The sequence below is a fragment of the Pandoraea anapnoica genome (assembly GCF_902459765.1).
Taxonomy (GTDB): Bacteria; Pseudomonadota; Gammaproteobacteria; order Burkholderiales; family Burkholderiaceae; genus Pandoraea; species Pandoraea anapnoica.
The window spans coordinates 57,672-173,014 of the sequence record NZ_CABPSP010000015.1; the positions used below are offsets into that span (position 1 = coordinate 57,672).

Consider the following 115,343-nt stretch of genomic DNA (forward strand, 5'->3'; position numbering starts at 1 on the left):
GCCATCGCACCAGTACCCACTTGGCAGCGTGTTGTCGGCATCGCGCCGTCTCGATCTGATTGCGCAGGCGCGGCGTCACGGCGCGTGGATTCTGGAGGACGACTACGACAGCGAGTTTCGCCATCAGGGCGAGCCGATTGCCGCGATGCAGGGGATGGTGCCGGACGCGCCCGTCGTCTATGTCGGCACCTTCAGCAAAACGATGTTCCCGGCACTGCGTCTCGGGTTCCTGATTTTGCCGACGGCACTCGCGACGCAGGCCCGAGATGCGCTCGACGAACTCCTTCGCGGCGGCCATCGCTTCGAACAACTTGCACTCGCCGACTTCATCCGAAGCGGGCAGTTTGCCCGCCATCTGGGGCGCATGCGGCGTTTGTACCGGGAGCGTCAGACGGCATTGCGCGACGCGCTGGCTGCGTACTTCGATCCGGCATACGCGGTAATTGGCGAACGCTGCGGACTCCATCTGACCGTGCGACTGGACGCTGCCTTCCCGGACAAAGCCATCGTCGCGGCAGCACAGCGCGAAGGGATCGGCCCTCGCGCGCTATCGAGCTTCGCGCTCGACCCGCAACCGGCGGACAACGGGCTGGTGATCGGCTACGGGGATACGGACGCCTCCCGCATCCCCGGATTGATCAAGCGGCTGGCGGCGATTGTCGCAGCCGCCGGGTCAACGTCGATCGCGTAAGTTGTCAGCGCAGACGGCAGACGAGCGTTGGGTCGGGACAATCGCACTCGTCCTCGTCCCACGGCGGACACAATTGGTACGACGAATCGGCTGCCTGCACCCCGGAAAGCTCGGCAGCTTGTATCGTCGGAATTTGTGTCCAAAGTGCCGCCGAGATCAACCCGGCGCGAATCATCCAGTTCAGTTTCATTTCACGCTCCTAAGATGAATGCCCGTTGCGATGAGCAAGGGCGCTCGCAGCAACCCTGCGCGACGCGCTGGCTGCTGCGGATTCAATTTAGGTCGGCGATACGGCACACGACTTGCAGAAATGCGCTCGCGCCCCCGGAATTGGGAGGACAGCGCAGTGCAACGGGAGGAAGGTTCCCCTGAGATCGGCGCACGGTGACCGTGTGCCGATCTCCTTGTGGGAATGAGGCGAGGCTTGGATCGGAAAGACGATTACGACGACGTCGCGGTCTGCGCTGCCTTGCTCGCCGTCGACGCAGCGTCGTGCGGTTGGCCCACGTGGGCATTGCGCGACATCCACAGGGTAAGCAGAACGGCGGCGATGGCGGCCAGTGCAGCGCACAGATACACCTCGGCATACCCGTAAGCCCCCACGATCAGGCCCGCGACCGGCCCCGTGACACCCAGTGCGACGTCGAGAAACACGGAGTACGCACCGAGTGCAGCGCCGCGATTCTGCGCAGGGACAAGGTTGACGGCCGCCACGCCCAGCGACGGGAACACAAGCGAGAAGCCCGCGCCCGCCAGCGCCGCACCGAGCAGCGCCGTGAAGCCCGTCGGGGCAATACCCAGTACGATCAGACCGAAGGCTTCCAGCGCGAATGACGCCATCGCGACACGATAGCCCCCAAAGCGCTGAATGCTGCTGCCCAGCAACAGACGCACGCCCATGAAGCACAGACCGAACGCCGTCAGTGCCAGCGCCGCGTTGTCCCAATGATGACTTGCGTAGTAAAGCGTAATGAACGTCGAGATCGCGCCGAAGCCGATGGAGCCCAGGGCAAGTCCCATGCCGAACGGCATCACGCGGCCGAGCACCGCGCGGAACGCAAGGCGCTCGCCGTGAATGACCGGCGTCGCACGCTTCATGCGGGCCAGCAGCAAACCGACGATACCCGCCAGCGCCACCGCAGCCCCCACGGCCTTGATGCCGTACGCATTATTGAGCGCGACACCGAGCGGCGCACCGAGCGCCAGCGCACCGTAGGTTGCCACACCGTTCCAGGAAATCACGCGCGCCGTGTGCGACGGCCCGACTTGTCCGATGCCCCACATGATCGCGCCCGTCGACACCCAGCTCTCACCGAAGCCGAGCACAAGGCGTCCGGCGATCAGCGCGAGCAGCGCCAGCCAGGGCACACCGGAGAACACACCGCCCAACGCCACGAGCAAGCCGGAAGCGCCACAGGCGACCAGACCGCACAGCACTGTGCGCTTAGGGCCCCAGGCGTCAGCCGTGCGTCCGGCATACGGGCGCGAGAGCAGTGTCGCGAGATATTGGACGCTGATAGCCAGCCCGGCGATCACAGAGCTGTAAGCCAGATCCACGTGCACGAACGACGGCAGCACCGCGAGCGGCAAGCCGATCGTCAGATAGCAGAGGAACGTGAAGAACACGGTGGAGACGATCTGCAACGTCGTGGCGAACTGGCCGTTCGCAGGGCGGGTGTCGGTAGGCATTGCGCAGGGGATCAGGAATCGACGAAACCCCAGGACGCGACCACCCGCGCGACGGGCAAGCATGCGCGCGGGTCATCTCAATCCTAGGGTTTTCCCGGATCATACGCCGTTTCACCGCTTTTGTGTAAACGCTTAAAAAATGTTGCTGCGGCGACGATCTGCAGTGCCCGGCCGCCGTTGCTTACCGTGCGGGGCTAATCGACCACAGCCCCGCACGGCAAGCGTTTGAGCGGCATCGTTCGACGTCAGCGCCCGACTTCCGCCAGGGATTTCAGGCTCACTGACAACATGGCAAGGTCGGCGTTACCGACGGCGATCTGGTCGGCCAGCACCCGGTGATAACGGGCGAGCGCTTCGGTGTGCGTCTGTTGCCATCCGGCGACGAGTCGGGCGGCCGGACTCTGGTCGACGGCCTCCGGTGGTGCAGCCGCATCGTTCCCCTTCCCGCCCTCCAGTACGCTCGCCGTCAGTCGTCGACGCAACACCGACAACTCCTCCAGCAACGTTGCTCGCGCGAGACGCTGCCAGTGCGTTTGCATCGGCAGGCCGAGCACGCCCGTCTGCAACCAGCCGTAGCCCAGCGGCGCGTCGAGCGCGAAGTACACCTGCGCCGCAAGCGACGGCTCGCATCCACTGGTACTCGCGACCTCGGCGATGTCGAGCAACGCCACGCGTGCGCCTACACCTGCCGCCGTTTGCGCGAGCAGCGGCGGCACACCCGCGTCGATCATGGTCTGGCAACGCGTGCGGGCTTCATCCGCCGCTTCGCCGCTCACGAGCGTGTCGAGCGTGGGCAGAATCGGATCGAGCACACTGCGCAGGCGCTCCACGGTCTGCGGCACGTCGGTCAGCCGCCGACGCAGGAACCACAGCGTGGCCTGCTCGTGCCACTGCGCAATCGCCGCGAAAAGCGACGCCTGCGTCTCGTGCGACACCCGGGCGTCCAGCGCATCGATGTCGAGCCACAAGGCGTCGAGCCCATACGCCCCGCGCGCGGCGAGACTGGCACGTACGACATCGGCGGGCTCCGCGCCCGTCTCTTCGCTCAGCCGGTGCACGAACGTCACCCCCGCCCGGTTGACGAGCGCATTGGCGTGCATCGTCGCAAGGATTTCCCGTTTGAGCGGATGACGCAGCATCGCGGCGCCACAGCGGCTCGCCAGCGGCGTCGGGAAGTAGGACGGCAGTCCGTCGGACACGAATTCTGCGTCCGGCAGATCGCTCGCCAGCAGCAAGTCGTAGAGCCACATCTTGCTGTACGCCATGAGGACGGCGCGCTCCGGCGAGGTCAGCCCGGCGCCCGCCGCGCGACGAGCATCGAGGGCTTCGTCGTCCGGCAGGAACTCGATGGCGCGTGCGAGCCGCTGTGCGCGCTCCAGATACCGCATGAAGCGGGCGTCTCCATCGAGCGCCGCCGCCGAGCGCAAACGCCCGAGCGACAACGCCTGCGTTTGCAGATAGTTATCGCGCAACACGAGCGAGCCAACTTCTTCCGTCATTTCCGCGAGCAACGTATTGCGCTGCTTGAGCGTCATTTCGCCGTCGGTGACGACGAGCCCCAGCAGAATCTTGATGTTGACCTCGTGGTCCGAGCAATCGACACCTGCCGAGTTGTCGATGGCGTCGGTGTTGATGCGACCGCCGTGCTGCGCGTACTCGATGCGTCCGAGCTGCGTCAGCCCGAGGTTGCCCCCCTCGGCCACGACCTTGCAGCGTAGCTCCGCGCCGTTCACGCGCAGCCCGTCGTTCGCGCGGTCGCCTACTTGCGCATGCGTCTCGGTGCTCGCCTTCACGTAAGTGCCGATGCCACCGTTGTAAAGCAGATCGACGGGTGCGGTCAGCAACGCGCGCAGCAAATCGTTCGGCGCCATCTCAGAAGCTTCGGTACCGAGCCATTCGCGCATCTCCGGCGACAGCGCAATCGCTTTCGCCGTGCGCGGGAAGATACCGCCCCCCTTGGAAATCAGCGTCGCGTCGTAGTCGGCCCAACTGGAACGCGGCAACTGGAACAGACGCTCGCGCTCGGCGAATGAGGTCGCTGCATCCGGTGTCGGATCGAGGAAGATGTGACGGTGATCGAACGCCGCCACGAGTCGGATGTGCTTCGAGAGCAGCATGCCGTTGCCGAACACGTCGCCCGACATGTCGCCGATGCCCACCACCGTGAAGTCCTGCGTCTGCGTGTCGACGCCCATCTCGCTGAAATGCCGCTTGACGGACTCCCACGCGCCACGCGCCGTGATGGCCATCTTCTTGTGGTCGTAACCGACGGAGCCGCCCGAGGCGAACGCGTCGCCCAACCAGAAGCCGTACTCCGCGGAGATGGCGTTTGCATAGTCGGAGAACGTGGCCGTGCCCTTGTCGGCGGCCACCACGAGATACGGATCGTCGCCATCGATACGAACGGTTTGCGGCGGCGGCACGAGTTGCCCGTCGACGTAGTTATCCGTCAGATCCAGCAGCCCGCGCAGAAACGTCTGATAGCACGCCACGCCCTCGGCGAGGTAGGCGTCACGGTCCCCCGGCGACGGCGGCTGCTTCACCACGAAGCCCCCCTTCGACCCCACCGGCACGATGACCGTGTTCTTGACCATCTGTGCCTTCACCAGCCCCAGGACCTCGGTGCGGAAGTCTTCGCGGCGGTCCGACCAGCGCAGGCCGCCGCGCGCGACGCGCCCTCCGCGCAGGTGCACGCCCTCCACGCGCGGCGAATACACCCAGATCTCGAACATCGGCTTCGGCTCGGGCAGTCCCGGCACCTTCGACGGGTCGAACTTGAATGACAGGTACGCCTTCTGCGCGCCCCCACCACTCCCGTCCTGCGCCGTCTGGAAGTAGTTGGTCCGCAGCGTGGCTTCGAGAACCCCGAGGAATTGACGCAGGATGCGGTCCTCGTCGAGATTAGGGACGTCTTCCAGTGCCGTGTGGATCTGCGTACGCAATTGCTCTGCACGCGACTCTCGCACCTCCGCACTCAACGAAGGGTCGAAGCGCGCGAGGAACAGGCGCACGAGCATGCCCGCAATCGATGGGTTCCCCGTCAGCGCATTCTCGATATAGGCATTGCTAAAGGTCGAGCCAACCTGACGGATGTACTTTGCGTACGCCCGCAGAATGCGCACCTCCCGCCACGTCAGACCAGCTTGCAGCACGAGACGATTGAGGTCGTCGTTTTCGACGTCGCCGGCCCAGATACGTGCGAAGGCGTCTTCGAAACGCGCGCGGGCGTGCTCCAGATCGACGTCCGCCCCATCGAGGCTCGTCATACCGAAGTCGTGCATCCATACGACGCGGGTATCGGACGGCTCAATACTGGGCTCGATCCGGTAAGGCCGCTCGTCATTGACCCGCACACCGAGGTGTTCGAGCATCGGCAGGCTGCGTGAGAGCGCGATGGGCTCGCCCGCCTGATAGATCTTGAAGCGCAGCGTGCCGGGCGCAGCCTCCAGCGGACGATACAACTGCATGGCGAGCGGCGTTGCGCCCGAGCTACCGGAAGGCGTGGCTTGCGCAGGCGGCGGTGCCGCGTTCAGTAGCGGTTCGATAAGCTCCACGTCGCGCACGGCCACGCGCGCAGCGTAATCCTCCCGATACCCCGCAGGGAACGCCTGTGCATAGCGACGCAAGGCCCGCGTACCGCGCTCTTCGCCCAGTTGCTCGCGCAGCGCGTCGGAGAGGTCGTCCTGCCAGCGGCGCGTGGTCTCGACGATGCGGGCTTCCAGTTCGTTGACGTCGACGTCCGGCACATGCCCCGGCTCGGTCCGCACGGTGATCTGAATACGCGCGAGCATCGACTCGGAGAGTTGCGGCGTGAACTCGACGCTGGTGCCGTGATAGGCCGCCAGCAGCAGGTTCTGCACCCGCACGCGCAAATCGGTGTTGAACTTCTCGCGTGGCACGAACACGAGGCATGACACGTAACGATCGAAGCGGTCGCGTCGCACGAAGAGCCGCGTGCGCTGACGCTCCTGCAAACGCAGAATGCCCAGCGCGATGTCGGCGAGTTGCTCGACGTCGATCTGGAACAGTTCGTCGCGCGGATATTGTTCGAGGATGGTCGCGAGCGTCTTGGCCAGATGGCCGTTGGGCAGGAATCCTGCGCGCCGGATCACTTCCGCGACTTTTCTGCGCACCAGCGGAATTTCTTCGGCCGGGACCATATAGACGGTCGAGGTGTACAACCCCAGAAAACGCCGTTCGCCGCAGACCTTGCCTTGCGCGTCGAAGCGTTTTACGCCCACGTAATCGAGATAGCCGGGGCGGTGAACGCTGGCGCGCGAATTGGCCTTCGTCAGGAAGATCGGGGCGCTGGCCTGCACGATACCGATGGCCCCGGGCGACAGACGCGTGACGTCGGGCGTGCTGGCGTTGCGGCGCGATTCGCGCAGCACGCCGAGGCCGGTGCCCGGCACGCCTTGCAGGTAGTGCTCGCCGTCACGCTCGACCAGTTCGTAATCGCGATAGCCCAGGAAGGTGAAGTGACGCGCGAGCATCCAGTCCAAAAACGCCCGCGCCTCGTCGATCTCTGCGCGTTCCTGCGCCGCCACGCCTTGCTGCGCGGCGCGCTCGGCCAGGGATTCGATGGCCGCATGTGCGGCGGCCTGCATGGTGCGCCAGTCGTCCACGGCGGCACGCACGTCGCCCAGCACGCGTTGCAGCCCGTCGACCAGCGCCTGGATGCGCTCCGGCTCGGAGAACCGGTCGACTTCGATGTGGATATACGATTCGAAGCGGCTGCGCTCGCCCTCCTTGCCCTCCTCCTTGCCCGCCGGACTGCTGCCGGGCGCCACGCTCAGGCGCTTGCCCGCCGTGTCGCGCCGAATGCGATAGACCGGGTGGAAGGCCGAATGCAGCGCGAGCCCCTGCCGGTTGATCTCCATCGTCACCGAATCGACGAGGAACGGCATGTCGTCGTTCACGATTTCGATGACCGTATGGCTGCAATGCCAGCCGTGCTGGTCGAGCGTGGGGTTGTAGATTCGGATGCGCGGCTCGCCGGAGACGAACTTCTGGCCGAGTTGCCAGTGCGCCATCGCCGCGCCATAAAGATCGGCGACACTGCGCGAGACGACATCCTCGGCATCGGCCAGACCGTAATACTGCTGGACGAAAGGCTCGAAGAGCGCCGCCACTTCGGGCGCACGTTCACGGGCCATCGCGACGACTTCCGCCATGTGCTGGCGGACCTTCTCTTCCGGATTCGCGGGCATGGGCACCTCTGCGGGATTGGACGAGACTTCGACCGGTGAGCGAGGGATAAGTCCCCGGCCATTCACTGGCTTGTGGACAGGCAAGGCCATGCTACGCCCGGCGGCCCCGGGCTGGCAACGGCGTGATTCCCGAGTTCGGGTATGCTGAGCCGGTCTGCCAGAGCCATCCGATCAACCCGAAGCTGGCGACGCCACCGGTATAATCGCGCATGAACTCAAAAGCCACCGATTCGCGCGCTGACAGCGCCCCCGTCATTCCCTTCTCGAGCCTGCCGCTCTCGCCTGCTATGCAGGAGAACCTCGCACGGCTCGGTTACGCCTCGATGACGCCCATCCAGCAGGCGTCGCTCCCCGACATGCTTGCCGGCCACGACATCATTGCGCAGGCCAAGACCGGCAGCGGCAAGACCGCCGCCTTCTCGCTGGGCCTGCTCCAGCGGGTGGACGCCCGCGATTTCGCCGTGCAGGCCGCCGTGCTCTGCCCCGCGCGCGAACTCGCCGAGCAAGTCGCGCAGGAAGTGCGCCGCATCGCGCGCGCCGAAGACAACATCAAGGTCCTGACGCTGTGCGGCGGCTCGCCGATCCGTCCGCAGGCGGAAAGCCTCGCGCACGGCGCCCACGTGATCGTGGGCACGCCGGGCCGCATCATGGATCACCTGGAGCGCGGCACGCTCTCGCTGACCGGCATCAAGACGCTGGTGCTCGACGAAGCCGACCGCATGCTCGACATGGGCTTTTTCGACGACATCGCCGCCGTGGCGCGACAAACGCCCGCCTCGCGCCAGACGTTGCTCTTCTCGGCCACGTACCCCGAAGGCATCGGCAAGCTCGCCCAGCGCTTCTTGAAGACGCCGCGCGAGATCCGTCTGGCAGAAAAGCACGACGCCAGCAAGATTCGCCAGCGCTTCTATGAAGTGCGCGACGAGGAACGTCTGCACGCCGTGGGGCAGTTGCTCGATCACTTCCGCCCGGTCAGCACGATTGCGTTCTGCAACACCCGCGCACAGTGCAACGACCTGACCGACGTGCTGCGCGCGGAGGGTTTCCACGCCCTGACGCTGCACGGCGATCTGGAGCAACGCGAGCGCGACATGGTTCTGATCCAGTTCGCGAACCGCAGTTGCTCCGTGCTGGTGGCGACCGACGTCGCCGCACGCGGTCTGGACATCGCGCAGCTCGAAGCAGTCATCAACGTGGACGTGACACCCGATCCCGAGGTCTACGTGCACCGCATCGGCCGCACCGGCCGGGCCGACGAAGACGGCTGGGCGTTCAGCCTGGCGACGATGGACGAGATGGGCCGCGTGGGCAATATCGAAGCCGCGATGGGCGGGGAAGTCCAGTGGCACAAGCTCTCGGAGCTTACGCCGACGGGTAGCGGACATCTGCTGCCGCCGATGGTGACGATCCAGATGCTGGGCGGCAAGAAGGACAAGATCCGTCCGGGCGACGTGCTCGGCGCGCTGACCGGTGAAGCCGGTTTCGCCGCCGCACAGATCGGCAAGATCAACGTGCTCGAAAACTTCACGTATATTGCTGTAGACCGGGACATCGCCCCTGTGGCACTTCGCAAGCTGTCCGACGGCCGTGTGAAGGGTCGCAAGGTCAAGGTAAGATTCCTGCAGGATTAAGTTTCGGATCCATCCCCTGAGCGCGACGCGCCACGAGGAGATTGCAATGAGGTCGATGCGTACCCTGTTGTGCTTCCCGGCGGCGCGGCATCTGGCGCTCATTCTGCTGGCGGCCGGTGGACTGACCTGGCTGGCCGCTTGCAGCACCAAGGGCGTTGCGCCCAACCCCACACTGACCGAAGACACGCTCGACGAGTACGCCCTCGTCATCGTCGGGCTCGACACCCCGCTGCAAAGCACCTGGGGGCCGTGGACCTACTCGGACTTCAATCAGACGGTCAACGGCATCATCGGCGGCAAAATCACCCGCACGCTCAACAGCAATCCGCCCACACGCGGGTACATCGCCATGCGCGTCTCGCCGCTCATGCGCAACGAACGCTTCGGTCCAATGGAGTTCACCCCGGCGGACAACAGCTATCGCTTTCGCTATTGCAAGGGTCGCAAGGTGCCGACGGTGCGGGTCAACCGTGGCGACGTCGTCTACGCGGGCACGCTGATCCTCGACAATCACGACGGCAAGATCTGGCTGCGCACCGAATTCGACATGGCAGGCGCGCGACGCTTCGTGCAGGCGAACTATCCGTCGCTGGCCGACAAGCTCCAGCCCCAACCGTTTACCTATTACGAGGTGAAAAGCGAGCCGAGTTGCCGCTGACTGTCAGCGTCAGCCCGTCAGCCAGTCAGCCCTCTTGCGCTGCGTCTGCTGGCGTCAGCACGATCTCGCGCCCTTCGCATAACGCTTCGGCACGCTCGCTGAGTTCGTTGGCGACGTCCGCCAGATGACGCCGCAGCGTATCCGCGAGCACCGATTCCGGTTCATGCGCGGGGCGCAACATCTCGACAGGAAACTCGATGGCCGGCGCGACACGATACAAACGCTGCGCCTGCACATGCGCGCTCGCCGCCGTGAACTGATCGAGAAGCGCATAGCCCAGACCGTGCTCGACGAGCGCCGCCGCGAGCGAATACGTCTGCACCATCACTTCGGCGTCCTGCAGCAGCTCCGTCTGATCCAGACGCTCGTTGATCAGCGCGCCGAGCGGCGTATCGTCATGTAGCTTGATGAGATCGCGCCCGGCAAGCGCGTCGGCGCTGGCTGGCCCGCGCCGCGAGAGCTTCGGCCACCCAGCGGGCACAGCCAGCACGATGTGCCCCTGCGCCACGGGACGGCTCACGATACCGGCGGCCATCGGCGGTGCGGAAACGATGCCGACATCCACCGACGACGTGAGGATCGCGGTGATGGTCTCGTTCGTGTGGTGCGTGATGAGTTCGAAGACGACATCGGGGTGCGCACGCCGCATGCGTTCAATGGCAGCGGGTAACAGGCTCTGTGCGAGGCTCGGCGTTACCGCGATGCGCAGGTGGCCCACCCCGTGCTGACGCAGATTGCGCGACGTGGTGCGCAGGCGCTCCAGATCGCTGAAGATGCGCTCGACGTCGGGATACAGACGGCGCGCTTCGGCGGTGGGCACGAGGCGGCCTTTCACCCGGTCGAACAGCTTGAAGCCGAGTTGCTGCTCCGCGTGCTGCAACACGCGGGAGACGACCGGTTGCGATACGTTGAGCAATTGCGCCGCGCCGCTGGCCGACCCGGTCAGCACGACTGCGCGAAACGTCTCGATATGCCGCAATTTCATGCCTGACTTCGTCTCCGTGTCCCGCCCGCCTGCGCACTGGCGCGGCCGACCCTATAGCCAAAAGACATATGCTGCCTCAAAACCGCATAGGTTAGCGAATTTTCTCCCTCTACACTGCGTAGCAAAGGCTGTGCAGAAGACCCGCCACGAGGCGCTCGCCACGTGTCGCAATTTTTTCCCGCCTTGCTTTCCATCAGCTTTTCGTCGTTATCTATCGTCATGCACATTGGAGTTATCGGGGCAGGCATCGTCGGCCTCGCCAGCGCGTATCAGTTGCTTCGCGCAGGCCACGAAGTCACAGTTATCGACGCGGCACGCGACGGCGGTCTGGGGACCAGCTTCGCCAACGGCGGTCAGTTGAGCTATGGCTATGTGTCGCCCCTCGCCGCCCCCGGTGTGCTCTCGCAACTGCCCTCGCTGCTGTTCTCCGGCACCGGGCCGCTGCGGATCAAGCCGTCGCTCGATCCGGATTTCTGGCGCTGGTCGCTGGCCTTCGTCAAACATTGCAACGCGCAGGCGAATGCCAGCTCGACGCTGCGACTGCTCTCGCTCGGCTTGCACAGCCGCGAGGTGATGCTGGAGTTTCTCGCCCAGGAAGCGGGAACGTTCGACTACCGCCTGAGCGGCAAGCTCGTGGTGTATCGCGACGCGAGCAAGCTCGCCGCCGCAGAGCGCTCGCTTGAAATGGCCAATGGCCTGGGCTACACGCAACGGCGTGTCGATGCGGCCACCTGCGTCACGCTGGAACCGGCGCTGAACAAGATCGCCGGGGAGTTGGCGGGCGGCATCCACACGCCAGGCGAAGGTACCGGCGACTGCCAGATGCTGTGTAAGGAACTGATGCGTCTGATCGGCGCACATGAGTGCGGCACGCTGCTGTTCGAGCGCGAAGTGACGGGATTCGATGTGCGCGGCAACACCGTTCGTGCCGTCCGCACACGCGCTGGCGACATTCCGGTCGATGCCTGCGTCGTCGCCAACGGTCTGGCCGCCGTGCCGCTGCTGCGCGCCGTGGGCGAGCCGGTGTCGATGTATCCGCTCAAGGGCTACAGCCTGACGTATCGCGGCGCACCGGCCGACGCCCGCCCGCAGGTCTCCGTCACGGACGCCGACAATAAAGTGGTCTACGCGAGCCTCGGCGAGCATCTGCGCGTGGCCGGGATTGCCGATCTTGTGGGCTACGACTACCGCATCGTCAAGCATCGTATCGATGCGCTGCGCACGCTCTCGACCGGGTTGTTTCCGTCGTTGCGCGGCACGCCGGCACCGCTGGAATGGACCGGCATGCGCCCGTCCACGCCGCACGGCAGACCGGTGCTCGGACGTGCAGACAAGGTGGGCAATCTGTGGCTGAACGTCGGCCACGGCGCACTGGGTTTCACGTTGTCGATGGGGGCTGCACGCGCCATCGCCGACGCCATCGACGGCAAGCGTCCCGCCGTCGATCTTGCAGGGTTTGCCCGGCTGGCTGCATGAGCGATGAGGCTGGACCATAGCGTGCCAGCCGGATAACACGTTCGTACGCCAGTGCGCTGCGGCATCACTCCCACGGGGACCGATGGGGGAAGTATCGGGTTGTATCTGTGTTTTCGGTGTTTGAGGCTTTTGACATTCCAACGGCACGGACCACCGTGCCACCACTTCCGATAGGACAAGAGACCATGAAGAAGCTGTTTGCTCCCCTGCTGCTCGTCAGCGCTGCTGCCGCCCTGTTCGCGCACACCGCGAGCGCACAGGAACTCACTGGCACGCTCAAGAAGATCAAGAACGACGGCGTGATCGCCCTCGGCGTGCGCGAATCGTCGATTCCGTTCTCGTACTCGGACAACAGCGGCAAGACGATCGGCTACTCGCAAGAAATCGCGCTCAAGATCGTCGACGCGGTCAAAAAAGACCTGAACATGCCGAATCTGAAGGTCACCGAAACGCCGATCACGTCGCAAAACCGTATCGCGCTGATGCAAAACGGCACGATCGACCTGGAATGCGGCTCGACCACCCACACGTTCGAGCGCGCCAAGCAAGTCGGCTTCTCGCACAACATCTTCCTGTACTCGATCAAGATGATCGCCAAGACGGGCTCGGGCATCACCGACCTGAACAGCCTCAAGGGCAAGACCATCGCGACGACGGCCGGCACCACGGCTGACCGCATTCTGTCGGGCAAGAAGGGCGAAATCGGCTTCAACCTGATTCAGACGAAAGAACACTCGGACGGCTTCCTGACCGTCAAGCAAGGCCGCGCTGTCGCATTCGTGATGGACGAACCGCTGCTCTACGGTCAGCGTGCCGCCCTGTCGGCCGACGAAGCGAAGGGCTACGAAGTTGTCGGCCCCAACCTCCAGTTCGAAAACTACGCCTGCATGACGCGCAAGGACGATCCGGCGTTCACCAAGGTCGTGAACACGGTCATCGCCGACATGGAGAAGTCGGGCGAAATGGAGAAGCTGTACAACAAGTGGTTCACGCAGCCGGTGCCGCCGAAGGGTCAGAACATGAACTACCCGATGACGGCTGAAATGCGCGCCATGTTCAAGGATCCGATCACGAAGGCTTACGACTGATCCTGACGGCGTGTGCGTTGTGCGGGGACCACGGTCCCCGCACAACGCAATCCCGTTTTTTGCAGTTCCCGCAGATTCACCACCCTCATGAACTCGCACGCCACACTCGGCATTCTCGGCGGTATGGGCCCCGCCGCCGGTATCGACCTCTGCCGCAAGATCGTCGATCAACATCCGGCCAACCGCGATCAGGATCACATCCCGTTCATTCTGTATTCGGTGCCACAGATCCCCGACCGGACCGAAGCCCTGCTGCGCGACGGCGCCTCGCCGCTCGACGGCATGCTCGACGGCGTACATGCGCTGGAGCAATCGGGCGTCGGCTGCATCGCCATCGCGTGCAATACCGCCCATGCCTGGCTCGACGCGCTGCGTCATCGCACCCGTCTGCCGGTGCTCGACGTGGTCGAAGCGGTCGCTGGCGAACTGTCCACTTGTGTCGCCCCCGGCTCACCCATCGGCCTGATGGCGACCGAAGGCACCCATCACGCCAACGTCTACCGGCCACGGCTCGAAGCGTTGGGTTACCGGTTTGTCTCGGCAAGCGACCCGCTTGCGCACCAGACGCTCGTGAACGAGGGTATCCGGCTCACCAAGGCCGGGGAAATTCGTCGCGGCGGTGAGGCGCTTGCAATGGCCATGGAGCAGTTACTGGCGGCCGGCGCACAACGCGTCATTCTCGGCTGCACCGAAATCCCGGTGGCGCTTGCCACGTGTGAAACACCGCTCGGACGATTTGGGCTGGATGCGTCCGCAGCACTCGCCCGCGCGTGCATCGCGTGGTCGCTCGCGCACGAGACGCAGGCGCGCGTCTGACTCGACATCGACGGCGCGCGCGCCGTCTACCGATTCTCAATTTTCCGGCGTGACTCTCATCCGCCGCGAATTCATGGCACAGCGAAGCACTGCGGGGCTTGTGCGGCTGTTGCGATGTTGCATCGCAATGATAAAAATCCACGATTGCGGTGCCCTCAAGTCGCTCGCGCTTGGGTAGACTGGCGCACGCACGACGATCGCGCCGGGGTTGCACCGGCGGCATGGAGGTGAACCGGGCGGACGATTCGGGTCGTACGTAGACCGAACGCCACCGACCTCGCAGGAAAAAATCCTGATCGTCTTGTAGGAAAAAATCCAACACGGGAATTCGGACGGAAAGCGGCGTGAAACGGGGGTAAAACGGGGGTTGAGGCCATCAAAATCGCTGGCGTCTTTAGCTATAATGGCCCACAATCCATCGGACACCCGCCGGACCAAGGTCCGGCCATGAGCGCGTTTGCCTGAACAGGGAAGCACATGAGCGGCAGCGCGCTCGACGTGATGCATGTACAGACAACAACAATGAGTTCAGATCGACTCCCAGCCGGTGTGCCTTTGGTCGAACCTTCGACCCTGGCACCGGCAATCGCCGAGGCCAATGCCACGGCGCCGGCCCCGGCATTGTCCCGGGCGCTGGTCGAGCTGACCGGCGGACTATCGGCACACGTAGGTGCCGATGGCCGTTTCCTTTTCATTGCCGAAGCCTCCCTGCGCCTGCTCGAGTACTCGCGTGAGTACATCGACCACGCCACGCTCTTCGAGCTGACCGGTATCGAAGACGTTCCCCTGCTTCAGGACGCCTTTTCCGCAGCCCAGACCCTCGGCCCTCAACAGTGCACCGTGCGTTTGCTGCGCGGTCTGACCGACCGGGTCTGGATGCGTCTGCGCATCGCCCAGTACACGCCCCGCATCGCGGGCGCGAGCGCGTCGTTCCTGGTGCACGGCGAAGACATCACCGCCTTCAAGGAAAACGAAGCACGCCTGTCCGATCTGGCGGTGCGCGATGCAGTGACCGGGCTCGGGAATCGTCAATATATTCAGCAGTGCATCGTAGAGACGATCCAGCATGCGCGTGAAGGCGGCCCGAACTTCGCCGTCGCCCTGCTCGATCTGGACGGTTTCAAGAAAGTCAACGACTCGCTCGGCCACGACGTGGGCGACCAGTTGCTGCGCGACGCGGGCCAACGTCTGATCGCGCAGATTCGCGAGACGGACATGGCCGCGCGCATGGGCGGCGACGAGTTCGTGCTGGTGCTGCCCGGCTGCGACAACGAACAGGCGCTCGGCGGCATCATGAAGCGACTGCTCTCGGCGGTGCAGCAACCGTTCCAGGTCGGCGACCAGTTGCTGCACCTGACGACCAGTATCGGTGTTTCGTTTTACCCGCAACACGGCGACTCGGCCGGCCTGCTCATCAAGCACGCCGACGCCGCCATGTATTGCGCCAAGGATCGCGGTCGCAACGGCCTGTTCGTCTACACGGACGATCTGGGTGACTTGCACCGCAAGGCGTTTTCGCTGGAATCGGCGATGTTCGAGGCCATTCACAACGGTGAATTCAGCCTGCATTACCAGCCGATCTGCGACCCGATTTCGCTGGACGTGAAGGGTGTCGAAGCGCTGATGCGCTGGCATCCGGCGCTCGGTCCGGTCTCGCCTGCCGAGTTCATTCCGCTGGCCGAAGCCAACGGTCTGATCAACTTGCTGGGCGGCTGGGCACTGCGCGCCGCGTGCATGCAGCTCGCGCGCTGGGATCGCACCCGGCTCGACGGGATCTACATGTCCGTCAACGTCTCGGCACAACAGTTTCACCATCCGTCTTTCCCGAGCCTCGTGTGGCAGGCCATTGCCGACTCCGGCGTGGAAGGTCACCGCCTTGTGCTCGAAATTACCGAAAGCGTGCTCATGCGCGACCCGGAGCAGGCCAATCTGGTGCTGCGCGAGTTGCAGACGCTGGGCGTGCGTTTCGCCGTCGACGACTTCGGTGCGGGGTATTCGAGTCTCGGATACCTCAAGCGTTTCCCGCTCTCCGCGCTCAAGATCGACCGCAGTTTCGTCAAAGACATGCCCACGTCACCGAACGACCGTACGATTGTGACGGCAGTCCTGGGACTGGCACGCGAGCTGGGTCTGTCGGCGGTGGCCGAAGGGGTCGAGACGGAAGAACAACGGCAGATGCTGATCGATCGCGGCTGCCATTCCATCCAGGGCTGGCTGGTATCGAAGGCCCTGCCTGCGGGAGAACTGGAGGCGGCCTTTGCGAGCGGGCGTCTCAACGTGGATGCCGGCCACTGACCGGACAACCCCGCTACCATGAGCCTGACCAAAGAAAAAACGCTCGAATTGTTGTGGCAGCGCATGGCCGAGCGCGGTGACTTTCCGTCGCTGCAACGCTCGGTTACGGGCATCGTGTCTGCCATGCAAAGCGAGAACACCAGTACGGCCGACCTCGCGTCGTCCGTGCTCTCGGATTTCGCCCTCACCCAGAAAGTGATTCGTCTGGCCAACTCCGCCATGTATGCGCCGTTCGGCTGCAACGTGACGACGGTCTCGCGAGCGATCATGATTCTGGGCGTCGACACGATCGGCCACCTCGCCCTGAGCCTGAAGCTGCTCGAAGGTTTCGGCGAAGTCGCCGCACGTCGCGACGACATGGCGCGCGAACTGGCTCGCGCCACGCTGGCGGGCGCTTTCGCTCGCGACATTACGGCCAAAAACGGGATTCGCGACGGTGAAGAAGCCGTCGTCTGCACGCTGCTGCATCACGTGGCGCGCTTGCTGGTGACGTATTGCTTCCCGAACGAATGGGTTGAGATTCAGGAAATTGCCGCCGAGCAGGGCATCAGCGACAGCGACGCCTGCGAGCAGGTGCTCGGCATCACGTTCCCCGAACTGGCTGAGTCCGCCGCCCGCAAGTGGGGCTTGCCGGAGTCGATTGCGACCAGCATGCGTCCGATCGATCTCGAAGGCGACGCCCCGCTCTCGCACGCCGACTGGTTGTGCGCCGTGGCGAACATGTCCAACGAGATGGTGACCGAGCTCACGCGCGGCGCAGATCCCGAGCGCCTTGCCGAACTCGCCGAGCGCTATGCCGACCGTCTCGCGCTGGACATCAGCGAGGTGGTGTCGGTCGGTGAAGAGATGGCGCGCGACACGAGCCATCAGGAATTCATCGCCATCAGCACGGGGGCATCGAACACGCGTCAGCCGCCGGCAGGCAAGCCGCTGGATTCGGCGCGACGTCTGGCCGACGGACTTTCCGAAGTGCGCGCCGCCACCGGCGAGACCGATGCCGTGGGCCTGCTCAACCTGACGCTCGAAGCGATCCTTCAGTCGCTAGGCTTCGTGAACTGTGCGGCCTTCGTGCGTTCGCCCGCGAGCAAGGTCTTCGAAATGCGCTTCGGCATTGGTCGCGAGGTACAACCGTTGCTGGGCCTGACCTTCCCCGAAGCGTTCGAGCCGGACGTCTTCCATCTCGCGCTGACCAACGGCCGGGCGATCCTGATCGACAATGCCCGCGAGCCGCGCATCGTACCCCGCATTCCGCTATGGCATCGTCAGCATTTCTCGAACGTGAAATCGTTCTTCCTGCTGCCGGTTCGCCAGCGTAACCAGACCGTGGCGCTGCTCTACGGCGACTGGGGCGGCGCATTGTGTGCGGGCGGCATCGGGGCCAAGGAAATGGAGTTCCTGCATTACATGGGGGAGGAGATTTCCAGCAAGCTCGAAAGCGTGGCGCAGCAAAACGCCGCGAGCGGCACGAATGCGGCCGACTCGCTCGCTCGCAGACCGTCGGGCACCACCGGGCGCTGACAACGACACCGGACAGCCTCACCAACGCCCGCCTGACAATTGTCGGCGGGCGTTTTCACTTTCAACTTCGCTTTCCATCCTCCCCTTTCCGACGCACGCTACAGACACCAAGATGTCGCCGGGATGATGTCCCCGGTGTCTCGGCGTTTCATACGTCAGACGCAATCTTTGGTATTGCAAATCCGATATGTGAAGAGACGTCGGTCCACTGGCGCCCCTGCGGTACTGGACATTTTGCATACGGGCGGTCGCCTGCGCGCCGGTAACATCGTCGCCTCCGACGGCCCGCCGCCCCTTGCCGTACAAGGCTTTCGCGCATTCGAACATCGCCGTAAGAACTCAGGCGTACTATGTCGCCAGACCGCAGTTTTTCTCCACGACTGCGCGTCGGTCACTGGTCGTCTGTCGCCCGTCGTGAGACCGGGCGTTTTTTGACACGACTCGCTGCGCCCCGGTAAAAAATTTACGCTCGGTTTCGCCAAGCAAATCATTCGTACCGTCGGACCAGGAGAAGACATGACGCAATCTGCTGCTGCACCGGTACATCCGGTCGACGAGCGCCTGCCGCTCCCCAAGTTGTTCACGCTGGGATTGCAACACGTGCTGGTGATGTATGCGGGGGCGGTCGCAGTACCGCTGATCATCGGCGGCGCCCTCAAGATGTCGGTCGATCAGATTGCGTTTCTCATCAACGCCGACCTGTTTGCGTGCGGTATCGCCACGCTGATTCAGACGCTCGGCCTGTGGATCTTCGGTCTGCGTCTGCCGATCATGATGGGGGTGACGTTTACTGCTGTGACGCCGATGATTGCCATCGGCACGAATCCCGACCTCGGCTTGCTCGACATTTACGGCGCGACGATTGCCGCCGGGATCATTGGCATTCTGATCGCGCCCTACATCGGCAAATTGTTGCGGTTGTTCCCACCTGTGGTGACAGGCACCGTGATCACGGTGATCGGCATTTCGCTCATGGGCGTGGGCATCAACTGGGCGGCCGGCGGCTTCGGCAACCCGGACTTCGGTAATCCGCTGTATCTGGGCGTGTCGTTTGCGGTGCTGCTCTGCATTCTGTTCATCACGAAATACGTCCGCGGCTTCTTCTCCAACATTGCGGTGCTGCTGGGGATTCTGTTCGGCACGATGGTGGCGATTGCGCTGGGCAAGGTGTCGTTTGCGGGGGTGTCGGAAGCCCCGTGGTTCGGTTTCGTCATGCCGTTCCATTTTGGCGTACCGCGCTTCGATCCGATAGCCATCGCGACGATGACGCTCGTGATGCTCGTGACGTTCATCGAATCGACCGGCATGTTCCTTGCGGTGGGCGACATCGTAGGGCGTCCGGTCGATCAGAAGACGCTGGTGCGCGGATTGCGTGTCGACGGTCTCGGCACCGTGATCGGCGGCATCTTCAACACGTTCCCGTACACCTCGTTTTCACAGAACGTAGGACTTGTCGGCGTGACGGGCGTGAAGAGTCGCTGGGTGTGCGCGATGGGCGGGTTGATTCTGATCGTGCTGGGATTGTTTCCGAAGGTGGCCCACGTGGTGGCGTCGGTGCCGCAATTCGTGCTGGGCGGCGCGGGTATCGTGATGTTCGGCATGGTGACGGCCACGGGCATCAAGATTCTGTCGACGGTGGATCTGTCGAAGAACCGCTACAACCTGTACATCATTGCGATCAGTATCGGTGTGGGGATGATCCCCGTGGCGTCGGACAAGTTCTTCATGAAGCTGCCGCACGCGCTCGCCCCGTTCTTCCACAGCGGCATTCTGCTCGCTTCGATCAGCGCGGTCCTGCTCAATGCCCACTTCAACGGTCTACGTAGCGAAGAGGAAGCGAACGCGCTCGCGCAGGAAGCGGGCAAACAGGCGGATGCTGCACATTGATGGATGATGTGACACCAAGACCACGAAGAACGCATTACCAGCGTGTAAGGATGCTGACCGGCGCATGACCATGCTTCGGTCGGTATCTCACAGGCTGGCCGAGGACACACCATCCTATCGAAATCCGCTTAGTGAAAGTTCCGACTCGAGATCGTGAGTTCTCCGAGCATCGACGAGAGATCGATCAGACGATGTGCGACCAGATGAGTCACGCGCTCCTCGCGCTGCCATACCCCTTCCACCCCCAATAGCGACGACGCGAGCAACTCCTTGCGCTGCGCTTCCACCAGATCGGGCCAGACAATCACGTTGATGACGCCCGTCTCATCTTCCAGCGACACGAAGACCGTGCCATTGGCCGTGCCCGGCCGCTGTCGTCCCGTCACGATGCCGACGGTGCGCACACGTCGTCCATGCACGCCCTCGGACTGCAACTCCTTTGCCGTGCGCACCCGCATCTTGTTCAGCTTCTCGCGCAACAGCATCAGCGGGTGACGCCGAAGCGTCAGCCCCGTACTCGCGTAATCGGCCACGATGTCCTGCCCCTCGGGCATCGGCGGCAGCGCCACCTGCTCGTCCATGCTGCCGGGCGCGGCGTCGCGCAAGACGGTTGCGCCCAATAGCGGCGTGGGCGGCTGCCACGCGGCGACCGTCCAGCGTGCCTGACGACGTCCGCCCAACAACGCCGACAGTGCATCTGCGGCAGCCAGCGCATCAAGATCGCGGCGCGATAGTGCGGCTCGGGCGGTGAGGTCGTCGATATCGGTAAAGGGCCGTCGACGACGTGCCGCTTCGATGGCTTGCGCCCCCTCGGCCGATAAGCCCTTGACCAGCGACAAACCCAATCGCACCGCCGGACGGCGTGCCTCCCCATATCGGGTGATCCTGGCCTCAGGACGTGACTCGACATCGCTCACGCACACGTCCACCGCCCGAACTTCGACACGATGCCGACGCGCATCCTGCACCAGTTGCGACGCCGAATAAAATCCCATCGGCAAACTATTGAGCAAGCCGCACAGGAACATCTCCGGCGCGTGGCACTTGAGCCACGCACTTGCGTAGGCGAGCAACGCGAAGCTCGCTGCGTGGCTCTCGGGAAATCCGTACTCGCCAAAGCCTTCGATCTGTCGGCAGATGGCCTCGGCAAACTCAAGCGGGTAACCGTTCTTCAACATGCCGGAAATGATGCGCGTCTGGAATTTTTCGAGACCGCCCTTGCGTTTCCATGCGGCCATCGAGCGACGCAATTGATCGGCATCGCCCGCCGAAAAATCGGCAGCGATCATCGCGATCTGCATCACTTGCTCCTGAAAGATCGGCACGCCCAGTGTGCGTTCCAGCGCTACCTTGATCTCCTCACGCGGATAGACCACTTTCTCTTTCTTCTGCTTGCGACGCAGATACGGATGCACCATCCCGCCCTGAATTGGGCCGGGACGCACAATCGCGACTTCGATCACCAGATCGTAGAACGTCTCCGGTCTCAGACGCGGCAGCATGCTCATCTGCGCTCGCGACTCGATCTGGAAAACGCCCACCGTGTCGGCACGACGAATCATGCCGTACGTCGCCGGATCGTCTCGCGGAATATCGGCAAGCCCGATCGGTGCGCCACGCCACTCCCCTAACAGATCGAGCGTACGGCGCAGTGCGCTCAGCATGCCGAGCGCAAGTACGTCGACCTTGAGCAGCTTGAGCGTCTCGATGTCGTCCTTGTCCCATTGAATGACGTAGCGGTTCTCCATCGCCGCCGGCGCAATCGGCACGAGCCGCGACAGTCGGTCGCGAGCGATCACGAAACCGCCCACGTGCTGCGACAGATGCCGGGGGAAACCGATGAGACGGGCCACCAGATCGGCCCACAACCGCGTCGTCGGCGCGTCAGGCGACAGCCCCTGCGCCGCCATGCGTGCGAGTAGATTCTCCTTGCCGTCCCACCACTGCTGACTCTGCGCCACCTGCTCGACGATAGACAGATCGATGCCCAACGCCCGCCCCGTGTCGCGTACCGCGCTGCGCATGCGGTAACTGATGACCGTCGCAGCCAACGCCGCCCGGTCGTTGCCATACTTCTTGTAGATGTACTGGATGACCTCTTCGCGCCGTTGATGCTCGAAATCCACATCGATATCCGGCGGTTCGTTGCGCTCCTTCGAGAGAAACCGCCCGAACAGCAACTGCACCTCGTCGGGATTCACCGCCGTGATCTCAAGGCAATAACAAACCGCCGAATTGGCTGCCGAACCCCGGCCCTGACAGAGAATGTTCTGACTGCGAGCAAAGCTTACGATGTCGTAGACCGTCAGAAAATACGGCTCGTACTCAAGGTCGCGGATAAGTGCCAGCTCGTTCTCAATGAGCTTGCGCACCTTCAACGGCAAACCGCCCGGATAACGTCGCTTCGCGCCCGCTTCCACCTCCTGACGCAGATACGACTCCGGCGTGTGTCCCACAGGCACCAGTTCTTCCGGGTACTCGTAACGCAGACTACGCAGATCGAAATGACATCGTGAAGCGATGGCAATCGTCTGCGCCAGCGCTTCTTTCGGGTAAAGCCAGGCAAGCCGCAGTCGCGTACGCAGATGCTGCTCGGCATTCGCCGTCAATGCCAGGCCACATGCCTGTACCGGCTTGCCCAATCCGATGGCCGTGAGCGTATCCTGCAACGGCTTGCGCGAGCGCACATGCATAAGCACGTGGCCCGTCGCAACGAGTGGCACGCCGCACTCGGCAGAAATGGCGTGAAGGCGCGCCAGTTGCGCTTCGTCGTCGGCACGATGACGACGCTCCAGCGCCAACCAAACACGCCCTTCGCCAAAGGTCTGCGCTGCCCAGCGAGTCTGCGCCAGCGTACGCTCATCACTCGCGTCGGGATCCGGCACGAGGATGATCAGACAACCTCGCAAACCAAGCAAATGGGCGTGCGCCTTGTCCGGCGCGCTGAAATCCCTCGCATGCAGACGATAGCTGCGATTCGGACCTCGCATACGCCCGAGCGTAATCATCTCGGACAGATTGCCGTAGCCCTCGCGATGCTGCGCGAGGGCTACGAGATGCACCGTACCGAGTGCATCAAGTTCCGAGGCAGACAACACGTCCACTTCGGGCGTCAATCGAAACTCACTCCCCACGATCAGCGACACCAACGGTGGCTCATGCTTGGCCGACTCTGCCAGCGCCCGAACCACACCAGCCAGCGAACACTCGTCGGTAATCGCCAACGCGGTGTAACCCAGATGCACTGCGCGCGCGATCAACTCTTCCGGATGCGACGCCCCCCGTTGAAACGAGAAGTTCGACAGGCAGTGCAATTCGGCATACGCGGGCAGGCTGTCGTCCTCCTGTCCGTGCAGGGCAGAGGGTGCCACATCGGGGGTATCGGCACCGTCGTCGTTGACGGCCAGCCCTTCGGTCGGCCCTTGCCACGGGAGAAAATCGTCGAAATTCATAAAACTGCGTCCCCGTACATCTCAACCGAACAGGCCATGCAAATACCAGGCAGCGTCTGTCCCTTTCACGGGGCGCTCCCGAAATACCCACAGTAACGCCCCCGTCTTGTCCGCCGCGATGAAGTAATCGCGCGTGACCGTGCCCGGCTCCCACCAGCCGGCCTCGATACGCTCCGGGCCGCTCACCAGTTGCAACGGCCCCTGCCGCCATGGACGCTCCTGCTGCATGCTGAGTCGCTGGGGCGCATCGAGCAGCCACGCCGGACGCGGCGGCAGTGCGCTCACGGTATCCGGCAGATGACGGTTCGACGCAGACGTCGCCCCAGCCTCCGCACTCACACCCGCATTCACTCCTGCATTCACTCCATAAGGCACGCTCACGAACGCCGCCTCGGGACGATGATCTCCACGCACCTGCAAACGCCGCACGTGTTCATCTCCCAGACGCGCCGCGACGCGCTCCATCAATTGCACGAAATCCTGTCGCTCGCGCCCCGGCTCGGGCAGCAGCGAACCGCTTTGCGGAACATGCTGTGCCGTCTGCGTGACATCGAGCCGCAATGTCAGCACCGGCGCGACCAACGGAGAACGTGCCAGTCGTTCCTTGCAGAGCGACAGCAAGTGCGCCGGTGCGGCGCTCGCTTCGGCCAGACGGATGTCGAAACGCGTCGGCGCCAGGGTCTCCCGGCCAAGCGGCTCGTGTTCGAGAATCAGCGTCAATGCCTGCGTGGCCAGTTGCCCCGCGGCGAGCCATCCCGTCAGTTGCGCGAGCAGACGGCGCAAGCCGAACAGCAAGACTTCGACGTCGTGCGTGAGCGACGGCAATGGCAACACGGCTTCGAAATGCGGCGGCGCGCGATACCACGCCGGCGCTTCCGGCGCTTCGCCATAGGCGCGAGAAAGCGATGCGGGCAACGCGGCGCCGCAGCGACGTCTCACGCCCGCCGACGGCAGTGCACGCAATTCGCTCAACGTCGCGCAACCGATCTGGGCGAGCCAGTCGAGCCACGGCTGCGCTTCGGGCAGCAACGCCACCGGGAGCGGATCGAGTTGCGCCGGTAGCCCCGCCAATGGCGGCGGCAGCAATGGCTCGGGATGCCACGGCGACGAGGATGACAAGGATGACGACGCCGAAGACGACAGCGATAGCGCCGCCCCGGACGTCGCCCCCGCTGCCGACTTCGTCACCGGCACGATCGAGCGACGTGATGCACGCGACTTCATCGCTGCCTGCATGTCCTGAGACGTCGGCGCATGAGGATCGACGCGTGTCGGCACAGCCAGCGCGGCGCGGGCGAGCAGCGTTGCCGCACTGGCCGTCGCGGCAATACCCAGCGATGCCCGGTGCCCGAGCGACTCGGCACTTTCCAGCACCTGTGCCGCCAGCGACGCCAATCCACCAAACAGACGCAAACTCGGCGCGACGTCGATCAATACACACTGCGGCGCGGCAATCGCCACATCGGGACCAAAACGCAACAACGCCAACGCCAGCGCTTCAAGCGCAAGCGCCTCGGCGGCTTCGTCGCGATCGTGAAACCGCGCCTGTGGCAAGAGCGCGAGAACACCCCCGCGACGCATGCCCGGTTGCACACCCGCCGCCTGCGCCGCCTCGCTCGCCTGCCAGACACGCGACTGCGCCAGCACAACCGTCGTGTCGGCTTGCGCGTCGCTCGCTCCTGCCTGCCCGTCAGCCAGTATGCGCGACGGGAGTGACGTGAGCGGAGAGGCGATCTCGAGCGCCAGACAGGGCAGATGCAGGGCGATCCAGCAGGCCATGCGAGACTCCGGAAGCAGAAACAAAAGACACCGTAGACGGCACGGGTGACGGCGCCGGATCGGGCTGGGCATGCAGCGGCGTTTCGTCGTCTGCGCCCCTTGCCAGCGATTGCGGCGCACGCGTATAGGGCGCAGGTAACGTCAGCCAGAGCGGTTCGGCACGAGGCGGTCCACGACGCTTATGAAACTGCACGCCGAGGCGGCTACCCTCTGCGACGACCAGTCCCAGCCGTAATGGCGCTGCGGACGCGGTCGACACAGCCGCCGGCGGACGCATCACCCAGGTCAGTGTTTCGCCACCGCCAGCAGCCACCTGAAGCCGCCGAAGCTGCTCGGGTGTCGCGGCCGGCAGCCAGGTCAGCACCGCCCCGCAGCACGCACTCCTGAGCGCCTGCTCGGCGCACCACAGCATGTCGCGGTCCTCGGGCTTCATGCCCTGCGCCCCGCGCCGCACCCGGGAGGTACGCGTCGGCCGGGACGCCGGGGACGCCGCATAAGCCGGACGCATCACCACGCTCAACCACCGCAGATCGATGCCCCACCCCGCCAGCGCCGGGGCATAGGGCAGCATCGGCGGTGCAATCACCATGACCGGCTTTCCTGCCTGCGTCAGATCGCGCAACGCCGGTGCCAGCAAACGCCATTCACCGATGCCCGGACGATCGCTCAGCAGTTCCGTCACCGCGCCATGCGGCCACCCCGAGCCAGGCAGCTCGGCGTCGAGCGCGGCGAAACCGGTGGTGTGGCCAGCGCGATGGCAATGCGCCAGCTCACTGGCACGCCATAGCCCGGCAGGCAGAGGGGAGGAAAGCGGCAGGGTCATCATGCGCCCGAATACTGTATAAATATACAGTATAGCAGTTCATTTGCCGTCGACAGCATCTTCATGGCCGCCTCATTACACCAATCGCGCTTGCGGGCAAACGCCGGCCCGGCTAACGTGAGCGTCATTGCACGCACCCCACTCCTCATGCCGCTCCCGACCACTGCCACCGCTCCCTTCTGCCCCTCCGAGGTCAAAGGCAGCATCGTCATCGACGCGCGTCAGTCGCGCTGGACCAAACTCAAACGCTTCGCCGGCCCCGGACTGCTCGTCGCCATCGGCTACATGGATCCCGGCAACTGGGCGACGGACATTCAGGCAGGATCGCAATTCGGTTACTCGCTGCTTTGGGTCGTGGCGCTCTCGAGTCTCGCCGCCATCTTCCTGCAGATGCTGGCAGCGCGTCTGGGACTGGTCGCCGGACGCGATCTTGCGCAGGCCAGCTACGAACGCTACGGCCGCACAGGCCGTTTCGTCCAATGGATCACGGCCGAAATTTCCATCATTGCGTGCGATATCGCCGAAGTGCTCGGCTGCGCACTGGCCTTCAAGCTGCTGCTGGGCGTGCCCATCGCGTGGGGGATCGTGCTCACCGCGCTCGACACGATGATCGTGCTGGGACTACAGGGCAAAGGCTTCCGTCAGATCGAAGCCATCGTTTTCGGATTGATCGGCACGATGGCGTTCTGTTTCATCGCGCAGGTCGCGATGGTGCCGCCCGACTGGCACGCGGTGGCCGCGGGTCTTGTCCCGGGCGCACCCAGTCACGACCGGCGCGACGCCATCGTACTGGCGCTGGGCATCGTCGGCGCGACGATCATGCCGCACAACCTGTACCTGCACTCTTCCGTCGTGCAGACCCGGCGGGTCGTCGGCGGCAAGCGCGGCGACGTGCACGACACACTCGCGTTAGTGCGCATCGATACCTGGGTCTCGCTGCTGATCGCCATGTGCGTGAATGCGGCCATTCTGATTCTTGCTGGCTCTGTCTTTCATGCCAGCGGTCAGACCAACGTCACCGATATCGAGCAGGCGTATCAGTTGATTACGCCGATTGCAGGGGGTGCGGCCGCCTTTATGTTCGGCATCGCCCTGCTCGCTTCGGGGCAAAGTTCGACACTGACGGGCACCATCGCCGGGCAAGTCATCATGGACGGCTTTCTGCACATGAAGATTCCGTGCTATCAGCGTCGGCTGATTACGCGCGGACTCGCGCTCGTGCCCGCGCTCATCGGGGTGCTGTGGCTTGGCGACGGCGCGGTGGGCAAACTGCTCGTGTGGAGTCAGGTGCTGCTCAGCCTGCAACTGCCGTTTGCCATGTGGCCGCTCATTCGCTCGGTCAGCGATGCGCGCGTGATGAATGGCAATACGATCGGGCGCCCCACACAAATGTTCGCGTGGTGCCTTTTTGCCGTCATCACTGCGACCAATCTGTTGCTGATCTTCGGGCTGGACTGAGAACGATCTGCTTGGCGCGGGGTATGTAGGACATGCGTAGGCCTCGCAACGCATCAATAGCGCGTGCTACCATCAGCACCCCTTACCAACTCTTACTACAAGCAATTTCAAATAGGTAAGGGCTTCGGATGTCCGCATCGGAACGATGCCTCGACGCATCGTCCAGCGGGTGACAACACACTCAGGGGTATCACCGTGCAGAAAAGGAAGTCCAGCATTGCGCTGCTCAGCGCTGCCATGCTCGCTATGGCCGTGCTCGGCGGTTGCGCCACCGAAAGCTCGCGTACCGTGGAAGTCGCCAAGGTTGAGAGTGCAAGCCGTCCGTACGTTGGCGTGCGCACGCCGATCGCTGTCGGCAAGTTCGACAACCGTTCCGCGTACATGCGCGGCGTTTTTTCCGATAACGTCGATCGCCTCGGCAGTCAGGCCAAGACGATTCTGATTACCCATCTGCAACAGACCCAGCGCTTCAACGTGCTCGACCGCGACAACATGGCCGAGATCCGTCAGGAAGCCGACATCAAGAAGACGCAACAGACGCTCAAGGGCGCCGACTACGTGATCACCGGCGATGTGGTCGAGTTCGGCCGCAAGGAAGTGGGCGACAAGCAACTCTTCGGCATTCTCGGCCGTGGCCGCGAGCAGATCGCTTACGCAAAGGTCAACCTGAACGTGGTCGATATCGCCACGTCGGAGGTTGTCTACTCGAGCGGCGGCGCGGGCGAATTCGCGCTCTCCAATCGCGAAGTCATCGGCTTCGGCGGCACTGCGGGCTACGACTCCACGCTCAATGGCAAGGTGCTTGACCTCGCCATGCGCGAAGCCGTCGACAAGCTCGTCGCCGGTATCGAGAGCGGTGCCTGGAAGCCGGGCAAGTAAGCGCACCGACACCCTTTTTTGCCGCATGCCGTAGCGCGTGATTCGTCACGTGCTCGACCTTGCACGTCACAGGCAAGCGCGTACCGACGCGCAGGTACCGAACGTGCAGGTCTCGGCATGCCCGTCAGGACTTCTATCGTCATGAATCGCACATTCTCGTCCGGTCGCATCGACCGCATGGACGGCATCAACCGTTATGGTCGGATCGCCGTCGCAGCCATCGCCGGCAGCGTCATCCTCGCACTCTCCGGCTGCGCCACACCACCCAAGCCGCTGTACGACTGGGAAGGCTACCAGCCGCAAGTCTACGAATACTTCAAGGGCGAATCGAAGGAAGCCCAGATCATTGCGCTGGAGCGCGATCTGGAGAAGATCAAGGCATCCAATCACGCTGCGCCCCCCGGGTATCACGCTCACCTCGGCCTGCTCTACGCCTCGGTCGGCAAGTCCGACAAGATGGTCGAAGAGTTCCAGACCGAAAAGCAACTGTTCCCCGAATCGGCCAGCTACATCGACTTCCTGCTTAAGAACAAGACCACGGAGGCCAAGCAATGATCGCCCGACTCTGCAAATGGATAGCGGTCGCTGCACTGGCCGCTGTGATGACCGGTTGCGCTGTGCATCAGGCCAAGCCGTATGACTACACTGCGTTCAAGGAAAGCAAGCCGAAGTCGATTCTGGTGCTGCCGCCGCTGAACGAGTCGCCGGATATCGACGCGACCTACAGCGTGCTCTCGCAAGTGACGGTGCCGCTGGGCGAAGCCGGTTACTACGTGATGCCGGTGACGCTGGTCGACGAGTCGTTCCGTCAGAACGGTCTGACCGTCGCCGGTGACATCCATCAGGTCAGCCCGGCCAAGCTGCGTGAAATCTTCGGTGCGGACGCTGCGCTCTACATCAAGATCAATCAGTACGGCACGAAATACATGGTGCTCGACAGCGCTACCGTCGTGACAGTCTCGGCCGAACTCATCGATCTGCGCAACGGTGCGAAGCTGTGGAGCGGCGCAGCCAGCGCGTCGAACAATGAGGGCAATAACAGCGGTGGCGGCGGGTTGATCGGCATGCTGATCACGGCGGCCGTCAAGCAGATCGTCAACAGCGTGTCGAACGCCGGTTACACGGTCGCAGGCACAGCCAATGCCCGTCTGCTGTCCGCCGGACGTCCCAACGGCATGCTCTACGGTCCGCGTTCGCCGAAGTACGGCACTGACTGACGGGCAATTCGGGAGAAGTCCCGGTCAGTGCCGGGACTTTTCAAGACGCCTTGGAACACGACTGAGACGCGACCCACGTCACCGCGAAGTCCAGCGCTTCACGGCGACGTGCCACACTGGGCAGATCGCACACTGTCACCTATAGTGGTAACGCATGACGCGGTCGGCATTCCCGACCGCTCATCGCCCGGACCGATAGCGACACCCGCCGCAGCGCGGGGACAAAAGTGTCAGACGATGCGCCCGTCAGGTGTGCGCCTCGTCGGCTTGCGTATGTGTCGGCAAGCCTCGTCCGGGAGTCATCATGGTTCACCGCTTCGCTTCTTCTATCCCCCAGTCCCCTCGCATCACCGCCCTCGCCGCGATCGCAGCCCTTCTCTGGTTGCCCGGACTCGCCGCCGCCGATCCGATGCATCTCTCCGACATCAAAAACGCCAACGGCCAGCAACTCAGTGTTGACGACTTGCGTTCGCTAATGCCCGGCGCTCACATCACTAACGTTGTTCAGAACGGCAGCACACGCAAGTGGATCAACGAGTCCGGCGGATCGCTCAATGCAACGAGCGATAACAAAGGCAACATCGGATCGGGTGGACGCAGTGTGCAGGTCGCGCATGCGACCGGCACCTGGTCGGTCAACGACAACGGCTCGTATTGTGTGAATCTGGAATGGCGAGCACTCACCGAAAACTGGTGCCGCTTCATGTTCAAGGTGGGCGACAAATACTACGGCGTCACTTCTCTGGCCAACGGTGCGGCGATCGCGACCGAGTTCAGCATCGAGAAATGACCCGTCCAGCAGGCGGACAAAAAACGCCCCGGGCTGCAAACAGCACCGGGGTGCGACTGCTCGCTGCGATTTCCGTCGTCAGCGAGGCAGTTGAGGTCGCCAGGACCGACGCGGCATCTCAATTCGGCGAACGTTTAACAATAGGAATGATTATCAATACGCTTTCTAAAGATAACGGATCAGGTATCTGAGAATCGGGCGGCGACTTGAGGGCACATCAGTTGCGAATCAAGCGCTCATAAGGGTGAGGCCAGCCCTTGAGCACAGCCGTGCTGATCCACTCACTGAACCGTTGAGGAAGACCTATCAGTTTCAAGTCGGGAAGGGAATGAAGGAAGGCGGATGGCCGACAGCAAGGGACATGCGACGACGCGATGGCGATGCCGTAAACGACAAAGCCCGCCAAAGTGGCGGGCTTGTGTGGCCAATCCCGGAACAGCGGGAATGGCATCCGGACTCACGGTTGGGCGCCGTCGCACGTCATCACAACGATGACGGGAATCGCCCGATAAGACGATCGACTTGCCTGGTTGCGCCAGCAGCGACCGCTCGTCCGGAAGGACTTCTGACTTGCTTAGTAACCGGCGGTTTCAAGCGCGCGGATACGGTGTTCCAACTCAATGATGTCCTTCGACTCAGCCAGGAATGCTTCACGACGACGGCGCTCAGCAGTTTCAAACCAAGTGTTCACGACTTCAAACAGGGCGGCAAACATGACGTTTCTCCAATTCATTAGTGTGCTGCATCGCAGCAGTGCTTCGCATTATATAGGGTTTTCCCGTTAAGGGTTAGCCCCTATATGTGAAAAACCGACAAATTCTGCTAGAGCGCCACTTCGAATGCACTCAATTCCAATAAATTTATTTAAAAATCAATAACATAGAAAAAAACAACAGCATCAAAATGACCCACTGCGGCATGCCGCCGCACTGCGCAATCAAAATTCGAACGACAAAAAAAGCGCCGCTGTTGCGGCGCGTCATCCCGAAAAAAAGCTTGTCATGCGACGGATCCATACCGTCACATGACTGTCGCGACCTCGGTATCCTTACGGCACGTGGCGTGCGACCTGGGCGTCACCGTCGCCTACCGCCCCGCCGGTGGATGTCCCTGTGGTCGAAGTCGTCGGCACGGTGCCCGATTGTGGCGCGGTGCCGCACGCGGCCGCTGCATTCGTCGCGCAATCGCTCTTTGCGCCCAAATTGTCGGACAGATCCGCCGATGCCAGCCCTTCCAGAATCGGGCAGTCAGGGCGGTCGTCGCCGTGGCAATGCATCGCAAGATGCGAGAGCGTGTCGCGCATGGCGACCAGTTCGCCGATGCGCTGGTTAAGTTCGTCCACATGGGACTGCGCGAGCGCCTTCACCTGCGCGCTGGAGCGGCCCCGATCCTGCCAGAGCGCCAGCAGCTGGCGAATCTGGTCGATGCCGAAACCGAGCCGACGCGCCTGACGAATGAACCGCAGCAGATGCAGATCCTGCTCGCCATATCGCCGGTAACCTGCCTCGGAGCGAGGGCTCGGAGGCATCAGGCCGATACTCTCGTAGTACCGGATCATCTTGGCCGTCACGCCGCTGGCCTGCGCCGCTTGTCCGATGTTCATGGCTACCTCACTGGGGGGAACGAGGGTTGAACGACGGGAGAGAGGAACCGTTCATGTCCTTCTCGGTATCCGACGGCACGAGTCGGGCACTGATCGGCGCATGATCGGAAATCCGTGACCAGGGGCGCCCATGCAAGACTTGCGCCCCTTCGATATGAAAGCCGCGCGCATAGATACGGTCAAGTCGCAACAGCGGCAATCCACTCGGAAAACTGCGTGCCGGACGCCCGACACTGTTCTGAAACACCTCCGTCAACGCCAGCTTGTCGGCCAGCAAACGGTCTGCCTGATTACTCCAGTCGTTGAAATCGCCCGCAATGATCAGCGGCGCATCCGCAGGAATGGCATCGGCCACTCGCTCAGTCAACATTTCGAACTGACGCCGACGACCCTGCCCTGCAAGCGACAAATGCACGCAGAGACAATGCAGCGGCTGGGGCAGCCCCGGCACGGCGATTTCACAATGAAGCATGCCCCGCTTCTCGAAACTATAGGTCGTGATGTCGTGATTGTCCGATCTGACTATCGGATAACGACTCAAAATCGCATTGCCGTGGTGCCCGTGCTCATAGACCACATTTCGTCCGTAAGCATGATCGCGCCACATCGCGCCCGCCAGAAACTCATGTTGCGGTTGCACCGGCCAATTGGTGTGGCGCGCCGCGTGGCGCTGATGCATGCCCTGCACTTCCTGCAGGAAGACGAGATCCGGTGCGAGCCCCTCCAGCCCCGCGCGCAGTTCGTGAACGCGCAAGCGGTTGAACGCGGAAAAGCCCTTGTGGATGTTGTAACTCGCAATATGCAGACTATTCATAGGCGGCAGCATTGACTCCGTGCCGGAAGACAGACGATATCACCTAGATGATGTCGCTTTCGGCGAATTTCAAGTCAGGTGGAAATCCGGGCGACGCATTGGAAGGTTGCTTCCAGGACGTCGCCCCTGATCGTTTCATTATGCGCCGTTCACCTTATGCCCGTGGGAACCCTCTCAGACGCCCGCCCGGCGGGCCCCGCCAACGGCATCTGGCTTTCCGGCGCTGCCTGCCGACGTGGATGTCGTCTCCTGATTGGCAGGCCGCCAGCGGCGCAACAACAGTGCATTACTGACGACGCTGACGCTACTGAGCGCCATCGCCGCCCCGGCAATCACCGGACTGAGCATGCCAAATGCCGCGAGCGGAATCCCCACAACGTTGTAAGCAAACGCCCAGAACAGGTTCTGACGGATCTTCGACCACGTGCGGCGGGACACATCGATGGCGTCGGCGACCCGCTGCGGGTCGCCACGCATCAGCGTAATGCCCGCCGTCTGCATCGCGACGTCCGTGCCCGAGCCCATCGCAATGCCGACATCGGCGGCTGCCAGTGCCGGTGCGTCGTTGATCCCGTCGCCGACCATGGCTACGACCGCGCCATCACGTTTGAGTTGCGCGATGACCTCCGCCTTATGCTCCGGCAGAACGTCGGCATGCACCTCATCGAGCCCCAGCGCCGAGGCAACCGCCTTCGCGCTCCCTGCGTTATCGCCCGTCACCATCACACAGCGCACACCCAGCCCGTGCAGGCGGTCGATGGCCGGACGAGCGGTTGCCTTGAGCGTATCGCCGAACGCGAGCAGCCCTAGCAGGCGACCGCTGCGCGCACGCTCATCCGCCACATCATCCGCGCCAGCATTGCCCGTCTCGACCAGCCACGAGACAGTCCGTCCCTCGCCTGCCAACCGCACGGCTTCCGACGCCAGCGCCCCCTGCGAAATACCGAGCTCGTCGAGCAATCGCGCATTGCCCAACTGAAGTGTGTGACGGCCACTTAATGGGCCGCTCACAGCATCCGTGCCCTGCACTTCCTGAATGTCGGCCCGCATGCCGCGTCCCGGCAATGCGGCAATGTCGGACGCGAGCGGCACCGCCGAAGCCAGCCCGGCTTCCTCAGCGGCCGTCGTCACGGCTTTGGCCAGTGGGTGAGAACTTCCCGACTGCACTGCAGCAGACCAGCGCAGCAGCGTGTCGGCGCTCGTCCCTTGCGCAGGCAAATGCGCGACGAGACGCGGCTTGCCTTCCGTGAGCGTTCCCGTCTTATCGAACGCCACGACGTTGATCCGGTGCGCCAGTTCCAGCGCCTCGGCGTCCTTGATCAGGATGCCCTGTCGCGCGGCCGCCCCGGTGCCAACCATGATCGCCGCCGGCGTCGCCAGCCCCAATGCGCACGGGCAGGCGATGACCAGTACCGCGACCGCGTTGAGCAGCGAGACCTCAAGACCGAGCCCCAGCGCCCAACCGGCGATCACCGTCACAACGGCAATCAACACAACCACCGGAACGAAAACCGCCGCCACCCGATCCACGGCGCGCTGAATCGGCGCCTTGCCCGCCTGCGCGTCCTCGACCATGCGAATGATGCGGGCCAATGCCGTATCGGCACCTACCGCCGTGGTTTCCACACGCAATGTGCCTGCACCGTTGATCGAACCGCCCACGACCTTGTCGCCATCGGCCTTGTCGATCGGCAACGGCTCACCAGTCAGCAACGATTCGTCGAGCTGGCTCGCGCCATCGCGGATCACACCGTCGACCGGCACGCGCTCACCGGCGCGCACCACAACCCAGTCGCCCACCTTCACCTGTGACAGCGGCACCGAGACTTCGCTCGCCGCGCCGTGCGGGTCACGCACGACACGCGCCGTCTCCGGACGCAGCGCCGCCAGCGCCCGAATCGCTTCCACGGTCCGCCGCTTTGCCCGCACTTCGAGCCACTTGCCCAGCAGCACCAGCGTAATCACGACCGCCGCCGCTTCGAAATACAGATGCGGCATGCTGCCCGCCGGTGCGCGCCACCACTCATACAGGCTCAGGCCGTAAGCCGCCGACGTGCCCAACGCCACCAGCAAATCCATGTTGCCGCTACCGGCACGCACCGCCTTGTAACCCGCCCGGTAGAAACGCGCGCCCAGCCAGAACTGCACGGGAGTGGCGAGCAGCCACTGCACCCACGGCGGTGGCATCAGATGCACACCGAACGGCTCGACAAGCATGGGCAGTAACAACGGCAACGACAACACTGCGGCGACCGCTACCGGCCACCATGTCGGACCATTTTCCGCCGATGCCGCTTGCGCAGGGTCGCTGACGACCGACGCCTCGTACCCCGCTTTCTCGACGGCAGCACTCAGTACCGCAACATCGACCACCCCGCGCACGCCACGCACCGCCGCGCGCTCGGTCGCCAGATTCACGTTGGCTTCAACCACGCCCGGCACATTGCGCAACGCCTTTTCCACACGCCCCGCGCATGAGGCGCATGTCATGCCGCCGATGGCCAGTTCGAACGATTGCTCCGCAACCTGATACCCGGCGTCGCTCACGGCGGCTTCAACCGCTCCCAGCAGCGCGGCCGGTGCGACATCCGCCGCCGCCTCCACCGCCGCCGTCTCGGTCGCGAGGTTCACATTGGCGCTCGCCACACCGGGCGTGCGCCGCAACGCCTTCTCCACCCGCGTCACACACGATGCGCAGGTCATGCCTTCAATACCGACCGACCAGTTCTGAGTCATTTCTGTGCCTCCAGGAGGACTGTCATCATGCGTCACACCATAGACCTTGCCATGACAGGAAGGTCAAGCACTGTCCGCCAACTTGTTATGCATTCGGGTGGAAACAGCAGCCCCCCGTCATACCTCAACGATAGCGCCACCGGAACCGGCCATGTTTGGGGGACGTCTGACCCGACACGTGATTCCTCTGAAAAAAGCGCTTGAGCTTCCCTCGATGGGAAGGTCTATGATCCATTGACCTGATCAGTGTCACCGTCAACCGAATCGTCATTCAAGGAGAGCAACATGCAAGTCCAAGTCGAAGGTATGAGCTGCGGCCATTGTGTCAAAGCCGTCACGCGTGCGATCACCGAGCTGGATGCCGACGCGAAGGTCAACGTCGATCTGGGTGCTGGCCGTGTAGACGTCCAAAGCGACCTGTCGCCTGCAGAAGTCAGCGCCGCAATCACCGACGCCGGTTACACCGTCAAGGGCACCAGCGCCTGATTGAGTGACGGCTGACCAGCGTCCAATTTGGCCTGTACTTCGTTCCACGGACATCCGACGCACTCAGCCAAGGCCCTCAGCCCGCATCAAACACGGCCACAAGAGGCTCCCTGCGTCTTGTGGCCGATGTGCAATCCCACGCGCCCCGCGCGGCCTTCCCTGCAGACCTCTCCCGCCCTGTGCTACGCTCTGTCTCGCCGCATACGTAATGGTGCCGCGCAATGCGTAACTACCACGCAGTGCAACGCAACGTTCGTACGGCATACACGTCTTCAGGGCGGGGTGAAAGTCCCCACCGGCGGTATGTGACATCGCGCAGTTCGCTGCGTCGTCATGAGCCCGCGAGCGCTTGTCACCGTCGCTTTCGCGACATCGGCAGGGTCAGCAGATCTGGTGCGAAGCCAGAGCCGACGGTCATAGTCCGGATGAGAGAAGATGCGTCGATACCCGCGTGCTATGGGATGCCGTCCCATGGTGACGTCCGTTCGCATGCCCCGAAAACGTTTTTCGCCCGATTGACTTACGCGAGGAGCGTTTCATGTCCACCAGTACCCGCAACACCCAAGCTGTTCCGCAAGACACCGCATCGACCGACGACCTGCATGCCTACCCCGCATTCGCCGACCTGCCGCCGGTGGAAGTCCGTCTGCCCGCTGCGCTCGACGCTATGCGCAAAGGCCGCCCCGTCATTCTGATGGACGACCTCGACCGCGAGAACGAAGCCGATCTGATCGTCGCCGCAGAGAAAATCACGCCCGCCACGATGGCCATGCTGATCCGCGAGTGCAGCGGCATCGTCTGCCTGTGTCTGCCGGACGAGACGCTGCGCCGTCTCGATCTGCCGCCGATGGTCGAGCAGAACCAGAGCCGTTACGGCACCGCCTTTACGGTGACGATCGAAGCGCGTCAGGGTGTGAGTACCGGCGTTTCCGCTGCCGACCGCGTCACCACGATCCGCGCAGCCATCGCCGACGACGCCCAGCCCTCTGACCTCTCACGCCCCGGCCACGTGTTCCCGCTGCGCGCCCAGCCGGGTGGTGTGCTCACGCGTCGCGGTCATACGGAAGGCTCTGTCGATCTGGCAATCCTCGCCGGCCTGAAGCCCGCCGCCGTGTTGTGCGAACTGATGAATCCGGATGGGACGATGACGCGCGGTGCCGATATCGAGCGCTTCGCCAAGCAGCACGATCTGCCGATTCTCACCATCGACGAACTGGCTACCTACCGCCTCAGCCACGCGCAAGCCGCCTGATCGTACGCTGACCTGGTAACCGATAGCGACAGCCCTTGCGGCAACGACGCATCACGTCGTTGCCGCATCACCTCCATCCGGTTCCGGGCATCGGCCTCCACCGATCGCGCCCCATCGTCATCTATCGGTCGACGCTTCCCTCTAAAGCGAAACGCACATCCGGACGCAGCGACTTCTATAATCGCTGACAAGCCGATTGCCTAGCATCATAAAAGTTACGAGGAAGCCGTCATGAGCATCAACCCGGAAACCGCCGCCGTTCTGGCCCAGTGGGAAGCCGACGAAGTCGCCGTGCGTGAGCGCGTCACGCGCAATGGTCCGGCGCGTTATGGCGTCGCGACGCCTTCAGACGTGATCGGCCTGAGCGGCCAGGAAATCTTCGACGCGATGTTCGACGGCAAACTGCCGTTGCCGCCGATCAGCGAGACGCTGGGCTTCATCGCCGTGGAAGTCGCCAATGGCCGCGCTGTATTTCAGGGGCGTCCGGCGCTGCCCTATTACAACCCGCTCGGCTCCATTCACGGGGGCTGGTTCGCCACGCTGCTCGACTCGGCCGTTGCCTGCGCGATCCATTCGACGCTCCCCGCCGGACGCAGCTACACCACGCTGGAACTCAAGACGAACATGGTCCGCGCCCTCACGCGCGACGTGCCTGTCGTGCGCGCCGAAGGCAAGGTCATTCAGGCGGGTCGTCAGGTCGGCATTGCGGAAGGCCGCATCGTCGGGCCTGACGGCACGCTCTACGCCCACGCCACGACCACCTGCCTGATCTTCGACTTCCCGCCGAAGAAGGCGTAAGAAGAAGGCATAAGTCAGGCATCGCGCTAAAGAAAAAGCCCGCCGAGGCAATCCTCGGCGGGCTTTTTGACTTTATCGCGTGATCAACTGTCACGCATCCCTCTGTGCATCAGTGTGACGACGATCCCCCGCCGCCATGCTCGCCATCGGGCTGATGTTCGAGCGTCTCTTTCAGCGCGATCTGAAGCTTGGCGTGCATGCGCACGAACCAGCTACGCATGATGACTGCGAGCACCAGCGTGCCCGCCACGATCAGCACGATCATCTCGGTCGACGGCAAGATGCTCGCGGAGAGCGCTGCCACCAGCAGAATGACGCCCACCATCGCAGCAATCGGCAGAATCTCGGCGACTACGCGACGCACCTCGAAGGTGTAGCGGCCCGTGAGGCTCGGCGGAATCGACAACTCCACCAGCAGCAACGACAGCGACTTGAGCTTGCGGTACACCGCGATCAGGAACGGCAGCGACAGCACCAGTGCCCCGCCCCAGACCACCGCACTTTGCAAACTCGGGTCTGCAACCCACGGCTTCATCAGATCGGCAAGGCGGCGATAGAAGAACGCGCCACCGAGGAAGATCGTCACGACGAGCGCCAGATTGATCGCCACGCTCACCACGATACGACGCACGATGGTAACGAGTGCCGCGCTGTCGCCCGTCAGTTGAATGCTTTGCAGCCACTGCGTGTACTGCCCGAGCACGTAGGACAGACGCCCCGGCATCACGCGGCCCAGCCAGCCGGTAAACGGGTCGGCGCCCTTGATCAGATACGGCGTGAGCAACGTGGTGATAACCGAGACGGCCACCGCAATGGGATAAAGGAAGTCGCTGGTCACTTTCAGCGACAGGCCGAGCGACGCGATGATGAATGAGAATTCACCGATCTGCGACAGGCCCATGCCCACGCGCATCGACGTGCGGCCGTCCTGCCCCGAGAGGTACGAGCCCAGCCCACACGACACGATCTTGCCGATCACCACGGCCACCGTAATCAACAGAATCGGCCACACGTACGTGACCAGTACATGCGGGTCGAGCAGCAGGCCGATGGTCACGAAGAACACCGCACTGAACATGTCGCGCAACGGCGCGACCAGCCGTTCGATGGTGTGCAACTCCCGCGCTTCGGCCATGATCGCGCCGATCAGGAACGCGCCGAGCGCCACGCTGTAGCCCATCTGAATCACGAGCAGGCAGAAGCCGAAGCACAGGCCCAGCACCACGACGAGCAACATTTCGTCGCTCTTGAACTTCGCCACATAGCCGAGGATGCGCGGCACCAGCAGAATGCCCACGACCAGCGACACGACCATGAACAGCAACAGCTTGCCCAGCGTGAAGGTGGCTTCGCCCGCATCGACCTGACCGCTGATGGCGATGCCCGAAAGCAACGCAATCATGCCGATGGCGAGCACGTCTTCCACGATCAGCACGCCGAAGATCAGTTGGGCGAAACGCTCGCGCTTCATGCCGAGTTCGTCGAGCGCCTTGACGATGATGGTCGTCGACGAGACGGCAAGCATCGCACCGAGGAAGATCGAATCCATCGCCTTCCAGCCGAAGAAGCGGCCGATCTCGTAGCCGATCCACAGCATCAGCACGATTTCGGTAATCGCGGCCACGAACGCTGTCACGCCCACCCGGGCGAGCTTGCGCAGACTGAACTCCAGACCCAGCGAGAACATCAGGAACACGACACCGAGTTCGGCAAGGATCCCGATGGTCTTCTCGTCGTGTATCAGAGCGAACGGCGGTGTATACGGCCCGATGATCACGCCCGCCACGATGTAGCCGAGCACGACTGGCTGCCGGAACCGGTTGAAGATGACCGTCACGATGCCTGCCAGCAGCATGATGACGGCCAGATCCTGAATGAAGTCGATGGCGTGATGCATCCGATACGTTCTCCCCGCAGCGCGTTGCGCCGATATTGATGTTCTTGACTCCACGCCGGTGACACGCCGCGTCTCCCCCGGGAGACGCAGCGACAACACGAGACGTGATGCTTGATGAAGGTGGGAAGCCGGCCGTGGGCAGCGTATGAGCTGCTTGCCTGCCGGCTTGATAGACGTTGCGTTCGTTCGCCCGATTCCCTGCAAGTCCGGACGGACCAGCCGCCGAACCCGTTGCTGACGCCCCCGTTTCGAGGGGCTCCGGTTCGGACACCGGAACAGAAAAGCCAACGAACATTCGGCCCAAAACGGGCGCCGAATCAATATACGCGATGGCCTGACACGCGCGCAACCCAAGATTGACGGGGGTTTTCATAAAAAATTCCCGTTTTTCACACCCTCGCACGAAATTTTTTTTCTTGATTTTTGTCTCGCCTCCTTGTGAAATATCACAAAAATATCAATTGAATTTCACTGTGCAATTCCCTGGAGTGGTCGACGTATGAGTTCCTGTTTGTCTTTCACGGTGGCCGGTATCGGCGCTGCCCTTCGTATCGACGTCAATGTCGACACCCTGATCATTGCCGGATGGGCCGGACGCGACCGGCACGCGGTCGAGCACCACATCGCCGAACTGGCGGCGCTGGGCGTGCGCCGCCCGTCGACCACGCCCTGCTTCTATCGCCTCGCCCCCGCCCTGCTGGCTCAGGACGACGCCATCGACGTCGTCGGCGAGACGAGCAGCGGCGAAGCCGAATGCGTACTGGTCCGCCACGGCAACGAACTGCTCGTGAGCGTCGGCTCTGACCATACCGACCGCGAGGTCGAAGCCTATGGCGTCACCGTCTCCAAGCAGGTCTGCGCCAAGCCCGTGGCACGCGAAGCATGGCGTTTTGCCGATGTCGCAGCGCACTGGGATCAGCTGGAACTGCGCTCTTGGGTAACACGTGAGGGCGAGCGGCGTCTTTATCAGGAAGGCACGGTCGCGGGTCTGCTCTCGCCGCAGGAATTGATGGCCAAACTCGGGGCGAACGGCTTGCCCGCAGGCGCAGCAATGTTCTGTGGCACACTCGCTGCCATTGGCGGCGTGGCTGGCGGCGAGCAGTTCGAGATCGAGCTGCACGACCCGGTCCTCGGCCGCACGATCCGGCACCGCTACGCCACGCAGGCGCTGGCGATTGCCGACTGACTGCCCCATCCGATGCCCAACGAGACACTTTTCGAGCCCCGCCAGACGGAAGTCGCGGGCGACGCCCACCGCATGCCGCCTGAGCCGTCGGTGCCTCATGACGGCCGCAGCCTGACCGAGCGCGCCTACGAAGCCATCAAGCACGACATCATCACGTTGCGCCTGCGCCCCGGCGAGACGCTCAACGAAGCGCAATTGATGCAGTCGACGGGACTGGGACGCACGCCCGTGCATCAGGCGATGCACCGTCTGTCACTCGAAGGGTTGTTGGTCATCCTGCCGCGCAAGGGGGCCATGGTCGCCCCCGTCTCGCTGAACGACGCACTTGAAATCATCGATGTGCGCATGGTCAACGAGACGTACTGTGTCGAGCTGGCCGCGCGCGCTGCGACGCCGGAGGATCTCGCCGCCATCGAGGCCGTGCTGGCCCGCTCGCGTGAGGCCATCGCGGCGCGCGACGTCGCTGCCATGATGCGCATCGACCGCGAGTTCCATCTGGCGATCTCGCGCGCGTCGCGCAACCAGACGCTTGCCGAGTTGCTGCGCGGCTTGCACGAGCGCTCGCTGCGCTTCTGGTTTCTCGCCCTGTCGACGCCGAGCCATATGGAAGGCGTCTATGAAGAACACCTTGAACTGTTTGAAGCGCTGGCCGCCCATGACGGCGAACGCGCCCGGCGGGCGATTGCCCGTCATATCGAAGAATTCCGCACCCATATTCTGAAAGCGATCTGAACATGAGCCACGACGCCATCGATCCGCAACGCCCCCTGTCCGACCTCGCCGCCGCGCTCGACGCAGGCCGCACCACCAGCCGCGCCCTCACCGAGCAGGCGCTCGCCCGCATTGCCGATCCGGCCGGTCAGGGGAGTGTCGTCTTCACGCAGGTCGACGCACAAGCCGCCCGCGACGCCGCGGACGGCCTCGACGCCCTGCGCCGCGCCGGCGCTCGTTTGTCGCCGCTGATGGGGATTCCCGTCTCGGTGAAAGACCTGTTCGACGTTGCGGGTCAGGTCACGCGCGCAGGCTCCACGGTGCTCTCCGACGCCGCCCCCGCCACGCACGACGCGCTGGCCGTCGCACGCCTGCGTCAGGCAGGTGCCGTGATCGTCGGTCGCACCAACATGACCGAGTTCGCCTTCTCCGGTCTCGGCCTGAATCCGCATTACGGCACGCCGCGCTCGCCGTGGCAGCGCGACGTCGGGCATATCGCGGGCGGGTCGTCCTCAGGCGCGGCCGCGTCGGTGGCCGATGGCATGGCCGCCGTCGGCCTCGGTACGGACACCGGCGGTTCGATCCGCATTCCGGCCGCGTTCTGTGGTCTGACGGGCTTCAAGCCGACGGCTTCGCGTACACCGCGCGACGGCGCGCTGCCGCTCTCGACCACGCTCGACTCCGTCGGCCCCATCGGCCACTCGGTCGATTGCTGCGCGTGGGTCGATGCGATTCTGTCGGGTAATGTCCCAAATGAAACCCCAGCCGCGCCGCGCGACCTACGCGGCATGCGCTTCGGTGTCTTGACGAATTTCGTACTCGACGGCGCAGAACCCGCCGCGCTCGCCATCTACGAGCGCGCCCTCGCCACGCTCGCCAAAGCGGGTGCAACGCTCGTCGAGTTCAAATTCGCACCGTTCGACACCCTGCCCGCGATCAACCGCTTCGGTTTCTCGCCCATGGAGGCCTACGCCTGGCATCGCAAGCTGCTGGCCGAGCGTGCGCACGGCTACGACCCGCGCGTGCTGGTGCGCATTCGCAAGGGCGAACCGGCAGGCGCAGCCGACTACATCGATCTGCTGAATGCCCGCGCCGCGCTCATCGCAGCGGCGAACCCCGTGTGGCAAAGCTTCGACGCCGTGCTGTGCCCGACCGTGCCACTCACGCCGCCAGCCATCGCACCGCTCGAAGCCAGCGACGACACCTTCACCGCCACCAACGCCCTGGTGCTGCGCAACCCGACGGCCATCAACATGATCGACGGCTGCGCCTTCTCGCTGCCGTGCCAGGGTCAGGGCGAAGCCCCCATCGGCCTGATGGTCAGCGGTGCCGCAGGCGACGACGCACGCCTGTTCCCGGTCGCCCGCGCTATCGAGCAGGCACTGCGCCCAGCCCGCTGAGCGCAATCCTCAACTTGAGGACGATTTCGTACAGAAACGCGCGCAAACGTCCGATTTTTCGGTGAAAAGTTCCGAAAAATCCCGCAATTTTTCATCTCACATGCGAATCGGGCTGGGGTTACAATCCCAGCCCAAGTGCCTGCGGCCCGGCGTCATGCGGGGATTTGCGGGATTCGTGGGATTCGTGATGGCCTACCGCCTGAAGTGAAATGAACGCTCAACTCGACCCGGCTTTTCGCCGCGAACGTCTGCTGTATCTCCTGCTCACCGTGGTTTGCCTCGCCTTGCTGGGCGGTGCGCTGTACTTCCAGTACGTGCTTCACGAAGACCCGTGTCCGTTGTGCATTCTGGCGCGCTATGCGCTTGTACTGATTGCGATCTTCGGGCTGGTCGGCGCGGTCTCGCGCAGTTGGGCGGGAATCAAGGTGGCACGCGTGCTCGCGGCGCTCTCGGCGATTGGCGGAATGGCTGCGTCGGCTTATCTCATCTACGTGCAGGCCAATCCGATGGTGAGCTGCGGCTACGACGTCGTCGAAGGGTTTGTGGATGCGCTGCCGACCTCGCGCCTGTTGCCACAGGTCTTCCAGGTGCAGGGCATGTGCCAGACGATGTACCCGCCGATCCTCGGTCTGACGCTGCCGATGTGGTCGCTCGCCGCATTCGTCGTGATCTTCCTCGCGCTGGCGTTGCATCGTCCGCGCCGCGCCATCTCGCTGCGATAACGCGCCCGGCGTCCCTCCCTCCCAAACGCACAACGGCCGTCTGCCCCTCAGGGTGACGGCCGTTGGCTTTTTGGCAGACGCTCGAACGTCGTCAAGGCCGCACCAGCGCTGGTGTCGGCTCTCCTGCGCCGCTGGCCGCGTCGAGTTCGGTGGCCACTTCCGCGATCCGCCGCCGCAGCCACGTCACCTCGGGCGCGGCGTGCGTGCGCTCATGCCACAGTTGATAGAAGCGCATCGGCGGGAAGTTGACCGGCGACGGCACCACGCGGATCGGCAGATAGCGTGCGTAATGCTGCGCAAACTGACGCCCCGTCGTAAACACCAGATCGGTGCGCATCAGCACGTAAGGGACAAGCCCGAAATACGGCATCGTCATCTGAATATTGCGACGCAGGCCCTGCTCGGCCAGAAAACCATCGATGAAGCTCTGACGCTCGGCCACATACGGCATCGGCGCGAGGTGAGGCAATTCCAGATAGTGCTTGAGCGAGATGCCCTTGTTGGCCAGCGGATGCTGTGCGCCGAGCATGCAGACCACCTCGTCGTCGAACAGACGCGACATATGCAACTGCGGCGGCGGTTCCAGCCAGTTGCCGACCACCACGTCGAGCGATCCGTTTTCCAGCGCACCCGCATAGTCGAAACCGGCGTTGATGGGCTGCACGTGCAGACGGGCCGATGGCGCGTCGCGGCGCAGCACTTCGGCAATGTTGGGCAGGAAAACGGCGTCGAGGTAGTCCGGCGCACCGAGTCGGAACGCCCGCGTGGTGGTCTGTGGCGCGAACTCCGTGGTCGGGTGCGTAATCCGTTCGATGGCGGCGAGCGCGTCGGTGGCGTAGCCCAGCAGCTCCCGACCGCGCTCGGTGGCGACCATGCCGCTCTTGCCGCGCACCAGAATGGCATCGCCCGTGATCTCGCGCAGGCGGCGCAGCGAGTTGCTGATGGCCGGTTGCGACTGGCCGAGCTTGAGCGCGGCGCGCGACACGCTTTGCTCTGTGAGCAGCGTATGGAGTACCCGCAGCAGGTAGGCGTCGATCTGTTCGCGGGGTCTTTGCATGTGCAGGGGCGCGCTGAAGGCGTGTTGAAGACCGGAAAACGGCGGGTTGAGCCGTAGTTTATGACAATGCCGGGTCATCGGGGCGTCCGAATAGCCATCATCATGGCGGCGAAATATTTCCCTGTGCCGCCGGTGCTATCTTCGGCTCATCCCCTCGCCGGCCCCTAAAATCAATGCAGCAACGCCGGCACGTCCATAATTGCACTGCACTACACTGAGAATCATGGAGACACAAGCCATCCGCTTCTTTTACCGCGGCAAGGTGCACGAGGTCACTGGCGAAGCCACGACCCGCACCGTGCTTCAGTACACGCGCGAAGACCTGCACTGCACCGGCACCAAAGAAGGCTGTGCCGAGGGCGATTGCGGAGCCTGCACGGTCGTGATCGGCGAATTGGCCGACGATGGCAATGTGGCGCTGCGCGCGGTCAACGCCTGCATCCAGTTCCTGCCCACGCTCGACGGCAAAGCGCTCTTCACGGTCGAAGACCTGCGCCACGCCGACGGCACGCTGCACCCGGTGCAACAGGCGCTGGTGGATTGCCATGCTTCGCAGTGCGGCTTCTGCACACCGGGCTTCGTGATGTCGCTGTGGGCCATGTATCTGAACCGTCCAGTGGAAGCGGGCTGCCCGAGCCGCCGCGAGATCGATGACGTCCTGTCGGGCAACCTGTGTCGCTGCACGGGCTACCGCCCGATCGTCGACGCCGCCCAGAAGATGTATGACCTGCCGCGTCACGAGTTCGACCGCAAAACGCTCGCCGAGCAGTTGCAGGCACTGCAACGCGGCGACACGCTCTCGTATGAGCACGACGGTCACGTCTTCCACGCACCGCGCACGTTGGCCGAACTGGGCCGTCTGCGCGCCGCTTATCCGGACGCGCGCATTCTCGCCGGCAGCACCGACGTCGGCCTGTGGGTGACGAAGCAATTCCGCGATCTGAAGCACCTGATCTACATCGGCCAGGTGGCGGAACTGCGCGAGATCTCCGAGGGTCCGAACGGCATCTATATCGGTGCGGGAGCCTTGCTCAACGATGCGTTCGATGCGCTCGTCAACCACTATCCGGATCTGGCCGAACTGCGTCAGCGCTTCGCTTCGTTCCCGATTCGCAACGCCGGGACGCTGGGCGGCAACGTCGCGAACGGCTCGCCCATCGGTGACTCGATGCCCGCGCTGATCGTGCTCGGCACGCGTATCGTGCTGCATCGCGAAGGCGTGGTGCGTGAGATGCCGCTCGAGGACTTCTATCTCGCTTATCAGAAGAACGCCCTCGAAACGGGCGAATTCGTGCAGGGGATTCGCGTGCCGCTGCCGGCATCGGCCCAACGTTTTCGCACGTACAAACTCGCGAAACGCTTCGATCAGGACATCTCCGCTGTGTGCGCCGCGTTCGCGATCGAACTCGACGGCGACACCGTGCGTTCGGCCCGTATCGCCTTCGGCGGCATGGCAGCGACGCCCAAGCGCGGCAGCGCCATCGAAGCCGCGCTGAACGGCCAGCCGTGGACGGAAGCGACCGTGCGGGCCGCCATGGCCGTACTGCCGACGGACTACCAGCCGCTCTCGGACATGCGCGCGACGAGCGCTTACCGACTGGCCGGCGCGCAGAATCTGCTGTATCGTTTTTTCCTGGAAACGCGCAATGACGCGCCGCTTGCGGCACACGAAGTCAACGCGTTCGCCAACGTCTAACCGGAGCCGCCCATGAACACGCAAGTCGAAGGCTTCATGACGCAGACCGCACAGACCGCTGCACAAGTTGGCCGCTCGCGTCCGCATGAGTCGGCCGAGCTTCACGTGGCTGGCGAAGCCACCTACACCGACGACATTCCCGAGCTGCAAGGCACGCTGCACTGCGCGCTTGGCCCGTCGCCCAAGGCGCACGCCCGCATTCTCTCGCTCGACCTCGACGCCGTGCGCCGCGCGCCAGGCGTGATCGCCGTGCTCACCGCGGCCGACATCCCCGGCGTGAACGATTGTGGCCCGGTCATCCACGACGATCCGATCCTCGCGGACGGTGTCGTCCAGTACATCGGCCAGCCGATGTTCGCCGTGGTCGCCGAATCGCACGACGCCGCCCGTCGTGCGGCACGTCTCGCAAAGGGCGAATACGAAGACCTGCCCGCCATTCTCACGCCGCAGGCCGCCAAGGCCGCGGGCGTGGGGGTGCTCCCGCCGATGCAACTGCGTCGCGGCGACGCCGACGCCGCCCTGCAAGCCTCACCCAACCGCATCAGCGGCACGTTCGAATGCAACGGGCAGGAGCAGTTCTATCTCGAAGGACAGATCTCGTACGCCATCCCCAAGGAAAACGACGGCATCCACCTCTATTGCTCGACGCAGCACCCGAGCGAGATGCAGGCGCTCGTCTCCCACGCGCTGGGCTGGCATAGCCATCAGGTGCACGTCGAGTGCCGACGCATGGGCGGCGGCTTTGGTGGCAAGGAATCGCAATCGGGTCTGTTCGCGTGCGTGGCCGCGCTGTGCGCTTCGCGTCTGAAGCGGCCCGTCAAGCTGCGTCTGGATCGTGACGACGACTTCATGATGACGGGCAAGCGTCACGGCTTCTACTTCGAGTATGACGTCGGCTTCGACGACGACGGCCGCATCACCGGCGCGAAGGTCGACATGACGCTGCGCGCCGGGTTCTCGGCCGACCTGTCCGGCCCGGTCGCCACACGTGCCATCTGCCACTTCGACAACGCCTACTTCGTGCCGGACGCCGATCTGCGCGCCCTGTGCGGCAAGACGAACACGCAATCGAACACGGCGTTCCGGGGCTTCGGCGGCCCGCAGGGCGCGCTCATCATGGAAGTGGTGCAGGACGCCATCGCGCGACGTCTGGGCCGCGACGCCCTCGACGTGCGCCGCGTGAACTTCTACGGCAAGACCGAGCGCAACACCACGCCGTACGGGCAACTCGTCAAGGACAACATCATCCACGAGCTGGTCGCCGAGCTGGAACAGACGAGCGACTATCGCGCGCGGCGCGACGCCGTGCAGGCGTTCAACCGCACGAGTCCGGTCCTGCGCAAGGGTCTCGCGCTAACCCCGCTCAAGTTCGGTATCTCGTTCAACGTGCAGGCCTTCAATCAGGCCGGTGCACTCGTGCACGTCTACCGCGACGGCTCGATGCTCGTGAACCACGGCGGTACGGAGATGGGGCAAGGCCTGAACACCAAGGTCGCGCAGGTCGTGGCGCACGAGTTGGGCGTCGACCTCTCGCACGTGCGTGTCACGGCGACAGACACGACCAAAGTCGCGAACACGTCGGCCACCGCCGCATCGACCGGCGCGGATCTGAACGGCAAGGCCGCGCAGAATGCTGCGTGGCAAATCCGTCAGCGTCTGGCGGAGTTCGCGGCGACGAAGTACGGCTGCGCGGCCGACGAAGTGACGTTCGCCAACGATGTCGTCAGTGCGAACGGGAATCACATCCCCTTCCCAGATCTTGTGGAAGCCGCCTACTGGGCGCGCGTGCAACTCTGGTCGGACGGCTTCTACGCCACACCGGGCCTGTCGTGGGATGCCAAGACGATGAACGGCAACCCGTTCTTCTATTTCGCGTACGGCGCGGCGGTCTCGGAAGTCATTCTCGACACGCTCACCGGCGAGTGGCGTCTGCTGCGCGCCGACGTGCTGCACGACGCCGGTAAGTCGATCAACCCGGCGCTCGATATCGGGCAGGTCGAAGGCGCGTTCATTCAGGGCATGGGCTGGCTGACGACGGAAGAACTGTGGTGGAACAAGGACGGCAAGCTCATGACGCACGCCCCCTCTACGTACAAGATCCCCGGCATCAGCGATTGCCCGACGGACTTCCGCGTGAATCTGTTCGAGAACGCCAACGTGATGGACTCGATCCACCGCTCCAAAGCGGTCGGCGAACCGCCGCTGCTGCTGCCGTTCTCGGTCTTCAATGCACTGCGCGATGCCGTGGCCAGCGTGAACGACTACCGCGACGAACCGGTGCTGAATGCGCCGGCCACGTCCGAAGCGTTGCTCATGGCGATCACCGAGTTGCGCACGCGGAGCGCCGCCTGATGCATCGCTGGGTCGACGCCGCCCACAAACTGCTCGTACGCGGTGAAGCCGCGGTATTGGTGACGATCGCCCGCGTTGAGGGGTCTGCGCCGCGAGAGGCGGGCACCCATCTGCTCGTCACGCGCGAGCACGTATGGGAGACCATCGGCGGCGGCCATCTCGAATGGCGGGCGATGGACGTCGCCCGTCAGTTGCTGCGTCAGTACGGACAGCAAGGCGCGCGTCACGTCGAGCGCTTCGCCCTTGGCCCGAGCCTCGGGCAGTGCTGCGGCGGCGCCGTCACCCTCGCCTTCGAAGTGCTTACGCTGGGCGATCTGGCCTGGGTGAGCGCGTTGCACAAGCGTCTGGCGGCCGGTGAAGCAACCTTGCGCAGCGTAGCCTTCGGCGCGCCCGGCGCAGACGCCGCCGCCAGCCAGCATCAGGGCGGCCCGGTCATGCTGACCGAACTCGACGCCATTGATCCGCTCGCCCACCCGCACACCCTCACCCGCGACGCCGACGACGCCGCCTGCTCCTTTTGGCAGGGCAGCGACGGCTGGCTATGGTTGACCGAGCGCCTCGCGCCGAGCGACTTCCACATCGTGCTGTTCGGCGCGGGACACGTCGGACAGGCCATCGTGCAGGTGCTCGCCACGCTGCCGTGCCGTGTGACGTGGGCAGACGAGCGCACCGAAACGTTCCCCCAGACGGTGCCGCCGAACACCGTCGTCGAATCCACGGACACCCCCGAGGCCGTCGTTACCGAAGCGCCGCCGGGCGCATTCTTCCTCGTCATGACGCACAACCATGCGCTCGACCAGCGTCTGTGCGAGGAGATCTTCAAACGTGACGATTTCGCCTATTTCGGGCTGATCGGGTCGATGACCAAGCGCCGCCAGTTCGAGCATCGTCTGCGCGACCGGGGCGTGCCGCCCGAGCGCTTCGAACAGATGATCTGCCCTATCGGCGTGGCTGGCATCTCTGGCAAAGCGCCTGCGACGATTGCAATTGCCGTGACCGCACAACTGCTGCGCGTGCGTGAGCAACAGATGCGTCAGAGTTCCCCGGTCGGTGCGCATGACAGCGGTATTCCTGCCTAAAACGCGGCCCGTCTACGCCGGACACCGGGGCGAGCGCCCGACGAGCCAATGCACGACAAGCGACTGCGACGGTAAAATCCCGCCCATCTCCCCCCAAAAAGACACACCATGCCCCTCACGCCAGAACTCGCCAAGACCCTTTGCGCCATGCCCAAGGCGGAGCTGCATCTGCACATCGAGGGCACGCTGGAGCCCGAGCTGATTTTCCGGCTCGCCGAGCGAAATCAGGTGAAGCTGCCGTATCCGAGCGTCGAAGCCCTGCGCGACGCCTACGCCTTCACCGACCTCCAGTCCTTTCTGGACATCTATTACGCCGGCGCGAGCGTGCTGCTCACCGAAGACGATTTCTACGACATGACGCGCGCCTACATGGCGCACGCCGCCGCCGACAACATCCGTCACACGGAAATCTTCTTCGACCCGCAAACGCATACGTCGCGCGGTGTATCGATGGCCACCGTCGTGAACGGCATCGAACGCGCGCTGGCTGAAGCCGAAGCGCAGCACGGCATCACGAGCCGTCTGATTCTGTGCTTCCTGCGCCACCTGCCCGAGGAAGACGCCCTGCAAACCCTGGAAACGGCGCTGCCGTATTTCAACAGCCACGGCCATCGTCTCGTGGGTGTGGGGCTCGATTCGTCGGAACAGGGTCACCCGCCCAACAAGTTCGCGCGTGTCTTCGAGCGCTGCCGCGCGCTCGGCCTGCGCATCGTGGCGCATGCCGGTGAAGAAGGCCCGCCTGCTTACATTCACGAAGCGCTGGACATGCTGCGCGTGGAGCGCGTCGATCATGGCGTGCGCGCCATCGAAGACGAAGCGCTGCTCGATCGTCTGGCGCGCGAGAAGATCGCGCTGACGGTGTGCCCGCTGTCCAACGTGCGTCTCAAAGTGTTCGATCACATGGGACAGCACACGCTGCATCAACTGCTCAAACGCGGGCTGGCCGTGACAATCAACTCGGACGATCCCGCTTACTTCGGCGGCTATCTCAACGAGAACTTCCTCGCGACGTTCGACGCGCTCGACATGACGCTCGACGACGCTTATACGATGGCCGCGAACAGCTTCCAAGCCTCGTTCATCGACGACAGCGAGAAGCAGCGTCTGATCGGCGAACTGGAGCAATTCCGCGCAGCGCAAACGCAATAAAGCCGACGTCGATGCGAAAGCAAAAGCCCGATACGCGTTAAAGCGTTATCGGGCTTTTGTGTCTTCACTGACGCGTTTTCGTGCTTGCCCGACGAAAACGGAGTTGCGCCCGACTCGTGCAGAAGCGACGAGCAAACTCGTTGGCGGCGGCCGCTCCCCGATTGCGCGACACTTTCGCTTCTGCGATCACCGTTTGAAACGACGGCGGGTCGCGTTGCGTTTGCGTGTCTTGAGCCGGAGGCCCGGCGTTGCCGGACATGTCGATGATGCAATCCTCCCCAAGGGGCGACGTGACGATGTGCGTCCCGTCGGCACGCGTCACACAGTACTGGATGCGTGCCCGCCCGTACGGCCAAACCCATTGAATGTGTCGTTCGGGCCATTCAAATGCGATATCCCGGCCAATATCCGCCTCCGTGAGCCGCCGTTCATACGCATGTCCCGACGTGGGATTGACGCCGCTCGGCCCGCCCCATTCGGCATTCAGGACCGGTTCTCCGAGGGTACTTTCCTGCGGAACCCAATGATGGGCTGTGACATGAACCCGAACCACGTCACCCACCTGCATGTCGCCGTATGGCGGCACGATCACGGACGCATGGCCGGTTCTGGCAACACGGCTCCCAATCACGTGTTCGGTATCGAAATGCGCCGTTGGCAGTGGCTTGCCGCCCCCGGGAAGATCGCCACTGGCTTCGGCTTCGACCCGCCCGAGCGGAGACCAATTGGAGTTGAATATGGCCTCGGCCGGGATGCGACGGGAGGTGGCGTACGCGATGTCTTGCATCCCACTGCCTTCAGCTGCGACTTTCTCCCAAGGAAGAGGCAGTTCGAGATCGACCTTGGCGATCACCTCGGCGCTGGTCACCTCATGAACCGAGCCGAATGAACTCCCTCCATACAGGCAAATGATGCCGTCGCCTTGCACAAATGCACTCTCGCCAGTGACATCACCATCGGCATTACGCACAAACCAGGGCACGACATACGTGTGATTCTCCTGTATCGATGTATCGGGAATGTAATTCTCTCGTTCGCCGCTCTGCCACCGCGAGTGGCGAACGACGGGCTTGCCAAGCGCCTCATTTTCCGGCGTCTGCGGGAATGGATCTGCCCCCCCGGCCTGACTGAGATTGATTCTGGCAAGCGTGTCCGAGGCAGGACGACCGACGAGCTGGCTGGCGCGGTAGATCTCATAGTTGACGGCGACGACGGCGCTTCCGACGGCGTCCTTGTCAGCCTCGACCCAGGAGGCAAGCACATCGCCATAGGGGATCGTAAGTCGCATGGCGACTTCGCCGGACGGGTCGTCACCCGAAAGCCTCCGGGAGTAGCGCAGGCTCCCCCACTGCACGACAACCAGGTCATGAACTTCGAGGCGATCATGCCCGGAGATCAACAACTCGACGTTCCTCCGGGCAAGGAGTTCGTCAATGATCTGCGAACTCTCCAGCGCGGGGATGCGCGGCACTTTCAAATCGTCAATAACGTCGGTGAGAAATACCTCAAGGGGCGCAGCCGCAGATTCCAGCGAGACGTTGCCTGCCATGTCGGTGACCTGAAATTGCACCATGATCATGCCGTCGCCAATCGCTTCGAACATGGCACGAGGGAATTCGATCTCGAATGGTTCGTTGGTTTCGCCGTAGGGAATGCGCTTCGGCTCGGTTTTGACGGTCCTCGACGGGTCTCCCGGTCGATTCAGCAGTCCCACGATGCTATCCCCGTGGATCCGCCCGCCGTAATTGGGAATAAGGGCACGCACCACGCCCCCGAGTTCGTCCATCTTGTCGTGGTTTAGCCCTTCTTCCAACAGATCGGGATCGAGAATGGGTCTACTGGGCCTCGACGGACCGGGCGATTCGCGATCGATCGTAAAGAAGTGCGGCGGTGAGAGGCGGCTCCACTCGTCTTCCAACTGGCTCTTGCAGTCGTACTGAAGGTTGTACGTCTCGCTGTCCGGGTACCGGTCCGGCGTTACCACGATGTGGAAGGTTCTGTCGGCGATATCGGCTTCCGTGACCGGATACTCGACCGAATCGGACTGCCCGTTGATATAGACGCGGTACAGCCAGAAGATATGGACGGCCGCCGTCATTGGCGCCGTGAATTCGATCGGCTGATCCGCCTTGTCGGCGCGAACGAGATCGTAAGGTGCGGCGTCCGGCGGGAAATCCGGCGGTCGGTCGGCCAATGCCGTGGGGTCGATCACTGTCGGATAAGGGTCGAAGGTCTCCGGTCCGGCTGACCTGCCTGTCGGCACGGCCTCTCGCGCCGCTTTCGTGTCGGTACGCCGCATATCCATGATCTACCTCCGAACGTGACAGTTGTCGTTCTCAGAGTGTGGCGCGGCGGCACTCGCTTGAAACCTGTCAACGTTGACAGGCGGCTTTAGCGAATACCTCCCGAAATGGGCCTGTCCACCGCGAAAAGCACATTACCCGCGTGTGATGTCGAACATTCCCCATAAGGAATATTTTCAACGGGACCCGATGCTATTTTTCGAGCGTGCCCTGATACACGTCGCGAGGTGCCCCCACGCCGCGCAACGCCGGGCGCTCATCACATAGAAAATATCGGAGACAACACCCCATGGACTCATCGCTTAGCCCCCCGGCGAGTAATGCAGCAGCGGCAACGCTGGATGCAGCCCCGGCTGCACCGGACGCGGCACACGACAACACGCGCGTGGCGGGCGCGCAGCCGACCTCGACGCTCGACCGCTATTTCGGCATTACGGCGCTCGGTTCCTCGTTCCGCACCGAAGTGATAGCGGGTATCACGACTTTCCTCGCGGCGATGTACATCATCGTCGTGAACCCTGCCATTCTGTCGAAGACGGGCATGGCCTTCCCTGCCGCGCTCACCGCCACCGTGCTCATCAGCTTCTTCGGCAGCTGTGCGATGGGTCTCTACGCGCGCAATCCGGTGCTGGTCGCACCGGGCATGGGCCTGAACGCGCTGTTCGCTTTCACGATGGTGCACGGCGTGGGCATGCCCTGGCAGACGGCGCTGGGCTGTGTGTTCTGGTCGGGCATTCTGTTCGCGCTGCTCGCCGCGCTTAACGTGCGACGCTTCGTCGTCGAAGCCATTCCTGCGAACCTGCGCTACGCGATCTCGTGCGGCATCGGACTGTTCATCACGGTGATCGGGCTGGTCAACGCCAAGCTCGTGGTGAGCGACCCGGTCACGGTCGTACGCCTCGCCCACTTGTCGCCGCCGACCGTCACGTTCCTCATCGGCCTCGCGCTCACGACCGTGCTCGTTGCACGCCGCGTGAACGGCGCGCTGATGATCGGCATCGTCGTCACTACCCTCATGGCCGTGCCCATCGGTCGCCTCTGGGGCGACGGCAGCGGCTATTTCCCCAAGGAAATCGCGACGGCCACGCTGGTGAACTTCCAGGGCTTTTTCGCCGCACCGGACTTCTCGGGCATCGGCCAACTGGACCTGCTGGGCGCGCTGAAGGTGGCGTATATGCCGTTCATCTTCGTGATGCTCTTCACGGCGTTCTTTGATACCCTCTCGACCTTCATGAGCATTGCCGAAGCTGGCAACATGAAGGATCGCGACGGCAATCCGCGCAACATGCGTCAGGCGATGATCGTCGACTCATTCTCGGTGCTGATCTCCGGCCCGCTCGGCACGAGCCCGGCAAACGCTTACATCGAATCCGCGGCGGGCATCGCACAGGGCGGCCGCACCGGCCTGACCGCTGTCGTCTGCGCGCTGCTGTTCCTGCCGTTCCTGTTCCTGTCGCCGATGCTCTCGCTCGTGCCCGCCATCGCCACGGCCCCGGCGCTGATTCTCGTCGGTGTGTTTATGATGGAATCTGTGGCGCGCATCGAATGGCATCGCATGGACGAAGCCATCCCGAGTTTCATCGCGCTCGTGATGATTCCGATTTCGTATTCGATTACCGACGGCATCGCCTACAGTTTCCTCGCCTTCGTCGTCCTCAAGCTGTTCACCGGACGCATCAAGGAAATCAAGCCTGCGATGTGGATCGTCGCCGCACTCGCGGTGCTGCTGCTCACGCAAATGTAACGACACAAGGACCCCGCTAATGTCCACCACAAACACGACGCCGCAGGCCCTGCGCGCCGTACGCGCGCAACTGGTCTACTTCACGCACGATCCGGCGCGCGCCTATCTCGACGGCACGCCGGGCACCGTTCACCACACGGACGGGATCATCGCGTTCGAGAACGGCCGCATCACCGCCGTGGGCGACTACGCCAAGGTTTCACCGACGCTGCCCGCCGGTACGCCCATCGAGGATCTGCGCAACAAGGTCATCACACCGGGCTTCATCGACACGCACATCCACTATCCGCAGACGGATATGATCGCGTCGCCCGCGCCGGGGCTGCTGCCCTGGCTCGAGAAGTACACGTTCCCGACCGAGCGCCGTTTCGAGAATCCGGAATACGCGGCAGATGTGGCGCAGTTCTTCCTCGACGAACTGCTGCGTGGCGGCACCACGAGCGCATTGGTGTACTGCACGGTGCACCCGGGTTCGGCCGATGCGTTCTTCAAGGAGAGCGACTCGCGCAACCTGCGCATGATCGCGGGCAAGGTGATGATGGATCGCAACTGCCCCGAATTCCTGCGCGACACCGCCGAGACAAGCGCACGTGATAGCGAAGCGCTGATTCAGCGCTGGCACAACAAGGGGCGTCAGCTATATGCGCTCACGCCGCGCTTTGCGCCGACCTCGACCGAAGCGCAGCTTGGCGTGTGCGGCGAACTGGCCGAGCAGTATCAGGACGTGTTTATCCAGAGCCACGTCGCCGAGAACACCGACGAAGTCGAATGGGTGCGCTCGCTGTTCCCGGGACATCGCAGCTATCTCGACGTCTACGATCACTACAAGCTGCTGCGCAAGCGCGCCGTGTACGGTCACTGCATCTGGCTCGACGAGCACGATCGTCGCCGTATGTTCGAGACGGGAACGGTGGCAGCGCATTGCCCGACTTCCAACCAGTTCCTCGGCAGCGGCCTGTTCGACTTTGCTGCCGCAGAAGCCACGCGCATGCCGGTCACGCTCGCAACCGACGTGGGCGGCGGCTCCACGTTCTCGATGTTGCAGACGATGAACGAAGCACACAAGGTCGCGCGTCTGTCGGGGTATCACCTCTCGGCCGAACGCATGTTCTACCTCGCGACCGAAGGCGCGGCGCACGCGCTGGATCTGCACGGCACTATCGGCACGCTCGCCGTGGGCGCCGAGGCCGACTTCGTGGTGCTCGATCCGAAGGCGACACCGTTGCTCGCGCGTCGTACCGCGCTCGCCGAGTCGCTGGAAGAGTTGTTGTTCGCGTTCGCCATGCTCGGCGACGATCGCGCGATTGCCACGACGTATGCCGCAGGCAAGCCGGTCCATCGCCGCGTTGCCGCCTAATGGCGGAATGCACTGATCGCAGCCGTTGCACCGAACAGGTCTGTTGGCGCATGCCGCAGGCCTGATGTCTTACGCGAGGGCGTGGGCGTCGTCGCTCTGGCGACGCCTGTGCCCCCGCAGTCGCCGACCGTGCGCAAGGGGCATACGGTCGGGGATCTCCTTGGGCAGCCAGTGGCTGCCCTTTTTTGCATTGAGCAACCGTTGGCCGCGATGTCACGGAAACGACGCTTGCGCGATAACCCTGCGCCGATGCTATAATCCGCGTCGATTCATTGGGGAGTAGCCGCCCTGTCATAGACACCAGTCTTCGGCAGGGGCGTACGTCAACAGACTTGGCCGGTTCCGGCTATGGCGTGCGCAGCCCTCGGGCCTGGCGAGACCGATGACGATGCTTCCGCCACCCGGGCCGGGACGCATTGTCATTGGCTCGCATGTACACGGCCCGGCGGAGAAAAATAAGGTGTCCCCATTCCTCGTATCGACCGGTGTGGTCGCGCTTGCCGAAATCGGCGATAAAACCCAGTTGTTGTCCCTTGTGCTCGCTGCGCGCTTCAAGAAGCCCGTACCGATCATTCTCGGCATTTTCGTCGCCACGCTCGTCAATCACGGCTTTGCCGGAGCGGTCGGCGAATGGCTGTCGACGGCCATCAGTCCCGCCATCATGAAATGGGCTGTCGTGGCCTCGTTCATCGGCATGGCGATCTGGATTCTCATCCCCGACAAGCTCGACGACGAAGAGACCAACACGCGTCGCAAGTTCGGCGTGTTCGTCTCGACCGTCATCACGTTCTTCATTGCCGAAATGGGCGACAAGACGCAAATCGCGACGGTCATGCTCGCCGCGCGCTATCAGGACTTCTTCGGTGTGGTGGCCGGTACGACGCTCGGCATGATGCTCGCCAACGTGCCCGCCGTGCTCGTCGGCCACAAGTTCTCGGGACGCTTGCCGACCCGCGCCGTGCATGCCGTGGCAGCCGTGATTTTCCTCGTGCTCGGCGTCATCACGCTGATGCAGTAATCACCCCGCCATACGGCGCAATCACCGCAGTAAACGAAAAAGACCGGCCAGGGATCGGCCGGCCGGTCATTCTTGTATCCGTCACATCCGTCGGAACATCACTGCCCGACTTTCTGCTGGACGTTGACAGTTTGCCCGCTCGGGAACGGCAGTTGCTTGAGCGCCGCATCGATCAGGAACGGCATGGCGGAGGCCATCGACGTGCCAGCATCGCTCGTCTCGGCCTGCACGCGATACACCTCCTTGCCCGTCGGACGGTCCGTGAAGCGCAGTTGCAAGCCAGCCAGGCCGTATGGGTAATCGCGCTGGATATACGCCGGCGGCGCGCCGTACGGATAACCGTACCAGCCCCACGGACGCCCCCACGGTCCCCACGGACCGGGTGCGAACATCGGGTCGTAGGCCGGTTCCGTCACGCGCATCACCTGCTGCGTAATGCCGTACGACATGCCGATCAGATAGTGCGCGCTCGACGGGCTTTGCTCACTGAAACCGTCCCCCGCGAGACGCGTACGCAGCCATTGCTCGTACGTCGCATGCTCCTGATTGTTCTGCTGCTCGGGGGTACGCGTGAGCGCATACGTGCGCGGGCCCTCGAAGCCCGGCGAAGTGCCGAACGCCGTGACCTGACTGGTCACCGTGCTGGCACATCCGGCCAGCAACACGCTGGCGACGGCCAACGTCGCCATTCCCCATCGTTTCCACATGATTCAGTACTCCCGATTCCAAAACCCGCTGTAGACGCGTCAGTACCGCCGCGCCTCTTCAGCCTCATGGGTCATTATGTTGCGACGATTTAAGCATAGGACGGCACCTCGCGCACATCCGAATCGTTTGACGGTTGCGTTGAACGAAAATTCAGCAAATTAGCGGCTCGGACACTAGGGTCTGTTCACATGTATTCCGGGCTCGTGTTGCCTGGCCAAAGGGGCGAGAGCAAGGAATGAGCCGAAGCGAATATCGGGAATATTCGCGAGGGTCATGACGCCGCGATCGCCCCTTTGGGTAGGCAACCCGGAGGGAACGTGCCCTACCGGCCGTCTGGCGGCGTTGCCCGCAGCTTGTTTGGAGCGACCAAGCGGCGCTGCGGGCGCCTTGCCAGCCAACCGGTAGAACACGTTCACGAGCCCGGAATACATGTGAACAGACCCTAAGCGCGCCACTCCGTTACAATTTGTGAATCCTTGGCCGTCCGCACATTACCGTCCATGCTCAGAACCGACCTCGCAGGTGTCATCCAACGTTCCGACTATACGCCCCCGGCGTATCTGATCGACACCGTCCAACTCGACTTCGACCTCGCCGCCGACGTGACCACCGTCACCAGCCGATTGCGCGTACACCGCAATCCGGCTGGCCCCGGCGGTGACCTCGAACTGGTGGGCCAGGGCCTGCAACTGGTCAGCCTCGAAATCGACGGCAAGCCGTGGGCCGGCTACCGCACCGGCGAAGAAACGCTCACCGTCGTTGCACCGCCCGAAACGTTCGAACTCACGCTGGTCACCCGCTGCCGCCCGCAAGAGAACACGTCGCTCATGGGGCTGTACGTCTCCGGCGGCAACTTCTTCACACAGTGCGAAGCCGAGGGCTTCCGCAAGATCACCTACTTCCTCGACCGTCCGGATGTGATGGCGACGTACACCGTGACGCTGCGCGCCGACCGCGAGGCGTATCCGGTGCTGCTCGCCAACGGCAATCTGATCGACAAGGGCGATCTGCCGGACGGACGCCATTTCGCCGTCTGGGACGACCCGTTCAAGAAGCCGAGCTATCTGTTCGCGCTGGTCGCCGGACGTCTGGTTTGCCGTGAGGAACGTATCGTCGCCGGCGACGGTCGCGAGAAGCTCCTTCAGGTCTGGGTGCAGCCGCAGGATCTGGACAAGACCGAACACGCCATGCATTCGCTCGTCAACTCGATCCGCTGGGACGAGGAGCGCTTCGGCCGCGTGCTCGATCTCGATCGCTTCATGATCGTCGCCGTGAGCGACTTCAACATGGGCGCGATGGAGAACAAGGGCCTGAACATCTTCAACACGAAGTACGTGCTGGCCGATGCCGCCACCGCGACGGACGACGACTTCGGCAACATCGAAGCGGTCGTGGGTCACGAATACTTCCACAACTGGACCGGCAACCGCGTCACCTGCCGCGACTGGTTCCAGTTGAGCCTCAAGGAAGGCCTGACGGTGTTCCGCGATCAGGAATTCTCCGCCGACATGATGGGCTCCGAGTCGGGCCGCGCAGTGAAGCGCATCGACGACGTGCGTGTGCTGCGTCAGGCGCAGTTCCCGGAAGATGCCGGTCCGATGGCGCACCCGGTGCGCCCCGAGAGCTACGTCGAAATCAATAACTTCTATACGGTCACCGTCTACGAGAAAGGCGCCGAAGTGGTGCGCATGTATCAGACGTTGCTCGGCCGTGACGGCTTCCGTCGCGGCATGGATCTGTACTTCGAGCGTCACGACGGTCAGGCCGTCACGTGCGACGACTTCCGCGCCGCGATGGCCGACGCCAACCAGCGCGACCTCACGCAGTTCGGCCGCTGGTACAGCCAGGCGGGCACGCCGCGCGTGACGGTCGATGCCGTCTACGACGAAGCCGCCCGCACCTACACACTCACGCTCACGCAGCGTTGCCCGAAGGTCGGCGTCGAGTTGCAGGACGAGACGCTCGTCAAGCAACCGTTCCACATTCCGTTCGCCGTGGGGCTGCTCGATCGCGACGGCCGCGACATGGTGTTGCGCCTCGACGGCGAAGCCGCCGACGCACCTGCGTCCACCACGCGTGTGCTCGACTTCACGCACGAGCGTCAAAGCTTCACTTTCGTCGACGTCACCCATACGCCGATGCCGTCGCTGCTGCGCGGGTTCTCGGCACCGGTGATCGTCGAGCATGAGTACACCATCGACGAACTCGCGTTCCTGATGGCGCACGACAGCGATCCGTTCAACCGCTGGGAAGCCGGGCAGCGTCTGGCGACGCGTCAGTTGCTCGCCCTCGTCGAATCGATTCAGATGGGCCAGTTGCCGAGTGTGGACAGCTACGTGCTCGAAGCCTTCCGCCAGGTGCTGCGCGACGAAACGCTCGATCCGGCGTTCCGCGCGCAAGCGCTCACGCTGCCCGCTGAGTCGTATCTCGGCGAGCAGATGACGGAGATCGATCCCGCCGCCATTCATGCGGCGCGTCAGTATCTGCGTCAACGTCTGGCCGCGTCGTTGCATACGGAATGGCTGGCGGCGTATCACAACCATCGTGTGCCGGGTCCGTATCAGCCCGATGCAGCATCGGCGGGTGAGCGTGCGCTGAAGAACCTCGCCCTGTCGTACCTGATGGAACTCTCGGACGCCGGTGTCGCGCAAACTGCACGCACGCAATACGACACGGCCGACAACATGACCGACCGCTTCTCCGCGCTTACCGCACTGGTGCAACGCGGAGGTGCGGCCCGTGAAGGCGATGCCGCGCATGGCCCGAACCATGCCGCCGAAGCGCTCGTGGACTTCTATCAACGCTTCGAGAACGAGCCGCTCGCCATCGACAAGTGGTTTGCACTTCAGGCAATGCAGCGCGGCGACGGCAGCCACTGTGTGATCGATGCGGTGCGTGCGCTCATGGGGCATCCGGCCTTCACGCTGAAGAATCCGAACCGCGCCCGCTCGCTGATCTTCAGCTTCTGCAGCGGCAATCCGGCGCAATTCCACGCCACCGACGGTTCGGGCTATCAGTTCTGGGCCGAGCAGGTGCTGGCGCTCGATGCGCTAAACCCGCAAGTCGCCGCACGACTGGCACGTGTGCTCGACCGCTGGCGCAAGTACACCCCGGCACTGCGCGAGCGCATGCGTGACGCCTTGCAGCAAGTAGCGCAGCATCAGGCGTTGTCGAAAGACGTGCGCGAGATCGTGGAGAAGGCGCTCGCCTGATCGATGACGACGTCATGCGGCCGAGGGCGATCCTCGTCAGGGTCGCATGACTTCGAAGTATCCGCAGGTCAGGCAAAGCTTGTAGGGCCAACGCGGCCCTGCACCGATCAACGGCCGCAGCGCGGGCACCGGAATCACCACATCCTCGAACGTCCCGCCCATGAGAAAGTTGGCGGGATCGTTGCATAACGTCACCTTACCGCGCATCGCACTGACGGTGATGTGCACGTCCTGCCCCGGGTATGCGGGCGGATCGCGGAACGTCAATTGATAGATCATCATCACGTCGGCGTCCGGCGGACTCTCGACCTCGTAGGTGCCGTTGAGCAGGTGCGAGCGAAACGTAAGGCGTAGCGACTCGTCGAACGCCGCGTGAGACGCGACGGGTGAGCGAACCTCTGCACGCACACTCCACCAGTGCGGCGAGCCCTCCACGACATCCAGACGCACGTCGACAGGCAGAAAGCGCCGCTTTTCCTCGCCGTCGTAGCACCACGACTTCATGCAACCGTCGTAATGCAACGCTGCGCGCTCGGGCGTTCCCTGCTCGTCGATCATCACCCTTGGATAGCGGCTGTCGACGGAAACTGGCGGCACGAGATCACCGCGCGAAAGTAGAATGAACTCTTCCATGCGCTACCTCCCGACTTCTGCTCTGCAAATCCGAGTCGTTGCCGCGAGCGTGTCTTGCCGCCACCCGCATAGGCGCGCAACTTGCTATCTCTGATATTTCTCATGCATGCGCGCCATTTGGAGCGCAGTCTAGCCAACGAAATGCAATTGCGCACCTGTCAACCCTGACAGGTGTGGCGTCCCGCCCTCCCGTCCAACGCACGTGTCGCACCAGTGAAAGTCGCCGACGACGATGCAGTCGAAGCCGAGGTCGCGCTATGCGCGGCGGTCGGCCGCGCACCAATTCGCGGCAATCCAAGTACGTGGGCCTCTGGCCGTTTCCCGGGCGCGCGTGTATTATCAAAACGAACGTTTTTTGCACTTTCCATTAATTTTTCTCATGCAACGCACCCCCATCGAACTTCGTCACTTGCAGACCTTGCTGGCGTTGCGCGACACCGGCAGCGTCTCCCGCGCGGCGTTGTGGCTTCACCTGACGCAATCCGCCCTGTCGCATCAGATCAAGGCATTGGAAGATTTCTATGGCTTGCCGCTGTTCATCCGCAAGTCGGCCCCGCTCGTGTTCACCCCGGCAGGCAAGCGTCTGCTCGCGCTGGCGGAAGACGTCGTACCAGCCGTCGACGAAGCGGGGCGCGATCTCACCCGGCTCGCACAGGGCACACAGGGGACATTGCGCATCGCGGTGGAATGCCATACCTGCTTCGACTGGCTGATGCCCGCGATGGATGCGTTTCGTCAGCGTTGGCCGGAAGTGGAACTGGATATCGTGTCGGGCTTTCATGCCGACCCGATCGGGCTACTGCATCAGGACCGCGCGGATCTGGCGATCATGTCCGAGCATGAGGAAGGCGAAGCGGTGGACTTCCATCCGTTGTTCCGCTTTCAGATGATGGCGCTCATGGCGAACGATCATCCACTTGCCGCCAAGTCGCATGTCGATGCTGAAGATTTCCGTGACGAGACGCTCATCACCTACCCCGTGCCCGACGACATGCTCGACATCGTGCGACAGGTGCTGCGCCCGGCAGGCATCGAGCCGACACGCCGCACGACCGAACTGACGGTGGCGATCCTGCAACTGGTGGCGAGCCGTCGCGGGCTGGCCACGCTGCCGCTGTGGGCGATTACCGGCTATCTGGAGCGCCGCTACGTGAGTGCGCGGCCCATCACACCGCAAGGGCTGACGGCCGAACTGTGGGCCGCCACGCTACCGGCAACAACGGCGCGCCCGTACATCGGCGAATTCGTCTCGCTCATGCGCGAGACGAGTCTGCTGACGTTGCCGGGCATCGAGTTGATCTGACGACGAGCGCAGGTAGTGGGAAGCGGGGATGCTGGGAAGCCGGGAAACCCGCGCCTCTTCGCTGCTCGTGTCAGACAGAGCGCCGCACGATCAGTCGGCAGACGCGCTTGCCTGAACTCGCACTCGTGACATCTTCTTCATGGAGCACGACGCCTCCGTGCAACGCTGCGCGAACGACTGCGGGATCAAACGCGCTATAGAGACGGCCGTCTTCGTGGCGCAGATCGGCCCCTTCAGTCACGCGCCACGACACGTAGAGCACACCGCCCGGACGCACCAGCGTCCATAAACGACCTGCTGCCTGAGCCACCTCATCCACCGGCAGATGCATCAGTACCGTCTCGCAGATCACATTATCGAACTGCGTCGTCACGCTTTCCATCAGCGGCAGACGGTCGACGTGAAACGTCACCCACGGGAAGATCTTGCGCGCGAGCGCCACAAGCGCCGGTGAGGCGTCGTAGCCAGCGACGTCGAAGCCTTGTCGTGCGAGCCATGCGGCGTCGCGTCCATTGCCGCATCCCACGTCGATTGTCCGGCCGCCCGGAACGAAATGACGGACAAGCAGCGCGTACATGTCGTGCGGCGACGGTTGCTCCAGCCAGTCCTCGCTGTAACGTTCGGCATCGGCCTCATAGGCCGCTTCGGTCTGCAAGTCCGCCATGATCGGGATCTCCGGGATGCGGTGAGCGGGCGCGCGACGAAGCGACGGGGAATCGCCCTCGTCGGCGCGGTGCATGTTTTACTGCGAAATCTTCTCCAGGGCGATGTCCTTCGTGCGCGGCCCCATCAGACCGATCGCGAGCATGACGATCAGCATGGCGCACGAGATGAAAGCGAACACACCGGTCACACCGAAATTGCGCAGCACCGACGCGATCAGGAACGCCGTAAAAATCGCCGAGAAGCGGCTCCACGAATAGACGAAACCCACCGCACGCGCGCGAATGCCCGTGGGGAACAACTCCGTCTGATACGCGTGATAGCTGTACGACATGATGTTGTTCGCGAGCGTCAGGCCAATGCCCATCGCGATCAGCATCACCGACGACGTGACCTGCGAGAACACCATCCCGCACACGATGCCGATGCCCGCCGTCCACACGATGGCGTGCTTGCGCTCGACCTTGTCGGCCATCCACAGCCCGATCAGCGGGCCGACCGGTGCGGCCAGCGCGATCACGCTCGAATACGCAAGGCTCGTCGTCACTGTGATGCCCTGCTTGATGAGCAGCGTCGGCACCCAGTTCGCGAAGCCGTAGAAGCCGACCGTCTGGAAGATGTTGAACAGAATCATCATGATGGCGCGCTTGCGATACGGCGGCACCCACATGTCGCGAAACGCGCTCTTAGGCACGACCGGCTCGGGCACGCCCGGCGGGGGCAGCGGCTTGCCGTACTCGCGCTCGACCTTGGCTTCGAGCGCCGAGAGCACACGCTCCGCTTCATCCAGACGCCCCTTCTGCGCGAGCCAGCGCGGGCTCTCCGGCAGGGCACGGCGAATCCACCAGACGAACACCGCACCGTGCGCGCCGATGAGCACCACCCAGCGCCAGCCTTCCAGACCGAGGAATTCACGCGGCACGAGCCAATACGCCAGCAGCGCCACCACCGGCACCGCCGTGAAACCGACGGCCTGTTCGCACGCAAAGGCGCGCCCGCGAATCTGCTTGGGCACGAGTTCCGCGATGTAGGTGCCGATCGTCACCAGCTCCACACCGATGCCGAGGCCCACCACGAAGCGCCAGAAGTTCACGCCAGTGGCCGTCTCCTGAAACGCCATGATGACGTTGGCGACGGTGTACCAAAGCAGCGAGCCGGTGAACACCGCGCGGCGCCCGAAGCGGTCGGCGAGAAAGCCGCACGCAATGGTGCCGATGAACAGACCCGAGAACAGCGCGGCGATGAAGCTCGCCACGCCGGTCGTGCCGAACAGGCCCGGTGTCGTGGGCGTGAGAATGCCGCTTTTCACCAGACCGGGTGCGATGTAGCCGGTGTAGAGCAGGTCGTAGAGTTCGAAGAAGAAACCGAGACTGAGCAGCACCACCAGTTTCCAGACAGTGCGAGTCGGGGGCAGACGGTCGAGTCGGGCAGAAATGTCGCCTGCACTCAGGCGGGTTGCCGCTGTCGTTGCTTGAGCGGCGCGAGGCATGGAAGGCATTGATACGTCGGGGGATGGCATGAAAATCGTCTCCGGGCCCGTTCGGTCATGGCCGAACTGCTCACAGTCCGACGTCTCTTCGGACATCGGATACACCATGAATCGACAGGCGCGAGGCCGAAATTGTGCCACGAATGACACCGCGCCAGTCACCTTTGACACGTACTACGAAAAATTGCGATGTTCACCAACAACAGCACAGCCTCTTTCCGATGTGGCGGCGCACAGCACATCGTGTCGAATCGCCGATTTGCCGCAGCACGCTTTGCACACAGCGAAACCACCGCGACGCGCGTTACTGCAATGCCATCGCTTTCAACTCATCGAAGCTGACGATGCGCCCCGCCAGCGCGCTCGCCGCGACCGTATAGGGACTCGCGAGCCAGACGCTGCCCGGCCCCGAGCGTCCCGGGAAGTTGCGGTTGATCGCACTGATCGTGACCTGATCGGAAGACGTCGATTGCCCCGGCCCGCAGTTCGCACACGCGCCACAGCCGGGCATGATGAGCGTCACGCCCGCGTCCTCGAACGTCTTCAGATAGCCTTGCGCCTCGCAGTAGGCGCGCACGTCCATCGTGCCGAATTGCAGGAACAGTGAGCGCCCCTGTGCGACGCGCAGTCCGTGAGCGACGCCCCATGCGAGCACGTCGTGATAGGCGTCGAAGTCGTCGCGCTTGCCTGCGGTGCAGGAGCCGCCGTAGGCGATGTCGATAGCGACGGGGGCGTCCAGCTCCGCGAGTGCCACGCCGTTGCCGGGGTCGCCCGGACGCGCGAGCATCGGCGTGAGGGAGGCCGCGTCGATGCGGATCACGTCGCGATAGTGCGCGCCGGTGTCGCTCGTCATCCACGGTTCGAGCGTGAAGTCGATGCCTCGCCGCTCCTTGAGGAACGCCACCGTTTTCTCATCCGGTGCAACGATGCCGGTAAAGCCGCCCAGCTCGGCCACCATATTGGTGAGCGTGGCGCGCTCGTCGACCGACATGGCCTGCACGGCGCTGCCCGCATATTCGAAGACGTGGCCAATGGCGCCACCGCTACGGATGGCATCGAGGCGCAGCAGATGGAGTACGACGTCCTTAGCCGTCACACCCGGCGCGAGGTCGCCGTCGATCTCGATACGCAACGTCTGGGGCACCTTGCAGCGCACGTAGCCCGTCACCCAGCTGTTCGCGATGTCCGTCGCGCCCGCACCGAACGCGAGGCAACCGAGCGCGCCCGCGTGCGGTGTGTGCGAGTCGGTGCCGATCACGATCTGGCCGGGCAACGCGTAGCGCTCGGCCATGAGGGCGTGACAAATGCCATCGGCACCGTGTTCACCGTCATCTGCGAGTTGCCCGTGCGCCAGCACCGGGTAGCGCGCGACGAACTCGCGATGACCGCTCGTCAGGTTTGCGACACCGGGCAACAGTCCTTGCGCGACGTGCGGAAAGCTCTGCGCCGCCAACACCAGATGGTCCTGAAATGCGATGATGCGCGCCGGATCGTGCAGCGCCGCCGGCTCACCGAATGCACGATGCATCAGATGCGCACACATCCCTGTGAAGTAGTCGTGCGAGAAGCGCCAGTCGACGCGCACGAACACACCGTCGCCATGCTCGACGCCCGGCGTGGCCGGATGCAGGCGGCGCGCCATGATCTTTTCGACAAGGGTGCGCGGCGGTTGGGCGGGTGTCGTCGCTGCGTTGTCATGCACGAGCGGCGCAGGCCACTCTGCAAACTTGCTGTACGCCAGCAGACCGCCGCTGCGGATGATCTGCTGCGTGAGGGCGTCGCGCCCCTTGAGGAATTCGGTAATGGGAATGGCTTCGCCCGCGAGAATGCGGTCGAGCACACCGAAATCGGTCGTCGTCAGAATGCCGATGTTGTCGCAGTTCTGCTGATAGATGCGCTCGAAGCTCTCGGCGACGATCAGACGGATGCCCGCCGACAACTCCGCCAGCGGACTCGACTCACGCGACGACCCTTTGCCGTAGCGCTTGCCCGCGACGGTGACCTGAAAGCCGCCACGACGCACCTCGTGCTCGCCCACGGGCATCTCGTTTCCCGCTTTGAAACCGACGTACGGATAGCGTCCGAGCCGCTCGTCGTACGTCAGCATGACGGTCACAGGCGTGATTTCGTCCGTTGAAACGTTGTCACGCAGCACGCCAGCCTCGGCGCGCGTGACGGACTCACCCGACAATTGGCGGCGCACGATGGCCGGGTCGTCGGACAGAAACAGCACGCGGCCGTCGAAACGAATGATGTCTTCCATGCCTGTGAATCTCCTTGCGAAGAAGGATATCCCCAAGGCATGAGGTGTCATCTTGCCATCTGAGCAAGGTCGCCGTGACGGATTGCGATACCCAAGTCATATCGTGGGCGTCGCCCGACCCAACGCATCATATGTTTTTTGGGAAAATTCCTAAAAATGGAAGTTACAAATACCAGAGGTGCGCAAGAAACGGGGCCGTGAGCTTCCGGCGTGCATCAGTGCGCCACGGGGAGACTAGATTGGATAGGCGCCGTCGACGGGGGTAACACGACGCCGACGATGCACGTACGAAATGCAGACCCTTTCCACCACAGGGGCACCGGGTTCGCGTGGCGTACGGAGGTTGTCAACCTTGGCGCACGAACTGCTTACGAGCACCCGCCGTGCGTTATTTCCATAGGAGCCGATGCAATGGCATTCAATAACATTGGGCCGCTAACATTCCTGAACCCGAACCAGGCAGCATATTGGTGGTACGTGAGGAATGGCGGCGAAGATTTAGGCACGCAATTTGCCAGCGCCGACGTCAAAACGCCGAATAGTGGGGGAATCCATCGCGCCGACAACCAGCGCAAAGAAAAGGATAACAACGGTCACACAACGTACTACGTGACCATTACTAACCTTGGGCCGGGCGGCGCCTGGCATAACCTGCAAGGTGGGGGGATGGTATGAAAATGATCGTCATTGTCAACAAGCAAGGGGAGCTTGTCGCCGCGCAGCAAGGTGACGGCACGAGACGCGGTCAGGGCGCGGGCATCGTCGCCGGCCCCGATCAGCAGGCCCACGTTATCGACGTTCCCGAAGAAGTGTTGAAACTGAGCGATCCGCAGGCGTTCTCTGCGCGAATCGGTTCGATGGTGCCTCGCACCTAAATCGGCAACTTAACGGCAATCCCGTCGCTTCTTGATCGGTCAATGTTTCATGAGGCGGCGGGCCAGCCGACCTGCGGCGGCGTCGGCTCATGCCTTCTGCGCAAGAAAATTCAATAACGTTGCGGCCGCTGCGTTCAGACGGTCCTGTTCGAGGAAGACCAGCCATAGCTGACGATGCGCCCACTCGTCCGTGAGCGGGCGCACCACAACATCCAGCTTGCCGACGTACAACTGTCCCACCTGCTCGGGGGCAATGGCGATGCCGAGTCCGGCGTGCGCCATGCGGCACAGCGCGTCGAGACTGGAGACGCGGATCTTGATACGCAACGACTCGCCCGCCGCACTCGCCTGCTGACGCAGCATCTGCGTGAGCGCGCTGTTGCCCTGAAGCCCCACCAGCGTCTCGCCGACACACGCGGAAAACGGAATCTCGCCGGTACGCGCCGCAAGCGGGTGCCCCGCGGGCAAAATCACGGCGAGTCGGTCGCGGCGGTACGGCACCATCGTGAACGCTTCGATACCCTCGACGGCGTTGCAGATGCCGACGTCCACCGCACGCTCGGCCACGCGTTGCAGCACTTCGTTGCTGTGCTGTTCGTCGAGTTCGACATCCACGGCGGAAAAGACACGCCCGAACGCCGCCAGATCCTCCGGCAGGAACTGCACGATGGCCGACAGATTGGCCGCAATGCGCACGCTGCCGCGCGCGCCCTCGTGGAATTGGGACAGCTCTGCGCCCAGCGATTCGATCGTGCCTAGAATACGTTCAGCGTAACGGCGTACCGTCTCGCCCACCGGCGTAACGGTGATGCCGCGCTGGTGACGCTGGATGAGCGGGAGCCCCACGATGGCTTCGATGTCGGCAATGCGACGGCTGATCGCCGAAGGCGCGATGAATTCGCGCTCGGCGGCGCGCGCCATGCTCCGCTCCTGGCAGACGGCCACGAAAAGACGCAAAGAAGTGAGGTCAAGCTTGCGGAGAAGGTTTTCCATACCCGTACGGCAAAACACCGGAAATGCCGGAAACGCCCGGCTGGCGCGGCCCCGCGAGGGGCACGTCTTTTGCTGGACAAACAACGAATCGACGCCTATTATACGCATCGCGTACACATTCCTGCCGACCCGACCATGAGTGCACAGCAGACTTTCCTGCGCGACGCGATGCGTCGCCTGAACATGACCCGCGACACCTTCGCCGAGCGCATCGGCGTTCGTCGGCGCGCCCTCGACACCTGGCTGCTGCCCGAAGATTCCAGCGAATATCGCACGATGCCGAGCATCGTGGAGAAATTCGTCGGCGAAATTCTAGGTCGCGAGGCGCCGTCTGCGGAATCTACGCAAAGCGCACACAAGCCGCTGCGCGAACGCATGGGCCTCGACGGCAAGCCGCATCTGATCTCCGTCGACCAGTTCTCGCGCGATTCGCTGGAAGAATTGTTCCACGTTGCCGACATCATGCAACCGATCGCGCGCCGCCAGAAGATCTCGCGCGTGCTCGAAGGCGCGGTACTCGGCAATCTGTTCTTCGAAGCCAGCACCCGCACCCGCGTGAGCTTCGGCTCCGCCTTCTGCCGCCTCGGCGGCTCGGTGTGCGACACGACCGGCTTCACGTTCTCCTCGATGGCCAAGGGCGAATCGATCTACGACACGAGCCGTGTCATGAGCGGTTATGTCGACGCGCTTGTCGTGCGTCACCCGGAAAAGGGCTCGGTCGCCGAATTCGCGCGCGCCACGAACATCCCCGTCATCAACGGCGGCGACGGCCCGGGCGAACACCCGAGTCAGGCCATTCTCGATCTGTACACCATCGGCCGCGAGTTCTCGCGTCTGGGCAAGCTGGTCGACGGCGCGCACGTGGCGATGGTCGGCGACCTGCGCTACGGCCGCACGGTGCACTCACTCATCAAGCTGCTCGCGCTGTATCGCGGCCTGAAGTTCACGCTGATCTCGCCGCCGTCGCTGGAAATGCCGACGTACATTCTCGACCAGATCTCGCAGAACGGCCACGTCATCGTGCAGAGCAATTCGCTCGCCGATCTGGCCGGTGCGGACGTGGTCTACGCGACGCGCATCCAGAAGGAGCGCTTTGCCGACGAGGCCATCGAAGGCTACACGCCGGATTTCCAGATCAACGAAGCGCTGATCAACCAGTATTGCGATAGCCGCACGATCATCATGCACCCGCTGCCGCGCGACAGCCGCCCGGGCGCCAACGATCTGTCGACGGACCTGAATCACGATCCGCGTCTGGCCATCTTCCGTCAGACGGACAACGGCATTCCGGTGCGCATGGCGATCTTCGCGATCCTGCTCGGCGTAGACAAGCAAGTGCAGCACAGCATGCGCGACGCCGCCTGGCGCTCGCCGTCGCACATCGGTCCGGACGACGCGCTGTTCGACGGTCTCGACTGATTTCGCACGCCACGAACGCATCGGAGAAATCCGAATCGTTCGTCGGACGATGCCGATACTGCACTGCCCCCAAGGATTTTTCGCGGGGGCAGTGTCGCTTTACGAGTAAAATTGCGGGCATCTCGATATGTACGCTTTTTCGCTTTTCCGGAGGCCCACATGCGGCGCAAGACCCTTACCCAATATCTGATCGAACAGCAGCGGGAATTCAACAACATTCCCGCCGAGCTTCGTCTGCTGATCGAAGTCGTCGCACGTGCGTGCAAGTCCATCAGCCACGCTGTGTCCAAGGGCGCGCTCGGTGGTGTACTGGGCAGCGCGGGTAGCGAGAATGTTCAGGGCGAAGTTCAGAAGAAGCTCGACGTGATTTCCAACGAGATCATGCTCGAAGCGAACGAATGGGGCGGTCATCTGGCGGCGATGGCCTCGGAAGAGATGGAAGACGTCTTCCACATTCCGAACCGCTATCCGCAGGGCGAATACCTGCTGATGTTCGACCCGCTCGACGGTTCGTCGAACATCGACGTCAACGTGTCGATCGGCACGATCTTCTCTGTGCTGCGTTGCCCCGAAGGCGTGACGGATCCGACCGAGAAGGACTTCCTGCAACCGGGCACGCAGCAAGTGGCGGCCGGTTATGCGGTGTACGGTCCGCAGACGGTGCTGGTGCTCACGACGGGTCATGGCGTGAACTGCTTCACGCTCGATCGCGAGATGGGTTCTTGGGTGCTGACGCAGGAAGGCATGCGCATTCCGGAAGACACCAAGGAATTCGCGATCAACATGTCGAACGAGCGTCACTGGTATCCGCCGGTGCAGCGTTACATCGGCGAGTTGCTGCAAGGCAAGGAAGGCGTGCGCGGCAAGGACTTCAATATGCGCTGGATCGCGTCGATGGTGGCGGACGTGCATCGCATTCTGACGCGCGGCGGTGTGTTCATGTATCCGGCAGACAAGCGCGATCCGGACAAGCCGGGCAAGCTGCGCATCATGTACGAAGCGAACCCGATGAGCTTCCTCGTCGAGCAGGCAGGCGGCGCGGCCACGAACGGCACGCAGCGCATTCTCGACATTCAGCCGCAGAAGCTGCATGAGCGTGTTGCAGTGTTCCTCGGCTCGAAGAACGAAGTCGAACGTGTGACCGGTTATCACCACGAAGCCGACAAGAAGTAAGCGATGTGAAGACGCGATTTCGTCGTCGCGAAGGCGATGCAATGTCGTGAAATTTTTTCGCGATGACGGAAGCGCAGGATTTCTGAAATTTCAATGATTTACGCGTGACTGACGCAGTCACAGCAAAAAATCTTCGAAAAAAGTAGTGACAAATCCATAAAGTCTGCTAATATCTCACTTCTTCGCAGCGCCGGAGTAGCTCAGTCGGTAGAGCAGCTCATTCGTAATGAGAAGGTCGGGGGTTCGATTCCTCTCTCCGGCACCAGCGACTTACTCAGTCCCTGGTGATGCAAGCAAGACGAAGTACTCAGCAGTCAACAGAAAAGCCGCCCGATTATGTCGCGCGGCTTTTTTGTTTTTCAGCGTTCTCCGATGCCGGGGAGAGGCATCGAATCCTCCCCCTCTGCGCAGCCCCTCATCACCTTCCGGCGTTACCTTCGTCATCATCGATGGCATTGTCGTTCGCGCCATCCTCGTCTTCGGCGGGTTGCGCCATCCACTCGTGGTAACCCGCGACCCCCATCTTGCGCATCAGCGCTTCATTACGTTCGTAAATCGTTTCCGCTTCCGGGAACGCTTCCACCGCGCGGTCGATGCTCGCCTCGCGCAGCAAATGCAGCATTGGATACGGCGAACGGTTCGTGAAATTCTCGGCGTCGTCGGGATCCGTACCTTCGAACTGATAGTCCGGATGGAAACTCGCGATCTGTAGTTCGCCTTCGAGCTGCAACTGCTTGAGCATGCGCTCGGCAAAGAACAGTGCGTCGTTGTACTCGTGGAAGTCGAGCAACGCGTCCGGCACGATTAGCAGCGTCGTATCGACCGCTTGCGGGTCGACCTGCGCCAGCCACTGCAATTCCTTCTCCAGATCGAGCAGCACGCCCTCCATATCGCGCGCGGCGCTCACGGCATACCGGATCTGATCCTTGACGTGTACCGCCTTCGCGAACGGGCAAAGGTTCAGGCCGATTACGGCGCGCGTGAGCCAGTGGCGCGTCGCCGCAATCACGGCCTCGTTGTCCTGTCGCTGCAACGGGTTCGTGGAGGATGCGGCGTCTGGAATGTTTTTCTCCGTCATACAAAAGCGTGGCGATGATTCATGAATACCGCATTGTAGTGCGGCATTCGCCTCGCGTCGGCATGTCCGTCTTGGAGAACCTCACGGGACATATGCCAAAACCCGCGCCCGGCGCGTGCGCGACCATGTGGCTTCTCCACGCCACGCGCCCAACGACCATGCCCGGTACCCCGCCCATCACCACTCGTGCGCACAGCACGTACACCCACGGCACCAGCGACAGCATCGCCGCTTCCCGCCCGCAGCCAGAGGTACGGCATTTGTCCGCCACGTCGTTGGTCGACCTGCTCGACGTGCGACGCGGCTCGCTATATCGCACACAGGACATCTGGAACACGCTCGTCGACCCGCTGAGTTGTGCCGGGCGCGAGTTGCGCGGCGCCTGCAAAGCCGCATCGCCAAACGGCCCCCTGTTTCTCGAAATGGTGACGTTGCTGACCATGCCCGAATCGGAGCGCACGATAGATCGGCTCACAGACGCAGGCGTCTTCCTCATTCCAGCGCGTGCTGGATATCTGCGTCCCGAAGACGCCGCCCTGCTACGCAGCAACGAAGGACTGCTCCTCTGGCTGCAATACGCCGCGCCACCGACGGCTTACCTCAAGATGTTCGACGGCTCCGACATCTTCGGTGCAACGTCCATGCACGACCGGGCGCGTATTGCCAAGATTCTGCGGATTCTCCTGGCTTGCGGACGAGACCGCACGGCCGCCACGCCGTCGAATCCGTCCGACCTCGCCCCCGTCAATCCGCTCTCTCATCTGTGCAGTCAGGTCGCGCCGCACTGGTTGCGCCGCGTGCTCGAACTTGGCGGCTGCCCACATCAAATGAGCCAGCGGGGTGTGCCGCTGATTGTAAGCGCCATGCGTGCCGAAGCGATCCGGCTGCACAACGCCGGGCAAGACTTCATGCGCGCGCATACCTCGCTTCGGCAACTCGCCGAACTGCTCAAACGGCACGGCGCCGATCTGACGCAAGCGAGCGGGCGCGGCGTGCCCGCCGTCGCCCTGCTCGCGTTTCACGGGCTGTGCGGTGCGGCCGAAGCGCTGCTGATCAGCGGTGCCAGTCCCAACGCGGCCGACCGGCAAGGAAACACTCTCATGCATCACCTGGCTCAGGTATTGCACATGCGCGAGTCCCCAACGCATACCGAAAACGCCAAGCTCGCGCATTACGCCCTGATCCTCAGCCTGCGCCACGGCGGCAATCTGGACGTGCCGAACGCGGCGGGACATACGGCCCGCTCATTGTTGCCTGAACCAACAGCGCTCGGCCCGCAAGTCGACGACGCATTACTCACGACCGCCCGCACGACCGCGCTCCGCCGCATCAGACCCCTTAGCTGACCCGCTCACCCGCCATGCCCATATCCTCAGTCACCCCCCAGTCAATGTCTCCAGCGACGCATCTCGGTTCCGTGAACGACAGTGTTGCCTTACCGGACCGCATCACGCTCGAAGCACTTCTGCGCGCGCGACGCGAAGTGCGTTGTACATCGCGCGAAGTGTGGGACATCTTGATGAGCCCTACGACGGCCGCGGGCCGTGAACTTCACGACAGTTGTTCGTTGGCACGACCGGACAATCCCAAAGGGCTCGTCTTCTCGATGGCCACGCTGTTTTGCACACCGGTGCAGCACCGAACCCTGAGCGATCTCGAAAATGCCGGTGTTTTCGTTAACCGATCAGCGCGCGACGACCTCGAACCGGATGACGCAGATCTGCTGCTAAGCGACATGGGCCTGCAACTCTGGCTTCGGTACGCAGCGGCGCCGTCCGCCTACCCCACGGTGTTCGTTGACGCACTCATGGCTCACGAATTCCCCACACTCCCGTCTCCGACCGTTTCCAACGCGTTACGCGTGCTGATTGCGTGCGGTCGCGACAAGACCAACAACGTCCCGGTGTGCGAGGTCTCGGGAGACGTTAACCTGCCCCTGTCGCACTTGTGCGGTCACGTTGCCGTGGAATGGTTGCCGTCGCTATTGGACCTCGGTGCAGACGTTAATCAGGCTACAGCGAACGGCGTGCCGCTCATCGCCACGGCGATGGCCGCCGAAGCCGAGCGTCTGCATCTGAACGGTCGTGACCTGCTGGTGGCACACGATTCGCTCTTTCGTCTGGGAAAGATGCTCCTGTCGCACGGTGCCGATCTCACACAACCGGCGCTCACGGGTTCGACGCCCGTCATGCTGCTGGCATTCAACGGCTACTGCGCGGCGGCTGACGTTCTGCTCTCGCTAGGTGCTGCCTGCAACACGGCGAAAATCGGCCGTGAAGGCAACACGCTCATGCATCAGCTCGCGGCCACCACACGGTTGCGGCCCTACTCGTTCTCTGCCTATTTCCTGTTTATCCTCGCCCTGCGTTACGGCGGCGATCCTGATCGCACCAACGACGCGGGCGTCACCCCTGTCTCGCTCTTGCCGGACAGTCTCGTGAGTTACCTACGTTTGACGCAGAAGATGGTGAAGCAGGCACGCGAGCGCGCCCTGCACGTCATTGCCAACCCAGACACGATATCCGGCAACGAGACGACGGACAACGTGCCCGCCGCCAGCGCCGCCATGATGCGCGAAGCGAAGCGGCTGTGCGATGCCGGTCAAGATCCCTTGCTGCCGCACGAGACGCTGTTTGCGTTCGCGGCTTTGCTGCAACAGCGCGGCATGGATCTGACCCAGCAGCATGCAGACGGCACGCCGCCGGTGATCTGGCTGGCGTCACTAGGTTTTTGCGGTGCAGCCGAGGTTCTGCTCGCCATTCATCCCGACTGCAACGCGCCCATGTACGAAGGCAACTCGATCATGCACTTCCTTGCTGCGACGACACACCTTCCGCGCGACGCCATCTACGCCGACTACATGCTCAACACCGCGCTGCGCTACGGCGGCGATCCGACCCGCCCTAACAACGCGGGCAACACGGCGCTCACCGCGCTTTCGTCCGAGCGGGTTCGCTTCGTGCGTGCAGGCTTCTTCTTCATCGATCAGACACGCAAGCGCGCTGTGCAAATCGTCGAGCGCCGCCGTGCCCCTCGCTTGCGAGTACACCCACCCTCCCAGCAAGATGCACCGGCCGATCCGTTGCGACATTCCGCCGCAGCCCTATAACATGCATTTAATTTGCATCTTATAATCACTCCGCCGGCTCCCTGAAAGTTGATGTCAAGTTGTTCGAGTTGTCCGTGAAATGAGCCCCGGGGACCGGCGACCGAATTCCGCACCGTGGACGCCCAGAGCGTGAGCGTCCACGGCGTCGATGAAACAGCCACAAGTGCGATTAAAAAGATGCATTTAATTTGCATCTTATAAATTCAGGAGTCTTGCCATGCTTTCCGCCGCATCCCGCCCCTACATCGACGCAAGCGTTCCGGTCTTGCGCGAACACGGTCTTGCGATCACGCGCCATTTCTACGCGAGCATGTTCGAAGCGCATCCTGAGCTGCGCAATCTCTTCAACATGGGCAATCAGGCAAGCGGCGCGCAGCAGCAATCGCTCGCCTCCGCCGTCTTCGCATACGCTGCGAACATCGACAATGCAGCGGCCCTCGCCCCCGTGCTTGAGCGCATCGTGCACAAGCACGTCTCTGTCGGCATTACGCCGGCGCACTACCCGATCGTCGGACGTTATCTGCTCGCCGCCATCAAGGCCGTGCTGGGCGACGCCGCGACGCCCGAGCTTATCGCCGCCTGGGATGAAGCCTACTGGCTACTCGCTGGCGAACTGATCGCGGCCGAAGCGCGACTGTCCGAGCAATCGCGTGCGCCTCTGGGCGCACTGCGCGAGCTGGTCGTGGCCGACGTCGACCGCGAGACCGAACACGTCGTGTCGTACTACCTGCGCACGCCGGAAGGCGGCTCGCCGGGCGAGTTCGCACCTGGGCAGTACGTGAGCGTCGCCGTCACGCTGCCGGACGGCCTGCAGCAGCGTCGCCAATACAGCCTCTCGGACGCCCCAGAAGCGCCGCACTGGCGCATCACCGTCAAGCGCGAAGAGGCCAATGCGTCGAAGCCCGAGGGGAGGGTCTCGAATTGGTTGCACGCGAACGTCAAGGCGGGCGATCGCATTCTGGTCGGTCCGGCCTACGGCGAGTTCACGCTGCCGCAAGACTCCGCCCGTCCGCTCGTGCTGCTCAGCGCCGGTGTGGGGATCACGCCGATGATGTCGATGGTCGCAGCGCTGGCCGCTAAGGGCTCGCGTCGCGAAGTGCTGTTCGCCCACGCCGGTCGCAACGGCTCGCACGTGGCGCTGCGCCGTCATCTGGCATTCGCGAAGACGCAGTTGCCGAATCTGCGCACCGTCACGTTCTTTGAGGCGCCGTTGAGCACGGACCGCGAAGACGTCGATTACACACATGCCGGACGCATGGACCTCTCGCGTCTCTCGCTGCCTGCCGACGCCGATTACCTGATGTGCGGCCCGTCAGCCTTCATGCAGACGCAATGGCGCACCCTGCGCGACGCCGGTGTGTCCGCAGGACGCATGCGTCGCGAAGTGTTCGGGCCGGACGCGCTGGATCATTTGCTGTAATCCTTTGCAGACATCCACAGCACCCGCAACGCAAAAAGGCTCCCGAGGGAGCCTTTTTGCGTGATGACCTGTCGACGCGACATCGCTGCCTGCCGTCGTACCCTGCTCAGTCGATCAATTTACCCGCCGCGTCATAGAACGGATGCGCGCCCCCCGCGTCGTCCACGAACGCGAGATGCGAGACGAGTCCCGTCTGCGGCGTGAATCGATGCAACTGGAACGACGGCGGATCCAGCACCCACGCCGACGGACCTCCCTCACGCAGATCGAGCGCGACCTGATGCGCAGGCGACGGGCAAACGCTCGCTATGGTGCCCGCGAAGCGCGTGTGAATCGGACGATGCACGTGACCGCAAATCACACGCTCCACGTTGTCGAAGCGACGCACGATAGCGGCCAGCTTCGCCGCATCGGCAGCGTCGAGCGACTGAATGTCCATATGCTCGATGCCGCACGCGAACGGCGGATGGTGCATGGCGACGACCGTCGGCGTTTGCGTATCGCTGGCGAGTGTCGCTTCGAGCCATTGAAGACGCTCGTCGCACAACTTCCCGCCGCCATTGGGCGGATCCTGCGTATCGAGTGCCACAAGTCGCAGCGGCCCGAACATCGCCGTGTATTGCACGAAGTCGCCCTGTTTGCCGAGATACGTGTGTTCGGGGAACACCTCGCGCAGCGCGTCGCGTCCGTCGTGATTACCGATAACGAGGTAGTACGGGATTTCCAGAGGCGTGAGCAAACGACGCAGATGTTCGTATTCCTCGCGCGCGCCGAAGTCGACGAGATCGCCCGTCAGCACGACGAAGTCGGGACGCGGCGTAAGCGTATTGAGACGTGCCACGCAACGCTCAAGATAAGCGGCAGTATCGACGCGGCGATAAGCCAGCTTGCCAGGGCGTTTGATGTGAAGGTCGCTGATTTGCGCGAACAGCATGAGCGGTTTATCCGTGAAGCGAAAAAACATGGGCGGCGGGCAGCGACAGGCCCACCTTATCGCCGACGCGGCACTCGCGACGGCTGGAAACTTCGACGAGCACCGCACCGGCCGTGGACACGCCACTGAGCGTCAGACGCGTGCGGTCGCCGAGGAACTGCACCTCTTCGATCTGACCGGTCAGCGGAGCATCGCCAGCGGGCACGACGATGGCGTCCTCGGGGCGGAAGTACAACTCCTGTACATCGGCACGCACGTTCGGGCATTCGACGCGACCGCCTTCCAGATGGAAGTGTCCGTCACGCCACACGCCGGACAGACGATTGAGCGTGCCGACGAAGTTCGCCACGTGACGCGACGCGGGCTGGTAATAGATGTCGCGCGGCGCACCGATCTGCTCGATGCGACCGGCGCTCATCACCACGATGCGGTCGCCGAGCGCCATCGCTTCGTCCTGATCGTGCGTGACGTACACCGTCGTCACCCCAAGCCCACGCAGCAGACGGTCCATGTCCGCGCGTACCGTCTCGCGCAGCTTGGCGTCGAGGGCGGTGAGCGGTTCGTCGAGCAGCAGCACACGCGGCTCCGGTGCGAGCGCACGCGCCAGTGCGACACGCTGCTTCTGGCCGCCGGAGAGCTGTGCGATCGCGCGGTCTGCGTAGGGCGTGAGATGCACCAGATCGAGCAACTCGTCCACACGCTTGTCGATCTGCGCCGAGGGCAGACCGCGCAACTTGAGGCCGTACGCCACATTGCCGCGTACGGTGAAGTTCGGGAACAGGGCGTAATTCTGAAAGACCATGCCGACACGGCGCTTCTCGATGGGCAGGCGCGTCACGTCTTCGTCGCCAAAGCGAACGCGTCCACCGGCATCGGGGCGCTCAAGCCCGGCGATCATGCGCAGGGTCGTGGTTTTACCGCATCCCGACGGGCCGAGCAGCACCAGCGTCTCGCCTGCACCGATCGTCAGATCGAGCGGCTGCAGGACGGTGTTGCCGTGAAATGTCTTGGCACAGCGTTCGAGATGAATGGGGATGGAAGTCAGTTTCATCGTCATTTCCGTAATCAGGTGCGCCCGCGAGAATTGCGAACTTTTGCCCGTTGGGCCGTCATCTGCATGACGATGAGCAGCGGCACGATCAGCACGAAGAACACCGCCGTGTACGCGCTGCCAATCTCCAGACGCAGCGACGCGTAGGCGTCGGCCAGCCCCACCGGGAGGGTCTTGGTGTCGGGCGTGTGCAGCATCCACGTGAGGTTGAATTCGCCGAGCGAGAGCGTCAAGACGATTAGCGCCGCCGCCACGATTTCGCCGCGGATGTTAGGCAGCACCACCGTCATGAAACGTCGCAGGAAGCTCGCGCCGAGACTGGCCGCGCCCTCTTCCATCATCTTGATGCGCGAGTCGGCGCAGGCCGCCGCCACCGCACGCACCATGAACGGCAGCGTGAAGATCACATGCCCCACGACGATGAACGCCAGACTTTCGCGAAAGCCGCGCATGCCGCCATACACGCTGATGAGGGCCAGCGCACTCGCCAGTCCCGGCAGCGCGATGGGTAACGTCAGCAGTTCTTCGATCCAGCGTGCGAAACGGCTCTGCCAGCGGGCGAGCACGTAACCGGCAGGCACGCCGAGCAGCGCGACCAGCACCAGCGTGGCGGCACCGACGTACAGCGAATTCAGAATCGCGTCGTTATAGTCCTGCCAGACCTGAATCACCCACTTGAACGTGAGGCCAGCCGACGGACCACGGAAATAGTTCACCGACAGGCCGGCGAGAATCGACATCCCCACCGGTATCAGCAAGAACGCGCACATCAGCAGCGTGAGTAGCAGTTGCAGCGTAAAAAGAGTTTTCTTGAGCATGCGGATCAACCTCCGGCGGCGACAGCCTGCCCAGTGAAATTGCGGGCGAGCATCAGCACCGCCCACGTGACGATGCCGAGAATCACCGAGAGGGCCGCCGCCGTCGCCACATTGGCGTTAAGCGTGAACTCGGTGTAGATGGTCATCGGCAGCACGTCGATGTCGGTGGCGAGCGTAAAGGCCGTGCCGAACGCGCCGACCGAGGTCGCGAAGCACATCGCACCCGAGGCGATCAGCGCCGGTGCGAGCGCGGGCAGCGTCACGTCTCGGGCAATCGCGAAGGGCCCTGCGCCTAGCGACGACGCCGCTTCCGTGAGCGAATGATCGAGCGATTCCGCGGCGGCCATCACGGCCAGAATCACACGCGGAATCGAGAAGTACAGATAGCCGAGAAACAGACCGGTGAGTGAGTACGCGAACACGACCTTGTGGCCGATGAGTTTCGACGTCAGATCGCCGATCAGCCCCTGACGCCCCGCCAGCATGATGACCATGAAACCGACCACCACGCCGGGGAACGCCAGCGGCAGGGTCAACATCGACACGAGTGCCGATTTGCCCGGAAAGTCATGACGGGTGAGGAAGAGGCCCGCCACAAGCGACAACGCCAGAGTAGCCAGTGTGACAAGGGCCGACAGCACCACGGTTTGCCACAGGCTATCGAGATAACGCGCATTGGTGAGAATGGCGCGATAGGTCTCGAACGCGTGACCGTCGCCGCTTACCTGCACAAGTGCGGCCATCGGCAAAAGCCAGAACGCCAGAAAAACCGCCAGTGCCGGTAGCAGAAGTGCCACGCGCCAGCCGCGCGGCAGAGTCAGGTCACGCATCGCTTGCTTTGCTCCTCTTCCTCGTTGGACATTACCGTGCGTTCAGTCGCGAGGACTTAGCGCACGTTCTTCAGATACTGCTGACCGAACGCGTCCTGCTGTGCGGCGAGCTTTTGCAGATCGACCGGCTTCACGCGTGCATAGTCGGAAGCGGGCAGGAACTTCGCGGCGACGTCGGCAGGCATGGTGCTGGCGCGAACCGGGCGCAAGAACGCTTGCGCCCAGTGGGCTTGGCCCTTGTCCGACAGCGTGTAGTCGATCACCTTCTTGCCGTTGTCGGCGTGCGGCGCGTTCTTCACGAGCGCGATCACGTACGGCAGCGACACCGAACCTTCCATCGGAATCACGAACTGCACGTTGGCGCGGTCCTTGTAGATGGCGCGGTAAGCGTTGAAGTCGAAGTCGATCAGAATGGGGATTTCACCCGAGAGCACACGGGCGTACGCCGTTTGCTTAGGCACGATCGGCGCGTTGGCCTTGAGCTTCTGGAAGAAGCCGATGGCCGGGCCGAAGTTGTCCATCGAACCGCCGAGCGCCTGGTTGGCGGCAATCGCCGCCGCGTAGCCTGCGAAGGCGCTGCTCGGGTCCAGATAGCCCACCATGCCCTTGTATTCCGGCTTGAGCAGGTCGGCCCACGAACGCGGCACCGGCTTGCCTTCCAGGGCGTCGCGGTTCACGAAGAAGCCGACCGTGCCCGAATGGATCGTCGTCCACATGCCGTTCGGATCCTTCAGGTTGGCAGGTACCTGATCCCAGTTTGCAGGCTTGTACGGCGCGAGCAGACCCTTCTTCGCCGCTTCGATAGCCGACGTGATCCCCAGATAGACGATGTCGGCGACCGGGGCCTTTTGTTCGGCGATCAACTGAGCGACCGCTTGTCCCGAGTTCTTATTGTCCAGCGGCACGCGAATGCCGGTGTCTTGTGCAATCGACTTGACCTGACCGGCCCAGTCCGCCCATTCCGGCGGGCAGTTGTAGCAGATCGCCGTCTGCTGAGCATGCGCGGCGCCAGCGCCGAGCAAGGTGAACAACGCCAGCGTGCGAGCGGCGCGGGTGATCCAAAGCTTCATTTCTGGGCTCCTGAAAGTCTGAGCGTTGGCGGCACGCGTGTGCCGCCGCAGGTTACGTTTCTACCGTGTGGTACAGGCCTTACGGCCGGATGCCTGATTGCCTCGGCCAATGCCGCACTCTCTTGATGGAGTCGGTCGTCGGCCACTTTCTTGCTTGCTAGTACTGGGGTCCTACGTACTGCAGTGCTGCGATTGCTTCGAAACCGGTGGTGCGCGTCGTCATGCTTGTTTGGTGGGCGGGGCCGACACTGTGCCGCCCCGGCGAATTTCGTGGGGCAGGATGAGGGCGTGGCTGAGCGACGAGTCGTGCGACGCCGTCACACCGGTAGCCCCTAAGCGTCCGTCGATCTGGGCAAGCAGACGCTGCGCCGCATGACGGCCGATCTCCACGCTAGGCTGCACCACAGTCGCAAGCGTCGGCGAGAGCAGTTCACCCACGGCGAGGCCGTCGAAGCCAAGGACGGAGATGTCGTCCGGCACACGCAGACCGGCTTCGCGCAGCGCGCGCATGACACCGAGCGCGAGCAGATCGTTCGAGCAGAACAGCGCCGTGGGACGTGCACCGTCGCGCTCGCGCTGCGCCAGCCATTCGCGCACCCGCTCGCCGCGTGCCCCGCTGTTGAAGTCGATTTCGAATGCGGGCAACGGCGTGAGACCGGCGGCCTGCATGGCGTCCCCATAACCGAGATAACGACGCTTGGCGCGGTCGGACGCATGCAGCGCTCCCGTCACCATCACGATGTCGCGATGTCCGGCTTCGATGAGCATGTTCACGCCCTGTGCGGCCGCCGCGCGGTTGTCCACGGACACGCACGGTCGCTCGGGGGCATCGTTATAAACGAGCTGGCACGCAACGCCCTCAGCCGCGAGGTCGTCGACGAGCGCACTGTGTTCTGCGTCGGCGAGCGTCATCAGCAAGCCGTCGACCCGTTGTTGCAGCAGGGTTTCGATAGCATTGCGCTCGCGCTCCGGATCGTATTGGGTGGTCACGAGCAGCAGACGGCGGCCCGTGCCGTCGATGGCGGCTTCGATGCCTTCGAGGCAATCGGCGAAGACCGGGTTGCCGAGCGTGGGCAGCATCACACCGATCAGGCCGGTGCGCTCGCCACGCAGTTGGCGGCCCAGCGCGTTGGGACGAAATTTGAGTTCGGCGGCGGCCGCCTGCACTCTGGCGAGCGTCTCGGGACGCACCAGTTGCGGCGAATTCAGCGCGCGCGACACCGTCGCGATCGAACAGCCTGCTCGCTGCGCCACATCCCGAATATCAGCCACACCCCGCTCCTTAAATCTGGACCGTCGAATTTTGAAGTTGACGGATTTTACGCAAATGTAAACGTTTACGAAAACGTTTTCACTCCGGGATTCTATGGAGACAATTTGACGGATTCATGACAGTCCGGGAAGCCTCATGGATGCTGGATCGGCGCATTGGCCACTCCGAAGTGGCTATTTACGGCTATCGAAACGGGCCTCCCGACGCTCTCCGGGATGCCGCCTATACTGAAAATCCCCCCTCTCGACGGGGGGCATCACGGCATGAGGACACCCTCCACCCACGACCGGGAACGGCCATGAACGACTATCACTTCCTCACCTTGTGGCGGCTCACCGCGCCGCTGAATGAAGTCTGGGATACGCTACGGGATGTCGACCACTGGGCCCGCTGGTGGCCCTGTGTGCGGGAGGTGCGCACGCTCGATCCGGGCGACGCCGACGGCATCGGCGCCGTGCGTACACTGACGTGGCATGGGGCATTGCCCTATTCGCTGACCTTCGAAACCCGCATCACGCACATCGACCCGATGCGTGAGGTGCGCAGCGTCGCCACGGGCGAGGCCGAAGGCACGGGCGTCTGGCGCTTCGAGACTGAGGGCTCGATTACCGTGGTGCGCTATGCGTGGGACGTCCACACGCGGCGTGAGTGGATGAACAAGCTCGCGCCGTTGGCCCGACCGCTCTTCCGCTGGAACCACAATTACGTGATGCGGCGTGGCGGCGAGGGGCTTGCCGCCGTACTCAACGCCCATCTGGTCGAATGTCTGGACACCGACTTGCCGCCAGCCGCCCTCGGCAAGGAACGCGATCCGCGCGAACTGCGGGAAGCGCGGGCGCGTGTGAGTCACGATTCGCATCGTTGACGAGCGGGAGATTGCGTTCCCGCGCCCTCCTCCAGAAGACGTCCCGGAAGTCCCACCAGCGCTTTCTTTTCATCTATTCCATTAAGGAATAGACGCCACGATAGATTTCATTATTTTTTATATCGACGGTTGCCTAGACTTGTGAGCATCCGGCGGTTGTGCCGTGGCGCTGCGTTGCATGGCGTCACCGGCGACCTGCCGCCCCGCAAAACAATCCGCTCCAGGAGACCTCGTGAGCCTTGCGAATGCGCCGCTGCTGCGGCATTACGTGGATGGTGCGTTCGTCGCCACCGATCGCCAGTTCGATAACGTCAGCCCGGTAGACGGCCACCTCGTCGCGAAAGTGTGCGAAGCCGATGCCACTACCGTCGACCGCGCTGTAAGCGCCGCCCGTCGCGCCCTGCACGATGGCCCGTGGGGCAAGACCACGCCCACCGAGCGCGCGGCCGTGCTGCACCGTATCGCCGACGGCATTCAGGCGCGTTTCGACGAGTTCGTTGCCGCCGAAGTGGCCGACACCGGCCGCCCGGAGGAACAGGCCCGCACGCTCGATATCGCGCGCGGCATCGCCAACTTCCGCATGTTTGCGGACCTCATCAAGACCGCTGGTAGCGAAGTCTACGAAATGCGCGCAGCCGACGGCGGCGACGTGATGAACTACATCACGCGTAAGCCGCTCGGCGTGATCGGCATCATCTCTCCGTGGAATCTGCCGCTGCTGCTCTTCACGTGGAAGGTCGCGCCGGCCCTGGCGATGGGCAACTGCGTCGTTGCGAAGCCCTCGGAAGAAACGCCTTCGTCCGCCACGCTACTTGCCGAAGTCATGGACGCCGCCGGTGTGCCGCCCGGCGTCTTCAACCTCGTGCACGGCTTCGGTCCCAACTCGGCCGGTGAATTTCTGACGAAGCACCCGGACGTCTCCGCCATCACCTTCACCGGTGAATCGCGCACCGGCAGCGCCATCATGAAAGCGGTGGCCGACGGTGTGAAGGAAATCTCGTTCGAACTGGGCGGCAAGAACGCCGCCGTAGTCTTCGCCGACGCCGACTTCGACAAAGCGGTCGACGGTGTGGTGCGTTCGTCCTTCACCAACGCCGGTCAGGTCTGCCTGTGCTCGGAACGCGTCTATGTCGAGCGCCCGATCTTCGATCGCTTCGTCGCCGCCCTCGCCGAGCGCGCCGCCGCGCTGCGTATCGATGCGCCCAACGCAGAAGGCGTTCAGATGGGGCCGCTCGTTTCCCGCAAGCATCGCGAGAAGGTACTCTCGTACTATCAACTGGCCGTCGAAGAAGGTGCGACGGTGGTCACCGGAGGCGGTGTGCCGACCTTTGGCGACGCTCGCGACGAAGGGGCTTTCGTGCAGCCGACGGTCTGGACGGGACTCCCCGACACGGCCCGCTGCGTTCGCGAAGAGATCTTCGGCCCGGTGTGCCACGTCGCCCCGTTCGATAGCGAGGACGAAGTCATCCGCCGCGTGAACGACAGCGACTACGGCCTGGCCGGGTGCGTTTGGACGACGAACCTGTCACGCGCGCACCGGGTGGCGCGTCAGTTCCAGACGGGCCTCGTGTGGGTCAATACGTGGTTCCTGCGCGATCTGCGCACGCCGTTCGGCGGCGTAAAGCTCTCGGGCCTCGGTCGCGAAGGCGGACGTCACTCGCTCGATTTTTATTCCGAAATCACCAACATCTGCATCAAGCTATAAACAACGCGGTACGTCAGAGCCATGTAGGGAGGCGACGGTGCGGCAATCTCGATGGGGGTCGAGGCTGCCGCACCCGCGCGCCGTCCCATGACAAGAACACAACGGAGACTCGAATCCATGAGCGCATCGCAAGACACCCAGGCCCGCGTGGTCGAAGGCAAGGCCAAGCCCCGCGGCAAGTTCCCGCACATCAAACGCGCAGGTGACTTCCTGTTCGTCTCGGGCACCAGCTCGCGACGCCCCGATAACTCGTATGCCGGTGCGCAGGTCGACGCGCTGGGCGTCACGCAGCTCGACATTCGCGAGCAGACGCGCGCCGTCATCGAGAACATTCGCGACATTCTCGCGAGCGAAGGCGCGACACTGGCGGACGTCGTCGAAGTCGGCTCGTTCCTCGTGAACATGAACGACTTCGGTGGCTACAACGAGGTGTACGGCGAATATTTCGACGAGAACGGCCCTACCCGCACGACGGTAGCTGTGCACCAGTTGCCGCATCCACTGCTGCTCATCGAAATCAAGTGCGTGGCCTATGCGCCGCGCGCACGCTAAGCCTTCGCTCACGCACGTATTACATCGCGCGACATGACCCGGGAGACAAGCATGTTGACGTATGGCAAGCCGTTCAATTTCCAGCGCTGGATCGACGATCACGCGCATTTGCTCAAGCCGCCGGTCGGCAACCAGCAAGTCTGGCAGGACAGTGATTTCATCGTGACGGTCGTCGGCGGTCCGAACCATCGCACCGACTATCACGACGATCCGCTCGAAGAGTTCTTTTATCAGTTCAAAGGCAATGCCTGGGTCAATCTCTGGATCGACGGCAAGCCTGAACGCATCGACCTCAAGGAAGGTGACATTTTCCTGTTGCCGCCGCATGTGCGCCACTCGCCGCAACGTCCCGAGGAAGGCAGTCTTTGCCTCGTGATCGAGCGCCAGCGCCCGGCCGGTCTGCTCGACGGCTTCGAGTGGTACTGCCTGAGCTGCGGCACGCTGGTGCATCGCGTGGAAGTGCAACTCAAGAGCATCGTGACCGATCTGCCACCGCTCTTCGAGGCGTTCTACGGTAACGAATCGCTGCGTCGCTGCCCGGGCTGCGGCGAGATCCACCCCGGCCGCGCGGCACAGCCCAAGACAACTACAGCTACGTCGGCCTGACCCGCCACACCGAACACAGACACTCACTCGTCACGTCATGAAGAAAATCGACATGCACGCCCACTTCTTCCCGCGCATCACGCGGGAAGAAGCGGCCCGCCTCGACGCACCCACCGCCCCGTGGCTGCGGATCGACGAAGGCGGCGAGACCGGCAACATCATGCTGGACAATCGCGCCTTCCGTCCGGTCTACCGCGCCCTTTGGGACCCGTCGCTGCGCGTCGAGGAACTCGACCGCCACGGCGTCGATCTGCAAGTCGTATGCGCCACGCCGATCATGTTCGGCTACCGCTACGACGGGCGCGCCGTCATGGACTGGGTCCAGCGCATGAACGACCTCGCGCTCGAGCACTGCGCCTACGCCCCGAACCGCCTGAAGGCGATGGCGCAGGTGCCGCTGCAAGACCTCGACCTGGCGTGCGCCGAAGCCTCGCGCGCCAAGGCCACCGGCCACGTCGGCGTACAGATCGGCAACCATCTCGGTGAGAAAGATCTGGATGACGAACAACTCGTGGCATTTTTGCGGCACTGCGGCGACGAGCACATCCCCGTGCTGGTGCATCCGTGGGACATGATGACCGACGGCCGCATGAAGAAATGGATGATGCCGTGGCTCGTGGCCATGCCTGCCGAGACGCAACTGTCGATCCTCTCGCTGATCCTCTCGGGCGCATTCGAGCGCCTGCCCCGCTCGCTCAAGCTGTGCTTCGCACACGGCGGCGGTGCCTTCCCGTACCTGCTAGGCCGCGCCGAGAATGCGTGGCATTGCCGCGACATAGTACGCGCCGACAGCCCGCACCCGCCGTCGCACTACCTCGACCGCTTCTACGTGGACAGCGCCGTGTTCGACCCGCGCGCCCTGCGTCTGCTCGTGGACACGATGGGCGTGGAGCGCATCATGCTCGGCTCCGACCACCCGTTCCCGCTCGGCGAGCAGGACATCGGGCGTCTGGTGGCCGATCAGCCGGGCCTCGACGACAACGGACGACACCGCATTCTGGCCGGGAACGCACTTGAGTTCTTCGGGCTGTAACTGGTGCTTTCCCGAGGTGTTTTTGAAAATGCTTGCCTACGCAAAAGGCGTCGTTTAGGCTGGGCATGGAAATATTTGATGCTTAAACAATTCTGGAAGTTTTGAATTAGTCTGACGCGCCTGGCCTGCCATGACCGACGTGAAGAAGCGGTCAAGTATCCCGGCGCGAGTCCGCAGCTGACAGTGCTTGAATTCATCGTTTGGAGACCATGATGACGGGAACGAAGACCACGCAACGCAAAGCCATCGCCGTGCTCGGTGCCATCGCAGCCGCTGCTGCGATGTTCGCATCGGGCGGTGCCCATGCTCAGGTGAAGATCGGCTTCATCGGCACGCTCTCCGGCCCGGGCGGCGCGCTCGGGCAGGACCAGTACGACGCTTTCATGCTCGCCGTCGAGCAAAAGGGCGGCAAGCTCGGTGGCGTGCCGGTGCAGGTGATCAAGGAAGACGACCAGCTCAAGCCGGACGTCGGCGTGCAGGCGGCGACCAAACTGGTGGAGCGCGACAAGGTTTCGCTCATCACTGGCGTGACGTTCTCGAACGTGATGATGGCCATCCACAAGAACGTGACGAACGCAGGCGTTGTCATGGTCGGCTCGAACGCCGGCCCGACGCCGATTGCTGGCGAGCAATGCTCGCCGAACTTCTTTTCGACCTCGTGGGACAACGACGAACTGCATGAAGCCGGCGGTCAGCTCTCGACCGATCTCGGCTACAAGAAGATGTACGTGATGGCCCCGAACTATCAGGCCGGGCGCGACGCCGTGAACGGCTTCAAGCGCGACTACAAGGGCCAGATCGTCGACGAGGTGTACACGCAGGTCAATCAGCCCGACTATTCGGCCGAAATCGCCCAACTCGCCGCCGCCAAGCCGGACGCCGTCTACGTGTTCTACCCGGGCGGCATGGGTGTGAACTTCGTCAAGCAGTACCGTCAGGCCGGTCTGCTCGGCAAGATTCCGCTGATCTCGGTGTCGACCATCGACGGCTCGACCTTGCCCGCGTTGAAGGAACAAGCCGTGGGCAGCATCACCAGCGCGCCCTACTCGCCCGACCTCGACAACGCGCAGAACAAGCAATTCGTCGCGGCTTTCCAGAAGAAGTACAACCGCGTGCCGTCGATGTACGCCGCACAATCGTACGACGCTGCGAACCTGATCGACTCCGCACTCACCAAGACGAAGGGCAGCGTGACCGACCGTGAGGCGCTGCGCGCAGCACTCAAGTCCGCCGACTTCCAGTCCGTGCGCGGATCGTTCAAGTTCGCCAGCAATCAGTTCCCCATCGCGCCGTTCTATCGCGTGGATGTGGTGAAGGACGGCAGCGGCGCCGCCTTCGCGAACAAGGGCAAGATCGATATCAAGACGCGCGCCAACCTCGCGTCGATGTGCAAGATCCGCTCGTAAGCCGCTCAACGTTGTGCAATGCAGTAAAGCGGGGGCGCCCAGCCCCCGCGGTCTTTGAGCACTATCGAGGGTTTATGAAGCGCTACCGCAATTTCGACGAAGCCGAGCTGGACGTTCAGTACAACGCTCGCGCTACCACCCCCAACATTCTCGACATCCTCACGCAATACGCCGAGCAGAGCGCGCATGCCCGCGCCACCGTGCCGTGCGTGCTCGATGTCGCCTACGGGGACCACCCCGACGAAACACTCGACATCTTCCCCGCGCCGCAGCCGGGCGCGCCGGTGTTCTTCTTCGTTCACGGCGGCTACTGGCGCGCGCTGAACAAGAGCGATTCAAGCAACATGGCACCGGCGTTCACGCAAGCGGGTGCCACCGTCGTCACCGTCAACTATTCGCTCGCGCCGGGCGCGTCGCTCGACACCATCGTCGACCAGACCCGTCGCGCACTCGCGTGGGTCCATCGTCACATCGGCGAGCATCAAGGCGACGCACGCCGCATTCACATCTGCGGCAGTTCTGCAGGCGGTCATCTCGTCGGCATGCTGCTCGCGCAGGGCTGGCATGCCGAATACGGCGTGCCCGAGGATGTCGTCGCGGGGGCAGCGCCCCTGTCAGGCCTGTTCGACCTCACGCCGATTCCGTTCACGCATATCAACGAATGGATGAAGCTCTCGGCCGACGACGCACAACGCAACAGCCCGTTCTTCCGCCTGCCCGCGCGCGGTTGCCCGCTCGTCGTGTCTTACGGCGAAACTGAGACGCCCGAATTCAAGCGACAGACCGACGACTACCTCGCCGCGTGGCGCGAGAAGGGTTACGCGGGCGAGTACGTCCCGATGCCGGGCACGAACCACTTCGACATCGTGCTCACGCTCAACGATGCGCAAAGCCCGCTCACGCAAGCCATCTTCCGTCAGATGGGCCTGCCCCGGGAGGCGACATGAGCCTGACGCTTTTCATCATGCAGTGCCTGAACGGACTGCAACTCGGGGTGCTGCTGTTCCTGATGGCCGCCGGTCTCACGCTGGTGTTCGGGATCATGAACTTCGTGAACCTCGCACACGGCTCGCTGTACATGATGGGTGCGTTCATCGCCGCCACCGTCTACAACTACACCGGGTCGTTCGCGCTGGCTGCGATCGCGATCGTGCCCGCCATGCTGCTGATCGGCCTGATCGTCGAGTTCGTCGCGCTCAAGACGCTGTATGACCGCGATCACCTCGACCAGGTGCTGGCCACCTTCGGTCTGATCCTGTTCTTCAACGAACTGGCGCGCATGATCTGGGGACCGTCGCCGTACTACATGGAAGTGCCCGAATGGCTCTCCGGGACGGTCAACCTCTTCGGTCTCGACTACCCGGCTTATCGCTTCCTCATCATCGTGGTGGGCCTCGTGGTCGCCCTCGGCTGCTACCTGCTGATTCACCGCACCCGTATCGGCATGCTGATCCGCGCAGGCTCGACGCACCGTCAGATGGTCGGTGCGCTAGGCGTGAACATCGTGCTGCTCAACTCGCTGCTGTTCGGGCTGGGCGCGATTCTCGCCGGTATTGCCGGTCTCATGGCCGGGCCGATTCTGTCGGTACAGCCGGGCATGGGCGAGCCGATCCTGATTCTGACCATGGTCGTGATCGTGATCGGCGGTATCGGCTCGGTGCGCGGGGCGTTCCTCGCAGCGCTGATCGTCGGTGTGGTCGACACGCTGGGCCGCACTGCCCTGCCCTCGATACTGCGCAGCATGATGGAGCGCAGCACGGCCGACACCGCCGGTCCCGCGCTGGCGTCGATGCTGATCTATCTTGTGATGGCGGCGGTCCTCGCGGTGCGTCCGCAAGGTCTCTTCCCGGTGAAACACGGCTGACGATGGAAACGATGGAAATGAAACTCAATCTACGCACCGCCGTGCCGATACTGCTGCTGGTCCTGCTGGCGCTGGTGCCCCTTTACGCAACGTTTGCTCAGCAACCGTTCTTCCTCACCCTGTTCGGCCGCATCGTGGTGTTCGCCATCGCCGCCGTCTCGCTCGATCTGATTCTCGGCTACGGCGGCATGGTCAGCTTCGGCCATGCGCTGTATCTGGGCCTCGGCGCTTACGTCGTGGGCATCATGAGCTTCCACGGCATCGACAACGGCTTCCTGCATCTGGGCGTAACGCTTGTCCTGTGCGCGCTCGTCGGCGCAGTCACCGGCCTGCTCTCGCTGCGCACGACTGGCATCGCCTTCATCATGATCACGCTGGCGTTCGCGCAGATGTTCTACTTCCTCGCCGTGAGCCTGAAGCAGTACGGCGGCGACGACGGCCTGCCCGTCAACGCAGGCAGCCGCTTCGGCAGTGTGACGCTCGACGACCCGGCGGTGCTGTACTACGTCGCGTTCGCCGTGCTATGTCTGTGCGTGTGGGTGGGCCGCCGTCTGGTCGAAGCGCGCTTCGGTATGGTGATTCGCGGCGCGCGTCAAAACGACCGCCGTATGCGCGCCCTCGGCTATCCGACGCTGCGCTACAAGCTCGTGGCCTACGTCATCAGCGCGATGGTTTGCGGCGTGTCGGGCATGCTGTACGCCAATCTCACGCATTTCGTCTCGCCAGCCTATATGGCGTGGACCGCCTCCGGCGAACTGATCGTGATGGTCGTGCTGGGTGGCCTCGGCTCGTTCTTCGGGCCGGTGCTGGGCAGCGCGGCGATGCTGCTCATCGAGGAATGGCTCAAGGGCATGACGGAGCACTGGATGATCATTTTCGGGCCGCTCATCGTTGTGGCGGTGCTGGTCTCGCGTCGCGGTCTGTACGGGCTGCTGGGCGATCTGCAAGTGCGTCTGTCGCGTCGCACGCGCACCGTGGAGGGCAAAGCATGAGCCTCCTTCGTGTCGACCAACTGGTCAAACGCTATGGTGGGCTGACCGCCACCGATCACTTCTGTCTCGACGTCGCGCCGGGCGAACTGCACGCCATCATCGGACCGAACGGTGCGGGCAAGAGCACGCTCATCGGCCAACTGGCGGGCGAACTGCGCTCCGACGAAGGCAGCATTCATTTCGACGGGCACGACATTACCTCGGTGCCCATCGAGCAACGTGCGCGTGCCGGGCTGGCGCGCTCGTATCAGATCACCTCGGTCTTCCGGGAATTCACGGCGCTGGAGAACGTGCTTGTCGCCGTGCAGGCGATGCAGGGGCATAGCTTCGGATTCTGGCGTCCGGCGATCCGCGAAGCGGCGCTGGTCGAGCCGGCGCGCGAGATTCTGGCGCGCACGGGGCTGGCCGCCCGTATGAACGTACCCGCCAGCGCGCTCGCACACGGCGAACACCGTCAACTCGAACTGGCGATGGCGCTGGCTGGCCGACCGAAGCTGCTACTGCTCGACGAACCGATGGCCGGTATGTCGCAGGCCGAGTCCGAACAGATGACGCATCTGCTTGCCGACCTCAAGGGCGACTACGGCATCGTGCTAGTGGAACACGACATGGACGCCGTGTTTGCGCTGGCCGACCGCATCACGGTGCTCGTCTACGGACGTGCCATCGCCTGTGGCGACGCCGACACGATCCGCTGCGATGCGGGCGTGCGCGAAGCCTATCTCGGGGACGAAACCCGCAACGAAATGCTGGGAGCGACAGCATGAGCACCTTGTTGTCTTTATCCGGCGTCGAGTCGTACTACGGTGCGAGTCAGGCGCTGTTCGGCATGCAACTGAACATCGAGCGGGGTGCTTTCGTCACCCTGCTCGGGCGTAACGGCATGGGCAAGACGACCACCGTCAGGTCGATGACGGGGCTGATGCGCCCCGCACGCGGTGAGATCGTGTTCGACGGGCAGCCGGTACACGCCAGTCCGTCGCATCGCATTGCACGGGCAGGCATCGGACTGGTCCCCGAAGGCCGTCAGATCTTCCCCACACTCACCGTGCGCGAAAACCTCGTGGCGACCGCTGGCAACCGGCACGGCGCGACTTCGCCGTGGACGCTGGAGCGCATCTACGGCCTGTTTCCGCGTCTGCGCGAACGGGAGAAAAACCTCGGCAGCAATCTGTCCGGTGGCGAACAGCAGATGCTCGCCATCGGCCGCGCGTTGATGACGAATCCGAAATTACTCATTCTGGATGAAGCGACTGAAGGCCTCGCGCCGCTCATTCGCGGTGAAATCTGGCAATGCCTTAAGCAACTTAAAGGCAGCGGCCTGTCGATCCTCTGCATCGACAAGAATCTGGCACCGATGCTCGAACTCGGCGACCAGCACTACATCGTCGATAAGGGCCGTGTGGCGTGGCAAGGCGACTCGTCGAAGCTGCGTCAGTCGTTACCGGAATTGCAGGCCTACCTCGGCGTCTAAGACCCGCGCCAAGCCATGCGTATCCCCTGTCTGCGTACACTCTACGGCACCTCGTCTCCACGAGGAGCGTAGTACTCGATAGGTGTCAGACGCGAAAATCGGGAGTGTTTTGTGAAAGCACCCAGCAAATGGATGTGGTGCAATCGGCTCCGCTTGATTGCCTTTGCAAGCGCACCCGATCAACAACTAACGACACCGGTCAGGACTATGGCTTACACCAATACGCCTTCGAATCCCTTCCGCTGGCTGCTCACGCAGGACACCGGTGCGCCGCCGCCCGCCGAGCCCGCTCACGTCAACAACGGGCTCCCTGCGGACCTCCCGCTCAACATCAAGGAGTTGCCGCGTACCCCGCTTCCCAAGCTGGAAGTCTTTCCCGACGAGTTGCTTGCCCTGCGCAAACATCTGGGCATGTCCCGTAACGTCTTCGCCCACTATCTCCGGACCAATCCCCGTACGCTGGAGAACTGGGAGCAAGGGCGCGCGCGTCCGAACGCCCAGGCCGCCTGCCTGATACGGCTGGTGCAACAGAACCCGGGGCTGGTGTCTTCGCTCGCGCGCCTGTAAGGCCTTGCGCTCACGTGATGTAAAAAGGGCGTGCCGATTCGTCGACACGCCCTTTTTCTGTGTTCCACGACCGCTACGGCTTGAGACCGCATACCTCGCGCAGACAGGCGACGAATCGCGCGCAGGCCGGGCTGGGCGACTTGTCCGCGCGCAGCGAATAGCCGACGTCGCCGAAGCTGCCCGACATCGTGTCGGCAAGCACGCGCAGCAAGCCCGACTCCACGAACGGTGTGGCCGCCGCACGCGGCATGAGCGCGACGCGAGGCGTCTCCAGCATCAGGCCGATGTTGGTCAGCACTGAGAGCGATTCCACCACGTCTTCCGGCAACGCGAGCCCGGCATCGTGAAACAGACGTTCCGCCGCCAGACGCGAAGGCGACTCGGGCACCGGTAGAATCCACGCGCCTTCGCGGAGTTCGGCGAGCGGGACACGATCCGGCAAATGCGTCCAGTGACGCTTGCCGCCGATCACGCTGAGCGATTCGTTAAAGAGAATTTCGTGGGTCAGCGCGAAGGCGTTGGCCACTGGCAGCGAACGCTCGGGCAAGCGTCCCACCACGATATCCAGATCGCCGCTGGCCAGCGCCGGAAAGAGCTGTGCGGTCGTCGCTTCACGCACCGTCACCAGCACGCCCGGCGTGCGCTCTTTGAGCATGGCGATCGTGCGCGGCAACAGGTCGGCGGCGGCCGAAATGAGCGTGCCGACAATCACATGCCCGCTCGTGCCCGCGCTGAACGCGTTCACTTCGTCCGTCAGGTAGCGCAGTTCGGCCATCAGTGACTTCACGCGATGGCCCAGCAACTCGCCGAGTTCGGTCGGCTGCATGCCGCGGTTGCTGCGCACAAAAAGCGGGCCTTCGAAACAGGCTTCCAGCTCATGCACGATCTTGCTCACCGCAGGCTGCGTGAGTCCGGTTTCGTTGGCGGCGCGCACGAGCGAGCCCGTTTCGAGCACGCGGTCGAAGACCTGAAGCTGGTGAAACTTGAGCTTTCGTCCGAGATTAAGGGCTGTCCAGGGAAGTGATCGCATCGGCGTCCTGTTCAGGCTGTCGCGGTCGTGCCGGACGCCGTCACCGAATCTGCCCCCTGTGGCGCGGGCGCCGACTCGGCGGGCTCCGTCGACAGGAAAGCAGCAACGTACTCTTCGAGCATGGCCACGTCCGGCAGCGAGGCCGGGTTGACATGGTAGTTAACGAGGCACCCGTCGAAGGTCAACACGAGCATGTCGATAAGACGCGCGCGTCGCACACCGTCACGCGCAAGACTCGGCGCACAGGCCGCCAGCATCGCCGACAATCGCTCCCTGAACCACTGAAGCAACGACGGATCGTAGGGATCGCCCGGCGTCACCGTGGAGAGCGCCTGCACCAGATTGTGCGAGAAGCCGTTGTCGAGCCTCGGCGTGTCGACCAGCAAGCCGGCGAGCAGCGTGCGCATGCGGGCATGTGCGCCGTGTGCCGACATGACTTCCGATTCGAGGGCCGTGATGCGCGCCTTGAACCATTTGTCGTAGACACAGAAGAAGACTTGCAGCTTCGCAGTGAAGTAGCTGTAAATGTTCGCGTGCGAAATTCCGGCACGCTTGGCGATCTGCACCATTGTGGTGTCGACATACCCTTTTTCGAGAAACAGGGCATGCGAGGCTTCGAGAATGGCGAGACGAATGTCTTCTTTCTTGACTTGTGGCATATGTGAGCCTGCACCGTTAGGCCGGGCACCTTGATCGTTAATTCTCAACATCCGCTGACGTCGATACACAATGTCAGCGCGCACAGTATGCCAGCGCAAACGCAGCTTGCGGCGAAAACTAAGCGCAAACACTCCCCCGGACTTTCCCGATATTTCCACGCACACAACGCGAATTGCGATGACAGACATCGCGTAATGCGTGGGGTTGCCGCACGTTGCCCGCATGCGGACGGGAAGTGGTTTCGCACCTGACATGCCTCGCCACATATTTCAAAATTGAACAATTTCGATGTCATGCATTTCACGCATGGAAACGGCGTCGATGCGCTGCGCGCTTCGTATATGACGACGAATACCCGAAGGAATATGGAAGTCCGTCGCTGAGGGCAATGGATACGCGCATGAGTACGCACTTTGCGTATCTACTGGTGCCACTGAATTTGGCCTCGACGTGCATATGCGTCGCGGCGTAGGTGCATGCCGTCAGCGCATTCCTACATTACTTCGGACTCCATCAAATAATCGATGCATTGTGTGCAATGCAATATCCCTGCGAAGCCCCACGGGACGGCCCAACGCAAGGCAATTACAAAGATTTACAAGATGCGGCGATCCAAATCCCTCAATCTGCGTCCAACTTGAGTGGATCCTATCGATTCACGCAATCCATGATGGCGAAGGGCGGGACAAACACCGCGCTCGAACGGAGGTCATGATGAGAACGAACCGTGAAGGTGTTGCAAAGGCAGAAGTGGCGTGCGGCGTGAAGTCGCGCATTGCCAAGGTGTCCTCAGCAGTCGGACTCGCGTCGGTAATGTTGACGTTGGCAGGTTGCGCGTATGAAGCGCCGCCTCAGCCACGACTGCCATATCGAGGCATCGAAAGCACGAATCCGGCATATCGATCGGCGGATCCGAACTGCGGCCCGCCGCCGTATGCGCCGGGTTCTGCGTGCAGCCCTTATGCAGCCCCCGCAGCAGCGGCCCCGAACACCGACGCCTACGGTCGCCCTTATCCGCCGACGGACCCTTATGGCCGCCCGTATCCGACGGATGCGCAGGGACGCCCATATCCGCCGCCCCCGCCGCCGCCGGCCTATCGGGAATCGAGCCCGGCCGACGGAGTGGCTGCACCGGAGAACGGCTCGGCGACAGCCCACTGAACGTCCGTCATCAACGCCAAATCTACGAATTTACGAACAGCAGGCGGTGCGCAATCCGGCAGCGAGTCGAAGCCGATGGACCGCCAACTGCCTGCGTATATCCCGGGGCCTGCCGCCCCTCCCGAAGGAGTCATGCGTCATGAAAACCACACAACGACGGATCTCGAAAATCTCACGTCTTTCGCGCTCGGTCGCCCCGATCCTCGTGGGCGCTGCGCTCATCGGCACGCTGGCCGGTTGCGGCGGCATGACCCCGCGCGAATCACGCAATACCGCAGTCGGTGCCGGCGTCGGCGCACTGGGCGGCGCCCTCATCTCGGGCGGTGACCTTGGCACGACCGTGGGCGGCGCCGTCGTCGGCGGTGTCATCGGTAATGTCATCACGGACGACCGCCATCGCCGCTAACCGGTGCCGACGGCAGCCGATTGCTGTCATTAAGGGGCGATACACGGCCCCCGCTCATCTGACGATGCAATAAGGAGAAGCGAGATATGAACTCCCAGGACACCCTTCGCCAGCGTACGCTTCGCACGCTCAAGTCACGACGCCTCGGCCGCCGGACCCTCGCTGTCGTGACCGTCTGTGCGGGCGCAGCCGCTTTGTCGCTTGCCGCCATGCCGAGCTTTGCGCAGACGGGCATGCCGCCCGTCAACGGTGTCGTACCGACAACGCCGAACCCGCCGCCACCGCCCACGGCAGGCCCGGATTACGGCGACGCCGCCGATCAGAACGCCGCGCTTGGCTTGTACCTGCAGCGTTCGTTCGACGCCATCGACACCAATCACGACGGCAAGATCGACCGCAACGAATGGGCCGCGTATCAGCACAGTCAGTTGCAGGCACGTCGGGCCACGTTCGAGCGCTATTTCAAGGCGGCAGACAAGGATGGCGACGGTTATCTGAGCCGCGACGAAGTCGCCGCCTCGGAGCCGTTCCTGTATCAGCACTTCGACGAGATCGACGTCAATCACGACGGCAAGCTCTCACCAGCAGAAATCCGCAGCTTCTTCCGTCGCTACTATCACGAACGGGCACAGGCCGACGCCGCTACGACGAAGCCCTGATTGCCCCTGCCTTAAAACACAAAGGGCCGGGCCTGCATACCGCAGGACCCGGCCCTTCGCTTTCAAGCTATTACTTCTTCCGACTGCCTGCGAAGGCGCGACCTGTCACCGTCGCGCCTTCGCCGTCAGGCATTACACGTGGAAGAATTCGGCGATGATCGCAGCGCCGAGGAACGTACCGGCGTTCGCGAGGAACGACACGACCACGATGCGCCAGCCCAGACGACGGAAGGCCGGCACGTCCTTGGCGACCGACAGACCGGCGTAGGTCAGCATCGGCGTGACCAGCGACAGGAAGTTGATCTTGCCCGTGAACTGCTCGACAACCGGCGCAAACGGGAAGGCCGGCGACGTCAGGAACATGGCGATCAGCGACACCCAGCACACGGCCGGCACCTTGCGGCGCGTGACGAAGTACAGCGCTTCACCCACGAGCACAGCACCGATGATGATCAGCATGCCCGGCACGCCGTCGAGGAACGGCGTCTTGAAGGCCATGCTGTTGCCGACCAGCGCAAGAGCGCCCGAGAAGAACCATGCGAACAGACGTGCGCCGAAGTTCATCTCGACGGTGTGTGCCTTGCTGGCTTCCTTGAGTTCCTTGGCGGCTTCGGCGTCGGCCACGGCAGCGGCTTCGGCGTTAGCACGGCCACGCTTGCTCATGCGGCCCAGCACCGGCTCCATCACGCGGTAGCCCCACACGGCGAGCGGCAGCGAGATGAACAGCGTGAAGTACGTGCCGATGGTCGTCGTAATCAGGTTCGACGCAGCGGCGAACGTGGCGACTTCCTTGGCGACTTCCGGCGTCTGCTGTGCGGCAATCGCACCGGCGGCAGCGGCCATCATCGACCCCGACCCCACACCTGCGCCCATGGCGAGCGAGTGCGGATGGAACAGGTTCAGGCTGGCGACGAAGCCCGCGAACAGCGAGATGAACACCGCACCGAAGATGGTGCCCGTCAGGTACTCGGCCAGCACGCCACGACCTTCCGGCGAGTCGAAACCGTACTTTTCACCGATGATCGCGAGGCTCGGCTCACGGCCGACCGAGAAGGTCGCGCCAATGGCTTCGCGCTTGATGCCGAGCATCAGTGCGACCGGCAGGCCCAGGATGATCGTGCCGACGAAGTGGCCGAATTCCTGGAACACCAGCGCCCAGCCGGCGGCCACGAGCTTGGGCAGCGAGCCGCCCACGAGCAGGCCGAGCTTTGCCACGAAGAGCAGCAGCGCCGGTTGCAGAATGGCCGCTGCCTTGTGCTGCATCGACAGGTCGATCTGCGCGAAACGCGGCAAGCGCGCCTGCGACAGGCCCAACGCCGCGCCGAGCAACAAGGCCCAGACCATCGGCAACAACACGATCTTGCCGTGACCGGCATTGATGCTGATCGCACCGATCAGCTCCGCGACCACCAGGATCACGATTGCCCAAACATACAGGCGCACGCCATCGCTGAAGGCGCCTCCCTGCGGCTTGGCCGCTTTTTGTTCCATGACTGCCATCTGGGTCTCCACTGCACTTGCTATTGAGCCGGTCCGATGCCGTCCGCCGTCGAGCTGTTCGGCGGGTCGGCCACCATTTCGGTAGTTAAGGAAGTTCGGCGCGCCGTCCGTCCGGTCCATTCCGTCGATCCGATCCTGACGGGATACACCGGCGAACTCTTGGGGCATGGCGGCTGAACGCCCGCCATGTTGGCACACCTTGGTGACAGCAACAGCGTAATCAATCCCCCGCGCCGAACCACCCGAGGGCGGCATTATACGCGGTCAAAAACACCGTTTCGGCCCCCTGTCCCGCAGGCTGAAACGCTCGCGTGCCGGACAACGTCTCGCGACCAGTGCTCGGCACACTTACCACCCTTTTATTGCCCTATTGCCATGCGTTCCCGACAACTGAACGCACGATGACAGCAATTCCCACCGGGCGACGGCAGGCTTTCGCCCCCGCCGCCCGGTGCGTCATGCTCAGACGTAGCCAAACGGCGTGGCCGGATTGGCGGCCGTCTCGACCCAGACGCTCTTAGTCTGCGTGTACTCATAGAGCGCTTCCACGCCGCTGGAACGGCCATAACCGCTGTGGCCGTAGCCGCCGAACGGCGAGGCGACGTTGATGGTCTTGTAGCCGTTGATCCAGAACGTGCCGGCGTTGACTTGCGACGCCACACGGTGCGCACGCGCCACGTCCTGCGTCCAAACGGCGCCAGCCAGGCCGAACTCGCTGTCGTTGGCAATCGCGAGCGCTTCTTCTTCCGTGTCGAACGGAATCGCCACGACCACCGGGCCGAAGATTTCGGTACGGGCGACGCCCATCGCGTTGTTGGCATCGGCCAGCACCGTCGGGCGCACGAAGAAGCCGCCGTCGCTGCGTTGCTGCGAACCGGCGGCCAGACGCGCACCGCCTTCGACGCCCGCGTCGATCATGTTCATGACGTGCTGATACTGCGTGCGATTGCAGATTGGACCGACTTCGGTGGTGTCGTCCATCGGTTCGCCCACGCGAATCTTCTCAGCGCCACGCGCCAGCATGTCGATCATCTGGTCGTACACGCCGCGCTGCACCAGCAGACGCGAACCGGCCACACAGCTCTGGCCCGCGCTCGAGAAGATGGCAGCCTGCGCACCGAGGCACGCGCGCTTGAGGTCGGCGTCGTCGAACACGATGTTTGCCGACTTGCCGCCCAGTTCCAGCACGCTCGGCAACAGACGTTGCGCAGCGGCAGTGGCGATCTTGCTACCCGTGGCGGGCGAGCCGACGAACACGACCTTCTTGACGACCGGATGCGAAATCGCGGCTTGTCCCGTCGTATGGCCGAAGCCGGCGAGCACGTTGATGAGACCGCGCGGCACACCGGCCTGCTCGGCAAGCGCAGCGACGACCAGCGAGCTGGCCGGCGTGAGTTCCGACGGCTTGAGCAGCACGCCATTACCCATGGCGATCGCCGGGGCCAGCTGCCAGCCGCAGGTGAAGACCGGCGCGTTCCACGGCGTGATTTGCAGCACCACGCCCATGGCTTCGCGACGCGTGTAGTTCAGGTGGGTGCTCGGCACCGGAATGACGTCGCCGAAGAACTTGTCCGTCCAGCCCGCGTAGTACTCGAACATCTCCGCCACCTTGGCGACTTCGCCACGGCAATCGCGGATCGGCTTGCCTGCACCGATGGATTCGAGCTGGGCGAGCGCTTCGGCGTTTTCGCGAATCTTCGCGCCGACAGCTTGCATCACACGACCGCGCGCGGCGTGCGTGAGCGCCCACCAGGTCTTTTGTGCCGCTTGCGCGGCATCGGCGGCTTGCGCCACGACGGCGGCACCTGCGTCGCGGTAAGTCAGCACGGTCTGGCCGGTGGCCGGGTTCACGATGTCGATGCTCGACTCGCCCGTGCCTTCAACCAGTTCGCCATTGACGAACGAGCCGATGGTGGTGGCGTTGGGGAAAAACTTGGCGAATGCGCCGAGCAAAGCGGCGGCTTGTTGGTCTGCCATGAGAAAGCTCCGTGCAATACGCACTCAGGTGCGCATCGTGTCGTCAAAACAAAAAATCAGATCGTTACGTCGCGAAATATTGAGACAGGCACGCGGCAATTACGCCCGGCCCGGCTCAATGAATTGCACGATGCGGTTGAAGTCCTCGTCGTCGCCCACGGTCGCGGCGCTCGCGGCCCACAGGCGTCCGACTTCCGCCGACAGCGGGCCCGTGGCGAGCGTGCCCGTCTGCTCGGCCAGCGCCATGGCCAGACGCACGTCCTTGCGCATGAGCTTCATCGTGAAGCCGGAGTCGAAGGCGTCGTTCAGGATCCACGTCGGATAGTTGGTTTGCGTGATGCCGCTGCGGCCCGACCCGGCGTTCAGGCCTTCGAGTACCTGCTCCGGGGCCACGCCAGCAGCCTTCGCCAGACGCATCGCTTCACCGGCCACCACGAGGTGGGCAGCGCACATCAGGTTGTTGATCAGTTTGGTCACGTGACCGGCACCCACGTCGCCGATGTGCACGCGCTTGGCCGACATGGCGGCAAGCACCGGCTCGATGCGGGCGATGTCTTCGGCCGAGCCGCCCAGTACCATCGTAAGTGCGCCGTTCAGCGCGCCCTTCGGGCCGCCGGAGACCGGTGCGTCGACCAGCGCAATGCCTTTTTCGCGCAGCGTGACGGCCAGCGCGCGCGTGCTTTGCGGATCGGCCGTCGAGGTGTCGATCACGACCAGACCTTCACGGCCGTTCGCAGCGATGCCGTCCGGGCCGTTCACCACAGCCTCGACGACTTGCGACGTCGGCAGCGACAGCACGAGGGCGTCGGCTTCGCGAGCCAGTTCGGCGATTGATGCGCGCAGGCCGATGCCGGCCTCTGCGAGCGCGGCACCGGCGGCCGGCGACGGATCGAACCCAAGCACTGTGAAACCGCCGCGCTGCAACGACAGCGCCATGCCGCGTCCCATATTGCCCAGTCCGACCACTCCGATGATTTTCATGTTGACTCCAGTTTGACTGCGAAGATGGCGCCGCCCCCACGGGCGACGCCGCGTTGCTCCACACCGCCCGGAACATCCGGTCGGCGAGTAAATTCAGGGGATCGTTAAGTGTTGACGCGTTCTGGTCCGGCGCTAGTGATTGACGAACTCCAGCACCACATTGCCCGCGAACTCGGGTTCCACGACCAGCCCATGCTCGTTATAGCCATAGGGCACGCCGTTCTCCCGCCACAGCGCTTCGACGTGCGCCAGATCCGGCGTGAGCAGCGTGATCGCCACGGCGTGCGTGCGTACGCCCTGCGCCATCGGCAGCCCCACGGCGGCGTAGCGCGCCTCGGCGCGCTGCGGCGACATCGCCCGCAAGTGACCGCACCCGGTGTCGGCCACCGCGCCGCCGTCGTACAGATCGACGTGACGCGCACCGTACATGCGCTGCCAGCGTGTGGCGAGGGTGCGCAACGACACCGTGTCGGGCGTCACGTACGTAATACCGACGATGCCGGTGACGCGGTTCGGGTGGTTCTGCCACTCGGGCACCCAGATCAGCTCGGGGCGATGCTGGTGGCAGATGAAATTGGAAGCGTCGCCGAGCGAGTCGTCGATGAACAGGCCCAGTGACACCACGGCCTCGTCGGGCTTGCCGTCGGGTTTGCGCATCGCGCGGCGAAAATCGATGATGCCCTGCGTCTCCAGCCCGGCCTGCGTGAGGCGGGCGTGATCGGCGCAAGCATCCTTGCTGTGCAGTGCAACGAGGGACACGCCCTCTTCGCGGGCGAGAAAGCGGCCGAGATAGCGTCCGAAGCAGAAGTCGCCGACGGCGTTCGTGCCGAACTTGCTCGCGTCGTCCACGCCGATCAGTTCGATGAAGTTGTCGCCGAACATCATCAGCGACGTGACCGTGCCCCACGGGTGAAACGACACCGGCGACGGGGCAAACCCCATGCGCTCGTAATGCGCCAGCCGCCGCGGATGGTCATGGACCGTCACCAGCGGATGATCGATGCCGAATCGCGAATTGCGCGGCGCAATCGTCGGGCTCATCGGGGGCCTCCGAGGGGTGAGTGGCGCGGAATCGGACCGCCGACACCGGGCCTCGCCTGGGTTCGTTGCACGGCGTCGGGGCCGATCCGCATGCTTCGCAGTGTGGATTGAAAAAAAATGACGCTCAATGACAACGCTTGAACATTTTTGTTCTAATTATTAGTCTTTAGGGCATGACACCCGCCATCAATGAAAGCCGTCTGTCGTATCTGTTCGAAGCCGTCCAGTGCGGCACGGTGCGCGCCGCCGCCGACAGACTCGACATCGCCCCGTCCGCCGTCAGCCGCCAGATCGCCCTGCTGGAGGCAGAACTGGCGCTGCCGCTCATCGAACGTCACAAGCGCGGGGTCCACCTGACGCAGGCCGGCCGTTTGCTCATGGAGTACTACCGCGAGCAGCGCGCGCACCAGGAGGACTTGCTCGCCAAGCTCCAGGAAGTGCGCGGATTGCGGCGCGGCCACATCCGGCTGGCCGTCGGTGAGGGCTTCGTCAGCGATCTGATGGGGGCACCGCTGCAATTCTTCTGCAAACGCTATCCCGACATCACCCTCACTCTCGATTTGGCCGGGACGAACGAAGTCATGCGGCTCGTGGCGGAAGACGATGCCGACATCGGACTCGTCTACAACCCGCCCGCCGAGCCCAAAATCGTCTCGCGCGCTCAGCTGGCGCAGCCGGTGCACGCGATCGTCGCCCCCGGTTCGCCGCTGATCGCAATGGCGGACACGCTTGGCACACTCACGCTCGACGCGCTCTACGATGTGCCGCTCGCGCTCATGCACGGCTCCTACGGCACGCGTCAATTGATGGAACTGGCCGAGCAGTCGGAAAAGCACCGGCTCGTGCCAACGGTCACGACCAACTCGATTTCCGTGCTCAAACACTTCGTACGTGCCGGGCTTGGCGCAACGTTTTTGCCGACCTTCGCTGTCTCGCAGGAAATCGACGCAGGCGTACTGCGCGCCCTGCCCATTGACCATCCGATTCTCACCAGTGCCGAGGCGCACCTGATCACGCGCGCAGGGCGACGCTTGTCCGGTGCCGCCAACCGATTGCTCACGCACCTCGCCAGCAAAATGGAAGCCTTTGGTGCGCCGGACTGATGTGCCCGAGCCGCAGACCAAAACGGACGACTGAAACGCGCCCACGGGACATTTCGCCATATAAGTGTCACGCCGGACGCTTTCTGGTTGTTCGCGCGCAACAGTCGAAAAACTAAGCCTTTCCCTTATGTTGCGTCAGGAGGAATTCGGATATAAAGAAGCCAATCAGGCGAAGGTGCGTTTGTATCGCGTCGAGAAATCGTACGTAATGCGAACTTAATCGACCCGCACGCTGGATCGTTACGTCCCTTCCCGCCACGCATTCCGGTCGCATGGCTGCGCGCGCATTGCGCTGCCGCCGACCCAACGCCAGTGGACTGCCATGACGACGATCTCTGAAAGCCAGAGCGTAGCGTTCGAAGTGTCCGAAATGGATACGCAGAGCGTGCAGGCATCACTTGCAACCGGCCGCGTCCCCCTACGCGGCGCCCGTTGCCCAGGCGTCCCCGCTTGCCGATTTCTCGTCACTCGTAACGAAATTTCAGGCTTTTCAGCCGATGTCTTTGCACGGCCCTGCGCGGGCGTGTCGCAACGACGACGGGCATAACCACGCAAAAGAAGGTGCGGGGCAAAACGTAACCTGGGGAGCGAATCATGAAGAAGAAGCTCATTGCAGCAAGCCTGCTTTGCAGCATCGGTACGTTTGCGCACGCGCAATCGAGCGTGCAACTCTACGGCCGCGTCGATGGCGGCTTTCAGTTCATGAACAATTTGCAGGACGGCAACGGCGGCACCACCTCGCGCTTCAGCGCACAGGGCGGCGACTACGGCACAAGCCTGTTCGGCCTGCGGGGCTACGAAGATCTCGGACAGGGATTGCATGCGGTATTCAATCTGGAAGGCGGATTCCAGTTGATGAACGGCTACAACAACAACGGCTCGGGTTCGATCTTCGATCGCCGTGCCCTGGTCGGCTTCAACTCCCGCTCATGGGGCCAGTTGACGCTCGGGCGCAACCTGTTCATCAGCAACGGCGTCTGGGACTTCGATCCGTTCCAGCAGCAGGCCTTCTCGTCGGCATCGCTAGTGCGTGGACGCAACTGGCCGCAGGCGAGCAATACCGTCAACTATCAAAGCCCGAACTGGCGCGGGTTCGACATTGCCGGTCAGTACGCCTTTTCCAACATCGCCGGGCAGTTCAACAACGGCCGCGGCATGGGCGCACAGTTGACGTACACGCACGACCGGTTCCAGTTGCGCGCGTTGTATGACGAAATTCGCGACACCAACGGACGCTTCACCGACGTGTTCGCCACCTCTCGGGAATACTTCGCCGGCGCGAATATCTTCCTGAATCGCTTCACGATCTCGCTGGGCTACACGCACATGTCCGCGCCGGACGCGCCTGCCCCCAACTTCGCCACACGCGCCGACCATTACTGGGCCGGTGTGAAGTATCAGGCGACGGCGGCGTGGGCTGCGAACGCGGCGGTCTATCACGTGAACGTGCCTGGCGGCTTCGGACACGCCACGATGGCCGAACTGGGCACCACTTACAACCTTTCGAAACGGACCTTCCTGTACGGCACGATTGCGTACGTGATGAACAGCTCAGGTCAGAGCTTCTCGGTGGCGGCAATTCCGAGCGACTCGCTGGACAACCCGCCCGCGGGCAAGAACCAGATGGGTGCCTATATCGGGGTCTCCCACTCGTTCTAACGGCGGCGACGCACCACAGAAATGACAAACCGCCCGGTGCTGACCGGGCGGTTTGCATTTGGGGGCCTGCATGTTACGACAAGCGCTTCGGCGCCTGTCGTTGGCGTTTGCGTCAGAACATGTACTTCGCCGTGACACCGCCCGCGATGGCCTTCTCCCCCGAGCGCAGGCTCAGATTGCCGCCGACATGGACGTTGAGTTGCCGGGTGACGCGCACGTCTGCGCCGAGATCGGCGGTGAAGATATCGCGGCCAAGCTTGACCCCCTTCACCGTGAACGCGCGCGGTGCCCCGTAAATGGCGTTCGTGAGGCTGCTTTGCGTATCGCCGAACTCATGTTCATACGCCAGCCGCAACGACGGAATCACGCTGCCGCCACTTGTGTTCACCAGCTCGCGCCACAGACGCACGCCGAGAATGGCCCGTCGCGAATTGCTGATTTGCGATCCGACGTGCAGGCCGTTGTTGCCCTGGCCGGCGTCGCGATCCGTTTCGTCGTAGCCGTTCAGGCGCGTCGACGCGATCCGCATACCGATAAACGGGTCGACGTTCATACCCCCGGCAAGCACGCGCTGACCGACTTCACCGAACAGCCCGAGCGTGCGGCCGCTGGTCTTGCCCGCGACCCGTGCCGACACATCGCGGGCCGCCACTGTGCGCTCGGTCGTCACGTTATGGTTGGTGAAGAAGAGGCCGCCGTTGGCGAACCAGCGTGCGTCGCTCAGATACGAGCCGTACAGGCCCACGCTGGCGCTCCTGATGCTGGCGTCCCCCGGCAGATCGTCGGCGCGGGACGTCCGGCTGCCCAACCCAAACGAGACACCCACGAGCGCGTTCCGATTGAGGCGTTTGTCGACACCAAAGGCGCCGTCGATGCCTGAGGTCGAGAAGCTTTGTTCGCCGTCGCTCCGGTTCGCGCCCGCCCCCTTGAACGAGCCCCAGACCGACATGCCGTTCTGGCGCGCGCTCTGCCCGTTGGTTGCGTTGCAGTCGGGCAGCGAGCCGCCCGCGAGCATACGCGCTTGCATGCTGCTGCGAAACGCGTCGGACGCGCTGTAGGCTGCGTCAGCGTTGTTCGCGAGCGACTCGCCCGAAAGCTGGCGTGCCGCACGACGCTGCTCGGCGGAGCCTGCGGGAAGCAGCACCAACTGGCCGAGGACTGCACCGCCCACCCGGCCCTCTATGATGTCGTTGAGCGTCACCCCCTGAAGCGAGTCCAGTAGGCCCTTCTCGTTGCCAGTGTATGGCGCACTGGGATCGAGGAACGCGATCTCCTTATTCGGATCGATGACGACGTCACCATCGCCGCCGTCGCCGCCGTCGCCGTCGCCGCCAGCGCCCTCGCCCGGCTTCGTGGGAATGCTGCCGTAGTCGACCTCGCCGAGTTTCACGTCGGCATCAGGATCATGCGTGACGACCTGAATTTTCTTGTCGAGCAGTTCTTCGGCGCTCACCGATCCATCCGGGGTGAGAACGATCTTGGTATCCGTGAAGTCGCCCTTCTTTTTGATGTGAATCGTTCCACGATGCACTTCGTCGGGCGCATTCGGATCGCGCTTGGCGTCCGACTCGATCTTGGCATCCTTGCCCTTCGATTCGTATTCATCCATCACGATCCGGTAACCGTGGAGTTTGAGCGTACCGGCATTCTCGAATTTCCTGACGTCGTAGACATCGTTGGCCAGCGAGATCGTACCGGGTGCCCAGAGCGCGAGCAGCCCGGTACCGAGGGCGTTGCGGTGCGCTGCGGTGAGCGTGCCGTTCTCGACCGTCAGCGAATCGATGCCGCTCTGGTCACCGCTGAAGGTGAGGTTGCCGGTACCGACTTTGGCAACGGTCGCACCGAGCTTATCGGTGTCGAGCTTGACGATATCTCCGCCGAAGACGTCATCTTTGCCAAGCGCGCCGAGCTTGAGCGTCTTGCCGCCAGTGATCACATGGCCGCTGCCCGAAAGCGAGCCGATAGTCAGTGACCGCTCGGCCGGTGGATCGTCCCGGAGGTTGGGTTCGAGGTCCACCAGACTGAGCACGCCGTCCTCCATTGCGATGGTTGCCGAGTCCGCCGTTGTTGTTCCGGAAAGATTGGTCACGCCAGCATTGACGATCTGGCGCGTCTCCAGGTCGCTATCCGCCACAACGAGCTGCCCGCCCGGCCTGTTTTCAATGACCCCGGCCCCACCCTTGGCTTTTCGCATCCCCACGAACCCACCGTTAAGGATCGTAGCGTCGGCGGCATTTGCCTCATCGAACCCGACGACTCCGCCCTTCTCGACTTCGATGATGCTACGGCCGCCAGTCGAGCTCGGGTTGAATGTGAGTGCGCCTGTGTCGCGGATCTGGAGCCTTGCCGCACCGGCACTCGTTCCCTTGAAGAAATCGATCGTGCCACCCGGTGTGTCCGGTGGCTGCCCATCCGATTTTCCCGCACTCAGCGTGATGTGCTGCGCGGCATCGGAAATGCCCTGCCCGCCCTCCACGAATTTGAGCGCCCCCTTGCTGCCGACATTCATCATCAGGGTGCCCTCCCCGTCGATGCCCTGATAAACGGAGAGCGTGCCGCCATCGACACGCACTGTGTGATCTGCGCCGTCGACCGCTCGGATCGTCCCCACGTCCCGCTGTTGATTGGTGGCGCCGTAAATTGCGTCGGACAATCGCCCGGAGCGCGCCGAAATCTCGAGCGTCGCTTTTGCATCGATCAGCGACTGTCCATCGACAGGCGTGGCATCCGACATGAAATCGATCTGGTTCTTGTCATTCCAGGTGACGTAACCGGTATTGGGAACACGATCCACCCCGTTGGCAGAGGCATTCAATTCCTTGGTGACGCTGAGACTACTCGCGATCTTTTCATCATCGGCGTCACGCCAACGTTGAAGCTTATAGCCAACGAGTTCGGAATCCTTCTTTGCCTGAACCAATTCCGCGAGCGACTCCTTGAATTTGTTCGCATCACCCGTCAAGAGATCGTCCAAGGCAGTGCGCTCCGCCCCTGTCAATGGACTTTGGCTATTCGCCAGCGCACCGACCCTCCCTTTTAGGTCACCCAGTTCCCGAATAAGATCTCCATCCTTCGGCAGTTCCTTCCCTTCATCTATCCGCTTTTGAACAACGTCGATGGCGCCTTGTATATCCGTCACCTGATTCCCCAAGGCCGTCTTCAACTCGTCGGCCTCGGTAATGTTTGTCAGAGAATTATGAATAGGCATCTCCGTTTCCAGCAGAGACATATTCTTTCCATGTACATCCGACTTCTCTTTTTCGACGTTTTTTTGGTGCTCGTCGAGGGGAACAAGCTCCTTCAACCGTTGATCTCTGTTTTCCATCCCGCTTGACTGAAGGCCTCCTGCCGATGCATTCGGTGCCCCCCCTATCACCGCAACCGCCATGATGATCGCCGCATAAATCTTTGTCTGACACAGCGCACACGACTTCGGACGATTTCCTCGCATTAGACAACTCCTATTCAATTCGCCTCAAATGATGAATTCCCTCATCACGCTTCGGACAATGGCTTTTCGGCCGCCATCATTCCGGCAAATTTTGGAGTCGATTTATCCGAATACTCTCGATCTCAATACTCTTTGGTACTTCGCCCAACCATCGCCTATTAATCCAATAAACGTTAAATCCCAATGTTATTAATTTTAAATTTTAATTAATCGCTCATACCCAGATTCGTTTTAGCCGCCCTCCTCCCAAACGGACGTCGGCCTGACGCTGACACACCACGTTTCGCCCGTGCAATTGCGACATTTCCTTCGATGATTTTTGAGATTTCCGAACGAAAAAACCCGCCGCGTCCTCGTGGACACGACGGGTTTCGTCGCTGCATTCAGCCGGGCCGCAACACACACGGCCCCGACGCATCACTTAGAAGCGGTACTTCGCCGAAATGCCGCCGCCCAGCGCGCTCTCGCCCTGACGCACACTGACATTGCCGCCAACGTGCACATTGAGTCGCTTCTTGAGCTGGAGGTCGACGCCGAGGTCAGCCGTGAAGACATCCCGCCCCAGCTTCGCGCCCTTCACGTTAAACGCACGCGGTGCGCCGTACAGCGAATTCGTCAGGCTCGTCTGCGTATTGCCGAACTCATGCTCGTACGCCAGACGCAGCATCGGCGTCACCTTGCCGCCGTCGAAGTTGATCACGTCACGCGAGAGGCGCACGCCCAGCACGCTGCGTGCCGACGTCTGCGACTGCGCGCCGACCTTCAGCCCGTCGTTACCGGCGCCGTCACGATTCGTCTCGTCAAACGCATTCAGACGGGTCGACGCAAGACGCACACCGACTGACGGATCGACGTTGAAGCCCGCCACATCCAAGCGCTTGCCGATCTCGCCGAATGCGCCGAACGTGTTACCGCTCGTCTTACCCGACAGACGCGCCGATGCGTTGCGTGCCGCCACCGTGCGGTCCGTCGTCACGCTGTGATTGGTGTACGACACGCCACCGCCGACGAAAATGTTGGCGTCGTTCAGATGCGAACCGTAGAGACCGACGCTCACGCTGTTGATCTTCGACTCGCCCGGCATGCCCTTCGCTTTCGAGTTCTGGTTGCCCATACCGACCGACGCACCGACCACCGTATTGCTGCCGATACGCTTGTCGACACCGATCGCGCCATCGATACCGCGCACGTCGAACGACAGGGCATCGCCGCGTTGCGAGGTGTTGCCCCCCGAGAACGATGCCCAGCCAGCGATGCCGTGGCTGTCGGCATTCGCGCCGTTAGCGGTCTTGTCGTCGAACATTGCGCCGCCCGCCAGCATGCGCGACTGCATGCCGCGCTGGAATGCCGTCGTCGCGCCTTGCGCGGTGAGGGCATTGTTCACCAGCGATTCGCCCGAGAGCAGGCTTGCCGAGCGGCGCTGCTCGTCCGAACCCGCCGCTTGCAGTGCCATCTCCGAGAGAACTCTGCCGCCGATCCTGCCCGAGGTCAGATCGCCCACCGTAACGCCATTGACCGACGCCAGTACCGCCCGCTCGTTCGCGCTGTAGTTGCCGTCAGTCGCCAGGTACTGCACGACGTTCTGGCTAGTGATGACGCCCGAAGGGTCCGACGGACCGGTCGGGTCGGTGGGGTCTGTCGTCGTGGTGGGATCCGTCGGGTCGGTCGGATCCTCCGTCTTTCCACCGACGATGCTGCCGATCGTGACCTTGCCGAGCTTGGCTGTTTTCCCCTCGGCTACGCTCACCACGCCGAGCTTGTCCTGAACGTCGGCCAGCGTGATGTCGTTGGCCACGGTGACGTCGATGGCTGTGTTCGTGAAGTCGCTGTCTTCCGACACCTGAATCGCACCACTGGCGACGTTATCCCCCACGCGCGACACATGCGACCTGATTTTCGCCCCCGCCTTCGACGTGTACTTCTGCACCGCAAGCTTGTTCGTGCCGAGATCGATCCGACCGGCGTTATCGATGTGGTTCACGCCGTCGACATCGGACGCGAGCGTGACTGCGCCCTTATCCGTCACCGTCACAGTGCCGGAGCCCAATGCCTTCGCATGCGCGGCCGTCACACTGCCGCTTTCGATACGCAGACTGGCGACGCCGCTCTGATCGCCACCCAGCGTCAGATTGCCGGTACCCGCCTTGACGACGTCCGAACCGGTTGCCGCCGCAGCTTGCGTGCTCGACTTGGTGGCACTGCGCAATGCGTTCGACGTGTCGCCGGACGACACATCCTTGCGCACGATCTCGCCGTCGAAACGGTCGTCTTCGTTGCGCTCGCCCAGGACCAGCTTCGTGTCTCCCGTGACAACCTGCCCGATACCGCTCAGAGAACCGATGGACAACGTCTTCTCGGCTTTGCGTCCCGGTGCCTGCGCCTCGACATCCGCGATGTTCAGCTTGCCGCCCAGCATTTCTATTTGGGCGTCGCTCGCCTGCGTATTGCCCCGTAGGGTAACGAGACCGACGTTGGCCAAACCAAGTTGTTGCAGGTCCGAATCGAGCACGTCGACATGCCCGTCGACACCGTTGATCAACGTCGCCGATCCGCCCTGCGTCTGCTCCAGATGCGTCGTGCCCAGATTGACGAGTTCGGCGCGTTGAAGATCGGCGTCCCGGAACGTCGCGAGCCCACCCGACTCGTTGACAATATCGGCGCGACCCGCCTTCGACCCCGCCTCTAACGTCAGCGTCCCGTCGTTCTGGATGCTCGCGACGGCCGCGTTCGCCGAGTGGAACGTGGCGCTCGCCCCCGGTGAGATGTCGATTTCACTGACGCCAGCGTTCGCCCCCTCGGCGAAGTGCAGGCTCCCGCCCTTTCTCAGGATGATCGTTGCCGTGCCCGCGCTCGTGTGCTTGCCAAACTCGATGGCACCGCCTTCAGGCGATCCCTTTTCGCTGCGTCCGGCCCACAACGTCACATCCTTCGCATCCGACGAGACGCCGATGCCACCGTCGGCAAAGTGCAGCATGCCGCCTTTTCCGACCGTGATGCCGAGTCGGCCTTCCCCCCCGATCTCCCGGTGAATATTCAGCGTGCCGCCGTCGACGCGCACGTCGTGGTCCGCAGACCTGCGCACGTGGAGCGTGCCCACGTCACGCGCGCCGCTCGTTCCTGCGATCGCATCCGATTCATCTCCCGAACGACGCGTGAATTCAAGAATGCTGTCCTTGCCGAGCGCATTGTGGGTATCGGTCGTTGCGTCCGCCCCCATGAAATTCGTCAGATGTTTATCGCTCCACGTCAGCGCACCCCCAAGTGCCTCTACATTCGACGTGGTGGCACGGAGCTGACGGGTGTTGGTGAGTCCGTTGAGCTCGGCGTCGGACGTCACACCTTGCACACGGTCGCGTTTCGTCGCCAGCAGACGTGCTTTGCGCTTGAGCGCATCGAACGCCTGTTCACTGTCGGCGAGAAAACGCGCATGCTTTGCGACCTCCGTTTCCAGTGCCTTTTGCGCACGGTCGACGTCGGCTTGCCGACCCGCCCCTGCTGCTGCGGCGGCTTCGTCGAGCTTTTGCTTAAGCGTCGACAGTGCACGCTTTTGCTCGCGCCCCGCATCGGTAAGCAGCGCGTCTTCGATCTTTAATTCATCGGCGATGGAAGACGCCAGATACTTGAAAGATTTCTCTCTATCTTCGTTCCCCGCAGCATCGGCGATAACCGTCTTCACCCAAGCCAATTGAATATCGATCTTATCGGCAAAACGCGACGTAACTCTCGCCTTATCGATGTCATTTCTTAAATCTCCGATTACATTCTCAATTTCGGAAATCCGGTCATTTCGACTCACTTCCCATTGTGCAAGCTGCTGCGGAGCCGCTTGTGCTTGGACGTAGACGGGCAAAACGGCGGTCACCACCGCTGCAGCTGCCACACAAATCTTAGTCTGACGCAGGACATTCGACTTCGGATGATTCTTTTGCATTCGATAAATCTCTTATTTTCATTCACATCAAATAGCGAATTAACTCGCCATCACCAAAGCGGCGACACACCCGCCACCATCAAGGCTGTGAATTCTAGAGACGAACTATCGAATTTCCGTCAACTCAGATAATTTTTAGTACTTACCCCATAATTCAATCAGAATTTTCATTTGGGATCATTCTTATAATATTGATTTAAATATTTTCCGAATCATCCCAAAACAATGTTTATTTCTTTTCTTATTCCCCCAAAATCGTGGATGCGTGCAGCGCGCGTACAACGGCGTGACAGCACCTTTCAGCCGCGTCCCAAGCGTGAATTTCGGGTTGTTCTGCGTGGAGGGTTCCTGTCATGAACGTATGAGGACGCCCTGCGGATGCCCATAAAAAAACCCGCCGCGCCCTTTCAGGCACGACGGGTTTTTCATCATTCATTCGACCGGCGGGACGTTCCCGCCAAAGTCTGTCTGGCAGTCTTCAACGCGGGCAGCGTACGCCGCCCGTGTTCAGGCCACTGGCTTGCGCTTAGGCTTGACGTCCGGGCTGTCGATTTCCTCAAGGACATCGCGGAATTCTGCAATGTCTTCGAAGCTTCGATAAACCGACGCGAAGCGGATGTATGCAATTTTGTCCAACCGCTTCAACTCGCGCATCACCAGTTCGCCGATGCGCTGGCTGATCACTTCACGCTCCGCACCGGCCA

General features: G+C 63.1%; 91 protein-coding genes, 1 tRNA gene, 1 pseudogene and 2 riboswitches (2 of these 95 cut by a window edge). Of the genes and pseudogenes, 56 read left to right on the forward strand and 37 right to left on the reverse strand.

Features of this window, described 5'->3' with window-relative positions; translation table 11 throughout:
* Positions 1-691 carry the final stretch of a MocR-like pyridoxine biosynthesis transcription factor PdxR gene (pdxR, locus tag PAN31117_RS21890; protein ID WP_246189212.1) on the forward strand. The gene continues 902 nt to the left of window position 1, outside the view, so 691 of the gene's 1,593 nt are visible here — the last part of the coding sequence; its start codon lies beyond the left edge, outside the window; it ends in the stop codon at positions 689-691.
* Between the two features lie 4 nt (positions 692-695).
* Here the strand turns inward: pdxR and PAN31117_RS21895 are convergent, their stop codons facing one another.
* From PAN31117_RS21895 to PAN31117_RS21905, 3 genes are all read right to left on the reverse strand, one after another.
* Positions 696-881, reverse strand: a complete 186-nt coding sequence (locus tag PAN31117_RS21895; RefSeq protein ID WP_150740070.1) for a hypothetical protein — start codon at positions 879-881, stop codon at positions 696-698.
* A 251-nt stretch (positions 882-1,132) separates the two neighbouring features.
* The gene (locus PAN31117_RS21900; RefSeq protein ID WP_150740071.1) at positions 1,133-2,380 is read right to left on the reverse strand and encodes an MFS transporter; all 1,248 of its coding nucleotides are present in this window, start codon (positions 2,378-2,380) and stop codon (positions 1,133-1,135) included.
* A 245-nt stretch (positions 2,381-2,625) separates the two neighbouring features.
* Positions 2,626-7,590, reverse strand: a complete 4,965-nt coding sequence (locus tag PAN31117_RS21905; RefSeq protein WP_150740072.1) for an NAD-glutamate dehydrogenase — start codon at positions 7,588-7,590, stop codon at positions 2,626-2,628.
* Positions 7,591-7,799: 209 nt separating this feature from the next.
* Here PAN31117_RS21905 and dbpA point away from each other — a divergent pair, with 209 nt between their 5' ends.
* Both dbpA and PAN31117_RS21915 read left to right on the forward strand, forming a co-directional pair.
* Positions 7,800-9,221: an ATP-dependent RNA helicase DbpA gene (dbpA, locus tag PAN31117_RS21910; protein ID WP_150740073.1), complete on the forward strand. Its 1,422-nt coding sequence runs from the start codon at positions 7,800-7,802 to the stop codon at positions 9,219-9,221.
* A 46-nt stretch (positions 9,222-9,267) separates the two neighbouring features.
* A complete protein-coding gene (locus PAN31117_RS21915; protein WP_150740074.1) occupies positions 9,268-9,879 on the forward strand; it encodes a hypothetical protein in 612 nt (203 codons plus the stop codon).
* Between the two features lie 25 nt (positions 9,880-9,904).
* Here the strand turns inward: PAN31117_RS21915 and PAN31117_RS21920 are convergent, their stop codons facing one another.
* Positions 9,905-10,864 (reverse strand): LysR family transcriptional regulator, encoded by a 960-nt coding sequence (locus tag PAN31117_RS21920; RefSeq protein WP_150740075.1) that lies wholly within the window; start codon positions 10,862-10,864, stop codon positions 9,905-9,907.
* Between the two features lie 219 nt (positions 10,865-11,083).
* Between PAN31117_RS21920 and PAN31117_RS21925 the strand changes: the two genes are divergently transcribed.
* From PAN31117_RS21925 to PAN31117_RS21950, 6 genes are all read left to right on the forward strand, one after another.
* On the forward strand, positions 11,084-12,340 hold the full coding sequence (locus tag PAN31117_RS21925) for a D-amino acid dehydrogenase (protein ID WP_150740076.1): 1,257 nt from the start codon (positions 11,084-11,086) through the stop codon (positions 12,338-12,340).
* Positions 12,341-12,525: 185 nt separating this feature from the next.
* The gene (locus tag PAN31117_RS21930; RefSeq protein WP_150740077.1) at positions 12,526-13,428 is read left to right on the forward strand and encodes a transporter substrate-binding domain-containing protein; all 903 of its coding nucleotides are present in this window, start codon (positions 12,526-12,528) and stop codon (positions 13,426-13,428) included.
* Positions 13,429-13,515: 87 nt separating this feature from the next.
* On the forward strand, positions 13,516-14,244 hold the full coding sequence (gene cuyB, locus PAN31117_RS21935) for a cysteate racemase (protein ID WP_150740078.1): 729 nt from the start codon (positions 13,516-13,518) through the stop codon (positions 14,242-14,244).
* 522 nt (positions 14,245-14,766) lie between these two features.
* Positions 14,767-16,539 carry a putative bifunctional diguanylate cyclase/phosphodiesterase gene (locus tag PAN31117_RS21940; RefSeq protein WP_174991070.1) on the forward strand — a complete coding sequence of 591 codons (1,773 nt, stop codon included), beginning with the start codon at positions 14,767-14,769 and terminating at the stop codon, positions 16,537-16,539.
* Between the two features lie 18 nt (positions 16,540-16,557).
* Positions 16,558-18,057, forward strand: coding sequence for an HDOD domain-containing protein (locus PAN31117_RS21945; protein WP_150740080.1), 1,500 nt, complete (start codon positions 16,558-16,560; stop codon positions 18,055-18,057).
* A 516-nt stretch (positions 18,058-18,573) separates the two neighbouring features.
* Positions 18,574-19,944, forward strand: a complete 1,371-nt coding sequence (locus tag PAN31117_RS21950; protein WP_039397060.1) for a nucleobase:cation symporter-2 family protein — start codon at positions 18,574-18,576, stop codon at positions 19,942-19,944.
* Between the two features lie 128 nt (positions 19,945-20,072).
* On the opposite strand, the gene PAN31117_RS21955 is transcribed toward PAN31117_RS21950, so the two are convergent.
* From PAN31117_RS21955 to imuA, 3 genes are read right to left on the reverse strand one after another with little or no spacing between them, the layout of a single operon-like run.
* Positions 20,073-23,396 carry an error-prone DNA polymerase gene (locus PAN31117_RS21955; protein ID WP_150740081.1) on the reverse strand — a complete coding sequence of 1,108 codons (3,324 nt, stop codon included), beginning with the start codon at positions 23,394-23,396 and terminating at the stop codon, positions 20,073-20,075.
* A 21-nt stretch (positions 23,397-23,417) separates the two neighbouring features.
* Positions 23,418-25,175, reverse strand: coding sequence for a Y-family DNA polymerase (locus tag PAN31117_RS21960; RefSeq protein WP_174991071.1), 1,758 nt, complete (start codon positions 25,173-25,175; stop codon positions 23,418-23,420).
* The gene (gene imuA / locus PAN31117_RS21965) at positions 25,087-26,001 is read right to left on the reverse strand and encodes a translesion DNA synthesis-associated protein ImuA (protein ID WP_150740083.1); all 915 of its coding nucleotides are present in this window, start codon (positions 25,999-26,001) and stop codon (positions 25,087-25,089) included. The genes PAN31117_RS21960 and imuA overlap by 89 nt, the downstream gene beginning before the upstream one ends.
* A 144-nt stretch (positions 26,002-26,145) precedes the next feature.
* Between imuA and PAN31117_RS21970 the strand changes: the two genes are divergently transcribed.
* The 5 genes from PAN31117_RS21970 to PAN31117_RS21990 all read left to right on the forward strand — a co-directional run bounded on the left by PAN31117_RS21970 (position 26,146) and on the right by PAN31117_RS21990 (position 30,342).
* Positions 26,146-27,456 (forward strand): Nramp family divalent metal transporter, encoded by a 1,311-nt coding sequence (locus tag PAN31117_RS21970; protein WP_150740084.1) that lies wholly within the window; start codon positions 26,146-26,148, stop codon positions 27,454-27,456.
* Positions 27,457-27,693: 237 nt separating this feature from the next.
* On the forward strand, positions 27,694-28,335 hold the full coding sequence (locus tag PAN31117_RS21975) for a CsgG/HfaB family protein (protein ID WP_052253211.1): 642 nt from the start codon (positions 27,694-27,696) through the stop codon (positions 28,333-28,335).
* A 177-nt stretch (positions 28,336-28,512) separates the two neighbouring features.
* Positions 28,513-28,890: a DUF4810 domain-containing protein gene (locus tag PAN31117_RS21980; protein WP_150740162.1), complete on the forward strand. Its 378-nt coding sequence runs from the start codon at positions 28,513-28,515 to the stop codon at positions 28,888-28,890.
* Positions 28,887-29,552, forward strand: coding sequence for a DUF799 domain-containing protein (locus PAN31117_RS21985; RefSeq protein WP_150740085.1), 666 nt, complete (start codon positions 28,887-28,889; stop codon positions 29,550-29,552). Before PAN31117_RS21980 ends, PAN31117_RS21985 begins: the two co-directional genes overlap by 4 nt.
* Positions 29,553-29,856: 304 nt before the next feature.
* Complete coding sequence (locus PAN31117_RS21990; protein WP_150740086.1) at positions 29,857-30,342, forward strand: DUF995 domain-containing protein; 486 nt, start codon at positions 29,857-29,859, stop codon at positions 30,340-30,342.
* Positions 30,343-30,916: 574 nt separating this feature from the next.
* On the opposite strand, the gene PAN31117_RS22000 is transcribed toward PAN31117_RS21990, so the two are convergent.
* From PAN31117_RS22000 to PAN31117_RS22015, 5 genes and pseudogenes are all read right to left on the reverse strand, one after another.
* Positions 30,917-31,057, reverse strand: a complete 141-nt coding sequence (locus PAN31117_RS22000) for a DUF3563 family protein (RefSeq protein ID WP_150666478.1) — start codon at positions 31,055-31,057, stop codon at positions 30,917-30,919.
* Positions 31,058-31,202: 145 nt separating this feature from the next.
* Positions 31,203-31,358, reverse strand: coding sequence for a hypothetical protein (locus PAN31117_RS27235; RefSeq protein ID WP_174991072.1), 156 nt, complete (start codon positions 31,356-31,358; stop codon positions 31,203-31,205).
* 197 nt (positions 31,359-31,555) lie between these two features.
* Positions 31,556-31,945, reverse strand: a pseudogene (cueR, locus tag PAN31117_RS22005) (Cu(I)-responsive transcriptional regulator); the annotation flags it as partial.
* Between the two features lie 7 nt (positions 31,946-31,952).
* Positions 31,953-32,771, reverse strand: coding sequence for an endonuclease/exonuclease/phosphatase family protein (locus PAN31117_RS22010; protein ID WP_150740089.1), 819 nt, complete (start codon positions 32,769-32,771; stop codon positions 31,953-31,955).
* Between the two features lie 162 nt (positions 32,772-32,933).
* Positions 32,934-35,495 carry a heavy metal translocating P-type ATPase gene (locus PAN31117_RS22015; protein WP_150740090.1) on the reverse strand — a complete coding sequence of 854 codons (2,562 nt, stop codon included), beginning with the start codon at positions 35,493-35,495 and terminating at the stop codon, positions 32,934-32,936.
* A 285-nt stretch (positions 35,496-35,780) separates the two neighbouring features.
* Between PAN31117_RS22015 and PAN31117_RS22020 the strand changes: the two genes are divergently transcribed.
* The 3 genes from PAN31117_RS22020 to PAN31117_RS22030 all read left to right on the forward strand — a co-directional run bounded on the left by PAN31117_RS22020 (position 35,781) and on the right by PAN31117_RS22030 (position 38,031).
* Positions 35,781-35,981, forward strand: coding sequence for a heavy-metal-associated domain-containing protein (locus tag PAN31117_RS22020; RefSeq protein ID WP_150666474.1), 201 nt, complete (start codon positions 35,781-35,783; stop codon positions 35,979-35,981).
* A 264-nt stretch (positions 35,982-36,245) separates the two neighbouring features.
* Positions 36,246-36,422, forward strand: a riboswitch (FMN riboswitch).
* Positions 36,423-36,519: 97 nt separating this feature from the next.
* Positions 36,520-37,233: a 3,4-dihydroxy-2-butanone-4-phosphate synthase gene (gene ribB, locus PAN31117_RS22025; protein WP_246189213.1), complete on the forward strand. Its 714-nt coding sequence runs from the start codon at positions 36,520-36,522 to the stop codon at positions 37,231-37,233.
* A gap of 231 nt (positions 37,234-37,464) precedes the next feature.
* Complete coding sequence (locus PAN31117_RS22030) at positions 37,465-38,031, forward strand: PaaI family thioesterase (protein ID WP_150740091.1); 567 nt, start codon at positions 37,465-37,467, stop codon at positions 38,029-38,031.
* 109 nt (positions 38,032-38,140) lie between these two features.
* Here the strand turns inward: PAN31117_RS22030 and PAN31117_RS22035 are convergent, their stop codons facing one another.
* Complete coding sequence (locus tag PAN31117_RS22035; protein ID WP_150740092.1) at positions 38,141-39,928, reverse strand: cation:proton antiporter; 1,788 nt, start codon at positions 39,926-39,928, stop codon at positions 38,141-38,143.
* Positions 39,929-40,427: 499 nt separating this feature from the next.
* Here PAN31117_RS22035 and PAN31117_RS22040 point away from each other — a divergent pair, with 499 nt between their 5' ends.
* From PAN31117_RS22040 to PAN31117_RS22055, 4 genes are all read left to right on the forward strand, one after another.
* Positions 40,428-41,114 (forward strand): DUF2848 domain-containing protein, encoded by a 687-nt coding sequence (locus PAN31117_RS22040; protein ID WP_150740093.1) that lies wholly within the window; start codon positions 40,428-40,430, stop codon positions 41,112-41,114.
* A gap of 72 nt (positions 41,115-41,186) precedes the next feature.
* Positions 41,187-41,846 carry a GntR family transcriptional regulator gene (locus tag PAN31117_RS22045; RefSeq protein ID WP_150740164.1) on the forward strand — a complete coding sequence of 220 codons (660 nt, stop codon included), beginning with the start codon at positions 41,187-41,189 and terminating at the stop codon, positions 41,844-41,846.
* Positions 41,847-41,848: 2 nt separating this feature from the next.
* A complete protein-coding gene (locus PAN31117_RS22050) occupies positions 41,849-43,225 on the forward strand; it encodes an amidase (RefSeq protein WP_150740094.1) in 1,377 nt (458 codons plus the stop codon).
* A gap of 209 nt (positions 43,226-43,434) precedes the next feature.
* Positions 43,435-43,947: a disulfide bond formation protein B gene (locus PAN31117_RS22055; protein ID WP_150740095.1), complete on the forward strand. Its 513-nt coding sequence runs from the start codon at positions 43,435-43,437 to the stop codon at positions 43,945-43,947.
* Positions 43,948-44,038: 91 nt separating this feature from the next.
* Here the strand turns inward: PAN31117_RS22055 and PAN31117_RS22060 are convergent, their stop codons facing one another.
* A complete protein-coding gene (locus PAN31117_RS22060; RefSeq protein ID WP_150740096.1) occupies positions 44,039-45,004 on the reverse strand; it encodes a LysR substrate-binding domain-containing protein in 966 nt (321 codons plus the stop codon).
* A gap of 223 nt (positions 45,005-45,227) precedes the next feature.
* Between PAN31117_RS22060 and xdhA the strand changes: the two genes are divergently transcribed.
* The 4 genes from xdhA (at position 45,228) to PAN31117_RS22080 (ending at position 51,280) form a co-directional block, all read left to right on the forward strand.
* On the forward strand, positions 45,228-46,700 hold the full coding sequence (gene xdhA / locus PAN31117_RS22065; protein ID WP_150740097.1) for a xanthine dehydrogenase small subunit: 1,473 nt from the start codon (positions 45,228-45,230) through the stop codon (positions 46,698-46,700).
* A 12-nt stretch (positions 46,701-46,712) separates the two neighbouring features.
* Positions 46,713-49,052, forward strand: coding sequence for a xanthine dehydrogenase molybdopterin binding subunit (xdhB, locus tag PAN31117_RS22070; protein WP_150740098.1), 2,340 nt, complete (start codon positions 46,713-46,715; stop codon positions 49,050-49,052).
* On the forward strand, positions 49,052-50,131 hold the full coding sequence (gene xdhC / locus PAN31117_RS22075; protein WP_150740099.1) for a xanthine dehydrogenase accessory protein XdhC: 1,080 nt from the start codon (positions 49,052-49,054) through the stop codon (positions 50,129-50,131). Before xdhB ends, xdhC begins: the two co-directional genes overlap by 1 nt.
* Positions 50,132-50,239: 108 nt before the next feature.
* Entirely contained in the window at positions 50,240-51,280 is a 1,041-nt protein-coding gene (locus tag PAN31117_RS22080) for an adenosine deaminase (protein ID WP_150740100.1), read from the forward strand.
* 64 nt (positions 51,281-51,344) lie between these two features.
* Here the strand turns inward: PAN31117_RS22080 and PAN31117_RS22085 are convergent, their stop codons facing one another.
* Positions 51,345-53,585 carry a hypothetical protein gene (locus PAN31117_RS22085; RefSeq protein WP_150740101.1) on the reverse strand — a complete coding sequence of 747 codons (2,241 nt, stop codon included), beginning with the start codon at positions 53,583-53,585 and terminating at the stop codon, positions 51,345-51,347.
* 287 nt (positions 53,586-53,872) lie between these two features.
* Here PAN31117_RS22085 and PAN31117_RS22090 point away from each other — a divergent pair, with 287 nt between their 5' ends.
* The 3 genes from PAN31117_RS22090 (at position 53,873) to PAN31117_RS22100 (ending at position 57,702) form a co-directional block, all read left to right on the forward strand.
* Complete coding sequence (locus tag PAN31117_RS22090; RefSeq protein ID WP_246189214.1) at positions 53,873-55,327, forward strand: NCS2 family permease; 1,455 nt, start codon at positions 53,873-53,875, stop codon at positions 55,325-55,327.
* Positions 55,328-55,346: 19 nt separating this feature from the next.
* Positions 55,347-56,684: a guanine deaminase gene (guaD, locus tag PAN31117_RS22095; protein WP_150740102.1), complete on the forward strand. Its 1,338-nt coding sequence runs from the start codon at positions 55,347-55,349 to the stop codon at positions 56,682-56,684.
* Between the two features lie 262 nt (positions 56,685-56,946).
* A riboswitch (yybP-ykoY riboswitch) is annotated at positions 56,947-57,131 on the forward strand.
* A 13-nt stretch (positions 57,132-57,144) separates the two neighbouring features.
* The gene (locus PAN31117_RS22100) at positions 57,145-57,702 is read left to right on the forward strand and encodes a TMEM165/GDT1 family protein (protein WP_150740103.1); all 558 of its coding nucleotides are present in this window, start codon (positions 57,145-57,147) and stop codon (positions 57,700-57,702) included.
* A gap of 98 nt (positions 57,703-57,800) precedes the next feature.
* Here the strand turns inward: PAN31117_RS22100 and PAN31117_RS22105 are convergent, their stop codons facing one another.
* The gene (locus tag PAN31117_RS22105) at positions 57,801-58,409 is read right to left on the reverse strand and encodes a DUF4136 domain-containing protein (RefSeq protein WP_150740104.1); all 609 of its coding nucleotides are present in this window, start codon (positions 58,407-58,409) and stop codon (positions 57,801-57,803) included.
* 501 nt (positions 58,410-58,910) lie between these two features.
* Here PAN31117_RS22105 and pepN point away from each other — a divergent pair.
* On the forward strand, positions 58,911-61,622 hold the full coding sequence (gene pepN / locus PAN31117_RS22110; RefSeq protein ID WP_150740105.1) for an aminopeptidase N: 2,712 nt from the start codon (positions 58,911-58,913) through the stop codon (positions 61,620-61,622).
* 36 nt (positions 61,623-61,658) lie between these two features.
* Here pepN and PAN31117_RS22115 read toward each other — a convergent pair whose 3' ends face one another.
* Positions 61,659-62,255: a hypothetical protein gene (locus PAN31117_RS22115; RefSeq protein WP_150740106.1), complete on the reverse strand. Its 597-nt coding sequence runs from the start codon at positions 62,253-62,255 to the stop codon at positions 61,659-61,661.
* A gap of 379 nt (positions 62,256-62,634) precedes the next feature.
* Here PAN31117_RS22115 and PAN31117_RS22120 point away from each other — a divergent pair, with 379 nt between their 5' ends.
* Positions 62,635-63,558 carry a LysR family transcriptional regulator gene (locus PAN31117_RS22120; protein WP_150740107.1) on the forward strand — a complete coding sequence of 308 codons (924 nt, stop codon included), beginning with the start codon at positions 62,635-62,637 and terminating at the stop codon, positions 63,556-63,558.
* Between the two features lie 70 nt (positions 63,559-63,628).
* On the opposite strand, the gene PAN31117_RS22125 is transcribed toward PAN31117_RS22120, so the two are convergent.
* From PAN31117_RS22125 to PAN31117_RS22135, 3 genes are all read right to left on the reverse strand, one after another.
* Positions 63,629-64,222, reverse strand: a complete 594-nt coding sequence (locus PAN31117_RS22125) for a class I SAM-dependent methyltransferase (protein ID WP_150740166.1) — start codon at positions 64,220-64,222, stop codon at positions 63,629-63,631.
* A 78-nt stretch (positions 64,223-64,300) separates the two neighbouring features.
* Positions 64,301-65,719: an MFS transporter gene (locus tag PAN31117_RS22130; RefSeq protein ID WP_150740108.1), complete on the reverse strand. Its 1,419-nt coding sequence runs from the start codon at positions 65,717-65,719 to the stop codon at positions 64,301-64,303.
* A 295-nt stretch (positions 65,720-66,014) separates the two neighbouring features.
* Positions 66,015-67,973 (reverse strand): aconitase family protein, encoded by a 1,959-nt coding sequence (locus PAN31117_RS22135; protein ID WP_150740109.1) that lies wholly within the window; start codon positions 67,971-67,973, stop codon positions 66,015-66,017.
* A gap of 411 nt (positions 67,974-68,384) precedes the next feature.
* Between PAN31117_RS22135 and PAN31117_RS22140 the strand changes: the two genes are divergently transcribed.
* Entirely contained in the window at positions 68,385-68,648 is a 264-nt protein-coding gene (locus PAN31117_RS22140) for a hypothetical protein (RefSeq protein WP_150740110.1), read from the forward strand.
* On the forward strand, positions 68,645-68,848 hold the full coding sequence (locus tag PAN31117_RS22145; protein ID WP_150740111.1) for a hypothetical protein: 204 nt from the start codon (positions 68,645-68,647) through the stop codon (positions 68,846-68,848). Before PAN31117_RS22140 ends, PAN31117_RS22145 begins: the two co-directional genes overlap by 4 nt.
* An 87-nt stretch (positions 68,849-68,935) precedes the next feature.
* Here PAN31117_RS22145 and PAN31117_RS22150 read toward each other — a convergent pair whose 3' ends face one another.
* Positions 68,936-69,841, reverse strand: coding sequence for a LysR substrate-binding domain-containing protein (locus tag PAN31117_RS22150; RefSeq protein WP_150740112.1), 906 nt, complete (start codon positions 69,839-69,841; stop codon positions 68,936-68,938).
* Positions 69,842-69,976: 135 nt separating this feature from the next.
* Here PAN31117_RS22150 and PAN31117_RS22155 point away from each other — a divergent pair, with 135 nt between their 5' ends.
* The 3 genes from PAN31117_RS22155 (at position 69,977) to PAN31117_RS22165 (ending at position 72,698) form a co-directional block, all read left to right on the forward strand.
* Entirely contained in the window at positions 69,977-71,260 is a 1,284-nt protein-coding gene (locus PAN31117_RS22155) for an aspartate carbamoyltransferase (protein WP_039402605.1), read from the forward strand.
* A gap of 159 nt (positions 71,261-71,419) precedes the next feature.
* Positions 71,420-72,433, forward strand: coding sequence for a class 1 fructose-bisphosphatase (locus PAN31117_RS22160; RefSeq protein ID WP_039397012.1), 1,014 nt, complete (start codon positions 71,420-71,422; stop codon positions 72,431-72,433).
* Positions 72,434-72,622: 189 nt separating this feature from the next.
* Positions 72,623-72,698, forward strand: a tRNA-Thr gene (locus PAN31117_RS22165).
* A gap of 153 nt (positions 72,699-72,851) precedes the next feature.
* On the opposite strand, the gene PAN31117_RS22170 is transcribed toward PAN31117_RS22165, so the two are convergent.
* On the reverse strand, positions 72,852-73,511 hold the full coding sequence (locus tag PAN31117_RS22170) for a DUF1415 domain-containing protein (RefSeq protein ID WP_150740113.1): 660 nt from the start codon (positions 73,509-73,511) through the stop codon (positions 72,852-72,854).
* Positions 73,512-73,669: 158 nt separating this feature from the next.
* Here PAN31117_RS22170 and PAN31117_RS22175 point away from each other — a divergent pair, with 158 nt between their 5' ends.
* From PAN31117_RS22175 to PAN31117_RS22185, 3 genes are all read left to right on the forward strand, one after another.
* Positions 73,670-74,857, forward strand: coding sequence for an ankyrin repeat domain-containing protein (locus PAN31117_RS22175; protein WP_150740114.1), 1,188 nt, complete (start codon positions 73,670-73,672; stop codon positions 74,855-74,857).
* 71 nt (positions 74,858-74,928) lie between these two features.
* Entirely contained in the window at positions 74,929-76,620 is a 1,692-nt protein-coding gene (locus PAN31117_RS22180) for an ankyrin repeat domain-containing protein (RefSeq protein WP_150740115.1), read from the forward strand.
* 217 nt (positions 76,621-76,837) lie between these two features.
* On the forward strand, positions 76,838-78,040 hold the full coding sequence (locus tag PAN31117_RS22185) for a globin domain-containing protein (protein WP_150740116.1): 1,203 nt from the start codon (positions 76,838-76,840) through the stop codon (positions 78,038-78,040).
* 106 nt (positions 78,041-78,146) lie between these two features.
* Here the strand turns inward: PAN31117_RS22185 and PAN31117_RS22190 are convergent, their stop codons facing one another.
* The 6 genes from PAN31117_RS22190 to PAN31117_RS22215 all read right to left on the reverse strand — a co-directional run bounded on the left by PAN31117_RS22190 (position 78,147) and on the right by PAN31117_RS22215 (position 84,015).
* Positions 78,147-78,974, reverse strand: a complete 828-nt coding sequence (locus tag PAN31117_RS22190) for a phosphodiesterase (protein WP_150740117.1) — start codon at positions 78,972-78,974, stop codon at positions 78,147-78,149.
* A gap of 7 nt (positions 78,975-78,981) precedes the next feature.
* Positions 78,982-80,025 (reverse strand): ABC transporter ATP-binding protein, encoded by a 1,044-nt coding sequence (locus PAN31117_RS22195; protein WP_150740118.1) that lies wholly within the window; start codon positions 80,023-80,025, stop codon positions 78,982-78,984.
* Between the two features lie 14 nt (positions 80,026-80,039).
* Entirely contained in the window at positions 80,040-80,843 is an 804-nt protein-coding gene (locus tag PAN31117_RS22200; protein ID WP_150740119.1) for an ABC transporter permease, read from the reverse strand.
* A gap of 5 nt (positions 80,844-80,848) precedes the next feature.
* Complete coding sequence (locus tag PAN31117_RS22205; RefSeq protein WP_039397005.1) at positions 80,849-81,673, reverse strand: ABC transporter permease; 825 nt, start codon at positions 81,671-81,673, stop codon at positions 80,849-80,851.
* 56 nt (positions 81,674-81,729) lie between these two features.
* Entirely contained in the window at positions 81,730-82,743 is a 1,014-nt protein-coding gene (locus PAN31117_RS22210; RefSeq protein WP_150577048.1) for an extracellular solute-binding protein, read from the reverse strand.
* A gap of 219 nt (positions 82,744-82,962) precedes the next feature.
* Positions 82,963-84,015, reverse strand: a complete 1,053-nt coding sequence (locus PAN31117_RS22215; RefSeq protein ID WP_150740120.1) for a LacI family DNA-binding transcriptional regulator — start codon at positions 84,013-84,015, stop codon at positions 82,963-82,965.
* Between the two features lie 299 nt (positions 84,016-84,314).
* Between PAN31117_RS22215 and PAN31117_RS22220 the strand changes: the two genes are divergently transcribed.
* The 12 genes from PAN31117_RS22220 (at position 84,315) to PAN31117_RS22275 (ending at position 95,080) form a co-directional block, all read left to right on the forward strand.
* Positions 84,315-84,881: an SRPBCC family protein gene (locus PAN31117_RS22220; RefSeq protein ID WP_150740121.1), complete on the forward strand. Its 567-nt coding sequence runs from the start codon at positions 84,315-84,317 to the stop codon at positions 84,879-84,881.
* Between the two features lie 232 nt (positions 84,882-85,113).
* Positions 85,114-86,586, forward strand: a complete 1,473-nt coding sequence (locus PAN31117_RS22225; protein ID WP_150740122.1) for a 2-hydroxymuconic semialdehyde dehydrogenase — start codon at positions 85,114-85,116, stop codon at positions 86,584-86,586.
* A gap of 117 nt (positions 86,587-86,703) precedes the next feature.
* Positions 86,704-87,138: a RidA family protein gene (locus PAN31117_RS22230; RefSeq protein WP_150740123.1), complete on the forward strand. Its 435-nt coding sequence runs from the start codon at positions 86,704-86,706 to the stop codon at positions 87,136-87,138.
* A gap of 51 nt (positions 87,139-87,189) precedes the next feature.
* A complete protein-coding gene (locus PAN31117_RS22235) occupies positions 87,190-87,744 on the forward strand; it encodes a 3-hydroxyanthranilate 3,4-dioxygenase (RefSeq protein WP_150740124.1) in 555 nt (184 codons plus the stop codon).
* A 37-nt stretch (positions 87,745-87,781) separates the two neighbouring features.
* A complete protein-coding gene (locus PAN31117_RS22240; RefSeq protein ID WP_150740125.1) occupies positions 87,782-88,777 on the forward strand; it encodes an amidohydrolase family protein in 996 nt (331 codons plus the stop codon).
* A gap of 212 nt (positions 88,778-88,989) precedes the next feature.
* On the forward strand, positions 88,990-90,183 hold the full coding sequence (locus PAN31117_RS22245; protein ID WP_150740167.1) for an ABC transporter substrate-binding protein: 1,194 nt from the start codon (positions 88,990-88,992) through the stop codon (positions 90,181-90,183).
* A 74-nt stretch (positions 90,184-90,257) separates the two neighbouring features.
* Entirely contained in the window at positions 90,258-91,130 is an 873-nt protein-coding gene (locus tag PAN31117_RS22250; RefSeq protein WP_150740126.1) for an alpha/beta hydrolase, read from the forward strand.
* Positions 91,127-92,047: a branched-chain amino acid ABC transporter permease gene (locus PAN31117_RS22255; protein ID WP_039396985.1), complete on the forward strand. Its 921-nt coding sequence runs from the start codon at positions 91,127-91,129 to the stop codon at positions 92,045-92,047. Before PAN31117_RS22250 ends, PAN31117_RS22255 begins: the two co-directional genes overlap by 4 nt.
* A gap of 17 nt (positions 92,048-92,064) precedes the next feature.
* Positions 92,065-93,039 (forward strand): branched-chain amino acid ABC transporter permease, encoded by a 975-nt coding sequence (locus PAN31117_RS22260; RefSeq protein ID WP_150740127.1) that lies wholly within the window; start codon positions 92,065-92,067, stop codon positions 93,037-93,039.
* The gene (locus PAN31117_RS22265) at positions 93,036-93,806 is read left to right on the forward strand and encodes an ABC transporter ATP-binding protein (protein ID WP_150740128.1); all 771 of its coding nucleotides are present in this window, start codon (positions 93,036-93,038) and stop codon (positions 93,804-93,806) included. The genes PAN31117_RS22260 and PAN31117_RS22265 overlap by 4 nt, the downstream gene beginning before the upstream one ends.
* Positions 93,803-94,513, forward strand: a complete 711-nt coding sequence (locus tag PAN31117_RS22270; RefSeq protein ID WP_150740129.1) for an ABC transporter ATP-binding protein — start codon at positions 93,803-93,805, stop codon at positions 94,511-94,513. The genes PAN31117_RS22265 and PAN31117_RS22270 overlap by 4 nt, the downstream gene beginning before the upstream one ends.
* A 207-nt stretch (positions 94,514-94,720) precedes the next feature.
* A complete protein-coding gene (locus PAN31117_RS22275; RefSeq protein ID WP_150740130.1) occupies positions 94,721-95,080 on the forward strand; it encodes a helix-turn-helix domain-containing protein in 360 nt (119 codons plus the stop codon).
* A 73-nt stretch (positions 95,081-95,153) separates the two neighbouring features.
* Here PAN31117_RS22275 and PAN31117_RS22280 read toward each other — a convergent pair whose 3' ends face one another.
* Together PAN31117_RS22280 and PAN31117_RS22285 are read right to left on the reverse strand one after the other, a co-directional pair.
* Entirely contained in the window at positions 95,154-96,110 is a 957-nt protein-coding gene (locus PAN31117_RS22280) for a LysR substrate-binding domain-containing protein (RefSeq protein ID WP_039396979.1), read from the reverse strand.
* An 11-nt stretch (positions 96,111-96,121) separates the two neighbouring features.
* Positions 96,122-96,769, reverse strand: coding sequence for a TetR/AcrR family transcriptional regulator (locus PAN31117_RS22285; RefSeq protein WP_174991074.1), 648 nt, complete (start codon positions 96,767-96,769; stop codon positions 96,122-96,124).
* Positions 96,770-97,481: 712 nt separating this feature from the next.
* Here PAN31117_RS22285 and PAN31117_RS22290 point away from each other — a divergent pair.
* From PAN31117_RS22290 to PAN31117_RS22300, 3 genes are all read left to right on the forward strand, one after another.
* Positions 97,482-97,931 carry a hypothetical protein gene (locus PAN31117_RS22290; protein WP_150740132.1) on the forward strand — a complete coding sequence of 150 codons (450 nt, stop codon included), beginning with the start codon at positions 97,482-97,484 and terminating at the stop codon, positions 97,929-97,931.
* Positions 97,932-98,070: 139 nt separating this feature from the next.
* Positions 98,071-98,337, forward strand: coding sequence for a YMGG-like glycine zipper-containing protein (locus tag PAN31117_RS22295; protein WP_150740133.1), 267 nt, complete (start codon positions 98,071-98,073; stop codon positions 98,335-98,337).
* Positions 98,338-98,423: 86 nt separating this feature from the next.
* A complete protein-coding gene (locus PAN31117_RS22300) occupies positions 98,424-98,996 on the forward strand; it encodes an EF-hand domain-containing protein (protein WP_150740134.1) in 573 nt (190 codons plus the stop codon).
* Positions 98,997-99,128: 132 nt separating this feature from the next.
* Here PAN31117_RS22300 and PAN31117_RS22305 read toward each other — a convergent pair whose 3' ends face one another.
* Entirely contained in the window at positions 99,129-100,496 is a 1,368-nt protein-coding gene (locus tag PAN31117_RS22305; protein ID WP_150666090.1) for a DUF3100 domain-containing protein, read from the reverse strand.
* 36 nt (positions 100,497-100,532) lie between these two features.
* Here PAN31117_RS22305 and PAN31117_RS27240 point away from each other — a divergent pair, with 36 nt between their 5' ends.
* Positions 100,533-100,673, forward strand: coding sequence for a hypothetical protein (locus PAN31117_RS27240; RefSeq protein ID WP_174991075.1), 141 nt, complete (start codon positions 100,533-100,535; stop codon positions 100,671-100,673).
* Between the two features lie 285 nt (positions 100,674-100,958).
* Here PAN31117_RS27240 and PAN31117_RS22310 read toward each other — a convergent pair whose 3' ends face one another.
* The 3 genes from PAN31117_RS22310 to PAN31117_RS22320 all read right to left on the reverse strand — a co-directional run bounded on the left by PAN31117_RS22310 (position 100,959) and on the right by PAN31117_RS22320 (position 104,495).
* On the reverse strand, positions 100,959-102,473 hold the full coding sequence (locus PAN31117_RS22310; protein WP_039396974.1) for an aldehyde dehydrogenase family protein: 1,515 nt from the start codon (positions 102,471-102,473) through the stop codon (positions 100,959-100,961).
* Between the two features lie 99 nt (positions 102,474-102,572).
* Complete coding sequence (locus PAN31117_RS22315) at positions 102,573-103,547, reverse strand: NAD(P)-dependent oxidoreductase (RefSeq protein WP_281349255.1); 975 nt, start codon at positions 103,545-103,547, stop codon at positions 102,573-102,575.
* Between the two features lie 39 nt (positions 103,548-103,586).
* The gene (locus PAN31117_RS22320) at positions 103,587-104,495 is read right to left on the reverse strand and encodes a VOC family protein (protein WP_150740136.1); all 909 of its coding nucleotides are present in this window, start codon (positions 104,493-104,495) and stop codon (positions 103,587-103,589) included.
* 173 nt (positions 104,496-104,668) lie between these two features.
* On the opposite strand from PAN31117_RS22320, the gene PAN31117_RS22325 reads away from it, so the two are divergent.
* The gene (locus PAN31117_RS22325) at positions 104,669-105,598 is read left to right on the forward strand and encodes a LysR family transcriptional regulator (RefSeq protein WP_150740137.1); all 930 of its coding nucleotides are present in this window, start codon (positions 104,669-104,671) and stop codon (positions 105,596-105,598) included.
* Between the two features lie 594 nt (positions 105,599-106,192).
* On the forward strand, positions 106,193-107,257 hold the full coding sequence (locus PAN31117_RS22330; protein WP_150740138.1) for a porin: 1,065 nt from the start codon (positions 106,193-106,195) through the stop codon (positions 107,255-107,257).
* 112 nt (positions 107,258-107,369) lie between these two features.
* Here PAN31117_RS22330 and PAN31117_RS22335 read toward each other — a convergent pair whose 3' ends face one another.
* The 3 genes from PAN31117_RS22335 to nrdR form a co-directional block, all read right to left on the reverse strand.
* Positions 107,370-110,708 carry an autotransporter outer membrane beta-barrel domain-containing protein gene (locus PAN31117_RS22335; RefSeq protein WP_150740139.1) on the reverse strand — a complete coding sequence of 1,113 codons (3,339 nt, stop codon included), beginning with the start codon at positions 110,706-110,708 and terminating at the stop codon, positions 107,370-107,372.
* 421 nt (positions 110,709-111,129) lie between these two features.
* Complete coding sequence (locus tag PAN31117_RS22340; RefSeq protein WP_246189217.1) at positions 111,130-114,384, reverse strand: autotransporter family protein; 3,255 nt, start codon at positions 114,382-114,384, stop codon at positions 111,130-111,132.
* Positions 114,385-115,146: 762 nt separating this feature from the next.
* A protein-coding gene (gene nrdR / locus PAN31117_RS22345) for a transcriptional regulator NrdR (protein ID WP_039396961.1) crosses the window boundary here: on the reverse strand, positions 115,147-115,343 show its 3' end. The gene runs 286 nt beyond the window's last position; only the last 197 of its 483 coding nucleotides appear in the window; the start codon falls outside the window, past its right edge; its stop codon occupies positions 115,147-115,149.

Bases quoted from the DNA above. Each gene is read 5' to 3' on its own strand.
- PAN31117_RS21895 (WP_150740070.1), bottom strand. From the start codon at position 881: ATGAAACTGAACTGGATGATTCGCGCCGGGTTGATCTCGGCGGCACTT.
- PAN31117_RS21900 (WP_150740071.1), bottom strand. From the start codon at position 2,380: ATGCCTACCGACACCCGCCCTGCGAACGGCCAGTTCGCCACGACGTTG.
- PAN31117_RS21905 (WP_150740072.1), bottom strand. From the start codon at position 7,590: ATGCCCGCGAATCCGGAAGAGAAGGTCCGCCAGCACATGGCGGAAGTC.
- dbpA (WP_150740073.1), top strand. From the start codon at position 7,800: ATGAACTCAAAAGCCACCGATTCGCGCGCTGACAGCGCCCCCGTCATT.
- PAN31117_RS21915 (WP_150740074.1), top strand. From the start codon at position 9,268: ATGAGGTCGATGCGTACCCTGTTGTGCTTCCCGGCGGCGCGGCATCTG.
- PAN31117_RS21920 (WP_150740075.1), bottom strand. From the start codon at position 10,864: ATGAAATTGCGGCATATCGAGACGTTTCGCGCAGTCGTGCTGACCGGG.
- PAN31117_RS21925 (WP_150740076.1), top strand. From the start codon at position 11,084: ATGCACATTGGAGTTATCGGGGCAGGCATCGTCGGCCTCGCCAGCGCG.
- PAN31117_RS21930 (WP_150740077.1), top strand. From the start codon at position 12,526: ATGAAGAAGCTGTTTGCTCCCCTGCTGCTCGTCAGCGCTGCTGCCGCC.
- cuyB (WP_150740078.1), top strand. From the start codon at position 13,516: ATGAACTCGCACGCCACACTCGGCATTCTCGGCGGTATGGGCCCCGCC.
- PAN31117_RS21940 (WP_174991070.1), top strand. From the start codon at position 14,767: ATGAGTTCAGATCGACTCCCAGCCGGTGTGCCTTTGGTCGAACCTTCG.
- PAN31117_RS21945 (WP_150740080.1), top strand. From the start codon at position 16,558: ATGAGCCTGACCAAAGAAAAAACGCTCGAATTGTTGTGGCAGCGCATG.
- PAN31117_RS21950 (WP_039397060.1), top strand. From the start codon at position 18,574: ATGACGCAATCTGCTGCTGCACCGGTACATCCGGTCGACGAGCGCCTG.
- PAN31117_RS21955 (WP_150740081.1), bottom strand. From the start codon at position 23,396: ATGAATTTCGACGATTTTCTCCCGTGGCAAGGGCCGACCGAAGGGCTG.
- PAN31117_RS21960 (WP_174991071.1), bottom strand. From the start codon at position 25,175: ATGGCCTGCTGGATCGCCCTGCATCTGCCCTGTCTGGCGCTCGAGATC.
- imuA (WP_150740083.1), bottom strand. From the start codon at position 26,001: ATGATGACCCTGCCGCTTTCCTCCCCTCTGCCTGCCGGGCTATGGCGT.
- PAN31117_RS21970 (WP_150740084.1), top strand. From the start codon at position 26,146: ATGCCGCTCCCGACCACTGCCACCGCTCCCTTCTGCCCCTCCGAGGTC.
- PAN31117_RS21975 (WP_052253211.1), top strand. From the start codon at position 27,694: ATGCTCGCTATGGCCGTGCTCGGCGGTTGCGCCACCGAAAGCTCGCGT.
- PAN31117_RS21980 (WP_150740162.1), top strand. From the start codon at position 28,513: ATGGACGGCATCAACCGTTATGGTCGGATCGCCGTCGCAGCCATCGCC.
- PAN31117_RS21985 (WP_150740085.1), top strand. From the start codon at position 28,887: ATGATCGCCCGACTCTGCAAATGGATAGCGGTCGCTGCACTGGCCGCT.
- PAN31117_RS21990 (WP_150740086.1), top strand. From the start codon at position 29,857: ATGGTTCACCGCTTCGCTTCTTCTATCCCCCAGTCCCCTCGCATCACC.
- PAN31117_RS22000 (WP_150666478.1), bottom strand. From the start codon at position 31,057: ATGTTTGCCGCCCTGTTTGAAGTCGTGAACACTTGGTTTGAAACTGCT.
- PAN31117_RS27235 (WP_174991072.1), bottom strand. From the start codon at position 31,358: ATGGATCCGTCGCATGACAAGCTTTTTTTCGGGATGACGCGCCGCAAC.
- PAN31117_RS22010 (WP_150740089.1), bottom strand. From the start codon at position 32,771: ATGCTGCCGCCTATGAATAGTCTGCATATTGCGAGTTACAACATCCAC.
- PAN31117_RS22015 (WP_150740090.1), bottom strand. From the start codon at position 35,495: ATGACTCAGAACTGGTCGGTCGGTATTGAAGGCATGACCTGCGCATCG.
- PAN31117_RS22020 (WP_150666474.1), top strand. From the start codon at position 35,781: ATGCAAGTCCAAGTCGAAGGTATGAGCTGCGGCCATTGTGTCAAAGCC.
- ribB (WP_246189213.1), top strand. From the start codon at position 36,520: ATGTCCACCAGTACCCGCAACACCCAAGCTGTTCCGCAAGACACCGCA.
- PAN31117_RS22030 (WP_150740091.1), top strand. From the start codon at position 37,465: ATGAGCATCAACCCGGAAACCGCCGCCGTTCTGGCCCAGTGGGAAGCC.
- PAN31117_RS22035 (WP_150740092.1), bottom strand. From the start codon at position 39,928: ATGCATCACGCCATCGACTTCATTCAGGATCTGGCCGTCATCATGCTG.
- PAN31117_RS22040 (WP_150740093.1), top strand. From the start codon at position 40,428: ATGAGTTCCTGTTTGTCTTTCACGGTGGCCGGTATCGGCGCTGCCCTT.
- PAN31117_RS22045 (WP_150740164.1), top strand. From the start codon at position 41,187: ATGCCGCCTGAGCCGTCGGTGCCTCATGACGGCCGCAGCCTGACCGAG.
- PAN31117_RS22050 (WP_150740094.1), top strand. From the start codon at position 41,849: ATGAGCCACGACGCCATCGATCCGCAACGCCCCCTGTCCGACCTCGCC.
- PAN31117_RS22055 (WP_150740095.1), top strand. From the start codon at position 43,435: ATGAACGCTCAACTCGACCCGGCTTTTCGCCGCGAACGTCTGCTGTAT.
- PAN31117_RS22060 (WP_150740096.1), bottom strand. From the start codon at position 45,004: ATGCAAAGACCCCGCGAACAGATCGACGCCTACCTGCTGCGGGTACTC.
- xdhA (WP_150740097.1), top strand. From the start codon at position 45,228: ATGGAGACACAAGCCATCCGCTTCTTTTACCGCGGCAAGGTGCACGAG.
- xdhB (WP_150740098.1), top strand. From the start codon at position 46,713: ATGAACACGCAAGTCGAAGGCTTCATGACGCAGACCGCACAGACCGCT.
- xdhC (WP_150740099.1), top strand. From the start codon at position 49,052: ATGCATCGCTGGGTCGACGCCGCCCACAAACTGCTCGTACGCGGTGAA.
- PAN31117_RS22080 (WP_150740100.1), top strand. From the start codon at position 50,240: ATGCCCCTCACGCCAGAACTCGCCAAGACCCTTTGCGCCATGCCCAAG.
- PAN31117_RS22085 (WP_150740101.1), bottom strand. From the start codon at position 53,585: ATGGATATGCGGCGTACCGACACGAAAGCGGCGCGAGAGGCCGTGCCG.
- PAN31117_RS22090 (WP_246189214.1), top strand. From the start codon at position 53,873: ATGGACTCATCGCTTAGCCCCCCGGCGAGTAATGCAGCAGCGGCAACG.
- guaD (WP_150740102.1), top strand. From the start codon at position 55,347: ATGTCCACCACAAACACGACGCCGCAGGCCCTGCGCGCCGTACGCGCG.
- PAN31117_RS22105 (WP_150740104.1), bottom strand. From the start codon at position 58,409: ATGTGGAAACGATGGGGAATGGCGACGTTGGCCGTCGCCAGCGTGTTG.
- pepN (WP_150740105.1), top strand. From the start codon at position 58,911: ATGCTCAGAACCGACCTCGCAGGTGTCATCCAACGTTCCGACTATACG.
- PAN31117_RS22115 (WP_150740106.1), bottom strand. From the start codon at position 62,255: ATGGAAGAGTTCATTCTACTTTCGCGCGGTGATCTCGTGCCGCCAGTT.
- PAN31117_RS22120 (WP_150740107.1), top strand. From the start codon at position 62,635: ATGCAACGCACCCCCATCGAACTTCGTCACTTGCAGACCTTGCTGGCG.
- PAN31117_RS22125 (WP_150740166.1), bottom strand. From the start codon at position 64,222: ATGGCGGACTTGCAGACCGAAGCGGCCTATGAGGCCGATGCCGAACGT.
- PAN31117_RS22130 (WP_150740108.1), bottom strand. From the start codon at position 65,719: ATGCCTTCCATGCCTCGCGCCGCTCAAGCAACGACAGCGGCAACCCGC.
- PAN31117_RS22135 (WP_150740109.1), bottom strand. From the start codon at position 67,973: ATGGAAGACATCATTCGTTTCGACGGCCGCGTGCTGTTTCTGTCCGAC.
- PAN31117_RS22140 (WP_150740110.1), top strand. From the start codon at position 68,385: ATGGCATTCAATAACATTGGGCCGCTAACATTCCTGAACCCGAACCAG.
- PAN31117_RS22145 (WP_150740111.1), top strand. From the start codon at position 68,645: ATGAAAATGATCGTCATTGTCAACAAGCAAGGGGAGCTTGTCGCCGCG.
- PAN31117_RS22150 (WP_150740112.1), bottom strand. From the start codon at position 69,841: ATGGAAAACCTTCTCCGCAAGCTTGACCTCACTTCTTTGCGTCTTTTC.
- PAN31117_RS22155 (WP_039402605.1), top strand. From the start codon at position 69,977: ATGAGTGCACAGCAGACTTTCCTGCGCGACGCGATGCGTCGCCTGAAC.
- PAN31117_RS22160 (WP_039397012.1), top strand. From the start codon at position 71,420: ATGCGGCGCAAGACCCTTACCCAATATCTGATCGAACAGCAGCGGGAA.
- PAN31117_RS22170 (WP_150740113.1), bottom strand. From the start codon at position 73,511: ATGACGGAGAAAAACATTCCAGACGCCGCATCCTCCACGAACCCGTTG.
- PAN31117_RS22175 (WP_150740114.1), top strand. From the start codon at position 73,670: ATGCCCGGTACCCCGCCCATCACCACTCGTGCGCACAGCACGTACACC.
- PAN31117_RS22185 (WP_150740116.1), top strand. From the start codon at position 76,838: ATGCTTTCCGCCGCATCCCGCCCCTACATCGACGCAAGCGTTCCGGTC.
- PAN31117_RS22190 (WP_150740117.1), bottom strand. From the start codon at position 78,974: ATGCTGTTCGCGCAAATCAGCGACCTTCACATCAAACGCCCTGGCAAG.
- PAN31117_RS22195 (WP_150740118.1), bottom strand. From the start codon at position 80,025: ATGAAACTGACTTCCATCCCCATTCATCTCGAACGCTGTGCCAAGACA.
- PAN31117_RS22200 (WP_150740119.1), bottom strand. From the start codon at position 80,843: ATGCTCAAGAAAACTCTTTTTACGCTGCAACTGCTACTCACGCTGCTG.
- PAN31117_RS22205 (WP_039397005.1), bottom strand. From the start codon at position 81,673: ATGCGTGACCTGACTCTGCCGCGCGGCTGGCGCGTGGCACTTCTGCTA.
- PAN31117_RS22210 (WP_150577048.1), bottom strand. From the start codon at position 82,743: ATGAAGCTTTGGATCACCCGCGCCGCTCGCACGCTGGCGTTGTTCACC.
- PAN31117_RS22220 (WP_150740121.1), top strand. From the start codon at position 84,315: ATGAACGACTATCACTTCCTCACCTTGTGGCGGCTCACCGCGCCGCTG.
- PAN31117_RS22230 (WP_150740123.1), top strand. From the start codon at position 86,704: ATGAGCGCATCGCAAGACACCCAGGCCCGCGTGGTCGAAGGCAAGGCC.
- PAN31117_RS22235 (WP_150740124.1), top strand. From the start codon at position 87,190: ATGTTGACGTATGGCAAGCCGTTCAATTTCCAGCGCTGGATCGACGAT.
- PAN31117_RS22240 (WP_150740125.1), top strand. From the start codon at position 87,782: ATGAAGAAAATCGACATGCACGCCCACTTCTTCCCGCGCATCACGCGG.
- PAN31117_RS22245 (WP_150740167.1), top strand. From the start codon at position 88,990: ATGACGGGAACGAAGACCACGCAACGCAAAGCCATCGCCGTGCTCGGT.
- PAN31117_RS22250 (WP_150740126.1), top strand. From the start codon at position 90,258: ATGAAGCGCTACCGCAATTTCGACGAAGCCGAGCTGGACGTTCAGTAC.
- PAN31117_RS22255 (WP_039396985.1), top strand. From the start codon at position 91,127: ATGAGCCTGACGCTTTTCATCATGCAGTGCCTGAACGGACTGCAACTC.
- PAN31117_RS22260 (WP_150740127.1), top strand. From the start codon at position 92,065: ATGAAACTCAATCTACGCACCGCCGTGCCGATACTGCTGCTGGTCCTG.
- PAN31117_RS22265 (WP_150740128.1), top strand. From the start codon at position 93,036: ATGAGCCTCCTTCGTGTCGACCAACTGGTCAAACGCTATGGTGGGCTG.
- PAN31117_RS22270 (WP_150740129.1), top strand. From the start codon at position 93,803: ATGAGCACCTTGTTGTCTTTATCCGGCGTCGAGTCGTACTACGGTGCG.
- PAN31117_RS22275 (WP_150740130.1), top strand. From the start codon at position 94,721: ATGGCTTACACCAATACGCCTTCGAATCCCTTCCGCTGGCTGCTCACG.
- PAN31117_RS22280 (WP_039396979.1), bottom strand. From the start codon at position 96,110: ATGCGATCACTTCCCTGGACAGCCCTTAATCTCGGACGAAAGCTCAAG.
- PAN31117_RS22285 (WP_174991074.1), bottom strand. From the start codon at position 96,769: ATGCCACAAGTCAAGAAAGAAGACATTCGTCTCGCCATTCTCGAAGCC.
- PAN31117_RS22290 (WP_150740132.1), top strand. From the start codon at position 97,482: ATGATGAGAACGAACCGTGAAGGTGTTGCAAAGGCAGAAGTGGCGTGC.
- PAN31117_RS22295 (WP_150740133.1), top strand. From the start codon at position 98,071: ATGAAAACCACACAACGACGGATCTCGAAAATCTCACGTCTTTCGCGC.
- PAN31117_RS22300 (WP_150740134.1), top strand. From the start codon at position 98,424: ATGAACTCCCAGGACACCCTTCGCCAGCGTACGCTTCGCACGCTCAAG.
- PAN31117_RS22305 (WP_150666090.1), bottom strand. From the start codon at position 100,496: ATGGCAGTCATGGAACAAAAAGCGGCCAAGCCGCAGGGAGGCGCCTTC.
- PAN31117_RS27240 (WP_174991075.1), top strand. From the start codon at position 100,533: ATGCCGTCCGCCGTCGAGCTGTTCGGCGGGTCGGCCACCATTTCGGTA.
- PAN31117_RS22310 (WP_039396974.1), bottom strand. From the start codon at position 102,473: ATGGCAGACCAACAAGCCGCCGCTTTGCTCGGCGCATTCGCCAAGTTT.
- PAN31117_RS22320 (WP_150740136.1), bottom strand. From the start codon at position 104,495: ATGAGCCCGACGATTGCGCCGCGCAATTCGCGATTCGGCATCGATCAT.
- PAN31117_RS22325 (WP_150740137.1), top strand. From the start codon at position 104,669: ATGACACCCGCCATCAATGAAAGCCGTCTGTCGTATCTGTTCGAAGCC.
- PAN31117_RS22330 (WP_150740138.1), top strand. From the start codon at position 106,193: ATGAAGAAGAAGCTCATTGCAGCAAGCCTGCTTTGCAGCATCGGTACG.
- PAN31117_RS22335 (WP_150740139.1), bottom strand. From the start codon at position 110,708: ATGCGAGGAAATCGTCCGAAGTCGTGTGCGCTGTGTCAGACAAAGATT.